The sequence below is a fragment of the Pseudoxanthomonas suwonensis genome (assembly GCF_010093235.1).
Classification (GTDB): Bacteria; Pseudomonadota; Gammaproteobacteria; order Xanthomonadales; family Xanthomonadaceae; genus Pseudoxanthomonas; species Pseudoxanthomonas suwonensis.
In genome coordinates, this window is sequence record NZ_PDWP01000010.1 from 1 (window position 1) to 108,513 (window position 108,513).

The 108,513-nt window shown below is 70.1% G+C and carries 109 protein-coding genes, 7 tRNA genes and 2 pseudogenes (1 of these 118 only partly in view); 56 read left to right on the forward strand and 62 right to left on the reverse strand.

Annotated features, from left to right (window positions below; all coding sequences use genetic code 11):
* Nucleotides 1-176: 176 nt before the first annotated feature.
* Nucleotides 177-536 (reverse strand): annotated as a pseudogene (minC, locus tag CSC68_RS06050) (septum site-determining protein MinC); the annotation flags it as partial.
* Between the two features lie 19 nt (nucleotides 537-555).
* On the reverse strand, nucleotides 556-1,149 hold the full coding sequence (locus tag CSC68_RS06055) for a GNAT family N-acetyltransferase (protein ID WP_162202634.1): 594 nt from the start codon (nucleotides 1,147-1,149) through the stop codon (nucleotides 556-558).
* Nucleotides 1,150-1,284: 135 nt separating this feature from the next.
* Here CSC68_RS06055 and CSC68_RS06060 point away from each other — a divergent pair, with 135 nt between their 5' ends.
* From CSC68_RS06060 to CSC68_RS06080, 5 genes are all read left to right on the forward strand, one after another.
* Entirely contained in the window at nucleotides 1,285-2,484 is a 1,200-nt protein-coding gene (locus CSC68_RS06060) for a sensor histidine kinase (protein WP_162202635.1), read from the forward strand.
* Entirely contained in the window at nucleotides 2,481-3,122 is a 642-nt protein-coding gene (locus CSC68_RS06065) for a response regulator (protein ID WP_162202636.1), read from the forward strand. The genes CSC68_RS06060 and CSC68_RS06065 overlap by 4 nt, the downstream gene beginning before the upstream one ends.
* 307 nt (nucleotides 3,123-3,429) lie before the next feature.
* Nucleotides 3,430-4,602, forward strand: a complete 1,173-nt coding sequence (locus tag CSC68_RS06070; protein WP_162202637.1) for a polyketide cyclase — start codon at nucleotides 3,430-3,432, stop codon at nucleotides 4,600-4,602.
* A gap of 94 nt (nucleotides 4,603-4,696) precedes the next feature.
* Nucleotides 4,697-5,068 (forward strand): DUF423 domain-containing protein, encoded by a 372-nt coding sequence (locus CSC68_RS06075; protein ID WP_162202638.1) that lies wholly within the window; start codon nucleotides 4,697-4,699, stop codon nucleotides 5,066-5,068.
* Nucleotides 5,069-5,071: 3 nt separating this feature from the next.
* Nucleotides 5,072-5,752: a DNA-3-methyladenine glycosylase family protein gene (locus CSC68_RS06080; protein WP_162202639.1), complete on the forward strand. Its 681-nt coding sequence runs from the start codon at nucleotides 5,072-5,074 to the stop codon at nucleotides 5,750-5,752.
* 4 nt (nucleotides 5,753-5,756) lie between these two features.
* On the opposite strand, the gene CSC68_RS06085 is transcribed toward CSC68_RS06080, so the two are convergent.
* The 8 genes from CSC68_RS06085 to CSC68_RS06115 form a co-directional block, all read right to left on the reverse strand.
* Nucleotides 5,757-6,299: a cytochrome b gene (locus CSC68_RS06085; protein ID WP_162202640.1), complete on the reverse strand. Its 543-nt coding sequence runs from the start codon at nucleotides 6,297-6,299 to the stop codon at nucleotides 5,757-5,759.
* An 86-nt stretch (nucleotides 6,300-6,385) separates the two neighbouring features.
* Nucleotides 6,386-7,207, reverse strand: a complete 822-nt coding sequence (locus CSC68_RS06090) for a M15 family metallopeptidase (RefSeq protein WP_162202641.1) — start codon at nucleotides 7,205-7,207, stop codon at nucleotides 6,386-6,388.
* 58 nt (nucleotides 7,208-7,265) lie between these two features.
* Entirely contained in the window at nucleotides 7,266-7,838 is a 573-nt protein-coding gene (locus CSC68_RS06095; RefSeq protein ID WP_162202642.1) for a PH domain-containing protein, read from the reverse strand.
* A gap of 78 nt (nucleotides 7,839-7,916) precedes the next feature.
* A complete protein-coding gene (locus CSC68_RS16025) occupies nucleotides 7,917-8,039 on the reverse strand; it encodes a hypothetical protein (protein ID WP_281353816.1) in 123 nt (40 codons plus the stop codon).
* A gap of 15 nt (nucleotides 8,040-8,054) precedes the next feature.
* Nucleotides 8,055-8,240, reverse strand: a complete 186-nt coding sequence (locus tag CSC68_RS06100) for a DUF4177 domain-containing protein (RefSeq protein WP_162202643.1) — start codon at nucleotides 8,238-8,240, stop codon at nucleotides 8,055-8,057.
* Nucleotides 8,237-8,422, reverse strand: a complete 186-nt coding sequence (locus CSC68_RS06105; protein ID WP_162202644.1) for a type II toxin-antitoxin system antitoxin — start codon at nucleotides 8,420-8,422, stop codon at nucleotides 8,237-8,239. Before CSC68_RS06105 ends, CSC68_RS06100 begins: the two co-directional genes overlap by 4 nt.
* Complete coding sequence (locus CSC68_RS06110) at nucleotides 8,422-8,694, reverse strand: hypothetical protein (protein ID WP_162202645.1); 273 nt, start codon at nucleotides 8,692-8,694, stop codon at nucleotides 8,422-8,424. The genes CSC68_RS06105 and CSC68_RS06110 overlap by 1 nt, the downstream gene beginning before the upstream one ends.
* Before the next feature lie 10 nt (nucleotides 8,695-8,704).
* Nucleotides 8,705-9,577 carry an SPFH domain-containing protein gene (locus CSC68_RS06115; protein WP_162202646.1) on the reverse strand — a complete coding sequence of 291 codons (873 nt, stop codon included), beginning with the start codon at nucleotides 9,575-9,577 and terminating at the stop codon, nucleotides 8,705-8,707.
* Between the two features lie 132 nt (nucleotides 9,578-9,709).
* Between CSC68_RS06115 and purT the strand changes: the two genes are divergently transcribed.
* Nucleotides 9,710-10,894 (forward strand): formate-dependent phosphoribosylglycinamide formyltransferase, encoded by a 1,185-nt coding sequence (gene purT, locus CSC68_RS06120; protein WP_162202647.1) that lies wholly within the window; start codon nucleotides 9,710-9,712, stop codon nucleotides 10,892-10,894.
* 15 nt (nucleotides 10,895-10,909) lie between these two features.
* Here purT and CSC68_RS06125 read toward each other — a convergent pair whose 3' ends face one another.
* Genes CSC68_RS06125 through CSC68_RS06155 form a run of 7 tightly spaced genes read right to left on the reverse strand, consistent with a single transcriptional unit; the run spans nucleotide 10,910 to nucleotide 15,889 of the window.
* Nucleotides 10,910-11,563: a hypothetical protein gene (locus tag CSC68_RS06125; protein ID WP_162202648.1), complete on the reverse strand. Its 654-nt coding sequence runs from the start codon at nucleotides 11,561-11,563 to the stop codon at nucleotides 10,910-10,912.
* Entirely contained in the window at nucleotides 11,560-12,183 is a 624-nt protein-coding gene (locus tag CSC68_RS06130) for a hypothetical protein (RefSeq protein ID WP_162202649.1), read from the reverse strand. Before CSC68_RS06130 ends, CSC68_RS06125 begins: the two co-directional genes overlap by 4 nt.
* Nucleotide 12,184: 1 nt before the next feature.
* Complete coding sequence (locus tag CSC68_RS06135; RefSeq protein ID WP_162202650.1) at nucleotides 12,185-12,937, reverse strand: phosphate/phosphite/phosphonate ABC transporter substrate-binding protein; 753 nt, start codon at nucleotides 12,935-12,937, stop codon at nucleotides 12,185-12,187.
* Nucleotides 12,934-13,437: a PAS domain-containing protein gene (locus CSC68_RS06140; RefSeq protein WP_162202651.1), complete on the reverse strand. Its 504-nt coding sequence runs from the start codon at nucleotides 13,435-13,437 to the stop codon at nucleotides 12,934-12,936. Before CSC68_RS06140 ends, CSC68_RS06135 begins: the two co-directional genes overlap by 4 nt.
* Before the next feature lie 8 nt (nucleotides 13,438-13,445).
* A complete protein-coding gene (locus tag CSC68_RS06145) occupies nucleotides 13,446-13,835 on the reverse strand; it encodes a roadblock/LC7 domain-containing protein (protein WP_162202652.1) in 390 nt (129 codons plus the stop codon).
* Nucleotides 13,836-13,880: 45 nt separating this feature from the next.
* Nucleotides 13,881-15,113 carry an endonuclease/exonuclease/phosphatase family protein gene (locus CSC68_RS06150; RefSeq protein ID WP_162202653.1) on the reverse strand — a complete coding sequence of 411 codons (1,233 nt, stop codon included), beginning with the start codon at nucleotides 15,111-15,113 and terminating at the stop codon, nucleotides 13,881-13,883.
* A gap of 29 nt (nucleotides 15,114-15,142) precedes the next feature.
* Nucleotides 15,143-15,889 carry an arginyltransferase gene (locus CSC68_RS06155; protein WP_162202654.1) on the reverse strand — a complete coding sequence of 249 codons (747 nt, stop codon included), beginning with the start codon at nucleotides 15,887-15,889 and terminating at the stop codon, nucleotides 15,143-15,145.
* A 220-nt stretch (nucleotides 15,890-16,109) separates the two neighbouring features.
* Between CSC68_RS06155 and CSC68_RS06160 the strand changes: the two genes are divergently transcribed.
* Entirely contained in the window at nucleotides 16,110-16,628 is a 519-nt protein-coding gene (locus tag CSC68_RS06160) for an EF-hand domain-containing protein (protein ID WP_162202734.1), read from the forward strand.
* 9 nt (nucleotides 16,629-16,637) lie between these two features.
* On the opposite strand, the gene CSC68_RS06165 is transcribed toward CSC68_RS06160, so the two are convergent.
* From CSC68_RS06165 to CSC68_RS06175, 3 genes are all read right to left on the reverse strand, one after another.
* The gene (locus CSC68_RS06165; protein WP_162202655.1) at nucleotides 16,638-17,177 is read right to left on the reverse strand and encodes a hypothetical protein; all 540 of its coding nucleotides are present in this window, start codon (nucleotides 17,175-17,177) and stop codon (nucleotides 16,638-16,640) included.
* A 4-nt stretch (nucleotides 17,178-17,181) separates the two neighbouring features.
* Nucleotides 17,182-18,093: an acyl-CoA thioesterase II gene (gene tesB / locus CSC68_RS06170; protein WP_162202656.1), complete on the reverse strand. Its 912-nt coding sequence runs from the start codon at nucleotides 18,091-18,093 to the stop codon at nucleotides 17,182-17,184.
* 79 nt (nucleotides 18,094-18,172) lie between these two features.
* Complete coding sequence (locus tag CSC68_RS06175) at nucleotides 18,173-18,763, reverse strand: N-acetylmuramoyl-L-alanine amidase (RefSeq protein WP_162202657.1); 591 nt, start codon at nucleotides 18,761-18,763, stop codon at nucleotides 18,173-18,175.
* 24 nt (nucleotides 18,764-18,787) lie between these two features.
* Between CSC68_RS06175 and CSC68_RS06180 the strand changes: the two genes are divergently transcribed.
* The 3 genes from CSC68_RS06180 (at nucleotide 18,788) to rlmKL (ending at nucleotide 22,127) form a co-directional block, all read left to right on the forward strand.
* Nucleotides 18,788-19,306, forward strand: a complete 519-nt coding sequence (locus tag CSC68_RS06180) for an MOSC domain-containing protein (protein WP_162202658.1) — start codon at nucleotides 18,788-18,790, stop codon at nucleotides 19,304-19,306.
* A complete protein-coding gene (locus tag CSC68_RS06185) occupies nucleotides 19,303-19,833 on the forward strand; it encodes an alpha/beta hydrolase (RefSeq protein WP_162202659.1) in 531 nt (176 codons plus the stop codon). Before CSC68_RS06180 ends, CSC68_RS06185 begins: the two co-directional genes overlap by 4 nt.
* A gap of 65 nt (nucleotides 19,834-19,898) precedes the next feature.
* On the forward strand, nucleotides 19,899-22,127 hold the full coding sequence (gene rlmKL / locus CSC68_RS06190) for a bifunctional 23S rRNA (guanine(2069)-N(7))-methyltransferase RlmK/23S rRNA (guanine(2445)-N(2))-methyltransferase RlmL (protein ID WP_162202660.1): 2,229 nt from the start codon (nucleotides 19,899-19,901) through the stop codon (nucleotides 22,125-22,127).
* A gap of 56 nt (nucleotides 22,128-22,183) precedes the next feature.
* On the opposite strand, the gene CSC68_RS06195 is transcribed toward rlmKL, so the two are convergent.
* The 7 genes from CSC68_RS06195 to aptA all read right to left on the reverse strand — a co-directional run bounded on the left by CSC68_RS06195 (nucleotide 22,184) and on the right by aptA (nucleotide 30,555).
* Nucleotides 22,184-22,987, reverse strand: coding sequence for an alpha/beta fold hydrolase (locus CSC68_RS06195; protein ID WP_162202661.1), 804 nt, complete (start codon nucleotides 22,985-22,987; stop codon nucleotides 22,184-22,186).
* A gap of 148 nt (nucleotides 22,988-23,135) precedes the next feature.
* Complete coding sequence (locus CSC68_RS06200; RefSeq protein ID WP_162202662.1) at nucleotides 23,136-23,975, reverse strand: cyclic di-GMP-binding domain-containing protein, MshE-related; 840 nt, start codon at nucleotides 23,973-23,975, stop codon at nucleotides 23,136-23,138.
* Between the two features lie 34 nt (nucleotides 23,976-24,009).
* A complete protein-coding gene (locus tag CSC68_RS06205; RefSeq protein WP_162202663.1) occupies nucleotides 24,010-24,381 on the reverse strand; it encodes a response regulator in 372 nt (123 codons plus the stop codon).
* 151 nt (nucleotides 24,382-24,532) lie between these two features.
* A complete protein-coding gene (locus CSC68_RS06210; RefSeq protein WP_211365696.1) occupies nucleotides 24,533-25,819 on the reverse strand; it encodes a DUF445 domain-containing protein in 1,287 nt (428 codons plus the stop codon).
* 698 nt (nucleotides 25,820-26,517) lie between these two features.
* Complete coding sequence (locus CSC68_RS06215; protein WP_162202664.1) at nucleotides 26,518-28,008, reverse strand: CoA-acylating methylmalonate-semialdehyde dehydrogenase; 1,491 nt, start codon at nucleotides 28,006-28,008, stop codon at nucleotides 26,518-26,520.
* Nucleotides 28,009-28,042: 34 nt separating this feature from the next.
* Entirely contained in the window at nucleotides 28,043-29,161 is a 1,119-nt protein-coding gene (ald, locus tag CSC68_RS06220; protein WP_162202665.1) for an alanine dehydrogenase, read from the reverse strand.
* Nucleotides 29,162-29,193: 32 nt separating this feature from the next.
* Complete coding sequence (aptA, locus tag CSC68_RS06225; protein WP_425501210.1) at nucleotides 29,194-30,555, reverse strand: omega-aminotransferase AptA; 1,362 nt, start codon at nucleotides 30,553-30,555, stop codon at nucleotides 29,194-29,196.
* A 167-nt stretch (nucleotides 30,556-30,722) separates the two neighbouring features.
* On the opposite strand from aptA, the gene CSC68_RS06230 reads away from it, so the two are divergent.
* From CSC68_RS06230 to CSC68_RS06245, 6 genes and pseudogenes are all read left to right on the forward strand, one after another.
* On the forward strand, nucleotides 30,723-31,271 hold the full coding sequence (locus tag CSC68_RS06230) for a cupin domain-containing protein (RefSeq protein WP_162202666.1): 549 nt from the start codon (nucleotides 30,723-30,725) through the stop codon (nucleotides 31,269-31,271).
* A 9-nt stretch (nucleotides 31,272-31,280) separates the two neighbouring features.
* Nucleotides 31,281-31,607, forward strand: coding sequence for a hypothetical protein (locus CSC68_RS06235; protein WP_162202667.1), 327 nt, complete (start codon nucleotides 31,281-31,283; stop codon nucleotides 31,605-31,607).
* A gap of 44 nt (nucleotides 31,608-31,651) precedes the next feature.
* Complete coding sequence (locus CSC68_RS06240; RefSeq protein ID WP_162202668.1) at nucleotides 31,652-33,154, forward strand: aldehyde dehydrogenase; 1,503 nt, start codon at nucleotides 31,652-31,654, stop codon at nucleotides 33,152-33,154.
* Nucleotides 33,155-33,182: 28 nt separating this feature from the next.
* Nucleotides 33,183-33,699 (forward strand): annotated as a pseudogene (locus CSC68_RS15920) (hypothetical protein).
* Between the two features lie 857 nt (nucleotides 33,700-34,556).
* Nucleotides 34,557-35,384, forward strand: coding sequence for a PAS domain-containing protein (locus CSC68_RS15820; protein ID WP_211365697.1), 828 nt, complete (start codon nucleotides 34,557-34,559; stop codon nucleotides 35,382-35,384).
* A complete protein-coding gene (locus CSC68_RS06245) occupies nucleotides 35,360-37,069 on the forward strand; it encodes a bifunctional diguanylate cyclase/phosphodiesterase (protein WP_211365698.1) in 1,710 nt (569 codons plus the stop codon). The genes CSC68_RS15820 and CSC68_RS06245 overlap by 25 nt, the downstream gene beginning before the upstream one ends.
* A gap of 155 nt (nucleotides 37,070-37,224) precedes the next feature.
* On the opposite strand, the gene CSC68_RS06250 is transcribed toward CSC68_RS06245, so the two are convergent.
* Nucleotides 37,225-39,693, reverse strand: coding sequence for a cation-translocating P-type ATPase (locus CSC68_RS06250; protein WP_162202669.1), 2,469 nt, complete (start codon nucleotides 39,691-39,693; stop codon nucleotides 37,225-37,227).
* Nucleotides 39,694-39,886: 193 nt separating this feature from the next.
* Between CSC68_RS06250 and CSC68_RS06255 the strand changes: the two genes are divergently transcribed.
* Nucleotides 39,887-40,516 (forward strand): hypothetical protein, encoded by a 630-nt coding sequence (locus tag CSC68_RS06255; protein WP_162202670.1) that lies wholly within the window; start codon nucleotides 39,887-39,889, stop codon nucleotides 40,514-40,516.
* Between the two features lie 456 nt (nucleotides 40,517-40,972).
* Here CSC68_RS06255 and CSC68_RS06260 read toward each other — a convergent pair whose 3' ends face one another.
* Nucleotides 40,973-41,401: an organic hydroperoxide resistance protein gene (locus CSC68_RS06260; protein ID WP_162202671.1), complete on the reverse strand. Its 429-nt coding sequence runs from the start codon at nucleotides 41,399-41,401 to the stop codon at nucleotides 40,973-40,975.
* Nucleotides 41,402-41,611: 210 nt separating this feature from the next.
* On the opposite strand from CSC68_RS06260, the gene CSC68_RS06265 reads away from it, so the two are divergent.
* Entirely contained in the window at nucleotides 41,612-41,833 is a 222-nt protein-coding gene (locus CSC68_RS06265; protein ID WP_162202672.1) for a hypothetical protein, read from the forward strand.
* A gap of 204 nt (nucleotides 41,834-42,037) precedes the next feature.
* Entirely contained in the window at nucleotides 42,038-42,451 is a 414-nt protein-coding gene (locus tag CSC68_RS06270; protein ID WP_162202673.1) for an HIT family protein, read from the forward strand.
* A gap of 36 nt (nucleotides 42,452-42,487) precedes the next feature.
* On the opposite strand, the gene CSC68_RS06275 is transcribed toward CSC68_RS06270, so the two are convergent.
* Entirely contained in the window at nucleotides 42,488-43,282 is a 795-nt protein-coding gene (locus CSC68_RS06275) for an OBAP family protein (protein WP_246193463.1), read from the reverse strand.
* Between the two features lie 432 nt (nucleotides 43,283-43,714).
* Here CSC68_RS06275 and CSC68_RS06280 point away from each other — a divergent pair, with 432 nt between their 5' ends.
* The 5 genes from CSC68_RS06280 (at nucleotide 43,715) to CSC68_RS06300 (ending at nucleotide 46,915) form a co-directional block, all read left to right on the forward strand.
* On the forward strand, nucleotides 43,715-44,014 hold the full coding sequence (locus tag CSC68_RS06280; protein WP_246193464.1) for a DUF5076 domain-containing protein: 300 nt from the start codon (nucleotides 43,715-43,717) through the stop codon (nucleotides 44,012-44,014).
* A 169-nt stretch (nucleotides 44,015-44,183) separates the two neighbouring features.
* Nucleotides 44,184-44,453: a hypothetical protein gene (locus CSC68_RS06285; RefSeq protein WP_162202674.1), complete on the forward strand. Its 270-nt coding sequence runs from the start codon at nucleotides 44,184-44,186 to the stop codon at nucleotides 44,451-44,453.
* A gap of 75 nt (nucleotides 44,454-44,528) precedes the next feature.
* Nucleotides 44,529-45,029, forward strand: a complete 501-nt coding sequence (locus CSC68_RS06290) for a lipocalin family protein (protein ID WP_162202675.1) — start codon at nucleotides 44,529-44,531, stop codon at nucleotides 45,027-45,029.
* A 165-nt stretch (nucleotides 45,030-45,194) separates the two neighbouring features.
* On the forward strand, nucleotides 45,195-46,097 hold the full coding sequence (gene dapA, locus CSC68_RS06295) for a 4-hydroxy-tetrahydrodipicolinate synthase (protein WP_162202676.1): 903 nt from the start codon (nucleotides 45,195-45,197) through the stop codon (nucleotides 46,095-46,097).
* Nucleotides 46,098-46,171: 74 nt separating this feature from the next.
* Nucleotides 46,172-46,915, forward strand: coding sequence for a DUF72 domain-containing protein (locus CSC68_RS06300; protein ID WP_162202677.1), 744 nt, complete (start codon nucleotides 46,172-46,174; stop codon nucleotides 46,913-46,915).
* Between the two features lie 11 nt (nucleotides 46,916-46,926).
* On the opposite strand, the gene CSC68_RS06305 is transcribed toward CSC68_RS06300, so the two are convergent.
* Nucleotides 46,927-47,448, reverse strand: a complete 522-nt coding sequence (locus tag CSC68_RS06305; protein WP_162202678.1) for a M23 family metallopeptidase — start codon at nucleotides 47,446-47,448, stop codon at nucleotides 46,927-46,929.
* 215 nt (nucleotides 47,449-47,663) lie between these two features.
* Between CSC68_RS06305 and xth the strand changes: the two genes are divergently transcribed.
* Both xth and CSC68_RS06315 read left to right on the forward strand, forming a co-directional pair.
* A complete protein-coding gene (xth, locus tag CSC68_RS06310) occupies nucleotides 47,664-48,467 on the forward strand; it encodes an exodeoxyribonuclease III (RefSeq protein WP_162202679.1) in 804 nt (267 codons plus the stop codon).
* A 49-nt stretch (nucleotides 48,468-48,516) separates the two neighbouring features.
* On the forward strand, nucleotides 48,517-50,703 hold the full coding sequence (locus CSC68_RS06315; RefSeq protein ID WP_162202680.1) for a translocation/assembly module TamB domain-containing protein: 2,187 nt from the start codon (nucleotides 48,517-48,519) through the stop codon (nucleotides 50,701-50,703).
* Between the two features lies 1 nt (nucleotide 50,704).
* Here the strand turns inward: CSC68_RS06315 and CSC68_RS06320 are convergent, their stop codons facing one another.
* The 3 genes from CSC68_RS06320 to CSC68_RS06330 all read right to left on the reverse strand — a co-directional run bounded on the left by CSC68_RS06320 (nucleotide 50,705) and on the right by CSC68_RS06330 (nucleotide 52,023).
* Nucleotides 50,705-51,370 carry an HAD hydrolase-like protein gene (locus CSC68_RS06320; RefSeq protein WP_162202681.1) on the reverse strand — a complete coding sequence of 222 codons (666 nt, stop codon included), beginning with the start codon at nucleotides 51,368-51,370 and terminating at the stop codon, nucleotides 50,705-50,707.
* A gap of 62 nt (nucleotides 51,371-51,432) precedes the next feature.
* The gene (locus CSC68_RS06325) at nucleotides 51,433-51,699 is read right to left on the reverse strand and encodes a hypothetical protein (RefSeq protein ID WP_162202739.1); all 267 of its coding nucleotides are present in this window, start codon (nucleotides 51,697-51,699) and stop codon (nucleotides 51,433-51,435) included.
* 93 nt (nucleotides 51,700-51,792) lie between these two features.
* On the reverse strand, nucleotides 51,793-52,023 hold the full coding sequence (locus tag CSC68_RS06330; protein ID WP_162202682.1) for a DUF6522 family protein: 231 nt from the start codon (nucleotides 52,021-52,023) through the stop codon (nucleotides 51,793-51,795).
* Nucleotides 52,024-52,184: 161 nt separating this feature from the next.
* On the opposite strand from CSC68_RS06330, the gene CSC68_RS06335 reads away from it, so the two are divergent.
* Nucleotides 52,185-53,303: an MFS transporter gene (locus CSC68_RS06335; RefSeq protein ID WP_162202740.1), complete on the forward strand. Its 1,119-nt coding sequence runs from the start codon at nucleotides 52,185-52,187 to the stop codon at nucleotides 53,301-53,303.
* Here the strand turns inward: CSC68_RS06335 and CSC68_RS06340 are convergent.
* The 3 genes from CSC68_RS06340 to CSC68_RS06350 form a co-directional block, all read right to left on the reverse strand.
* Nucleotides 53,300-53,587, reverse strand: coding sequence for a hypothetical protein (locus CSC68_RS06340; RefSeq protein ID WP_162202683.1), 288 nt, complete (start codon nucleotides 53,585-53,587; stop codon nucleotides 53,300-53,302). The genes CSC68_RS06335 and CSC68_RS06340 overlap by 4 nt on opposite strands.
* 162 nt (nucleotides 53,588-53,749) lie before the next feature.
* Nucleotides 53,750-54,259 carry a hypothetical protein gene (locus CSC68_RS06345; RefSeq protein ID WP_162202684.1) on the reverse strand — a complete coding sequence of 170 codons (510 nt, stop codon included), beginning with the start codon at nucleotides 54,257-54,259 and terminating at the stop codon, nucleotides 53,750-53,752.
* A 189-nt stretch (nucleotides 54,260-54,448) separates the two neighbouring features.
* Entirely contained in the window at nucleotides 54,449-54,736 is a 288-nt protein-coding gene (locus tag CSC68_RS06350) for a DUF3247 family protein (RefSeq protein WP_162202685.1), read from the reverse strand.
* Between the two features lie 130 nt (nucleotides 54,737-54,866).
* Here CSC68_RS06350 and CSC68_RS06355 point away from each other — a divergent pair, with 130 nt between their 5' ends.
* On the forward strand, nucleotides 54,867-55,961 hold the full coding sequence (locus CSC68_RS06355; RefSeq protein ID WP_162202686.1) for an aldo/keto reductase: 1,095 nt from the start codon (nucleotides 54,867-54,869) through the stop codon (nucleotides 55,959-55,961).
* Between the two features lie 63 nt (nucleotides 55,962-56,024).
* Here CSC68_RS06355 and CSC68_RS06360 read toward each other — a convergent pair whose 3' ends face one another.
* Nucleotides 56,025-59,189 (reverse strand): efflux RND transporter permease subunit, encoded by a 3,165-nt coding sequence (locus CSC68_RS06360; RefSeq protein ID WP_162202687.1) that lies wholly within the window; start codon nucleotides 59,187-59,189, stop codon nucleotides 56,025-56,027.
* 81 nt (nucleotides 59,190-59,270) lie between these two features.
* Entirely contained in the window at nucleotides 59,271-60,467 is a 1,197-nt protein-coding gene (locus CSC68_RS06365) for an efflux RND transporter periplasmic adaptor subunit (RefSeq protein WP_162202688.1), read from the reverse strand.
* 225 nt (nucleotides 60,468-60,692) lie between these two features.
* Between CSC68_RS06365 and CSC68_RS06370 the strand changes: the two genes are divergently transcribed.
* Nucleotides 60,693-61,961: an MFS transporter gene (locus tag CSC68_RS06370; RefSeq protein ID WP_211365700.1), complete on the forward strand. Its 1,269-nt coding sequence runs from the start codon at nucleotides 60,693-60,695 to the stop codon at nucleotides 61,959-61,961.
* Nucleotides 61,962-61,994: 33 nt separating this feature from the next.
* On the opposite strand, the gene CSC68_RS06375 is transcribed toward CSC68_RS06370, so the two are convergent.
* The 5 genes from CSC68_RS06375 to CSC68_RS06395 all read right to left on the reverse strand — a co-directional run bounded on the left by CSC68_RS06375 (nucleotide 61,995) and on the right by CSC68_RS06395 (nucleotide 67,178).
* A complete protein-coding gene (locus CSC68_RS06375) occupies nucleotides 61,995-62,474 on the reverse strand; it encodes a bacteriohemerythrin (RefSeq protein WP_162202689.1) in 480 nt (159 codons plus the stop codon).
* Nucleotides 62,475-62,541: 67 nt separating this feature from the next.
* Nucleotides 62,542-63,003, reverse strand: coding sequence for a bacteriohemerythrin (locus CSC68_RS06380; protein ID WP_162202690.1), 462 nt, complete (start codon nucleotides 63,001-63,003; stop codon nucleotides 62,542-62,544).
* Between the two features lie 111 nt (nucleotides 63,004-63,114).
* Nucleotides 63,115-64,404, reverse strand: coding sequence for a GGDEF domain-containing response regulator (locus CSC68_RS06385; protein WP_162202691.1), 1,290 nt, complete (start codon nucleotides 64,402-64,404; stop codon nucleotides 63,115-63,117).
* Nucleotides 64,405-64,493: 89 nt separating this feature from the next.
* Complete coding sequence (locus tag CSC68_RS06390; protein ID WP_246193467.1) at nucleotides 64,494-65,729, reverse strand: NAD(P)/FAD-dependent oxidoreductase; 1,236 nt, start codon at nucleotides 65,727-65,729, stop codon at nucleotides 64,494-64,496.
* Between the two features lie 66 nt (nucleotides 65,730-65,795).
* Entirely contained in the window at nucleotides 65,796-67,178 is a 1,383-nt protein-coding gene (locus tag CSC68_RS06395; protein WP_162202693.1) for a glutamine synthetase family protein, read from the reverse strand.
* A gap of 166 nt (nucleotides 67,179-67,344) precedes the next feature.
* Between CSC68_RS06395 and CSC68_RS06400 the strand changes: the two genes are divergently transcribed.
* The 9 genes from CSC68_RS06400 to CSC68_RS06440 all read left to right on the forward strand — a co-directional run bounded on the left by CSC68_RS06400 (nucleotide 67,345) and on the right by CSC68_RS06440 (nucleotide 77,351).
* Complete coding sequence (locus CSC68_RS06400; protein WP_162202694.1) at nucleotides 67,345-68,133, forward strand: gamma-glutamyl-gamma-aminobutyrate hydrolase family protein; 789 nt, start codon at nucleotides 67,345-67,347, stop codon at nucleotides 68,131-68,133.
* Nucleotides 68,130-69,521, forward strand: coding sequence for a glutamine synthetase family protein (locus tag CSC68_RS06405; protein ID WP_162202695.1), 1,392 nt, complete (start codon nucleotides 68,130-68,132; stop codon nucleotides 69,519-69,521). Before CSC68_RS06400 ends, CSC68_RS06405 begins: the two co-directional genes overlap by 4 nt.
* Before the next feature lie 52 nt (nucleotides 69,522-69,573).
* The gene (locus CSC68_RS06410; RefSeq protein ID WP_162202696.1) at nucleotides 69,574-70,938 is read left to right on the forward strand and encodes an aspartate aminotransferase family protein; all 1,365 of its coding nucleotides are present in this window, start codon (nucleotides 69,574-69,576) and stop codon (nucleotides 70,936-70,938) included.
* A 73-nt stretch (nucleotides 70,939-71,011) separates the two neighbouring features.
* Nucleotides 71,012-72,130 carry a polyamine ABC transporter substrate-binding protein gene (locus CSC68_RS06415; protein WP_162202697.1) on the forward strand — a complete coding sequence of 373 codons (1,119 nt, stop codon included), beginning with the start codon at nucleotides 71,012-71,014 and terminating at the stop codon, nucleotides 72,128-72,130.
* Nucleotides 72,131-72,281: 151 nt separating this feature from the next.
* Nucleotides 72,282-73,412, forward strand: a complete 1,131-nt coding sequence (locus tag CSC68_RS06420; protein WP_162202698.1) for a polyamine ABC transporter substrate-binding protein — start codon at nucleotides 72,282-72,284, stop codon at nucleotides 73,410-73,412.
* Between the two features lie 68 nt (nucleotides 73,413-73,480).
* Complete coding sequence (locus CSC68_RS06425; RefSeq protein WP_162202699.1) at nucleotides 73,481-74,620, forward strand: ABC transporter ATP-binding protein; 1,140 nt, start codon at nucleotides 73,481-73,483, stop codon at nucleotides 74,618-74,620.
* On the forward strand, nucleotides 74,617-75,528 hold the full coding sequence (locus CSC68_RS06430) for an ABC transporter permease subunit (RefSeq protein ID WP_425501213.1): 912 nt from the start codon (nucleotides 74,617-74,619) through the stop codon (nucleotides 75,526-75,528). The genes CSC68_RS06425 and CSC68_RS06430 overlap by 4 nt, the downstream gene beginning before the upstream one ends.
* Nucleotides 75,525-76,370, forward strand: a complete 846-nt coding sequence (locus tag CSC68_RS06435; protein ID WP_162202700.1) for an ABC transporter permease subunit — start codon at nucleotides 75,525-75,527, stop codon at nucleotides 76,368-76,370. The genes CSC68_RS06430 and CSC68_RS06435 overlap by 4 nt, the downstream gene beginning before the upstream one ends.
* 120 nt (nucleotides 76,371-76,490) lie before the next feature.
* Complete coding sequence (locus CSC68_RS06440) at nucleotides 76,491-77,351, forward strand: pirin family protein (RefSeq protein WP_162202701.1); 861 nt, start codon at nucleotides 76,491-76,493, stop codon at nucleotides 77,349-77,351.
* A gap of 43 nt (nucleotides 77,352-77,394) precedes the next feature.
* Here CSC68_RS06440 and CSC68_RS06445 read toward each other — a convergent pair whose 3' ends face one another.
* The 4 genes from CSC68_RS06445 to CSC68_RS06460 form a co-directional block, all read right to left on the reverse strand.
* Entirely contained in the window at nucleotides 77,395-77,817 is a 423-nt protein-coding gene (locus CSC68_RS06445) for a hypothetical protein (RefSeq protein ID WP_162202702.1), read from the reverse strand.
* Between the two features lie 195 nt (nucleotides 77,818-78,012).
* Nucleotides 78,013-78,483, reverse strand: coding sequence for a DUF4426 domain-containing protein (locus CSC68_RS06450; protein WP_162202703.1), 471 nt, complete (start codon nucleotides 78,481-78,483; stop codon nucleotides 78,013-78,015).
* 1 nt (nucleotide 78,484) lies between these two features.
* Nucleotides 78,485-79,315 (reverse strand): pyrroline-5-carboxylate reductase, encoded by an 831-nt coding sequence (proC, locus tag CSC68_RS06455; protein WP_162202704.1) that lies wholly within the window; start codon nucleotides 79,313-79,315, stop codon nucleotides 78,485-78,487.
* Nucleotides 79,316-79,366: 51 nt separating this feature from the next.
* Nucleotides 79,367-80,065 carry a YggS family pyridoxal phosphate-dependent enzyme gene (locus tag CSC68_RS06460; RefSeq protein WP_425501215.1) on the reverse strand — a complete coding sequence of 233 codons (699 nt, stop codon included), beginning with the start codon at nucleotides 80,063-80,065 and terminating at the stop codon, nucleotides 79,367-79,369.
* 114 nt (nucleotides 80,066-80,179) lie between these two features.
* On the opposite strand from CSC68_RS06460, the gene CSC68_RS06465 reads away from it, so the two are divergent.
* From CSC68_RS06465 to CSC68_RS06480, 4 genes are all read left to right on the forward strand, one after another.
* The gene (locus CSC68_RS06465) at nucleotides 80,180-81,217 is read left to right on the forward strand and encodes a type IV pilus twitching motility protein PilT (RefSeq protein WP_162202706.1); all 1,038 of its coding nucleotides are present in this window, start codon (nucleotides 80,180-80,182) and stop codon (nucleotides 81,215-81,217) included.
* A gap of 142 nt (nucleotides 81,218-81,359) precedes the next feature.
* A complete protein-coding gene (locus CSC68_RS06470; protein WP_162202707.1) occupies nucleotides 81,360-82,490 on the forward strand; it encodes a PilT/PilU family type 4a pilus ATPase in 1,131 nt (376 codons plus the stop codon).
* Nucleotides 82,491-82,694: 204 nt separating this feature from the next.
* Entirely contained in the window at nucleotides 82,695-83,174 is a 480-nt protein-coding gene (locus tag CSC68_RS06475) for a DUF4234 domain-containing protein (RefSeq protein ID WP_162202708.1), read from the forward strand.
* 157 nt (nucleotides 83,175-83,331) lie between these two features.
* On the forward strand, nucleotides 83,332-84,006 hold the full coding sequence (locus CSC68_RS06480; protein ID WP_162202743.1) for a YitT family protein: 675 nt from the start codon (nucleotides 83,332-83,334) through the stop codon (nucleotides 84,004-84,006).
* A gap of 3 nt (nucleotides 84,007-84,009) precedes the next feature.
* On the opposite strand, the gene CSC68_RS06485 is transcribed toward CSC68_RS06480, so the two are convergent.
* Together CSC68_RS06485 and CSC68_RS06490 are read right to left on the reverse strand one after the other, a co-directional pair.
* On the reverse strand, nucleotides 84,010-84,879 hold the full coding sequence (locus CSC68_RS06485) for a DUF72 domain-containing protein (protein ID WP_162202709.1): 870 nt from the start codon (nucleotides 84,877-84,879) through the stop codon (nucleotides 84,010-84,012).
* A 43-nt stretch (nucleotides 84,880-84,922) separates the two neighbouring features.
* Entirely contained in the window at nucleotides 84,923-85,468 is a 546-nt protein-coding gene (locus tag CSC68_RS06490; RefSeq protein WP_162202710.1) for a DNA-3-methyladenine glycosylase I, read from the reverse strand.
* Between the two features lie 78 nt (nucleotides 85,469-85,546).
* On the opposite strand from CSC68_RS06490, the gene CSC68_RS06495 reads away from it, so the two are divergent.
* The 3 genes from CSC68_RS06495 (at nucleotide 85,547) to CSC68_RS06505 (ending at nucleotide 87,583) form a co-directional block, all read left to right on the forward strand.
* Complete coding sequence (locus tag CSC68_RS06495; RefSeq protein ID WP_162202711.1) at nucleotides 85,547-86,113, forward strand: YqgE/AlgH family protein; 567 nt, start codon at nucleotides 85,547-85,549, stop codon at nucleotides 86,111-86,113.
* The gene (gene ruvX / locus CSC68_RS06500; RefSeq protein ID WP_162202712.1) at nucleotides 86,106-86,576 is read left to right on the forward strand and encodes a Holliday junction resolvase RuvX; all 471 of its coding nucleotides are present in this window, start codon (nucleotides 86,106-86,108) and stop codon (nucleotides 86,574-86,576) included. Before CSC68_RS06495 ends, ruvX begins: the two co-directional genes overlap by 8 nt.
* 62 nt (nucleotides 86,577-86,638) lie before the next feature.
* The gene (locus CSC68_RS06505) at nucleotides 86,639-87,583 is read left to right on the forward strand and encodes an aspartate carbamoyltransferase catalytic subunit (RefSeq protein WP_162202713.1); all 945 of its coding nucleotides are present in this window, start codon (nucleotides 86,639-86,641) and stop codon (nucleotides 87,581-87,583) included.
* A gap of 274 nt (nucleotides 87,584-87,857) precedes the next feature.
* Here CSC68_RS06505 and CSC68_RS06510 read toward each other — a convergent pair whose 3' ends face one another.
* From CSC68_RS06510 to CSC68_RS06535, 6 genes are all read right to left on the reverse strand, one after another.
* Nucleotides 87,858-89,333, reverse strand: coding sequence for a vWA domain-containing protein (locus CSC68_RS06510; protein WP_425501220.1), 1,476 nt, complete (start codon nucleotides 89,331-89,333; stop codon nucleotides 87,858-87,860).
* A 342-nt stretch (nucleotides 89,334-89,675) separates the two neighbouring features.
* Complete coding sequence (locus tag CSC68_RS06515; protein WP_162202715.1) at nucleotides 89,676-91,202, reverse strand: Ppx/GppA phosphatase family protein; 1,527 nt, start codon at nucleotides 91,200-91,202, stop codon at nucleotides 89,676-89,678.
* 46 nt (nucleotides 91,203-91,248) lie between these two features.
* Nucleotides 91,249-93,348 carry a polyphosphate kinase 1 gene (gene ppk1 / locus CSC68_RS06520; RefSeq protein WP_162202716.1) on the reverse strand — a complete coding sequence of 700 codons (2,100 nt, stop codon included), beginning with the start codon at nucleotides 93,346-93,348 and terminating at the stop codon, nucleotides 91,249-91,251.
* Between the two features lie 23 nt (nucleotides 93,349-93,371).
* Nucleotides 93,372-94,691, reverse strand: a complete 1,320-nt coding sequence (gene phoR / locus CSC68_RS06525) for a phosphate regulon sensor histidine kinase PhoR (RefSeq protein ID WP_246193468.1) — start codon at nucleotides 94,689-94,691, stop codon at nucleotides 93,372-93,374.
* 111 nt (nucleotides 94,692-94,802) lie between these two features.
* On the reverse strand, nucleotides 94,803-95,492 hold the full coding sequence (gene phoB, locus CSC68_RS06530) for a phosphate regulon transcriptional regulator PhoB (RefSeq protein ID WP_162202718.1): 690 nt from the start codon (nucleotides 95,490-95,492) through the stop codon (nucleotides 94,803-94,805).
* A 74-nt stretch (nucleotides 95,493-95,566) separates the two neighbouring features.
* On the reverse strand, nucleotides 95,567-97,201 hold the full coding sequence (locus tag CSC68_RS06535; protein ID WP_162202744.1) for a M48 family metalloprotease: 1,635 nt from the start codon (nucleotides 97,199-97,201) through the stop codon (nucleotides 95,567-95,569).
* A 182-nt stretch (nucleotides 97,202-97,383) separates the two neighbouring features.
* On the opposite strand from CSC68_RS06535, the gene grxC reads away from it, so the two are divergent.
* The 3 genes from grxC to CSC68_RS06550 all read left to right on the forward strand — a co-directional run bounded on the left by grxC (nucleotide 97,384) and on the right by CSC68_RS06550 (nucleotide 99,238).
* Complete coding sequence (grxC, locus tag CSC68_RS06540) at nucleotides 97,384-97,686, forward strand: glutaredoxin 3 (protein ID WP_162202745.1); 303 nt, start codon at nucleotides 97,384-97,386, stop codon at nucleotides 97,684-97,686.
* Nucleotides 97,683-98,072 carry a carboxymuconolactone decarboxylase family protein gene (locus tag CSC68_RS06545; protein ID WP_162202719.1) on the forward strand — a complete coding sequence of 130 codons (390 nt, stop codon included), beginning with the start codon at nucleotides 97,683-97,685 and terminating at the stop codon, nucleotides 98,070-98,072. Before grxC ends, CSC68_RS06545 begins: the two co-directional genes overlap by 4 nt.
* Before the next feature lie 161 nt (nucleotides 98,073-98,233).
* Nucleotides 98,234-99,238, forward strand: coding sequence for an isocitrate dehydrogenase (locus CSC68_RS06550; RefSeq protein ID WP_162202720.1), 1,005 nt, complete (start codon nucleotides 98,234-98,236; stop codon nucleotides 99,236-99,238).
* Between the two features lie 138 nt (nucleotides 99,239-99,376).
* Here CSC68_RS06550 and CSC68_RS06555 read toward each other — a convergent pair whose 3' ends face one another.
* From CSC68_RS06555 to CSC68_RS06580, 6 genes are all read right to left on the reverse strand, one after another.
* Nucleotides 99,377-100,132 (reverse strand): Bax inhibitor-1/YccA family protein, encoded by a 756-nt coding sequence (locus tag CSC68_RS06555; protein WP_162202721.1) that lies wholly within the window; start codon nucleotides 100,130-100,132, stop codon nucleotides 99,377-99,379.
* Between the two features lie 211 nt (nucleotides 100,133-100,343).
* Nucleotides 100,344-100,429 (reverse strand) — tRNA-Leu (locus CSC68_RS06560).
* 80 nt (nucleotides 100,430-100,509) lie between these two features.
* Nucleotides 100,510-100,585: transfer RNA gene (locus tag CSC68_RS06565), tRNA-Lys, on the reverse strand.
* Nucleotides 100,586-100,663: 78 nt separating this feature from the next.
* A tRNA-His gene (locus CSC68_RS06570) sits at nucleotides 100,664-100,740 on the reverse strand.
* A 34-nt stretch (nucleotides 100,741-100,774) separates the two neighbouring features.
* Nucleotides 100,775-100,851, reverse strand: a tRNA-Arg gene (locus CSC68_RS06575).
* A 39-nt stretch (nucleotides 100,852-100,890) separates the two neighbouring features.
* Nucleotides 100,891-100,967, reverse strand: a tRNA-Pro gene (locus CSC68_RS06580).
* Between the two features lie 243 nt (nucleotides 100,968-101,210).
* Between CSC68_RS06580 and tig the strand changes: the two genes are divergently transcribed.
* From tig to CSC68_RS06620, 8 genes are all read left to right on the forward strand, one after another.
* Entirely contained in the window at nucleotides 101,211-102,506 is a 1,296-nt protein-coding gene (tig, locus tag CSC68_RS06585) for a trigger factor (protein WP_162202722.1), read from the forward strand.
* Nucleotides 102,507-102,609: 103 nt separating this feature from the next.
* Nucleotides 102,610-103,233 (forward strand): ATP-dependent Clp endopeptidase proteolytic subunit ClpP, encoded by a 624-nt coding sequence (clpP, locus tag CSC68_RS06590; protein ID WP_425501218.1) that lies wholly within the window; start codon nucleotides 102,610-102,612, stop codon nucleotides 103,231-103,233.
* 147 nt (nucleotides 103,234-103,380) lie between these two features.
* Nucleotides 103,381-104,670 (forward strand): ATP-dependent Clp protease ATP-binding subunit ClpX, encoded by a 1,290-nt coding sequence (gene clpX, locus CSC68_RS06595; RefSeq protein WP_162202724.1) that lies wholly within the window; start codon nucleotides 103,381-103,383, stop codon nucleotides 104,668-104,670.
* A gap of 185 nt (nucleotides 104,671-104,855) precedes the next feature.
* The gene (gene lon / locus CSC68_RS06600) at nucleotides 104,856-107,324 is read left to right on the forward strand and encodes an endopeptidase La (RefSeq protein ID WP_162202725.1); all 2,469 of its coding nucleotides are present in this window, start codon (nucleotides 104,856-104,858) and stop codon (nucleotides 107,322-107,324) included.
* Nucleotides 107,325-107,542: 218 nt separating this feature from the next.
* Nucleotides 107,543-107,815 (forward strand): HU family DNA-binding protein, encoded by a 273-nt coding sequence (locus CSC68_RS06605; protein WP_019397794.1) that lies wholly within the window; start codon nucleotides 107,543-107,545, stop codon nucleotides 107,813-107,815.
* A 32-nt stretch (nucleotides 107,816-107,847) separates the two neighbouring features.
* Nucleotides 107,848-107,922, forward strand: a tRNA-Val gene (locus CSC68_RS06610).
* Nucleotides 107,923-108,001: 79 nt separating this feature from the next.
* A tRNA-Asp gene (locus tag CSC68_RS06615) sits at nucleotides 108,002-108,078 on the forward strand.
* Nucleotides 108,079-108,320: 242 nt separating this feature from the next.
* Nucleotides 108,321-108,513, forward strand: partial view of a peptidyl-prolyl cis-trans isomerase gene (locus CSC68_RS06620; RefSeq protein WP_162202726.1) — the beginning only. 1,772 nt of this gene lie beyond the right edge of the window; the window shows 193 of its 1,965 coding nt (coding positions 1-193); the start codon lies at nucleotides 108,321-108,323; its stop codon lies beyond the right edge, outside the window.

The following is a 108,513-nucleotide window of genomic DNA, read 5'->3' on the forward strand; positions in this document are numbered from 1 at the left end:
CGCGTCTTTACTAGATTTATCATTGCCATGCGTTCTTCAGTCGGTTTATATAAGTCAGTCTCTCTTGCACTCTACTATAGTTCAGCATCTTAATTTGTTTTTTCTTTCCGTTATCGGCCCCCCCCAGAGTCTTACACATAGTAGTTCGTCGGCAGCATCAGATGGTTAAAAGATACAGGGGGCGGGGGCGGTGCCGCCGCGGGCGCGGACGGCTCGTACTGGGCACGGAACTTGGCCAGCACCGGCAGGCCCAGGGCCTCGGCCAGGGCGTCGTTCTCGCGGGTGCCGTAGGCCAGGGCCCCCGGCAGCACGCCGGCCTGGCGCAGGCCCTCGATCAGGGCGCGCGCGGTGTCCACGTCCGGGGTCTGGACCAGGCCGCCGAAGTCGACGATCACCGCGGCACGGCCGAAGAGCTTGGGCGCACGCTCGACGCGCTCGCGCATCTCGCCGACCAGGCGTTCCACGTCCAGGGTGCGGATGCGCAGGTTGGCGATGCCCACCTGGCCGATCTTCAGTTCGCCGGCCTGCTCGTAATTCGTTGCGCTCACCGCCACCTCAGGTCCCCGTCGCACGGTTGGCGCCGGCGGGACGGCGTGGACGCCCCACCCAGGGCAGGTCCGGCAGGTTCTCGCCGTAGGTCTCGCGGACCCAGTCGTAGCTGCACAGCTCCTTGATCATCATGCTGGCGCGCACGTCCACGTCCGGCATCACGTTCTGGCCGGCCTCGTGGAAGCCGAAGCTGCCGTGGAACAGCAGGGCCGGGTCGGCGCCGTGGTCCAGGAACACCTCGCAGCACAGCAGGGGGTAGCGCAGCTCGGCGTAGCTCTGCACGTCGGCGTAGAACGCCCGGCCCACGCCGCCGCCGCGGCGGCGGCTGGCCACCACGATGCGGTCGATATAGAAGAAGTGCGGGTAGCGCTCCTTGAACCAGGCGAAGTTGCAGCTGTCGTGCTGGCTGTCGCTGCCGAAGCCGACCAGGAAACCGGCCAGGTTGCCGTCGCGCTCCGCCACGCGGAAGTATTCGGCGGTGTCGTAGAAGCTGCGCACCCGGGCCGCGTCCAGCGGCAGGATGGCCGATCCGGCGTTGTTGTTCAGGGCCAGGATCGAGTCCAGCTCGTGTTCGCGCACGTCGCGGATGACGATGGACATCAGGAATGGAACCTTGCAGTGGGCGGGCCGGCAGGGCCGGCAGTGCGCCCGGATTATCGCATGGGGCCGCCGGGCCCGGCGAGGCCATGACTTCCGGCGCAGCGGCGGGCATGGCTTGACCCGTAAGATGCGGCCATGTTCGGACCCATCAGCCACACCCGCCTGCTGCGCTATGCCGGCCTGTTCACCTGGGGCATGGTGGGCGTGCCGCTGGTGTATTCGCAGTACGTGCCGGCCTACGGCAGCGAGGAACTGGGCGGGGGCGCCACGCCCACGGCCCTCCTGTTCGCCTGCTACCTCGGCTTCGGCGCCTGCTACTGGTGGCTGACCCGCGGCCTGGGCGGCGCGCGGCCGGCCTGGCACGACCGCGGCCTGCTGCTGGTGCTGACCCTGTTCGCGCTGGCTGTCAGCTATTTCAACGGCTCGGGCCTGGGCAGCATCCTGCTGATGGTGGCCGCGGGGGTGATCCCCTGGCTGCTGCCGGCCGGCTCCGGGGTCCTGCTCCTGCTGCTGAGCCAGCTGGCGGTGCTTCCGATCTATTACGGCGTCTTCCGGATGCCGCTGTTCGAGGCCCTGATGCAGTCGCTGCTGTACGGCGGCTTCTCCATGTTCATCTACGTGACCAGCCTGGTGGCCCGGCAGCAGGCACAGGCCCGGGAAGAGCAGCGGCGGCTGAACGCCGAACTGCGCGCCACCCGGGCCCTGCTGGCCGAGAGCGCCCGGGTCAACGAGCGCACCCGCATTTCCCGCGAGCTGCACGACCTGCTGGGGCACCACCTGACCGCGCTGAGCCTGAACCTGGAGGTGGCCAGCCACATGACCGAGGGCAGGGCCCAGGAGCATGTGCGCCAGGCCAATACCCTGGCCCGCCTGCTGCTGACCGACGTCCGCGAGGCGGTCAGCCAGCTGCGCGACGCCAGCGGCGGCATCGACCTGTCGGCGGCATTGCGTCCCCTGGCCGACCACGTGCCCTCGCTGGACGTGGACCTGGACATCCAGTCGCCGCTGGCGATCGACGACCCGGAGCGCGCCCACGTGGTCCTGCGCTGCACCCAGGAGATCATCACCAATGCGGTGCGGCACGCCGCCGGCGCCAGCCGCCTGTCGATCCGGGTGTGGCGCGAGGACGGGGCGATCCGCCTGGAAGCACGCGACAATGGCGAGGGCGCCGAGGGCGTGGTCCCCGGCAACGGCCTGCGCGGCATGCACGAGCGCGTGCAGCAGTGCGGCGGGACGCTCGACATCCAGACCCGGAAGGGCGCCGGCTTCATCCTGCGCCTGTCCATCCCTGCATCAGCCCCGGCACGGCCGGCCATCGAAGGAGCGTTGCCATGATCCGAGTCTGCCTGGTCGACGACCAGACCCTGGTGCGCCAGGGCATCAAGTCCCTGCTGGCCCTGGACGGGAGCATCGAGGTGGTGGCCGAGGCCGGCGATGGCCGCCAGGCCGTGGAGATGATCCCGCAGGTCGCCCCGGACGTGGTCCTGATGGACATGCGCATGCCGGTGATGTCCGGGCTGGAGGCGCTGCAGACCCTGTCCCAGGCCGGCCAGCTGCCGCCGACCATCATCCTGACCACCTTCGACGACGACCAGCTGGTGCTGGCCGGGCTGAAGGCAGGCGCCCGCGGCTACCTGCTCAAGGACGTGTCGCTGGAGCAGCTGGTGGGGGCGATCCAGGCCGTGGCCAGCGGCGGCTCGCTGGTGCAGCCGGCGGTGACCCAGCGCCTGCTGTCGGGCCTGGAACACATGCGCAACGACTTCGTCAGCCTGGACCGCCCGGATCCGCTGACCGACCGCGAGACCGAGATCCTGCGGCTGATGGCCTCCGGCTTCTCCAACAAGGAGATCGCCAATTCCCTGGGCGTGGCCGAGGGCACGATCAAGAACCACGTGTCCAACATCTTGAGCAAGCTGGGCGTGCGCGACCGCACGCGGGCCGTGCTCAAGGCCTTCGAGCTGCAGCTGGTCTGAAATCCGCGCGCGGTGGATCGGGCGGGCTGTCCCGCCGGCCGCCGCCCGCAGGGGCGGCCCGATGCGGGTGGCGACATTCCCCACGCCTGCGTATGGAGCTGGAAGCCGCGCTTGGGGCAGGTTTTCCCCGGCACGTGGGGGAGACTGGAAGCCTTGTGCCACCAGCGTCCGCGTCTGGGCGGCATGTAAGAATTCCGTTCAATCGCGGGCCCGTTCCTGTATTCGGCTGCGCGTACGCCAAGAACCCTGTTACGATTCGCGGCTCGCATCGCAAATACGCCGTGGAATCGGCCCCGGAGACTCCTGAATGACCCGTCTTATCGAGTTCCTGATCGCCTTGGGGATCGTGGCCGGCCTGGCCTTGCTGGTCGGTGTCGTGCTTCCCGACCATCGCCATATCTCCGAGAGCGTGGAAACCAACCGCAAGATGACCATCGTGTACGACACGGTGAACAATCTGCGCCGCTTCAGGGACTGGAACACGCTGGTCCTGCGTGACCCGAAGATCGAGCTGCGCACCTCCGGCGCCGTGGCCGGCGTGGGCGCCCGCCTCGACTACACCTCGCAGGACGACCGCATCGGTAGCGGCAGCTGGGAGATCGTCGAGAGCATCCCGAACGAGAAGGTCGTGATCAAGGTCGAGGACGTCACCGCCGGCCACGACAAGACCGTGCAGTTCCTGCTGGAGCCGACCGGCAAGAACAACCGCAACGTCAAGATCACCCAGACCTACGACGTCGAGTACGGCTGGAACCTGGTCGGCCGCTACGCCGGCCTGTACGTCAGCCGCCACGTCGGCGACGACATGAAGATGGGCCTGGCGCGCATGTCGAACATGCTGGCCAGCGTGCCGAACTTCGACTACCGCGCCGACAACGTCCCGCTGCGCGACCTGTCGGTCGTCGAGGTCCCGGCCGAGGACCTGCTGGTGGTGAACGCCGGCAACGTCGACCGCAGCAACGAGGCGATCAAGCAGTCGATCAAGAACAACCAGGAGTGGATCAAGCGCACGCTCGATGCCAACAACCTGGAGGCCGCCGGTCCGGTGCGCATCATCACCACCGACTTCGGCCAGGAGAAGTACGCGTTCGACGTGGCCCTGCCGATCCGCCGCAAGGGTTCGGCCCCTGCTGCCGCTCCGGCCGCCGAGACCGAGGGCGAGGAGGCCGACGAGGCCGCCGCCAAGGCTGCCCAGGCCGCCGCGTTCGCCAAGCCGGTCCCGGCCCAGGGCGAGCCGCTGCAGGTCAAGATCCCGGATGGCGCGCCGGTGCAGTACGTGCGCACCAAGCCCGGCCGCTCGGCGTTCGGTTCGTTCACCGGCTTCATGGCCGAGCTGGACGCGGTCCGCAACTCGGTCCGCGCCTGGGCGACGACCAACGGCTACGAGGTCACCGACCGTCCGTACGAGGTCTGGGAAGGTGGGGTCGACAAGGCCTTCACCCCCGAGGGCGAGTACGACGTGTACTGGCACATCAAGTAAGACCGCCGGCCGGCCATCTGGCCGGCCTGGCAACCCGGAAAGCGCCGCGAAAGCGGCGCTTTTCGTTTAGGCTGCGGCGCATGGAGGAAACCGCATGAGTGCGAGCCCGGGTGTTCCTGCCGCCGCCTGGCCGGCCGCCGCCGGAGCGGTGCTGGCGGCCCTGTCGATCGGCCTGTCGGCCTACGCGGCCCATGGCGTGGACGATGCCCACGCCCGTGCCAACCTGCAGACCGCCTGCCTCCATGCATTCGGGCACGGCATCGCCCTGGCCGCGCTGTGGCCGCGCGCGGCGCGCCGGCTGGCCAGGTCGGCATTGCTGGTCCTGCTGCTGGGCACGCTGCTGTTCTCCGGCAGCCTCGTCGCCGGTGCGCTGGCCGGCTGGCCGACCCGGCTGGCGCCCGTGGGCGGCACGCTGATGATCCTGGCCTGGCTGGGCTGGGCGGTGTCGGCGGTGCGGAGGCACTGAGCGATGCCACGCCATGCCCGCGGGTTCGACGTACAGGCGGCGTGGGACCACCTGGTCCGGCGCGACCGCAGGCTCGGGGCATGGATGCGCCGGATCGGGCCGCTGCCGCCGGAGGCCGGTTGGCGCCGCAGCTTCGATCCGGTCGATGCGCTGGCCCGGGCGATCCTCTACCAGCAGCTGTCCGGCAAGGCCGCCTCGACCATCGTCGGCCGGGTGGAAGCGGCGATCGGCAGCAAGCGCCTGCACCACGACACCCTGGGCCGCGTCGACGACGCCACCCTGCGTGCCTGCGGCGTCTCCGGCAACAAGACCCTGGCCCTGCGCGACCTGGCGGCCCGCGAGGCCCGTGGCGAGATCCCGGACCTGCGGCGCATGTCGTACATGGACCCGGACCAGATCGTCGAAGCCCTGGTGCCGGTCCGCGGCATCGGCCGCTGGACGGTGGAGATGATGCTGATGTTCCGCCTCGGCCGCCCCGACGTGCTGCCGGTGGACGACCTCGGCGTGCGCAAGGGCGCGCAGATCGTCGATGGCATTGAACTGGCGCCGACGCCGAAGGCGCTGGCCGAGCGCGGCCAGGTCTGGGGCCCGTACCGCACCTACGCCAGCCTGTACCTGTGGCGGATCGCCGACGGGGCCGGTGGCGACGTCACCGCGCCGCGCACCAACCGCTCGCAGGACTGAGGCCTCAGCCGCGCAGCGACATCCGCAGCAGGGTGTCGTCGTGGCGGACGTGGTGGTGGTAGATCGCCGCGGCCGCATGCAGGCCCACCAGCCAGTAGCCGGCCAAGGCGATGCCTTCGTGCCAGCTCTCCAGCCGGTCGCCCAGCTCCGGCCGCAGGTCGAACAGCACCGGCAGCGACCAGCCGCCGATCGCCGGCGCGTGGCCCTTGGCGTTGAGGATCAGGTAGCCCAGCACCGGCATGGACAGCATCAGCGCGTACAGCGACAGCGCGACCCCCCTGGCCAGCAGCACCTGCCACATGGGCGGCTCCGGCATGATCGGCGGGGTGGGGCTGGTGGCGCGCAGCGCCAGGCGCACCCAGGTCACGAAGAACACCGCCAGCCCGAGGAAGAAGTGCGAGGTCTTCATCAGCTCGCGCGGGGCGCTGCCCCTCGGGAAGAATCCGCGCAGCTCCATGGTCGCGTACACGGCGACCAGCAGCACCAGGGTCAGCCAGTGCAGGGCGATGAGCGAGGGGCGGTAGCGGGATGCAGGAGCCTGGACCATGTCGGAGACAGCGTGGACGGGTGGTGGCTCCAGTATCGGCAGCGCCCGCTCCGGTCGCCTTGATCAGGCTCAAGCTGGCCGTTGGCTCACGTGGCTGGATGGAAGCGCCAGTGCCAGGGCTCGTAGACGATGCCGTGCGGGTTGTCGCGCGGATAGCTCATGCGGAAGCCAAAACCAGCGGCGTGGGCCTGCAGCCAGGCGAACGCCGCGGTGGCCTCGAACGATTCCTCGGCCGGCGGCTCGCCCGGGGTGCCGATGTCCAGGGCGCTGCCGTCGTGGTGCTCGCTGTAGCCCGGCGCGGCGTTGACCGTGAGGATCCGGGCCACGCTCTGCCCGCGTGCCAGCTTCCGTTCGAAGATGCCCAGCTGGTAGTCGTGGCTGCGGTAGCCGGAGATGGATTCCAGCACCACGCCGTCGGCGCTGGCGGCGCGGCGCATCGCCAGCCAGGCACGGGTCGCGCCCGGCAGCAGCCACAGCGGGCGCTGCCAGCGGTCGCGGCCGGCGAAGGCCAGCCACTCCGGTTCGGCCAGCGGTTCCAGCCCGGTGCGCGCCTCGTACGCAGCCGCATCGATGCCCAGCGCGGCCAGGCGCTGCTGCAGCCGTTCCAGCGGCAGCGGTTGCGGATCGGGTAGCGGACCGCGCCCGGGATGCGCGTCGGCCGCGGCCAGTGCGTCCAGCGCCTCGTCGATGCCCGGCTCGCGCGCAAGTCGTGGCACCAGCGCCAGCACGCCGTCCCCGCGCACCGTGGCCAGGTAGCGGCCGTCGCGCTTGCGCCGCAGTACGGTGTGGGCCTGGGCGATGGCGCGCGCATCGGTGTTGCCGCGCGCGCGCAGCAGGCAGGCGGGCCACAGTTCGATGTGCCCGGTGTTGACCAGGCGGGTACGCAGGGGCTGGGGAGGCTGGTGCATGGGCTGCAAGCCTAGGCCGGCGCGCACCCGGCCGCCAGTACGCGGCGCCGGGAGCGGTTCATCCGCGCGATTGGCCGGCCGCTTCGCGCAGCCCCTGCAGCAGTTCCTGCGGCTTTTCCGGGCTCAGCAGGATGTAGCGTCCGTCGCGGCGCGGCAGCGCCAGGACCTTGTCGCGGCGGGTGAGCAGGCAGAAAGCGCGGGCGCGGTTGCGCAGCCGGGAATGGCCGGCGCTGAAGCCGGGCAGGCCCATGCCCCACAGGCGCGCGCCGGGCTTGAGAGCGGTGTGCTCGTCCAGGTCGACGATGCGCGCACGCTCCAGGTCCAGCTCGGCCACGGCGACCCTGTGCCCGAACATCCCGGCGGCGCGGATGGACAGCATGCCGTCGGCCAGCTGGATGCGCCGGTAGTGCAGCAGGATGAAGGAGCCAAGCAGGGGCAGGGTCAGGGCGGACATCGCCGGCAGCCACGCCGGCATCATGGGGACGGCCGGGTTCGCATGCAGCAGGACTTCGTGGCGCAGGGCGAAGACCACGGCGACCAGCACCACCCACAATGCGGGCAGGGTCCACATCGTGCGCGCGGAAGGCGGGGCGACGTCGAAGACGCGCGTGGCAGGGGCGTGGTTGGCCATGTCCTGGTTCCTTGTCAGGTCCTCGGGGCGCTGCATGCAGGCAGGGCCGCGGGCGCGGCCTGCCGGGAGCGGGCTTGCTCAGTGGCGCAGCAGCAGGGCGCCGGCGCCCTGCGCCAGCGCGGACAGCACGGCCAGTGCCAGGACCACGCGGGGACCGTGGCGGCCGCTGCGGCGTTCGACCAGGCGTATGACGTGCAGCATGGCGCTCTCCTCCGCTCAGGCAGGACGCTTGAACAGCAGGGTGGGCGAGGACACCGTGGGCGTGGCATGCACCATGTTGACCAGCTCCCAGCCCAGGCGGCCGTGCTTGTCCAGTTCTTCCTGCAGCTGTTCCAGCCTGAAGCTGCCCAGCATGGTGGTCTTCACCTCGACCACCAGGTATTTCCACTGCGTGGTGCTCATTGCTCGTCCTCCGTCGGGGGAGCCTTGTCGGGGCCGGGCAGGCGCCCGGCCTTGCGCAGCGCGTCGCGCAGCACGTATTCGATCTGGGCGTTGAGGCTGCGCAGTTCGTCGTCGGCCCAGCGCTGCGCCGCCGCCAGCACGTCGGCACTGATGCGCAGCGGGTAGGCCTTGCGCTCGGCCATCAGCCGCCGCGCCCCCGGCGCACGTGCAGCACGGTGGACACCGCCAGCGCGTTGACCGCCACCGCCATGGCCACCGCCACCGCCGTGGTCGCGCCGCGGCTGCCACCGGCGAAGTACAGGCCGACGGCGCCGCACAGGATGGCCAGCGCGATCAACGACCAGCGCAGGGCCAGGCCACGCGCGTGCTCGTCCTCGTAGCGGGCGTACCAGGCGGCCACGCCCAGCGCGGGCAGGCCGGTGATGGCGACGACCAGGGCAGCGACAGCATCCATTGCACCCACCTCAGTACAGCGAGCCGGCGTTGACGATCGGCTGGGTGCCGCGGTCGCCGCACAGCACGACCAGCAGGTTGCTGACCATCTGCGCCTTGCGTTCCTCGTCCAGTTGCACGACGTCGTTCTTCTGCAGCTCGGCCAGGGCCATCTCGACCATGCCCACCGCGCCGGCCACGATCCGGGTGCGGGCGGCGATCACCGCGTTGGCCTGCTGCCGCTGCAGCATGGCCTGGGCGATCTCCGGGGCGTAGGCCAGGTGGCTGATGCGCGCCTCGATCACCTCCACGCCGGCCCGGCCCAGGCGCTCGGCGATCTGCGCCTGCAGGTGCTCGGAGATCTCCTGCGGATGCGAGCGCAGCGCGATCTGGCCCTCGTCGTGCTGGTCGTAGGGATAGCTGGAGGCCATCGCGCGCAGCGCCGCCTCGGACTGGATGTGGACGAAGCTCTCGTAGTCGTCGACGTTGAACACCGCTTCGGAGGCGTCGACCACCTGCCACACGATCACCGCGGCGATCTCGATCGGGCTGCCGTCCAGGTCGTTGACCTTGAGCTTGCCGCTCTCGAAGTTGCGCACGCGCTGGCTGACCTTGCGCTTGGAATAGAAGGGGTTGTTCCAGCGCAGGCCGGCTTCCCGGACCGTGCCCACGTACTTGCCGAACAGGCTCAGCACCGCCGCCTGGTTGGGCTGGATCGAGTACAGGCCGGTGAACAGCAGCAGTGCCACGGCCAGGCCGGCGACCGAGCCGATCAGCAGGGCCGCGCTGGGTTCCCCACGGCCGGCGACGCCGGAGATGAACATCCAGAACGTGGCCAGCGAAAGGACGATGGCCACCAGCAGGACGGGGATGCCGGGCAGGGAACTGATGGGACGCTCTTTCATGGTCGCTCTCCAGGTGACGGGTCTATCTGATATCAGAAAGATATCAGTCGTCAAGTGCCGCCCGGGAAGGGGGGCGGCCGCCGGTGGGCCTGCCCGCTACACTGGCCGCCCTTTCACCACCGCCGCGTCGCCATGGTCCGTATCGGAACCCCGCTGTCCCCCCACGCCACCCGCGTCCTGCTGCTCGGCTCGGGCGAGCTGGGCAAGGAGGTGGCGATCGAGCTGCAGCGGCTGGGCGCGGAGGTGATCGCTGCCGACCGCTACGCCGATGCGCCGGCCATGCAGGTCGCCCACCGCAACCACGTCCTGGACATGCTCGACACCTTCGCCCTGCGCGAGCTGATCGCGCAGGAGAAGCCGGACCTGGTGGTGCCGGAGATCGAGGCGATCCACACCGAGACCCTGGTGCAGCTGGAGGCCGAAGGGCTCAAGGTGATCCCGACCGCGCGCGCCGCGCGCCTGACCATGGACCGCGAGGGCATCCGCCGCCTCGCCGCCGAGACCCTGGGCCTGCCGACCTCGCCCTACCGTTTCGTCGACACCCTGGAGGAGTACCGCGAGGCGATCGCCGCGGTCGGCCTGCCGTGCGTGGTCAAGCCGGTGATGTCCTCCTCGGGCAAGGGCCAGAGCACGGTGCGTGATGCCTCTCAGGTCGAGGCGGCATGGGAATACGCCCAGACCGGCGGCCGCGCCGGCGCCGGGCGCTGCATCGTCGAGGGCTTCATCGACTTCGACTACGAGATCACCCTGCTGGCCGTGCGCCACGCCGGCGGCACCGACTTCTGCGAGCCGATCGGCCACCTGCAGCGCGATGGCGACTACCGCGAGAGCTGGCAGCCGCAGCCGATGTCGCCGCGCGCGCTGGAGCGTGCGCGGGAAATCGCCCGCGCCATCACCGACGACCTCGGCGGCTGGGGCGTGTTCGGCGTGGAACTGTTCGTCAAGGGCGACGAAGTGTGGTTCTCGGAAGTGTCGCCGCGCCCGCACGACACCGGCCTGGTCACCCTGGTCTCGCAGGAGCTGAGCGAGTTCGCGCTGCATGCGCGCGCCATCCTCGGCCTGCCGGTGCCGGTGATCCGCCAGAACGGCCCCAGCGCCTCCTGCGCGCTGCTGGCCAGCGGCCATGGCGTGCCGGTGTTCTCCGGGATCGATGCGGCCCTCGCCGCGCCGGACACGGCGCTGCGCCTGTTCGGCAAGCCGAAGGGGGAGGGGCAGCGTCGGGTTGGCGTCACCCTGGCGCGCGGCGCCGACATCGGGCAGGCGCGCGCGATGGCGCGCGATGCCGCCGCGGCGATCGGGATCGAACTGCTGCCCTGACGGGGCAGCAGCGGTTCAGAGCGGCGCGGCGAAGCGGGCGCCGGCCAGGCGGATGCTCCACACCAGCTCGACCATCGCCAGGTTGTTGAGCAGCGGCTCGCCCGCCAGCACCAGCCAGTAGCCGCTGCCGTCGATCCACAGCGGGACGAAGGACCATTCCGGCAACAGCATGTCCGGGTCGTTGTGGAACGCGACCCGCTGCGCGCCGGGCCAGCCGCGGCGGGCCTGGCGGGCGACGAACGAGGAATAGTCCGCCGCCGCCGCGCTGAGGGTCTCGGCCAGGTCCTGGTCCAGGCCGGAATGGCCCAGGCAGAAGCCGCTGTCGGACGCCAGCACCGCGCGGCGTTCGCCGGACAGCGGGGCGATCACGTGCTGGGCGAAGTCGCCCAGGCGCACGTCCGGCGCCGGCACCTGGCGGCGCAGGAGCTGCACCCACTGCTTTTCCTGCAGCTGCTGCAGCATGCGCCCGCTGCCATCGTGCTCCTGGCGCCAGCGCGCCAGCTCCATCGCCTGCGGGCCGGCCAGCAGCGCCTGCACCGCGCGCTGCGCCGGGCCCGGCTCGGGCGAGGAGAACCCGTGCAGCGCGCCGCGCGGGGGGGGCAGCAGCCACTTCGCGGCCGCGTCGGCGGGGGTGTCGTTGGAGGCGGTGTCGACGAGGTCCAGGCTCATGGGCATCCGTTGCGAGGTGAGGGCGCTTCCGCGCGGTCGCCGATGGCGGCGTACTGTTCCAGCCAGTCGGCGACCCGTTCCCAGCGGTCGCCCACGGCGATCTCGTGCCGGCGCAGGTCGCGGCTGGCGAGCATGAAGGCGTACTTGTCCTGGCACGACACGCAGTGCTCGAGGAACTCGTGCTCGATGCGGGCGGCCTGCAGCGGATCGCCGTCCAGCAGCGCCTCCACCACCTGCGTGGCCAGCCGGCGCGAATGGTCGGGGCTGGCGCGGCGCACGCGCGCCGGTACGTCGCCCGAGGGCTGGGCGAACACGCTCCAGCGGGTCGCCAGGGCGGTGATCGCCGGCAGGGAATGGCCGTGCGCGTGGCGGGCGAAGGCCTCGGCCACGTACGGCGTCAGCCGGGCAGAGGCCAGGTGCAGCGCGGCCTGGCGCAGGGCGGTGTCGGCCCGTGGCAGGGCCACGAACAGGTCGGCCAGCGCGCCCTGCACCGGCTCGGTATCGCCCAGCTGCAGCGCCGCCTGCAGCCGCGCCAGGTGCGCTGCCGGATCCTGCGGGGCACGGGCCACGGCACAGGTGCGCTGGCGGAAGTCGCGGCGTGCGCTCTGCAAGGGGTCCATGTCAGTCCAGCAGGGTGTCCATCAGGTCGATCATGAATTCGGCGTCCTCCAGCTCCATGGGCTCGAAGCCGCGCGGCAGGCCCAGCGCCTGCAGCACCTGGGCATCCCCGGCATCGTCCGGATCGACCGCCAGCAGCGCCTGCGCCAGCGGCTGCAGGTCGCCGCCCACGCGCGGATGCGCCAGCAGCACGTGGCTGATGTCGCGCAGCTTGCTCTCCACCAGGACCTTGAGCCGCTCGCGGGTGATGCGGGCCAGGGCGTGGTAGGCAGAAGCGAGGAAGAAGCCCGCATCGACCTGGCCCGAAAGCGTCATGCGCGCGGCGGCCTGGTAGCTGGCCACTTCCTCCCACTGCGCGTCCTGCTCGGTGAGGTCGGCCGGCTCCAGCAGGCGCAGGCCGATCAGGCGCACGTCGCGGTTGTCGGTCACCGCGATCCGGCAGCCAGGGCGCAGGTCCTCGACCGTGGCCAGCGGGGAGCCGGCGGCGGTGGCGATCACCATCTCGTTGGAATGCGCGGCCGGGCGGGCGAAGGCGCGGTAGCCCTGCTCGCGGATCATGGACGTGGCGTCGAACGGATTGGCGTAGACCAGGTCGGCCAGGCCGTCGGCCAGCATCTGCGCCTGTTCGCGCGCGTCGGCCGGCATCAGCAGGTGCAGGCGCGTGCCGGAGCGGTGCTGCAGCACGGTGCCGAGCATGTACCAGCCGGGGAAGTTATCCGGCGCGAAGTCGGGCGCCACCAGCAGGTTGAGGGTCATGCCGTCACCTCCGCCTGCTCCTGTTCCAGCCACTGCCGGTAGAGCGGCAGCAGTTCCTCGATGCGCCGCCGCGAGGGCTTGCGCCGCACCGAGGTGTAGCCGACCACCTGGCCGCCGCGCACGTTGGGCAGGGCGGTGGCGTAGACCCAGTAGTGCCGGCCGTCCTTGCGCAGGTTCTTGACGTAGCCATGCCACTTGCGGCCGTCCTTGAGCGTGGCCCACAGGTCGGCGAAGGCGGCGCGCGGCATCTCCGGGTGGCGCAGGATGCTGTGCGGCGCCCCGATCAGCTCCTCGCGGCTGTAGCCGCTGAGCTCGACGAAGGCTTCGTTGGCGTGGGTGATCACCCCGTCCAGGTCGGTGCGGGAGACGATCAGCCGCCCGTCCGGATAGGGCACTTCCTCGTCGGTCCAGTACACGGTGCGGCGGGTGCCGTCGTGGCAGGTATGCACGGCGCTGCGGTGCGGGCCGGCGGGCGGGGTCATGTCCGGGAGGCGGCTCATGCGCGACCTCAGACGATGCGGCCGAGGACCTGGGCGGCCCGCTTGATGTCCAGGAACGCGAGGCCGAGCTTGACCTCGGCGCGGGTCAGCACGGTCAGCACCGCCTCGTCGCCGGCGGCGGTCATGATCACGTAGCCGTCCTCGCCTTGGACCAGGACGCGCTCCAGGCGGCCGCGGCCGAGTTCGCGCGCGGTGCGTTCGCCCAGCGAGAGCAGGGCCGCGGACATGGCGCCGATGCGGTCCTCGTCCATGTTCTGCGGCATGGCCGCGTCGATCAGCAGGCCGTCGATGGAAATGAGCGCGGAAGCCTCGATGTCGGCGCTGGAGCTGGTGAGGTCTTCCAGGGTCTGCCGGATCTGCGCGGCGCGGGGGTTGTGCTGGAGAGGGATGGCGTTCATGGCGCGAATTGCATCACGCGCCCCCGCCCCCCCTTTTGATCAGGATCAATCGTCCGCGGCTGTCCGACCGGCGGTCAGGTCGACCCAGACCAGGTGGTGGTCGCTGCCATCGGCGATGGCCGCCGCCGGCTCGCCCGAGGCCGGCCAGAACACGCCGCTGCCGGTGGCCTGGAAGCCGGTGGAGGGGATCACGTAGTCCAGCCGCATGGCGCCCGAGCGCGGGCCGAAGTCGCCGGTGACATGCTCCGGCGCGCCGCGGTGGAGCAGTCCGGCCGCGGCATAGGCGCGCGCCTTCTCCGCGCCGCCTTCCGAGCGCGGCGCGGCCATGCGCAGCACCCGCGGATGCTCCAGCAGTTCGAGGATGGCGTCGTGGTGCCCGTCGCCGTCGACCGGGTCGTTGTTGAGGTCGCCGGCGATGACGAAACGCTCGCCTTCGGCCAGGCCTCCGCAGCGCCCCGCGTCGTCGCACAGCCACGGCAGGTCGCCGCCGGAGATGTAATGCCGCCACAGCGTGATCTCGTCGGCATTGCGCGCGCCGTTGCGGTCCTCCGGACCATCGAACACCGGCGGGGTCGGGTGCGAGACCAGGAAGTGCACGGTCCCATGCGGCGTGCGCACCGGCACGTCCCAGTGCGACTTCGAGGACAGCCGCAGCTGCGCCCAGACCGCGTCGTCATGCCAGGGCTGGCCGGTAGCCGGATCGACGGGGCGGCGTGCGCCCGGCATCGCGCTCCAGCGCAGCAGCTGGAAGCTGCGCACGCCTGCGGTATCGATCGGATGGCGCGACAGCACCAGCATGCCGTACTGGCCCGGGTGCAGGCCGAAACCCCAGGCATCGTTGCCGCGCTGCCGGCCTTCGCCGCCGACGCCGCCATTGCGATCCAGGTCCAGCCCGCTGGGCACGCCGGTGTTGACCGGCGCCAGGTAGCGGTAGGGATAGTGCAGCGGTTCGCCGCCACCGGGCTGGGCCTGCTCCAGGTACTGGCGCTGGAACAGGTCGGCGGCATGGCCGCCCTCGTCGTAGTCGAACTCGTTGACCAGCAGCAGGTCCGGGCGCACCTGCTGCAGCACCGCGGCGACCTTGCGCGCGCCCTCGTCCCCGGCCTGCAGCCGCGCGATCACGCCGCCGGCCTCGTCGTCGTACAGCGAGACGTTGTAGGTGGCCACGCGCAGCGTGGACCCGGTGGACGTGGCGTCGGCGGCGACGGGAGCCGCGGGCGTGGCACAGGCACTCAGCATCGCGGCCAGGACGGGAATGATCGGGAGGAGGATGCGCATGCGCCGATTCTCGCATGCCGCACGCGGCTTCATTCCGGGAAGGCTTGCCAGCTGCGGCCGTCGAAGGCCTCCAGCGGGCGGAAGCGGCGCTTGTAGTCCATCTTCGCGTGGCCTTCGATCCAGTAGCCCAGGTACAGGTGCTGCAGGCCCTCGCGCCGGGCCCATTCCAGCTGGCGCAGGATCGCCAGCGTGCCCAGCCCGCGTGCGGCCTCGGCTGGCTCGTAGAACGTGTACACGGCCGACAGGCCGCCCGGTATGCGGTCGGTCACCGCCACCGCCAGCAGGCGGCCGGGACCGCCGCTGCCCGGGGCGGCCGGTTCGCGCAGCTCCAGGAAGCGCGTGTCCGACCAGGCGCCCACCAGGAACTGGTCGAACTCGGTGGTGCCGTGGTCGTCCATGCCGCCGTCGCGATGGCGCGCCAGCAGGTAGCGGTGGTAGAGGTCGAAGTGTTCGTCGGTGCGTTCGGCCGGCGCCACGCGTGCGACGACTTCGCTGTTGCGGCGCAGGCAGCGGCGCTGGCTGCGGTCGGGCTGGAAGCGTTCCACCGGGATGCGCACCGCCACGCAGGCGTGGCAGGCCTCGCAGTAGGGGCGATAGACGATGTCGCCGGAACGGCGGAAGCCCCAGGCCAGCGCCTGCGGATAGATGCGTCCCAGGCGCGGGTCGCGCGGATCCAGGACCAGGTCGCGGGCTTCGCGGTCGGGCCAGTAGCCGCACGGGTGCGCGCCGGTCTGGTACAGGCGCAGGTCATCGGCGGGAGTGGAGTCGTGGCCCATGGTCGGAAGATGGACGTGTGCGCCCAGCATAGCGCCGTGGCCATGGCGCTGCGGCAACCGGCTGGTTCCTGAACGGATCCGGGCGTGGGGTCAACGCCAGCGCGGCTGCGGCGTTTTCCTCGTCGTGGCCATCACGTCACGCCTTTACTGGAGATACCCCGTGAACAAGACCCCTTACCTGATCGCCGCCGCTCTGCTGGCCGTCACTGCCGGGGCCGCCATGGCCCAGGACAATGCGGCGCCTGCCGCCCAGGGCAAGCCGCGCGTGTCGCTGGACGCCAACAAGGACGGCGTGATCGATCGCCAGGAAGCCGCGGCGCGTCCGCGCCTGGCCGAACGCTTCGACGAGCTCGACCGCAACAAGGACGGCAAGCTGCAGCGCGATGAACTGCCGCGCATGAAGCACCACGGTCGCCATGGTGGCCGCGGCGGCCACGGCGGCCTCGGCTTCGCCGGCCCGAACGCCGATACCGACAAGGACGGCCGCATCAGCAAGGCCGAGGCCCTGGCCGCGGCGACCGCGCACTTCGAACGCATGGACGTCAACAAGGACGGCTTCATCGACAAGGCCGACCGCGAGGCGATGGCCAAGCAACACCGCGAGGCCTGGTTCAAGCGCGTGGATACCGACGGCGACGGCAAGCTGAGCCAGGCCGAGCTTGACGCGGCCAAGGCCAAGCGTGGCGAGCGTGGTGGCCATCGCGGCCACGACGCTGCGGCGCCGGCGGCGAAGAAGTAAGTCGCGCGGCTAGCGCGGTGGCTGATCCGACGCTCCCGCGGGGGCGTCATTGGCCGGCGGGGCGGGGGAGATGCGGATGCGCACCTCTTCCTCCCCGCCGTCCTGCGTCTGCGGAACCGCTTCGGCAGGCGGCGGCACCGGGGTGGCGACCGGGACCGGCCGGCGCAGCCAGATGACCACGGCCACGGCGGCGATCACCGCCAGCAGGCCGATGCGTACGCGCCAGGCCCAGCGGTTGCCTGCCGGCTTGTCGCCGCCCAGTTCCAGCGGCCCGACCGCCGACGGTGGCAGGTCCGCGTACGAGCGGGTGGTGGCCAGCAGTCCGTACTTGCGCAGCAGTTCGCGCGCGCGCGGCTGGTCCTCGGGAATGCGTACCCACACGGCCGGCTGCTTGTTGGGCGCGACCGGTTCGGCGTAGCTGAACTGCCCGCTGCGCCGGCTGCGATACGAGCGCGGCTGGCTGATGTGCACCGGAATGCCGGCATCCTCCAGCAGCCTGGCCACGCCTTCGACGGTTTCCAGCCGCTGGCTGGTGAAGATCTGGCGCATGGCGCTACTCCTGCGCCGGCACGGCGCGTGCGGCACTGCTGTCGGGCACCACGCGGATCAGCCCTTCCTGCGCGGTGCTGGCCACCAGGCGGCCCTGGCGGTCGAAGATCTGGCCGCGCGCCAGGCCACGCGAGGACTGGCTACTGGGGCTGTCCAGCGAATACAGGAGCCAGTCGTCGGCGCGGAACGGGCGGTGGAACCACAGCGCGTGGTCCAGCGAGGCCATCTGCACGTTCGGCGTGTAATAGCTGATGCCGTGCGGGAAGGTCGCCGTGCCCAGGAGGTGGAAATCCGAGGCATAGGCCAGCAGCGCCTGGTGCAGCTCGGCCGGGATGTCGCCGACGCTCTCGCGCAGGCGGAACCAGACCTGCTGGTAGGGCGGGCGCTTGGGCGGGCTGAGCTCGTCGCGCGGATACACGTGGCGGAACTCGAACGGACCGCCGCGCGAGAGCCAGCGCTGGACCTTGGTCGGCAGGGTGGCCATCACGTCCGGCGGCACCGGGTCGGCCGGGGCGATGTCCTCCGGCTGCGGCACCTCGGGCATCTTCAGCTGGTGCTCGGCGCCGTTCTCGCCGTCCTGGAAGGAGGCGGCGCAGAAGAAGACCACCTTGCCGTGCTGGATCGCGGTCACCCGGCGCACGGAGAAGCTGCCGCCGTCGCGGGTGCGGTCCACGTCATAGACGATCGGGTGGTCGATGTTGCCGGCGCGCAGGAAATAGGCGTGCAGCGAGTGCGCCTGGCGGCCGTTGTCGATCGTGGCCTGGGCGGCGGCCAGCGCCTGGCCCAGCACCTGTCCGCCGAACACGTAGCGGGTGCCGATGTCGCGGCTCTGGCCGCGGAAGAGGTTGTCCTCCAGCCGTTCCAGGGCAAGCAGGTCGATCAGTTCGGAGACAACGGGGCCAAGGGCGGCGGACACGGGCAGGCCAGTACGGGAGGGGACTGGCGATTATACCGGCCGCAGGCTTGCGGCCCCGTGGGCGATGCCGGGCGCGTGCTCAGCTGGCTGCAGCGGCTGCCGGATCCGGTAGCCGCTGCAGCGGAACCGCCGCCAGCACCTGTTCCCACGGGAAGCGCGGGCCGGGATCGAGCTTGCGCCGCACAAGCACCGACGGGTCGTCGCTGGCCGGCACCTGCTCGCGGTCCAGGTCCTCGTGCCCGGTGACGTAGCGCAGCGCCGGCAGGCTTGCCGCCAGTCCGCGCAGGAGCGCGGCCAGCGCCTCCACCTGGGCTTGGCCATAGGGCTCGTCCATCGCCTGGTGGCGCGAGTCCAGCCAGTGCGGCCAGCGCCCCCGGTTGACCAGCTCGATGCCGATGGCGCGTTCGTTCCAGCCGCGCACGTGGTGTGCGATGCGGTTCTCGGGCACGTAGCGCAGCACCGTGCCGTCGCGGTCGACGTAGTAATGCCCGCTGTTGCCGGTGCCACTGGGGTAGAGCACGCGCTCGCCGTAGTCGCGCGCGGTGGCCAGGTCGGGCAGTTCGGTGCAGTGGACCACCACCAGGTCCACCCCCGACAGATCGCGCTTGGCGAGCCGCTCCACGTAGGGCAGGGGCTGGTCGATCACGATCGGCGGGGGCAGGGTCGGCATGGGGCGGGATGCTAGCATTCGCGCATGCCTGCCCTCTCCCGACCTCCCGCGGACAGCCCGCTGGGGCAACTGATGTCGACCCTGCCGCGCCCCGGCCGTGTCGAATGGATCGGCCTGCGCCCGGCACGCGGCGTGGCCATGCGCGAGGTGGAAAGCGCCGAGGCCGCGGTCGGCGCCGGCCTGGCCGGAGACCGCTACAAGGGCGGCAGTGGCAAGCGCGACGTGACCCTGATCCAGGCCGAGCACCTGCCGGTGATCGCGGCCCTGGCCGGGCACGCGGCGGTCGCCCCGGCGACCCTGCGCCGCAACCTGGTCGTCTCCGGGATCCCGCTGGTGGCGCTCAAGGGGCGGCGCTTCCGCATCGGCGAGGTGGTGCTGGAAGGTACCGCGCCCTGCGATCCGTGCTCGCGCATGGAGGATGCGCTGGGCCCGGGCGGCTTCAACGCCATGCGTGGCCACGGTGGCCTGTGCGCGCGGATCGTCTCCGGCGGCACCCTGCGCGTGGGCGACGCGGTCGTGGCCCTGGCCGAGGAGGCAGCGTGAACCGCGGCCACTGCATCCTCTCGCACGGCTTCGAAAGCGGCCCGGACGCGACCAAGGTCACTGCCCTGGCCGCCGCGGCCGAGGCCCTGGGCTTCACCACCGAGCGCCCGGACTACACCGACCTGGACGCACGCAGCGACATCAGCCGCGTCGGCGACGTGCCCGCACGCCTGCAACGCCTGGTGGACCTGGCGACCCGCGCGGTCGAGCGCGGCGGGCCGGTGGTGCTGGGCGGTTCCAGCCTGGGCGCCTACATTTCCGCGCTCGCTTCGCTGCAGGTGCCGACCCGCGCGCTGTTCCTGATGGTGCCGCCGCTGGAGATGGGGCCGATGCCGCGGCTGGATGCCGCGCCGGTGCCGCTGTCGGTGGTCCACGCCTGGCACGACGAGATCATCCCGGCGATGGGCGTCGTCGAGTGGGCACGCGCGCGTTCGGCGCGGCTGCTGCTGCTGGACGACAGCCACCGCCTTTCCGCGCACGTGGACGCCACCGCGCGCGCCTTCGCCGAACTGCTCGAATCGCTGTAGCGCCAGCGCCGCCGATTCCCCATGCGATCCGCGCTACAGCGGGGCCGCCAACATACCGAGGTCCAATGAAGTTCTTCGTTTCCTGCGCCAAGGGCCTGGAGTACCTGCTCGCCGACGAGCTGGTCGCGCTCGGTGCCAGCCGCGCCACCGCCGCCGTCGCCGGTGCCAATGCCGAGGGCAGCCTGGCCGATGCGCAGCGCGCCGTGCTGTGGTCGCGCCTGGCCAGTCGCGTGCTGTGGCCGCTGGCCAGCTTCGACTGCCCGGACGAGCAGGCGCTGTACGACGGCGCCGCCGCCGTGGCGTGGACCGAACACCTGGCCGAGGGCCAGACCCTGGCCGTGGACGCGCACGTGTCGGGCGACGCGATCACCCATGCCCGCTTCGCCGCGCAGCGGGTCAAGGACGCGGTGGTCGACGTGTTCCGTGCCCAGGGGCTGGAGCGACCTTCGGTGGACGTGGATGCGCCGGACCTGCGCCTGAACCTGTCGCTGCGCAAGGGCAGGGCCACGCTGTCGGTGGACCTGGGTGGAGGTGCACTGCACCGGCGCGGATGGCGCAGCGCGCAGCACGAGGCGCCGCTGAAGGAGAACCTCGCCGCCGCGGTGCTGCTGCGCGGCGGCTGGCCGCGGCTGTACGCCGAAGGCGGGGCGCTGCTGGATCCGATGTGCGGCAGCGGCACGCTGCTGATCGAAGGCGCGCTGATGGCTGCCGACGTGGCGCCGGGCCTGGGTCGCATGCAGGCCGCGCTGGAAGCGGTCGATGACGTACCCGTGCCGGCCGATGACCCATGGGCCGCGGCGCGGCGGAAAGTCGCTCCGGAGGACGCGATCGACGGGGCGCGCCCGCCCTCGCGCTGGCGCGGCTTCGACCTGGACGGGTGGGACGTGCTGGTGGCCGAGGCGCGCGAGCGCGCGCGGGCAGGCCTGGCCGCGCTGCGCCCGGTGTTCCATGGCAGCGACCTGGATCCGCGCGCGATCGAGGCCGCGCGTGACAACGCCGGCCGCGCCGGTGTCGCCGCGGCCATCGACTTCCAGATCCGCGACATCGATGCACTGCCGGCCCAGGCCGGGGCGCGCGGCCTGGTGGCCAGCAATCCGCCCTACGACCGCCGCCTGGCTGCCGACGGCGCGCTGTACCGGCGGCTGGGCCAGGCCCTGCAGCGGGCGGTGCCGCAGTGGCGCGCCAGCCTGCTGTGCGGCGACGCCGAGCTGGCGCACGCCACCGGCCTGCGCGCGGCGAAGAAGTACCAGGTGTTCAACGGCGCCCTGGAGTGCGCGCTTATCGTGTGCGATCCGGTGCAGGTGCCGCCGCGCGATGCCGCGCCGCGCGAACTGTCCGAAGGCGCGCAGATGGTCGCCAACCGCATCCAGCGCAACCTGCGCAAGCTGAAGAACTGGCGCAGCGGCGAGGGCGTCACCTGCTTCCGCGCCTACGACGCCGACATCCCCGAGTACGCAGCGGCGATTGATGTCTATGCCGAGGACGGCGGCGAGCAGCGCACCTTCCTGCACATGCAGGAATACGCGCCTCCCAAGGAAATCCCCGAAGCCGACGTGCGCCGCCGCCGTGGCGAACTGCTGGCCGCGGCGCGCGCCAGCTTCGAAGTGCCGGCCGAGCGGGTCGCGCTGAAAACCCGCGAACGCGGCAAGGGCGGTTCCAAGTACGGCCGCTTCGACCAGCACGGCGAGCGCTTCGTGGTGCGCGAGAACGGCGCGCGGCTGTGGGTGAACCTGTTCGAGTACCTGGACACCGGCCTGTTCCTGGACCACCGCCCGCTGCGCCGGCGCATGGCGAAGGAAGCCAGGGGGCGGCGCTTCCTCAACCTGTTCTGCTACACCGGCGTGGCCAGCGTGCAGGCGGCGGTGGCCGGCGCGGCGCAGACCACCAGCGTGGACCTGTCCGGCACCTACCTGCAGTGGTGCGCCGACAACCTCGCGCTCAACGGCCTCGGCGGCACTGCGCACCGGCTGGTGCAGGGCGACGCGCTGGCCTGGCTGGAGGCCGACCGCGGCTGGTACGACGTGATCTTCTGCGACCCGCCGACCTTCTCCAATTCCGCGCGCGCCGACGACTTCGACGTGCAGCGCGAGCACGTGCGGCTGTTGCGAGCGGCGATGGCACGGCTGGCGCAGGGCGGGGTGCTGTACTTCTCCAACAACTTCCGCCGTTTCCGCCTGGACGAGGAGGCGGTGGCGCAGTTCGCCGAGTGCGAGGAGATCAGCGCATCGACCATCCCGCCGGACTTCGAGCGCAACGCGCGCATCCATCGCGCCTGGCGCCTGACCCACGCCTGACGGAAGGCGGCCCGGGATCGCTCCCGGGCCGCCGTTCCCGTTCCATCCGTGGGGGCTTAGCGCCTGGCGCTTTCGCGTGCGGCGCGATCGACCAGGTCCGCGACTTCCTGCGGATGCGAGGTCATGACCACGTGCGAGGCGCCGGGGATGACCACGGTGCCGCGCGAGCCGGCGCGTTCGGCCATGTATCCCATGGCCTGCGCCGGGATGTTGCGGTCGCCGTCGCCATAGATGGCCCAGGTCGGAATGGTCTTCCAGCGCGGCTCTGCCGAGGCCTCCTCGAGCGCCGCCTTGGCGATGGGCCGCTGGCCGACGGCCATCAGCCTGGCCTGGGCCTGCGGCAGGTCGGCGGCGAACTGCTGGTGGAACGCTTCCTGGCGGATGTACAGGTCCTCGCCACCATCGGCACGGGCGACCGGTGCGTCCAGCGCGCCGGGCAGGGTGCTGCCGGGGAACTGGCCGGTCAGGCCGAGCACGGTCTCGCCGGCATCCGGGGCGAAGGCGGCCACGTAGACCAGGGCCCGGATCTTCGGGCTGGGCTGCACGCTGGAGATCACCGCGCCGCCGTAGGAATGGCCGACCAGCACCACCGGCCCGGGCGCCTGCGCGACCAGGCCGTCGACGACCCTGGCGTCGCCCGCCACGCCCTGCAGCGGATTGGCGGCGGCGACCACGCGGTAGCCCTTCGCATCGAGGCGGGGAATCACGCCGTTCCAGCTGGCCGCATCGGCGAAGGCGCCGGGCACCAGGATCACGGTGGTGCGGGTATCGGGGCCGGCGGCGGGCGTGGCGGCGGAAGCCGGGGCCACGATGGCGGCGGTGACGGCGGCGGTCAGTGCGAGTGCGATGAACGACTTCATGGCGGGGCTCCTGTCTGGGTGGCTGGCCGCTCGGCCAGTGGAGACAGCTTGCCCACCGGCGCCCGCCGCGCCGGAGCCTGGAATCCGGATAACTTGATCCTGCGTCCGGCACGCGCCGGGCCATGCGGCCCGGCGCACGGAGCGCGGATCAGGCGCCGAGCAGCAGCAGGAACGTGCCGAGCTGGGAGTTCATCTGCAGCGGCAGTGCGCCGCGCGCTGCCAGCGCCGCGGCGCTGAGGCCGTGGTCCGGCGGCAGGGCGCGGTAGCGGGCGTCGTCCGGCAGCGCGCTGCGCACGACATAGCCCATCAGCACGTTGACGATCTCGCCGAGGGCGTCGGCCGCCAGCTCGTCGTCGCAGCGTTCGGCCGGCACGCGCAGGAAGGCGCAGGCCATCGCGCGCATGGTGTCGCGGTCGCAGGCGATGCCCACGCGCAGCGGGCGGTCGCCTTCGATGTGCACGTGCACCGTGTGCGGCCACGCGTCCTCGATCACGGCGGCCACGCCGGCCGGCTGGCACTGGGCGCCCAGCATGCGCGGGAACAGGCGCGTGCAGATGCCCGCGGCTTCCTGCGCCAGCCCGCCGAGCGGGTGGCCTTCAAGCGCCGAGGCCAGGGCCTCGCTTCCGGCCTGCTGCTCGGCGCGGTGTTCGGCGAGGGCCTGATCCAGGGTCGCCGCGTCGAGCACGCCCTGCTCGACCAGGATCTGGCCGAACAGCTTGCGGCCGGCCTTCTGCGCGGCCAGCAGCGACTCGACCTGGGCCGCGTCGAGCACGCCCAGTTCGATCGCGATGTCGCCGAAGCGGCGATCCTCGGCGCGCTGGCGCTCGTTGATGCGGCGCGCCTGCGCCTCGGTCAGCAGGCCCTGGCTGACGGCCAGTTCGCCCAGGAGGGGATTGGAGGCGCGCTGCGCCTCGGTGGCCGCGAGCAGCTGCTGCGGCGTGATCAGGCCGCGTTCCAGCAGGAACTGGCCCAGGAATTTGACTGCCATTGGTGGTGCTCCGTGGTTCGTAGGCTGGCCGGCTTCAGGCCAGGGCTTCACGGAGCACGCGCTCCATGACTTCCGGGTCGATCGGCTTCTGCAGGTACGAGCGGGCGCCGGTACGCAGGCATTCCTCGATGTCGCTTTGGGCGCCCAGCGAGCTGAGGATCACCACCTTCGCCTGCGGATCGGCTGCGAGGATGTTGGACAGCGCCTGGCGGCCGTCGCATTCGGGCATCACCAGGTCCAGCAGCACCAGGTCCGGCTTGAGTTCGCGGTAGCGGGCCAGGGCTTCGTTGCCATTGCCGGCTTCGCCCACGACCTGGAACCCGGCCTCCTCCAGCTGGCTGGCGGCCAGCATGCGCAGGGCGCGCGAGTCGTCACAAAGCAGCACGGTCGGTCGTGCGGTCGTCATCAGTTTTTCTCCCCCGTTGGATGGGCCGTATAGGGCCCTGATCGGCCTATCGGCCGGCGCGCCGGATACTTGAGGGATCGGTTCGTGACGGGCGTGGAATGAGGGACGGGACCGCGGTGGCGCCGGCTTCCACATCCGCCCCGGCGCAGGCTTATCCCTCCAGCAGCACGATCACCGCATGCAGCAGCAGGCCGATCAGCCCGCCGACCAGGGTGCCGTTGTAGCGGATGTACTGCAGGTCGCGACCCACGCCCAGTTCCAGCTCGCGCACCAGGTGGCGTTCGTCCCAGCCCTTGACGGTCTGGGCAATGTAGTCGGTGACGCCTCCGCGCAGGCGCAACGCCAACTTCTCGGCCCCGCCCATCACATGCTGGTTGATCGCCTCGCGCAGTTCCGGATCGCGGCCCAGCGCCGCGCCCAGCCCGGCCAGCGAACTGTCCAGGTGCGAGGCCAGCACGCCGTCCTCCCGCTCCAGGTCACTGCGCAGGGCGGTATGGATGTGGTCCCATAGCCCGGCCACGTATTCCTGCACGCTGGCGTGGCCGATCAGGTCCTGCTTGATCCGCTCCACCCGGGCGCCCACTTCCGGGTCCTCGCGCAGGCGCTGCACGTAGGCCTGCAGCCACTGCTCGTAGTCGCGGCGCAGCGGGTGGTCGGGCTGGAGCAGGACCTCGTTGAGCTCGTCCAGCAGGGCGTGGGCGATGCGCTCGGCCAGGCTGTCGGCGATGCCCTCGACCGGCTTGACCCAGTCGACCGTGCCGACCAGCCGCGGCCATTCGCGGCGGGCGTGCTTGACCAGCAGGTCGGAGGCGCGCTGCTTGATGTCCTCGCTGTCGAGGTAGCGGCCAAGGCGGCGCAACGCCTCGTCGAGCAGGGCCTGGTGGCGGCCGTCGGCGGTAAGCACGCCAAGCACCTCGCCCGCGGTGGCCGAGGCATCCCAGGCCTGCAGGCGCGCGACCACGAACTCGCGTATGCGCTCGCGCACCGCGCGCTCGTCCAGCAGGTCCAGCGCCTGCAGCGCCCAGCCGCGGGCCATGCCAGCCAGTTTGCGCGACTGCTCCGGGCGCGACAGCCACTGGCCCAGGCGCTGGGCCGGGTCGAAGACCTCCAGCCGTGCCAGCAGGGTCTGTGGCTCGAGGAAGTGGTCGCGCACGAACGCGGCCAGGCTGTCGGCGATGCGCGACTTGCTGCGCGGAACGATGGCGGTATGCGGGATCGGCAGCCCCAGCGGATGGCGGAACAGCGCCACCACCGCGAACCAGTCGGCCAGCGCGCCGACCGTGGCCGCCTCGCAGAATGCCGAGACCCATGCCCACACGCCCTGGTTGCCCATGACGTGGCTGGTGACGAAGCCGGCGACCATCGCCAGCAGCATCGCCAGGGCGATGGCCTTCATGCGGCGCAGTTGTGCCTGGCGTGGATCCTCGCTGCTGCTCATGCCGTTCCCGTGGAGATCGCATCACCGGGCCATGCCCGATTCCTGCGACACATGGCGCGGAAGTGTAGCGGGGAGGGTGTGCAGCTGGCATCGCGCCGGGAACTTGAGCCCCTCCCTCTCCGGGGGAGGGGTTGGGGAGAGGGCAGGGATTTCAGCGATGGGCTGTCACTCTCACCCATCCTTCTCTGATCGTGAGGGGAGACGTGTAGCCCGGATAAGGCCGGAGGCCGCATCCGGGGTCTTGGGCGTGCGTCGTGCGCCTGTCCTTGGGTGCGCTCTGCTTACCCGGGCCACGAGGGCTGTTGCCGCCGCTTTTGCTGTCGCTTTGGCTGTTGCCTTTGCGTTTGCCTTTGCTTTTCGCCGCCCGTTATAGCGAGCCGAGCATCGGAGTGCCGGCGGGGGCGTAGAGGCCGCATGTCTGAGCGAAGCGAGTTTGCGGGCCGTCCCCCGCCGGTGCGAGAAGCGCAGGTTACCGACCGGCGAAGCCGGGCGGGCGAGCGGTTCGGGCTGTGCTTTCTTTTTGGTCACTTTTTCTTTGCACAGGCAAAGAAAAAGTGACTCGCCCAAGCCGCGAAGCGGCTGGCGAAAGCTTTTGCTTCTTGGTGTCTACCGCACTTGGCCTGACGAGGCAGAGTCGGCTGGCATGGCGAGCCACCCGACTCTATCCCCCAACCCCCTCCCCGGCGGGGCGGGGAAGCTCAGCGCATCGTCGGCATCACGAACTCGGCCCCGGCCGCGCCTTCGGGCCAGCGCGCCGTGATCGTGCGCATGCGGGTGAAGAAGCGCACGCCGTCCGGGCCGTGCATGTGCAGTGGGCCGAACAGGGAGCGCTTCCAGCCGCCGAAGCAGTGGAAGGCCATGGGCACCGGGATCGGCACGTTGATGCCGACCATGCCGGCCTGGGCCCGCCGCGCGTACTCGCGCGCCGCCCCACCGCTGCGGGTGAACACCGCGGTGCCGTTGCCGTACTCGTGGCTGTCGACCAGCGCCAGCGCGGCCTCGAAGTCGGGCACGCGGACCACGCACAGCACCGGGCCGAAGATCTCCTCGCGCCACAGGCGCATGCCAGGTTGCACGTGGTCGAACAGGCTGCCGCCGAGGAAAAAGCCCGGGCCCGAGGCGCAGGGATGGCGGCGGCCGTCGACCACCAGGGTGGCGCCGTCGGCCACGCCGGCGTCGATCGCGGCGCGCACCCGGGCACGGTGCGCTGCGTCGACCAGCGGGCCCATGTCCGGGTCCTCGATCCCGGGGCCGATGCGCAGGTTGCGCACGCGTTCGGCCAGCGCCTCGACCATGGCATCGGCGACCTGGTCGCCCACGCACACCGCCACCGAGATCGCCATGCACCGCTCGCCCGCCGAACCGTAGGCCGCACCGAGCAGGGCGTCGGCGGCCTGGTCGATGTCCGCGTCCGGCAGGATCACGGCGTGGTTCTTGGCGCCACCCAGGGCCTGCACCCGCTTGCCGCGCTCGCTGCCGTTCGCGTACAGCGCCGCGGCCACCGGGGTGGAGCCGACAAAGGACAGCGCCTGCACCCGGGGCTCGTCCAGCAGCGCTTCGACCGTGCCGCGGTCGCCGTTGACCACGTTGAACACGCCTTCGGGCAGGCCGGCCTCGGCCAGCAGCTGCGCCAGGTGCAGCGCCGCCGAGGGCACCTTCTCCGAGGGCTTGAGCACGAAGCTGTTGCCGCAGGCCAGCGCCACCGGCGCCATCCACAGCGGGACCATCACCGGGAAGTTGAACGGGGTGATGCCGGCGACCACGCCCAGCGGCATGCGTTCGCTCCAGCTGTCCACGTCGCGGCCCACCGCGGCCGAGTACTCGCCCTTGAGCAGGTGCGGGATGCCGGCGGCGAACTCCACCACCTCCATGCCGCGGGTGACCTCGCCGCGCGCGTCCGACAGGGTCTTGCCATGCTCGGAGGTGATCAGCCGCGCCAGCACATCGGCGTCGCGCTCGATCAGGGCCCGCAGCCGGAACATCACCCGTGCCCGCTGCAGCGGCGGGGTCGCAGCCCAGCCCGGGAACGCCGCCTGCGCCGCATCCACCGCCGCGCGCACCTCGGCTCCGGATGCCAGTGGCACGTGGGCGCTCACCTGGCCGGTGGCGGGATCGAACACCTCGCCGTGGCGGCCGGCGGCGCCGGGGCGGGCCTGGCCTGCGATGTAGTGGTGCAGCTGTCGGGTCATGGCAGTCCTGCGGGTCGTGGGCGTTGGCGTGGCGTCAGGACGCCAGCGCCTCCGCGGCCTGGGTATGGGGAAGCGACAGCGCATCGGCCACCGCGCGATGGGTGATGCGGCCAGCGTGCACGTTGAGCCCGTTGCGCAGGTGCACGTCGTCGGCCATCGCGTGCGCCACGCCCTTGTCCGCCAGCTCCAGCACGCGCGGCAGGGTGGCGTTGGTCAGGGCGAAGGTGGAGGTGCGCGCCACCGCCCCGGGCATGTTGGCCACGCAGTAATGGATGATTCCGTCGACCTCGTAGGTCGGCGCGTCATGCGTGGTCGGATGGCTGGTTTCGAAGCATCCGCCCTGGTCGATGGCCACGTCCACCAGCACCGAGCCGGACTGCATCAGTTTCAGCTGGCTGCGGGTGACCAGCCGCGGCGCGGCGGCGCCGGGGACCAGCACGGCGCCGATCACCAGGTCGCTGCGCGGCAGGCGGTCGTCGATGGAGTCGCGGGTGGAGTAGAGCGTGGAGATGCGGTCGCCGTACAGCTCGTCGATCTGGCGCAGGCGCTCGATCGAGCGGTCGACCACGGTGACCCGCGCGCCCAGGCCCATGGCCATGCGCGCGGCGTTGAGGCCAACCGTGCCGCCGCCGAGCACCAGCACTTCGGCCGGGGCCACGCCGGGCACGCCGCCCAGCAGCACGCCCGAGCCACCTTGCGCCTTCTCCAGCGCATGCGCGCCGGCCTGGATCGCCATGCGCCCGGCGACCTCGCTCATCGGCGCCAGCAGCGGCAGGCCACCGGCGGCATCGGTCACGGTCTCGTAGGCGATGGCGGTGGCGCCGGACGCCAGCAGGGCTTCGGCTTGGGCACGGTCGGGCGCCAGGTGCAGGTAGGCGAACAGCACCTGGCCGGCGCGCAGCATCGTGCACTCGTCCGGTTGTGGCTCCTTGACCTTCACCACCAGCTCGGCGCGGGCGTAGACCTCGGCCGCGGTATCCACCAGCTGCGCGCCGGCGGCCTCGTAGGCCTCGTCGGCAAGGCCGGCGCCCAGCCCGGCGCTGCGCTGGACCAGCACCTGGTGGCCGTGGGCGGACAGTTCGCGCGCGCCGGCCGGGGTGAGGCCGACGCGGTATTCATGGACCTTGGTTTCGGTGGGGACGCCGACAAGCATGGGGGTTCTCCGTAGCGGAAGCCTTGCTGGCGTCAGACCGTCGCCAGCACCTCGCCCAGCATCGAGAACATGTCGTCGATGTGCCGTCGTTCGACGATCAGCGGCGGCGACAGGGCGATGGTGTCGCCGGTGGTGCGCACCAGTAGGCCCCTGCGGAACGCCTGTTCCAGCACCTGGTAGCCGCGTGCGCCCGGCGCGCCTTCGCGCGGGGCCAGTTCGACCGCGCCGATCAGGCCGTAGTTGCGGATATCGATGATGTGCGGGCTGGCGGAGCGCAGCGCGTGCAGGCCGTCGGCCCAGTAGTCCTCCAGCTCCAGTGCCCGGGTCAGCAGGCCTTCCTCGGCGTAGACGTCGAGGGTCGCCAGTGCCGCGGCGCAGGCCAGCGGATGGCCGCTGTAGGTGTAGCCATGGAACAGGTCGATCGCGCCTTCCGGGCCCTGCATGAAGGCCTCATGCACGCGATCGGACACGAACACCGCGCCCATCGGCACGCAGCCGGAGGTCAGGCCCTTGGCCACGGTCATCATGTCCGGGATGACCCCGAAGCGCTGCGCCGCGAACGGCGCGCCGACGCGGCCGAAGCCGGTGATCACCTCGTCGAAGATCAGCAGGATGCCGTACCTGTCGCAGATCTCGCGCAGCCGCTTGAGGTAGCCCGGCGGCGGCAGGATCACGCCGGCCGAACCGGAGATCGGCTCCACGATCACCGCGGCGATGGTGGAAGGATCATGCAGCTGCACCAGCCGCTCCAGGTCCTCGGCCAGTTCCACGCCATGCGCCGGCAGGCCGCGCGAGAACGCGTTGCGGCCGATGTCCAGGGTGTGGCGCATATGGTCCACGCCCGGCAGCCCGGGGCCGAACCACTTGCGGTTGTTGGGCAGGCCGCCGACCGAGATGCCGCCGAAGCCGACGCCGTGGTACGCCTTCTCGCGGCCGATCAGTTTGGTGCGCTGGCCTTCGCCGCGGGCGCGGTGCCAGGCGATGGCGATCTTCAGCGCGGTATCGACCGACTCCGAACCGGAGTTGGTGAAGAACACATGGTCCAGCGGCCGCGGCGCCAGTTCCTTCAGCCGCCCGGCCAGTTCGAACGGCAGCGGCGAGCCCATCTGGAAATGCGGGGCGAAATCCATGGTCGCGGCCTGGCGCGCGATCGCCTCGACGATGCGCGGGCGCGCATGGCCGGCGTTGCAGCACCACAGGCCGGCGGTCCCATCCAGGATCTGGCGGCCCTCGACGTCGCGGTAGTACATGCCCTCGGCCGCGGCCAGCAGGCGCGGACTGCGCCTGAACTGGCGGTTGGCGGTGAACGGCATCCAGAAGGCGTCCATCGACGCCGGGGCGGTCGATCCCGGGCCGGCCTGGCCAGGGGCGGGGATGGCGTCGTCACGACTCATGCGCAGGCTCCGTTCGGATAAGCGGGGCAGGCACCCGGGCAGGCGGGGCCGTTCGATAAATTCAACGCTGGGCCCGAGTCTATGCCAAAAAATTGACCGTCGCGGGGTGCCATGTAAAGTATCCGGCAACACGCCGGCGCCCCCGGCAGCGGAGCAGACCTACGCGGATGGACATCGGCGCACGCCTGCAGCGGGTACGCACGGCCCGTGGCCTCAGCCAGCGCGAGCTGGCCCGACGCGTGGGCGTCACCAACAGCACAATCTCGCTGATCGAGCAGAACAAGGTCAGCCCCTCGGTCAGCTCGCTGAAAAAGGTGCTGGATGGCATCCCGATCTCGTTGGCCGACTTCTTCACCCAGGACCTGGACCCGGGCGAACCCGAGCAGCCGTTCTACGCGGCCGACGAACTGCCGGACGTGGGTGCCAACGGCATCCACTACTACCTGGTCGGCCAGCATCGTCCGCAGCGGCAGATGTGCATCCTGCGCGAGGTGATGCCGCCGGGCAGCGATACCGGCGAGGCCATGATCGTCCACGAGGGCGAGGAGGGCGGCGTCGTCGTCGCCGGCCAGGTCGAGGTCACCGTCGGCAGCCAGGTGAGGGTGCTGGGACCCGGCGAGGCCTACTATTTCGAGAGCCGCATCCCGCACCGCTTCCGCAACGTGGGCGAGGGCGAGGCGGTGATCGTCAGTGCCAACACCCCCGCCACCTTCTGAGGGACGCGCATGGATCCCGGGCAGGCCGAACGGATTGCAGATGCACTGCTGGAACCCGAACGCCGGCGCCAGGCGCGGGCGCGGCAGTCGCGCCTGCTGCGCCGATGGACGGCCAGGGAGATGGGCTATCGCAACCGGCGCGCGCTGCGGCTGGCGGCCGTGGTGACCGTGGCCGCTGCAGTGGTGGCCGGCATGGTCGGCGCGATGTCGGTCGAGGCGCTGGCGACGCTGGATGCCTGGCGGCGCCTGGCGGCGGTGGCCGGCGGGCCGGCCTGGCTGTTCGGGCTGTGGTGGTTCCGGATGCCGCCCAGGCCGGTCCATATCGAAGAACTCTGACGGCGCTGCCGTCCTTTCCTTTCAGCGATTCCCGGAGGCGATCCATGACCACCCCGCGTACCCGCGCCGACTGGCAGGCCATGGCCGAAGGGCTGCAGCTGCGTACCCGCGCCTTCATCGACGGCCAGTACGTCGATGCCGTCGACGGCCGCACCTTCGACTGCACCAGCCCGATCGACGGCCGCGTGCTGGGCCAGGTCGCCCGCTGCAGCCAGGCCGACGTCGAGCGCGCGGTGCGCGCGGCGCGGCGTAGCTTCGAGGCCGGCCACTGGTCGCGCGCCAGGCCGGTCAAGCGCAAGAAGGTGCTGCAGAAGCTCACCGCGCTGATCGAGAAGCACGCCGACGAGCTGGCCCTGCTGGAAACGCTGGACATGGGCAAGCCGATCGACGACGCGCGCAGCGTCGACCTGGCCGCCACCGTCCGCTGCTTCGGCTGGACTGCCGAGGCGCTGGACAAGGTCTATGGCGAGATCGCGCCCACCGGCGAGGACGAGCTGGGCCTGGTCACCCGCGAGCCGCTGGGCGTGGTCGCCGCGATCGTGCCGTGGAATTTCCCGTTGCTGATGGCCGCATGGAAGCTGGCCCCGGCGCTGGCTGCCGGCAACTCGGTGGTGCTCAAGCCGTCGGAGAAATCGCCGCTGAGCGTGCTGCGCCTGGCCGAACTGGTGGCCGAGGCCGGCATCCCCGAAGGCGTGTTCAACGTGCTGCCGGGCTACGGCCAGGAAGCGGGCGAGGCGCTGGCCCTGCATATGGACGTCGACGGCCTGGTGTTCACCGGTTCAACCGCGGTGGGCAAGCGCCTGCTGCAGTGCGCGGGCCTGTCCAACATGAAACGCGCCTACATGGAGTGCGGCGGCAAGAGCCCGAACATCGTGTTCGCCGACGCCCCGGACCTGGCCAAGGCCGCCGAGGCGGCGGCGGTCGGGATCTTCTACAACCAGGGCGAGGTCTGCACCGCCGCCTCGCGCCTGCTGGTGGAGCGTGGCATCAAGGACGAGTTCGTCGCCCGGGTGGTCGAGGCCGGCAGGAAGATGCAGCCGCGCCACCCGCTGGAACCCGGCGCGCCGATGGGGGCGCTGGTCGACGAGACCCAGACCAGGCGCGTGCTGGACTACATCGCCAGGGGCCAGGCCGAGGGCGCGAAGCTGGCCCTGGGCGGCAACCGCATCGCCCCGGTGGAAGGTGGCTGCTACGTGGAGCCGACCGTGTTCGACGACGTGCGCCCGGAGCACACCATCTCCCGCGAGGAGATCTTCGGCCCGGTGCTGTCGGTGATCCCGTTCGACGACGAGGCCCAGGCGCTGAAGATCGCCAACGACAGCGAATACGGCCTGGCCGCCGGCGTGTGGACCGCCAACCTGTCCCGCGCCCACCGCGTCGCCCGCGGCCTGCGCGCCGGCAGCGTCTGGGTCAACTACTGGGACGGCGGCGACATGACCGCCCCCTTCGGCGGCTACAAGCAATCCGGCAACGGTCGCGACAAGTCGCTGCACGCGTTCGACAAGTACACCGAGATCAAGGCGACCTGGATCAACCTGGCTGATTGATCTGTCGGACGTTAGGTTGCAGGAGAAAATGACGTCGGCACTTGTTGATCGAGGGCAAATTGGAGAAGGGGCCTTCAATCGTTGGCTATCCCGATCTGGAATGTCTTGCGTTTCCCTTTGCCAGGCGCCAGAGAGGTTCGCTCCGCTTTTCTCGGAAAACGTCAAGCGACCAGACTTCCTGGTCCTTTTCGAGTCGGTGGGCTTGCTTGCCGTGGACGTAAAGAACTACAGCTCCTCGCGAGGTTTCTTCACGTTGGAGCTGGAGGCAGAGCTTAGGAGGTCCCTGGCCTTTGAGCGGCTTTTCAGGCTTCCACTGTGGTATGCGTACTACGAGAAGGTTGATGCAGCAGAGTCGTGGTACTGGATAAGCGCACTGAAAGCGGTCGAGGTGGGTGAGGTCCCGCGAGAGGAAGCGCGACGGAATGAAGTTCCTTGCGATTCGGAAAGAAGAATTCGAGCATATTTTCCAGCCGAGCGAGCTCGCGAAGCTCTACACACACAGGCTTCCAGGTACTGCAAACATTGCGGCTTCCGTGTTGGGGTGATCTGGCGATTTACGCTAGCCGTAGCTCTCCGGTGGTGCGAATGGATTTGGGGTATCCGGAATTTGGCGTCGGGGCGCAATGAAATTCGTTAGCTTCCCGCCAGTTGACGCCCGATCCAGTGTGCGTACCTCACACTTCCGCCCCGGAGAGGGGCGATTAGGCAAGAGCCTCGCCAGGATGACCACAGGGGGGGATTCATGGAAAGGGGCTTGCAAAAGTTTCCGGACAAGGCGGAAGAGGTGCTCTGGTTCTGTCCGCCAGCAGAGGCCTGGGCAGGAGCGCGAGATGCGGTTTGCCCTGGTTTTCCCGGATGTGACATCCGTTGGGGATAACGCCTGGTCGAGGACGCTGCTCGGTCCGGTCCAGAGGCTGGTTCTGCCCCAATAGGGGTCACGCAGTGAGATCTGCGGCCCATTCACGCCGAGCGTGCCGCGCCGGTTGATCCGATGGCATCAGGTCGGCATGACCGGTCGCGAAGGCGCTGCGCGGTGGGCGAGGAGCATGGCGAGCGGATGGGCGAGCCGGTCTCGCGGGAGGGGCATCAGGCTGCCGGCATCTGCGCACGGTGCGCCCCCTGGTCCCGTCGGGCCTTCACGCGGGTCCGCAGCACGAAGCCGGCCAGGCGGCGGTCGGGGATGGCCCCGTTGTTGAGTTTTCTTCGACCTTTGGGGGTGTATTGAGACCTAGGGCTTATGTTTCGTGAGTCCTCGGTCGATACATGCTGGGTATCCCCGGGTTCGCGTTGCCGGATCGTTCGCTTGTCGCCTGTTGGAGCCTGCCGCATGCCCTTCTCCTCCGTCAGCCACGCTGGAACTGCTTCTCAGCTGGAAGATCGATGGAGCGCCTTTGACAAGGCCATGGCCCTGGCGGAGTTCGCGCTGGACGGAAGGCTCATCTCCGCCAATGCCAGGTGCCAGGAACTGCTCCGCCTGGACCCGGCGCAGGTGGGTACGCTGCAGCATGCACAGTTGTGTACGGCGGGGCTGGCGCAGAGTCCGGCCTATGGCGCCATGTGGCAGTCGCTGTGTGACGGCCACGAGTTCTCCGGGGTAGTCGAACGCGTGTGCTGCGACGGCAGCCGCTGCTGGCTGGAAGCCCTGTATGCCCCCGTACGCGACAGGCAGGGTGTGGTCACCCACATCATGATGGCGGCGACCGACGTGACCCAGAGCAAGCGCACGGAGCTGGCCCGCCAGGACCATCTCTGGCGGCTGTCGCTGGTGGCCGACACCACCGATGCGGCCATCGTCATCACCGACTCGAACTCGCGGGTCGTCTACAGCAACGATGGCTTCCACCGCATGTTCGGCTGGACCCTGCAGGAGATCCAGGAACAGAAGGTGCTGGAACTGCTGGCGCAGCAGACTCCCGTGGAGCTGTTCGAGCGTGTCCGTGGCGACCTGCGCCAGGGGCGGCCCGCGGAGATGGAGGAGGTCGCGACCGGCAAGGGCGGCCGTCGCTACTGGAGCAAGATCATCTGCAACCCCGTGATGGATGCCCAGGGACAGTGGGTCTATACGGTTTCGGTACTGCTGGACATCACCAAGACCAAGATCCATGAGGTGTTGCACCAGCGCGCGCTGCAGGCGATGTCCAGCGACCTGCCGCTGATGCAGGTGCTGGAGATGGTGTGCGAGGAGGTCGAACGCCTGGCCCGGAGGTGCGTGCCTCCATCCTCCAGGTAGACGAGGAAGGGTTGCTGCATCCGCTGGCCAGCCTCAGCCTGCCTTTCAGCTATTCCGCCCAGCTTGATGGCGTGCAGATTGGTCCGCGGGCGGGTTCGTGCGGCACCGCCGCCTGGCGCAAGAGTCCCGTGCTGACCACGGATATCGCCACCGATCCCCTCTGGGATGGCTTCAGCCAGCTGATCCTGCCGTTGGGCTTCAATGTCTGCTGGTCCACGCCGATCCTGCAGAAGGACGGCAAGGTCCCGGGCACGTTCGCCTTCTACTATCGCGAGAACGGCCCGTTCGTGGCCTCGAGCTTCCACCAGCAGCTGGTGGAGGCGTGTACCGACCTGTGCGCCCTGGCGATGGAGCGGGAGCTCGCGCGCCAGCGCATCCAGCGGCTGGCGTTCCATGACGCGCTCACCGGCCTTCCCAACCGCAGCCTGCTGGAGACGCAGGTGGCGCAGCTGCTGGACGCCGCACGGGAGAATGGCCAGCGCGTGGCCGTGCTGTACGTGGACCTGGACCGCTTCAAGCACATCAACGACTCGCTGGGCCATGCCGCCGGCGATGAGTTGCTGCGGGAAGTGGCTGCGCGCACCAGGGAACTGGTGCGCAAGGGTGGCGTGGCAGGACGGCTGCCCGGGGACGAGTTCATCGTCGCCTTGCCGCTGGGGGCGGGCGAGGAGGCCAACGCCGTGATCGAGCGCTGGCAGGCGCGCCTGATGCGGCCGCTTCATCTGTCCAGTGCCAGGGTGGACCTGAGCGTGAGCATGGGCGTGGCCATGTATCCGGAGGACGGCACGAGCACGGCCACCCTGCTGCACCGTGCCGAGATGGGCGTGCACCAGGCCAAGGCCGGCGGGCCGGGGCGTGTCGGCTTCTTCAGCGTGGAACTGAGCCGCGCCGCCGAGGAGCGCATGGCGCTGGAGAGGGCGCTGCGTGCGGCCCTGCAGGCCGGCGGCCTGAGGCTGCACTACCAGCCACAGGTCGAGCTGGGAACCGGGCGCCTGCACGGAGTCGAGGCGCTCGCGCGCTGGGAGCATCCGGAGCTGGGCAGCATTCCCCCGTCGCGCTTCATTCCGCTTGCGGAGGAGTGCGGCCTGATGGGCGCCCGGGGCCGCTGGGCGCTGGACCAGGCGTGCCGGCAGCTGGCGCAGTGGCGCCATGACGGACTGGTCGTGCCCAACGTGGCCGTGAACCTCTCGGCCTCCAACTTCCACAACCTCGAGCTGCCCACCATCGTGGCGCAGACGCTGGAGAGCCACGGCCTGCAGGCATCGGACCTGCTGCTGGAGCTTACCGAGAGCATCCTGCTCGACAGCCATGGTTCGGCGCTGCAGACCATCGAGCGGCTGCATGCCCAGGGCGTGGGCCTGTCGATGGACGATTTCGGTACCGGCTACTCCAGCCTCAGCTACCTGCGGCGCCTGCCGATCACCGAGCTCAAGCTGGACCGCAGCTTCGTGGCCGACCTGGAGACCGAGCCGACGGCGCGTGCGCTGAGCGCGGCGATCCTGGGGATCGGCACCAGCCTGGGCCTGACCGTCGTTGCCGAGGGCGTGGAGACGGAGGCACAGAAGGAAATCCTGCAGGCCCAGGGCTACCCGGTGGTCCAGGGCTACTGGTTCGCCAGGCCGATGCCGCCGGAGGACCTGCCAGGCTGGATGGCAGGGCAGGGCATGGGTACGTCGGGCAGCTGAGGTCCTGGACGTGCCCGACCTCCCGGTCGGGCGATGTCGATGGTCGCGACCGGTGGCCCTGTCGTCGCCCCGGATGGCTGGAAGCCTCGGTCCGCGATCCCCGTCCTCGCTTCCGGCCCGCCATGGCCCGGTCCCGCCGCGGCGGGATGGTGCTTTCAGCCGCCCGCGGAAAGTGCCCGGCGCAGTGGCAGCACGGCCGCGGCGGTCAGTGTTGCCAGGCCCGCTGCGAGAAGCAGGGCGCCTGCGCCCAATGGCCGGACCGACAGCAGTGGGGACAGGGCCGGCACCTGGACCAGTGCCACGCTCGCCAGGGTGGCGCCGGCGATCACGCGTGGCATGCGGCCGGCCAGCCCGCTGAGCACGGAGAGGAAGGCCAGGCTGCACAGCATCAGCGTCACCAGTGCGAGCGTGCGGGCGCTTCCGGCCGTATCCGCGGCCTCACCCGGCCAGTGCAGGCCGGCCGCGTAGGCGCCGAGCACCGCCGCGGTGGCGACGGCCGCGCCCAGCAGCAGCGTCCACGACGCACGTGGCGGGAAAAAGCGCACCGGCCCGTGCACCGCAGGCAGGCGTTGCAGCCCGGCGCGGCTTTGCTGCTGGAAGCCGAGCATCGCGGTGGGATGGACCAGCAGTTCCAGCCAGACGATGTGGATCGGCAGGGAGAGCAGGGGCAGCCCGGCCAGCGGGACCAGCGCCGCCGACAGCACCAGCGGCGCGTGGAACAGCAGCAGATAGGCGAAGCCGCGCTGCAGGTTGGCGAACAGTTGGCGGCCCTCGGCGATCGCCTTGGCCAGGGTGCGGAAGTTGTCGTCCAGCAGCACGATCGCGGCTGCCTCGCGCGCGCTCCGGGTGCCGCGCTGGCCCATGGCGATGCCGATGTCCGCGGTCTGCAGCGCCGGCACGTCGTTGACGCCGTCGCCGGTTACCGCGACGGTATGCCCGCGTGCCTGCAGGGCCTGCACCAGCTGCAGCTTCTGTCCGGGCGCGGCGCGGGCGATGACGTCGGCGGCGGCCAGCTCATCGGGATCCAGCGCCTGGTCCTGGCGTCCATCAAGGCTGAGTACGCGCGGCGTTCCGCCGCCCAGGCCGATCTGGCCGGCGATCGCGCCGGCGGTCAAGGGGTGGTCTCCGGTGACCATGACCACGCGGATGCCGGCCTCCAGGCAGGTCTGTACCGCCTCGCGCACGCCTTCGCGCAGCGGGTCGCCGAAGGCGAGCAGGCCGGCCATCGCGTAGCCGTGCGCGGGTTCGATAGCCAGGTCGTGGCCGGCTGCCAGCGGCCGGCTGGCGCAGGCGATCACCTTCAGGCCCTGCGCCGCGAGCGCGTCGAGCTGCTGTTGCCAGTGCCGGTATTCCGCGTCATCGATGCCGCACAGCTTGCGCACGGTTTCCGGCGCACCCTTGACCACGGCCAGCCGCTGTCCATCGCGCTCGACCAGGGCGGTCTCGCGGCGGCGGTCCTCGGTGAAGGGGAAACTGGCCAGATGCACGGCGCCGTTGCCGGTGCCGGCCGCCGCGAGGATCGCGCGGTCCATCGGATCGTGCGCGCTGCCGCCACAGGCCAGTGCCGCCACGCCCGGCACCGCATTGGCCTCGATGCCTTCGGCCGGCACGCATTGCACGAGGCGCAGCTCGCCCTCGGTGAGGGTGCCGGTCTTGTCCGAGCAGATCGCGCTCACCCGGCCGATGTTCTCCACCGCCACCGCGCGTCGTACCAGCGCCTGGCGCTGGGCCAGGCGGTACACGCCGACGCCGAGGAACAGGGTGAACACCACCGGGTACTCTTCGGGCAGGGCGGCCACGGCCAGGGTCAACGCGCTGACCAGCGCATCGACCAGACCATGGCCCTGCACCAGCCGGACCGCCGCCAGCAGCAGGCAAAGCACGAGCGCGGCGACCAGCATCCAGCGCACCAGGTGGGAGACGGCCTGCTGCAGTGGTGTGCGTGCCTGGCCACTGGCACGGGTCAGGCGCACGATCTCGCCGTAACGTGTGTTCGCGCCAGTGTGGACGATCCACAGGCGTGCCTCGCCGCTGAGGACACGGGTGCCGGCATGCACCCATTGCCCGGTATCGGCCTGGGTGGGAGGCACGCCGTCCGAAGCGATGGGTTGCTTGCGCACCGGGAAGGATTCGCCGGTCAGCGAGGATTCGTCGACCTGCAGCTGGTCCTCGAACAGTACAAGGCCGTCCGCCGGCACCCAGTCGCCGGGCACAACCTCGACCACGTCGCCGGGCAGCAGTTCACGCGCGCCTGCTTCCTGCCACTGGCCATCGCGCAGCACGCGGGCGGTCGAGGCCAGGCGCGAGGCCAGGCCTTCGGTCGATGCCTGGGTGCGGCGGTGCAGCCAGGCGTCCATGCCCAGCAGCGGAATGACCGCCAGCAGCAGCACGATCGCTTCGGTGGTGTCGCCGAGGGCGAAGAACAGCACGCCCATCAGCAGCAGGAACCACAGCATCGGGTCGGTGGCCGAGGCGGTGACCACCGCCCACAGGGGGCGGTGTCGGTCTTCGGTTACGTCGTTGTCCCCGAATTGCCGTCGCCGCTCGGCGACCTGGGTGCTGTCGAGGCCAGCTCGCGGATCGCTGCCGAGCAGGCACTCCGGTGGCACGGGCAGTCTGGCCATCGTCTGGATTCCCCTTGACGGGCCCCAATGATAGGCGCTGCGCCGCGTCGCAGGGCTGCTGCCGGGGGGGGGGGTATGTCTGGATGGGACGCCCATTCGCCGGCTCCATGTCTTCCCCGGTTGACCCCCGGCTTGCGGTCCGTACAAGCCCACACTGCTTCTTCGCGGAGGAATGACGTTACGATCCCGCAGGGTGATCCGCGCGGGCAATCCGGGTGTTGCCGGTGCGCCTGCTGCATGGTCCGAAGGCGAGTGGAACGGCGTTTTCCCGATGGGTCGCAGCCACAAGTCCGCGCTCGCCGGACCGGTTTGGCCAGGCAGGAAGGACTTCACGCCCATGGAGCGGTGCCCGGGCACCGTCGGGGGCGACTATCTGCGAGGTTTGACCAAGGTGTTGATCCGCAGTCCAGGCGTCATCCTCAACCATGCGACAGGCATCCTGGAGCTGTTTCCCAGCACGGTTGTCGCAGGCATCTGGACGTTGCATGGCGTCCCGTTCGTGGTCGCCGGATTCCGTCGATCGGAGAATGTTGCCGGCTGCGCCATCCTGCTCGTCGCAATGCTTGTCGGCTGGTTCGGCCTTGTCACCGCCTGGCGTCTCTACCATGCGCTGCTGAACGGCAGGACCGATTTCAATCGCCGCGTCGCGTGGTCGGGGCTGGCTTGCGGGAGCATTGTTTCGGTATTCCTCATCCTCGCCTCCAACGGGACGCTTGTTTTCCGGATTGGATTCTTCGGTTGGCCATTGCTCGCGGCCTTCTTCTATGCCGCCTGGCTGCGTTGCAAGTGCCCGGTTGGCGCGAGGGCATGGCGTGCTGCCTGAACTGGGGTTGGGCGGAGCGGTGCAAGGGCTGGTGGAGTTCGGGCAGTTCGAGTCGCGGGCCGCGGCCCTGGTCCAACGCGACGGCATCCATCCGGATTTCCTGGAAGACCTGCGCTTCACTTCGAGGCGGACAAGGCCAGGTACAACCTCCACCCTGCCTGCATTGCCTGTTCGAGGAGCTCGCGCCGCACATCAGCGGATCGGTCGAGATCAGGTGCCAGCGCGAGGGAATTCCGCCCGACCTGGATCATGACCGTTGCCGGGGGGCGGGCCGTCTTCAGCGAAGGGCCTTGGGACTACGCGTGATCCGCGCATTCTGGTGCGCCCGCACGGGCGCACTGCGTCGTCCAGCGGTGAATGCCGCGCGGCCTGGCGTATGGCGCCAGGCCGGGCAGCGTGTCCAGCAGGGTGGCCCCGGCGCCCGCCGCTGCGGTGCACCGGAGGCGGGACGAACGGTCAGTCGGCAATACGCAGGTCCACCTCGATGTTGCCGCGGGTGGCGTTGGAGTACGGGCACACTTGGTGTGCCTGCTCGACCAGCGATTGCAGGGTGTCGCGGGCGAGCCCCGGCGCGGACACCGTCAGCATGGCCTGCAGGCCGAAGCCACCGCCCAGCGGGCCGATGCCCACGTCGGCGGTGACCGTGGTCGCGGCCGGCAGCGGAACCTTCTGCTTGCTGGCGACGAACTTCAGCGCGCTCAGGAAGCAGGCCGAGTAGCCGGCGGCGAACAGCTGCTCCGGGTTGGTGCCTTCGCCGCCCGGGCCGCCCAGCTCGCGCGGGGTGGACAGGGCGAGGTTGAGCTTGCCGTCGGAGGTGGAGGAGCGGCCTTCGCGGCCGCCGGTGGAGGTGGCGGTGCCGGTGTAGAGGATCTTCTCGAGGGACATGGTGGGCTCCTTTGGGGGTTGGCCGGCGCGGTGCGTCCGGCAAGGCCTACTGTGCCCATCGTCCGCCACGGCGGGCTGCCTTGGCGTCCGGAAAACTTGATCGCCAGTCCGGCCGCGTGGCGCTCCCCCGGGGGCGGGGGCAAAGCCTTTATGCGGCGCATTCACCAGCCACCACCGACCATGGCCGTCGTCCCGGAACAGGAGATCCCGATGAAGACGCCACTGGCCGCGCTGGCCCTCGCCCTGCTTGCCATGGGCGCGCTGTCCGCCTGTCGCGAGGAGCATCCGGCCGATGCGGCGCAGGACAACCCCGCGCCGACCGCGGAAGCCCACGAGCCTGCGCAGCCGGCGCGTTACGCCACCGGAGCCCAGGAAACCCGGGTTGGCGACGATCCGGAAGCCGACGAGGAGCAGCCGCGCGCGCAGCGCTGATGCGCCTGCCAGTCTGCCCTTAGCGTCATGGTAGAGAGGGATCGATCGCCTTCCCGGTGACCCGCAGGCGTTCACCGCGGATGCCAATGCCAACGGCGAGGAGGACACGTGATCCAGCTTCCCGTGAGGGATCCCTGCGACCTGTGCAGGGCGATCCAGGCCGTGCGGTGGAAGATCGTCTAGGAAGCCGGCCACGCACTGACCGTGATCAACCCGTGCCAGTTCGAGGTCGGCCAGTGCTGCGTGATCACACGCCGTCACGTGGCGACCCTGCTGGAGCTCACCGACCCCGAATGCACCGCCGTGATGCTGCATGCCAGGCGCGTGGCGCCGGCACTCGTGGGGCTTGCCGCCCGCTCGGCATCCTCACCTTCCAGAACAGCGGTGTCTACAGCGGGCAGGAAACGCCGCACTTCCCCCTCCATGTCGAGCCCAGAGCATGAAGGCAGCGACTGGGGGATGGGCCCGCCGCAGCTGGCGACGTTCGATGGCGCCGGCCGCCAGTGCGGGACGTCGCACGACCCCCGCGACGACTCCAGCCGTCGCGAGCGGGTCAGGGCTACGGAGGAAAGGCTCAGGGAGGCGGTCGCACTGATCCGTGCGAATCTGCCGGCCTGATGCCGGCTCCGTGGCTGCGCCGCGCACTGACCTGCATCAGCGGAACATCGCCACCGGTGCGGGCGTGGCCGCGGCGGACCTGTCGACCACGCCCGGGATCGGCGTCGCCGCAGGGAACTGGCGGCGCAATGTGTCCACGCCGTCCTGGGGGCGTGCCAGTTCGACCAGGTCGGCGCGGTCGCGCCGGCGCTCCTCCGTGGAAATGTCCATGCGCCGGTCGCGTTCTTCGACCAGCTCCGGGCGGACCTCGCCATCGCGGCTGAAGGACCAGGCCAGGGTCGCCGGTCCAAGCGGCATCCTGTCGCCCGGCTTGACGCCGTCGCGCGTGTGCCAGGTGTGCCAGGTCTTGCCGTAGGTGTTGAGCTTGGAACGCATCAGTTCCTTCTCGGCGGCGGCCGGCAGGTTGGGAGCCACCAGCTGGCCGGAGAGGATCTCGCCATTGTGCGGGTGCCAGTACCTGCGCTCGTCCTCCGGTAGCGACTCGTACACGGTCTCCGAGATGATGTACTCGATGCCGGTCAGGTTCGCCTCGGCGCTGTTGCCGTCGAACAGCGCGCACTGGGCGAAGTCCTCGTTGACCTGCCGGCAGAAGTGGTGCGCCTCCATCTGGTGCAGCGGATGGTCCTTCATCGGATGGAAGCCGACCACGTACATGTCCATCTTCCCGAGCGGCCCGTTGCCCTGGAACAGGGCCGCTCCGGCCTCCAGGGCATTGGTGCGCGCCGACTCCTCCGCTCCCGGGGGAGAGACGGCGGGATCGACGCGGTCGCCGCCGGTGCAGGCGGCAAGGGCGACGGCCAGCAAGGGCAGGGTGGTCGCGGTCCGGCGCATGGCGGGCTCCTTGGATCGTGGGAAGCCGGGATAGCACGGGGCTGATCGCAGTTCAGTGAAGTGTGGGCGCGGCGATGCCACCGGAGAATGCCGGCTGGCCTCTGTCGCCAGCCTGTTCCCCCCGATAGGATTCCCCGCAGGACAAGGGGAAGTGTCCGGCAAGCTGGGTGGAGGCATGGGGCGGCGCCGTGCAGCGCCGTTCCCGCATCCCGGCGCCGCCTGGAGGCGATGCCACGGGCCGGATTCCAGCATGTATCCACACCGTGCAGGAGGCACGATGAGCGTTGATGTATCTGGTGGGCTGGTGAAAGCGGTTTGCATGCGCACGAGTGCGCTTGCCGCGACATGGGCCTGGATGCTGCCCGGGCCTGCTGCAACCCGGACCAGGACCGGATGGACCTTTGCATTGTTTGACGGAAGAAGGGGAGCACCATGAACGACGAGCAGTTGGAAATCCCGCCGGAAGCGTTGTCCGACCCGGAAGCGTTCGAGCTGCTGCGGCTTTGGGCCGCGCACGAACAGCTGCATGTTGCGATCCGCAGCGATCTGGGCGGCGGGGCGGAGGATTTCGGGGAGCTGCTGGCGGACCTGTTCGAGCACGCCTCGCGCATGTTCGCGCAGCGCGACGGCGTGCCGCTGGCCGAGTGCCGCGAACTGATGCTGCAGGACTTCCTGCGCAGGGTGGAGTCGCCCAAGCCCAGCCTGGAAGGCACGCTGCCGACGGAGCACTAGCCGCGGGCTGGTCCGGCGACGAGCCACCGGCCAGCGCCCTGGCATCGGATTGCTTGCAGCCTCCATGCAGGCGGCTGCAAGCATGGTGTCAATGGAACGGGTGCCCGCGTTGACGTACCGCTTCCATGGCCGGCGCTACGGTCGAACCTCCGCGCCGCAGGAGCCGACCATGGCCAGGTCCAATTCCACCAATCCCGCCGCCCGCCAGGACGAAGTCGGCCTGGGCGAGGACGGCGTTCCGCTGGAGCAGCAGGGGCCGGCGCTCAAGGATCCGCGTTCGGTTGCCGCGATCGACAACATCGGCGTGGACGACCAGGCGGACCTGCTCGATGTCGCCCTGGACGAGGAGCCAGGCGACCGCGATGCCTACGGCCGCTCCTTCGCCGATGACGTCCGCAGCGACGCGCCCCATGGCATCCGCGAGAGCGGAGAAGGCTGAACGACAGCGCGCGTGGACGACGGTGGATTCACGCTGGACCGTCTGCAATGCAGGCTTTCCACAGCGAGCATCCCCATGAACGAAGCTTCCAAGCCCGTGACCGTGGCCTCCGTCGACCTGCAGCGTTACCTCGGCACCTGGTACGAGATCGCGCGCCTGCCGATGCGCCACGAGCCCGAGGACTACACCGACATCACCGCGACCTATTCGCTCAATCCGGAAGGCACGGTGCGCGTGCAGAACCGCGCCCGCGACGGGCATGGCGAGCCACAGGAGTCGGTCGGCGAGGCCTTCGTGGTGGAGGGCAGCAACAACGCCAGGCTGGAAGTGAGCTTCCTGCCGGATGGGCTGAGGTGGATTCCGTTCACCAAGGGCGATTACTGGATCCTGCGCCTGGATCCGGAGTACCACACCGCGCTGGTCGGTTCGCCGGACCACAAGTACCTGTGGCTGCTGTCGCGCGAGCCGTCGCTGTCGGCGCAGGTGCAGCAGGAGTTCCTCGAGACCGCGCGTGCCCAGGGCTACGACCTGGACGGGCTGATCATCACTCCGCATACCGGCAACCCGGTGCGCTGACCTGCAGCCGGGCAAGGCCCGGCGCATCCGGGATACCGGTCGGGCCGGACTCCCGGATGCGCTGGGCCTGCGCCAGGCGGCCGGCAACTCGTTGCAGCAGTGACTACACGTGCACGGCGCTCCGGGGTCGATAGAATCGGCGCTCCACGCCAGCACGCCCACGCCATGACCGGTTCGGATGTATTCCTGCGCGGCAGCATCGTCGCGCTCGTCACTCCCATGAACGACGACGGCAGTGTCGACTACGACGCGCTGCGCAAACTCGTCGACTGGCATGTCGAGGAGGGCACCGATTGCATCGGCGTGGGGGGCACCACCGGCGAGTCGCCGACGGTCAGCGTCGAGGAGCACTGCGAGATCATCCGCGTGGCGGTCGAGCAGGCGGCCGGCCGGGTGCCGGTGATGGCTGGCTGCGGCGGCAATTCCACCGCCGAGGCGATTGCCCTGGCACAGTTCGCGCGCAAGGTCGGCGCGGACAGCCAGCTGCAGGTCGTGCCGTACTACAACAAGCCCGGGCAGGAAGGGCAGTACCGCCACTTCCGCGCCATTGCCGAGGCCACCGGCGACCTGCCGGTCGTGCTGTACAACGTGCCCGGCCGCACCGGCGCGGACCTGCAGCACGACACCGTGCTGCGCCTTGCCCAGGTGCCGGGCATCGCCGGCATCAAGGAAGCCACCGGCAACATCGAGCGGGCGCAGTGGCTGGTGCGCGAGGCGCCGGCGGGGTTCGCGGTGTTCTCCGGCGACGACGCCACCGCGGTGGCCCTGATGCTGTGCGGCGGCCATGGCAACGTGAGCGTCACCGCCAACGTCGCGCCGCGGCTGATGCACGAGCTGTGCATGGCAGCGTTGGCGAGGGACGTGGAAGCGGCGATGCGCATCCAGCTGCGCCTGCTGCCGTTGCACCGCCACCTGTTCTGCGAGGCCAATCCGATCCCGGTGAAGTGGGCGCTCAGGCGCCTGGGTCGCATTGGTGGCCAGGTCCGCCTGCCGCTGACCGAACTCGAGCCGGGCAACCAGGCGAAGGTCGAGGCGGCCCTGCGCGAGGCGGGCCTGCTGGCGGACTGAGGCCGTCGGCGGGCTTCGCCACTTGATCACGGCCAGCGCCCGAGACTGCCCGCGTGCGAAACGCGGGGAAAGCCATGGGCCGGACGCCGGCACGCAGGATCAGGATCGGATGTGCCGGCTGGTCCATCCCGGGCCGCTACGCGTCGCTGTTCGGCGAAGGCGAAAGCGCGCTGGCGCGATACGCCACCCGCTTCGATGCGGTCGAGGTCAATTCCTCCTTCTACCGTCCGCACCAGCGCGCCACCTGGGCGCGCTGGGCGGCGACGGTGCCTTCCGGCTTCCGCTTCTCGGTGAAGCTGCCGCAGGAGATCTCGCACGAGCTGGGGCTGCGTGGCGCCGGCCCGGTGCTGGACCGCTTCCTGGCCCAGGTTGATGGGCTGGGCAGCCGGCTCGGTGGTTTCCTGCTGCAGCTGCCGCCAGGGCTGGCGCTGGATGGGCGCAGCGCCGCCGCATTCTTCGCCATGTTCCGCCGCCGCAGCGGTGCGCCACTGGCCTGCGAGCCGCGCCATGCCAGCTGGTTCACGCCGCAGGGCGAGGAGCTGTTCGCGCGCCACGGGGTCGGCCGCGTCGGCGCCGACCCACCGCGGGTGCCGGGCGGCGACCTGCCGCTGCCGTCCCGGCATTGGCGCTACTGGCGCTGGCATGGCTCGCCGCGGATCTATTACAGCGAGTATGACGAAGCCGCCCTGCGTGGATTGGCCGAGGAGTTGCGCGCGGCGAAGGGGCCGGGCCAGCGCTGGGTGATCTTCGACAACACCGCCCACGGATTCGCCGTGGCCAATGCAGCGCGGCTGCGGGAGTTGCTGGCGCCGGACTGACCGGCGCCACGTCAGGGCTCCGGGATCGCGCGCGGATCCCAGCGGATCTGCAGCGGCTCCCCGTCGCGCCAGGCGCCGATATGCACGTGCGGGCTGCGCGAATAGCCGTTGTTCCCGACCCGGGCCAGCTGTTGCCCGGCGCGGACGGTATCCCCCTCGCGCACCACGGGGTCCTGGATATGGACCAGGGTCACACGGGTTCCGTCGGCTGCCGCCAGCTCGATCGCCGAGGCGGGCGGCTTGCCGAGGATGCCCGGTTCGTTGGTGGCCGGATTGAGGCGGATCTCCCGGACCGTGCAGTCGCACGGCGACAGCACGGGCTGGTTCCAGCCGTACCAGTCGGTGTTGCTGTAGCCATCATTGCGGAACGCCCGGAGGAACAGCCGTCCATCCGACTCGACGAATTCCTGGATCAGGCAGTCCTGCCCGAGGTCGTCGCCCAGCGCTCCCAGTGATCCGGATGCATGCTCGCTGCAGCTGTAGATGCTCCCGTACACCGGATGGGCCAGGTGTTGCCCGGGCGGTTCGGGCATCGCGCGTCGAGCGGGCCGGCGCGGCGGATGCGGCCAGCACGCACGACAGGACCAGCAGCGACCTCGATCCGGGGATGGTGTCCGACTTCATGGTGCCTCCTTGGCTGGTGGCGGACGCAGGCGGAGTCTAGCGCCGTCGGCCTGGCGCTTCACCACCCGCCAACCATGCCGGACCTAGCTTCGTGGCCAGGCCCTCCACGCAAGCGACCACGACCATGCCGCGCCGCAAGACACGCCTGCTCAAGCTGGCCACCTTCAACGTCAACGGCGTCGGGCCACGCCTGCCGCACCTGCTGGAGTGGCTCGAGCGCGAGCAGCCTCACGTGGTCGCGCTGCAGGAGCTGAAGGCGCGCGACGATGCCTTTCCGGCGGCGGAGCTGGAAGCGGCCGGCTACGGCGCGATCTGGCATGGCGAGCACCGCTGGAACGGCGTGGCACTGCTGGGGCGCGGGGTCACGCCGGTGGAAAGCCGTCGAGGCCTGCCGGGCGACCGCAGCGACAGCCAGAGCCGCTACATCGAGGCGGCGGTGCACGGCGTGGTGGTCGGGGCCCTTTACCTGCCCAACGGCAATCCACAGCCGGGGCCGAAGTTCGATTACAAGCTCAAGTGGATGGCGCGCCTGGCGCGGCACGCTTCCACCCTGGTCGACCTGCCGCATCCGGTGGCGCTGCTGGGCGACTTCAACGTGATCCCCACCGACGAGGACGTGTACGACCCGAAGTCGTGGAAGCGCGACGCGCTGATCCAGCCCGAGGTGCGCGAGGCCTACGCGAAGCTGCTGGCCCAGGGCTGGAACGACGCGCTGCGCCAGATACACGGCGAAGATCGCATCTACACGTTCTGGGATTACTTCCGCCAGCATTTCGTGCGCGACCGCGGGCTGCGCATCGACCACCTGCTGCTCAACCCGGTGCTGGCGGCCGGGCTGGAGGATGCGGGGGTGGACCGCTGGGTGCGGGCGCTGGCCAAGCCCAGCGACCACGCCCCGACCTGGGTGAGGGTGAAGCTGCCGGGATAGGGCGGCCCCGTGGAGACGGCCATCACCTGCCGCCGGCCATGCTGTGGGCATGCGAATTCCTTCCCCACGTGCGTGGCTGCAGGCCCACCGCACCGGCCTGCGCCGGGCCGGCTGGGCGCTGCTCGGCCTTTACCTGCTCTACCTGCTCGCCGCCAACGTGTTCCTCAACACGGTCATCGGCGAGCGCGTGATCAACCGTAAGCCCGACCGCTACCACGCGCGCTGGGACTGGGCGCTGAGCGCGTACCCGGGCCACATCCATGCGAGCGGAGTGGTGATGGGCGGGCATGCGCGCACCAACCGCTGGGTGGTGGCCGCCAGCCGCGCCGATGGCCGCATCCGCGTGCTGCCGCTGCTGTGGCGTACGGTCTCCTTCGGGACCATCCGGGCGCACGATGTTTCGGTGCACGTGTCGAAGGTGGCCGAGGACAAGCCGCCGTCCAAACGCGAGGGACGTGGCTGGACCCTGGATTTCCCGGCCATCACCACGCCGAGCCTGCTGCGCCTGGACTTCTACCATGCCCGCGTGACCGGCCACGGCCAGGCGCGTTTCGTGTTCGCCAAGACCCTGCAGGGCGGGGCGATGGAGGTGGGCCGATCCACCCTGCGCATGTCCCGTGCCGACCTGTCGGTGGCCGGGCTGGACCTGCTGCGCGACGGGGAGCTCGAGTTCGGGCTGTCGATCCCGGAACACATCCGGGAGCGGGCGCGGGGGCGGGAGAAGTTCGGCATCCTCGATGCCTGGCTGCGCGCCGAGGGCGCGGCGCCGGGCATCGACCTGGCCGCGCGCGATGGCGAGGCCATGCCATTGGGCGGGCACGGCCATGCCGGCCACCTGCGTGTGGACCTGGCGGTCAGCCGCGGCGTGCTGCAACCCGGCAGCAGGCTGGACTGGTCGGCGCCGGTGTATTCGCTGGACGCCGCAGGCCGGCCGCTGCGGCCCCCGCTGGGCCTCGCCCTGCGCACGCGCGAGGAGGCGATCGACCTGGCGCTGCGCGTGCCGCGCACCGGTCACGGCTCGCCCTGGTTGCATGCGGACCTTCGGGTGGACGATCGCCGGCTCGGGCCGGACGACTGGCTGGCGCCACTGCGCGCGCTCCATGGCCGGGTGCAGGCGCAGTGGTCGCAGGTACCCCTGCGCTGGATCGACACCCTGCTGGACGACCTGTCTTGGCTGGAGGTGGACGGGCGTGGCGACGTGGACGCCGACCTGATGCTGGCGGACGGCCAGCCACTGCCGGGCAGCCGCCTGGACCTGGACCGGGTCGCGCTGGTCGCGCGGGTGCTGGACAACCGCTTCGCCGGACAGGCGCTGGCGCGGGCACGCGTGGCCGGGGAACCCGGAGGTCACCGCACCGAGGTCGCGATCCGCATGCAGGAGTTCACCCTGGGGCCGGAGGCGCGCCCGGGGCAGGTGGACCTGCGCGGCAGCGACCTGCGCCTGGACCTGGAGTCCGGAGGGGCGCTGGCGGAGTTCCAGCAGGGACTGGAGGCACGCCTGCGCTTCGACGACGCCGAGGTCCCCGACCTGCGCAGCTACAACCGTTACCTGCCGGGCGAAAGCGCACGTCTGCTGGGTGGCAGTGGCAAGGCCAGCGGCGACCTGCGGCTGGACCGCGAAGGCGGCATGGTCGCCGGCCACATGCGCGTGCGTGGCCGCGGCGTGCGCGTGGCGCTGGGGCCATCGGTGCTGTCGGGCAACGTCGAACTGGACAGCCGCCTGCGGCGCCTGCGTCCGCAGGGCCGGCACTACGTCGTGGAGGCGCTGGGCGTGGGCCTGGATGGCGTGCGCCTGGAGCAGGCGCGTGGCGGCGACGCCGCATGGTGGGCCAGGATGTCGCTCGACGAGGGCCGGCTGCACTGGCGCGAACCGTTCGAGGTCGACGGCCGCGGCACGGTGGAAATGCGCGACGCCAGCGTGCTGCTGGGACTGTTCGCCGATCGCGATGCGTTCCCGCGCTGGATCGGCAACCTGGTCGACTCGGGCCAGGCGCGGGCCACGGGCCGGCTGCGCATCCGCCAGGAAGAGCTGGTGTTCGACCGGATCGAGGCCAGCAACGACCGCATCGACCTGCAGGCGCGGCTGCGCATTGCCGGGGGCAAGCCCGGCGGCGACCTTTACGCACGCTGGGGCGTGCTGGGCATGGGCGTGGAGCTGCAGCCTGGCGGGCGCAAGCTGCACCTGGCCGGCGCCCGCAACTGGTACGAATCGCGCCCGGCGCTGCTCCCGGAGTAGCTCAGTCGCCGGCCAGGCGCCGCAGCTCGGAAACCTCGGCCAGGTACGCCTGCGGCTGGCAGGCCTGCAGCGAGTCGGCGGTCGCGTAGCCCCAGGCCACGGCCGCGAAGGCCATCCCGGCCTGGCGCGCGGCCTCGGCATCCGATGCCTGGTCGCCCACGTAGATCGCGCGTGAAGCCGGCACGCCGGTGCGCGCCAGCACCCGGCGCAGGCGCCGCGCCTTGCCGAACAGGGACGCGCCGCACTCGACGTGGGCCAGCAGGGTCCAGCAGTCTTCGCCCAGGATCCGCCGGCTGTTCTCCGCCGAATTGCTGGTCACCATGGCCAGGCGCATGCCCAGGGCGTGCAGCTGGTGCAGGGCCTCGCGCGCGCCCGGGAAGCAGGTGATGGCTTGGCCTTCGTCGCGCATCAACCGGCGGAAGTCGCGCGCCACCAGCGGCAGCCGCCAGGCGGGCAGGCGGGTATGGCGCATGATCTGGCGCGGGCTCCAGCCGCGCAGCATCTCCACCTCGTGCTCGGCGATCGCCGCGAAGCGGTGCCGCTGGGCCAGCCGGTTGTGGTTGGCGATGAAGAAGCCGAAGGAATCGGCCAGGGTGCCGTCCAGGTCGAATACCGCCAGGTCGTAGCGGCGGGCACGGGGGCTTGAGGGGGCAGGAATGGAGGCCATGGGCGCATGTGCGTCAGGAACGGCGCGATTCTGCACTCCCACGGCCGCGGCCACCCGTGCCGTCAGTCGCCCTCGACTTCCTCCAGCTCCACCCCGAAGCGGCGGGCGTAGGCGCGCTCGTCGCTGACCCTTGCCACCTCCGCGTAAGGGGTGTCCGGCGCGCCATAGACCGCGCAGGCGACTTCCCCGCCGGCAGCCACGCCCAGCTGGCGCAGGCGATAGCGCGGCTGGCCGCCGCCACCGTCCTGCGGGTAATGGACCGGGGGCTGGCCCGGATCCAGGTCGATCTCGGTGTTGTCCACTACGCCGCCGACGAACAGGCCACGGATCATGTCGCACCTCGCTGTTTCGGACCGGGATCCAGCCTCGGCCCGTCCGCGTGCGCGTGCGGTCAACGGCGTTGCAGGTTCTTCCGGCGCGCTTCAGTCGACGTCGATGACGCGGCCACGGCGGTCGATCAGGAACCGCGCGCGCTGGCGGCCGTGGTAGAAGGTCGCGCGCCAGGTGCCGTCGTCCTCGCCGGTGCCGCGCTCGCACAGCACGGCGATCCTGCCCTGGTCCATCAGCTGCCGGAATGCCGGGACATCCAGGCCGACGCGGGCCGCCACGCGGGCGCCATCGATCTCGAGCGCGGGAACATTGCCGTTTGCCATCACGGATCCTCCTCCAGTCCCGGCAGGATTGCAGGGCCGCGTGGCTCCGTCCTTGATCCAGGTCATGCGCGGTGTCGCGCGGGGCGGGGGCGCGTGGCGGCGGTTTCATGAAGCGTGCGGATAATGGCCCGTCCGGACCCAGGAGTCGCCGAGTGCCATCCATGCCACGCCTGCAGCAGCACGCCACCCGCGCCGCGTTCTTCATGCCGGGCTTCGCCATCGCCGCCTGGGCGCCGCTGGTGCCGTTCGCGAAGGCACGTGCCGGGCTGGACGAGGCGATGCTGGGCATGGTCCTGCTGTGCCTGGGGGCCGGTTCGCTGGTGGCCATGCCGCTGGCCGGTGCGCTGGCGGCGCGCCAGGGCTGCCGTCGCGTCATGGTCGCGGCGATGCTGGTGGCCTGCGCGGTCCTGCCGGTGCTTGCGCTGGCACCGGACGCGGTGCTGCTGGGCCTGGCCCTGTTCGTGTTCGGCGCGGCGATCGGCGCGATGGACTGCACCATGAACCTGCAGGCGGTGGTGGTGGAACGCGAGAGCGGGCGGGCGCTGATGTCCGGATTCCACGCGTTCTACAGCATCGGCGGATTCGCCGGCGCCGCGGCGATGACCGCGCTGCTGAGTGCGGGAGTGGCGCCTGTCGCTGCCTGCGTGGCCGCGGTTGCGGTGGTTCTGGCCCTGGTTGCCGTCGCCGTGCGCCACTGGCGCCAGGAACGGGCGGATTCGGACGTGCCTGCCTTCGCCTGGCCGCGCGGCATCGTGCTGCTGATCGGCGCGGTGTGCTGCGTGATGTTCCTGGCCGAGGGCGCGATGCTGGACTGGGGCGCGGTGTTCCTCGACCAGGCCAAGGGCATGGATCCGGAGCGTGCCGGCGTGGGCTACGTGGCCTTCGCACTGGCGATGACGGTGGCGCGCCTGGCCGGCGACCGCGTGGTCCAGGCCGTCGGCGCCATGCGTGCGGTGGTGGCGGGAGCGCTGGTCGCGTTTGCCGGATTCGCGGTGATCGTGCTGGCGCCGGCCCCGCTGCCGTCGCTGGCCGGCTTCGTGCTGGTCGGGATCGGCTGCGCCAACATCGTGCCGGTGATGTTCACGGCGGCAGGGCGCCAGTCGGCCATGCCGGGAAGCCTGGCGATACCGGCGATCAGCACCTTCGGCTATGCCGGCGTGCTGGCCGGGCCGGCCCTGGTCGGCTTCGTCGCCCATGGCACGTCGCTGCAGTTCGCGTTCTGGTGCCTGGCCGCTGCCGTGGCGGGCGTGGCCGCGGCCACGCGCTGGCTGCGCAGCTAGCTGGAGGACGTCGTCGCATCTTCCCCGGCGATGCGCCGCTTCGTGCGCCAGGCCATCAGCTGGCCGACGACGGCCGTGGCGAGGAGGCAACTGTTGGTGACGATGAACACGGTGTTGTCCAGCAGCACCGAGTAGACGATGAACAGCGCCGAGGCCGTTGCCTGGCCGACGAACAGCCAGGTCGACACGCCTTCGCCGCCGCTGCGCGCCTGTTTGAGGATCTGGCGGACCAGGGTCGCCAGCAGCACCGCGGAGGCGGCCCAGCCGATGAGGTCGGGATTCATGGCCTGCTGCTCCGCTGTCCGCCGTCGGGTCGTGGGCAGTCCAGCGCCTGCAGGCGGGGCGCGCTGGAGGCGTCGATCGATGATGCGTGCATGGACGGGAAAGACCTCGCGTGGAAGCCCAGCTTTGCGTGGTCCCGGTCAAGCCGGGGTGAGGTGGTGGCGTCAGCGCACGCCGTCGCTGGCCGTGGTCGGATCATGGGTGGTTGGCAGGATCTGCCCGGCCTCGACCCACTCCCGCAACCTGCGCAGGGCCTGGCCGGCGAGCAGTAGCGGGGCGGGGTCGGCCTGGCGGCCCAGCAGCCCGGTCAGGAAGCCTTCGATCCGGAAAGCCACCTCCAGGGTTACCTCGGTGCCGGGGCGGCCAGGGGCGGGCAGGGCGCACAGTTCGCTGGACAGGAGGAAGCCGCCATCGCCTTCGGCATGATGGCGGACGCAGTTGCCGGTGCGTGCATCCTGGTGCAGCCATACCCGCGGCGAGGGGCCCAGTGGTGTCCTGATGCGCCACAGGGTGGGGTCCTCGCCGCCACCTGCGGGTTCAGCCGCGCCTTCCACGATGCGCTTCTGCACCGCAGGGTCGCACCAGGCATCGAGGATGCGTGCTGCGTCGGCCTGGAAGGTCAGGGGGCGGCGGATGCTGAGGGTCGGTCTGCCCGCATGGGCGTGTCCGTTCATGGCCTGCCCCCCGTGATGACGCGCGCGAAGGGCAGGCTGCCTGGTCGAAAGGCATTGCGATGGCTTGGCATGGATGTGCTGTGCGTGGGGGCGCGGCTGCAGGCTGCCGCGTGTCCGGGATCCATCGCGTGAATAGGCGGGGCGACCGCGATGCAAAGCGTTCAATCGCGGCGTGTATCGCTGACGGGTTCAGGCGGAGCCGACCCGTATCACGCGCTCGACCTCGTCCAGCCAGTACAGGTGTACGCCGCCATCGCCATCGTCGACCCGGAACAGGCCGTTGGTGCCTTCGTTGCCATCGGGATCGAAGAACTGCTGGATGGTCGGCCGTTCCGGCAGCGTGCCCCTGAGGACACTGCCGTCGCGCATGTGCAGCTCGACCGCCAGTTCCCCGTCCAGTTCCAGCTGCAGGGTCTTGAGGCGCTCGATGGCCTCCGGGTCGGTGTGCACGCGCGGTGCGATGGCAATGCTGTTCATGGCCGTCCTCCTCAAGGATCGACACACGCTAACCGGAGCGGGGTGACCGCCCGATCACGAGGTTGCCTGCACGTGGCGTGGACCGCGCAGGCCGCAGTCTGGAACGCCGTCCCTGCCGGAGCACGCATCCATGACCGATCCGACCAGGAACCTGCCGCCGCTGCCGGAGCCTGGCAGCGTCCTGCCCACCCGCGGCCACGTTTCCGGCCGTTCCCTGCCATCCAATCCGCCGTCATCGCGCTATCGCCCGGCGACCCGGCTGGGCCTGGGCGGCGTGGCGATCGGCAACGGTTTCGCCGCCGCCAGCGACGCCCAGTGCGAAGCGACCCTGGCCGCGGCCTGGGATGCCGGCGTGCGCTACTTCGACACCTCGCCCTGGTACGGGCTGGGACTGTCGGAACGGCGCTTCGGGCATGTCCTGCACCGGCATCCGGCGGAGGCGTACACGCTTTCCACCAAGGTGGGACGGCTGCTGATCGCCACCCGCGGCCCGCTGCAGGAAACCATGTGGGTCGAGCCGGCCCCGTTCCACTATCGCTACGACTATTCGGCGGCTGGCGTGCGGCGCTCGGTCGAGGACAGCCTCAACCGCCTGGGCGTGTCGCAGCTGGACGTGGTTTTCATCCACGACCTGTCGCCGGACAACGAGGACGACCTGGGCATGCCCTGGGAACGGCGCTTCGCCGAAGCGGCGAAGGGCGCCATGCCCGAGCTCAACCGGATGCGCTCGGAAGGGCTGATCAAGGGCTGGGGTTTCGGCGTCAACCGGCCGGAGCCGGCGCTGCTGGCGCTGGAGGAGGCCGATCCGGACATCTTCCTGCTGGCATGCCAGTACTCGTTGCTGGACCACGCCCAGGCGCTGCATGACACCTTCCCGCGCATCGCCGCGCGAGGTGCCTCGGTGGTGGTGGGATCGCCGCTGCTGGCCGGCTACCTGGCCGGCCGCGACCGTTACCTCTACGACGGCACCGTGCCGGAATGGGCCCCGCGGAAGCGGGCAAAGGCGCAGGCGGCATGCGACCGCCACGGCGTGGACCTGCGCACGGTCGCCCTGCAGTTCGCGGCGGCGCCGGAGGTGGTGTCGGCGGTCATTCCGGGAGCACGCACCCCGGAACAGGTGCAGGCCAATGTCGCCTCGATGGCAGTGGACATACCGGCGGCGCTGTGGGCGGAACTGAAGGACGAGGGGCTGATCGAACGCGACGCCCCGGTGCCGGCGGGCTGAGCACCCGAAGCCGGCGCCGCGACGCCTCGCGGCGCCGTGGCGTCGCCATCCCGGCCGGCCACGTCAGCCGGCCTGCGGCTCCGGTTCGCCGCCGGCTGCGTCCGCGGTCGCCGCGACACGGTCGTGGCTGTGGTCCCGCGCCAGGTACAGGTAGAACGCCGGCAGGACGAACAGGGTGAACGCGGTACCGATGGTCATGCCCGAGGCGATCACCATGCCCAGCGAGAAGCGTGCCGCCGCACCGGGGCCCTTGGCGATCAGCAGCGGGATCATCGCGAACACCAGCGCGGCGGTGGTCATCAGCACCGGACGCAGGCGGATGCTGGTGGCCTGCTCGATCGCCTCGCGCCTGGACAGCCCCTGCAGCTGCAGCTTGTTGGCGAACTCCACGATCAGGATGCCGTGCTTGGAGATCACGCCGACCAGGGTCACCAGGCCGACCTGGGTGTAGATGTTGATACTCATGCCGGGAAACGCCTCGATCCCTGCGATCTGCAGTGCGCCGGCCACCAAGGCCAGGAAATTGAGCACAAGCAGCGCGCCGGAGATCGCCATCGGCACGGTGACCAGCATGATCAGCGCATCGCGGAAGCTCTCGAACTGGGCGGCCAGCACCAGGAAGATCGCGACCAGGGCGAAGCCGAGGGTGACCAGCATGGTCGCGCCCTCCTGCTTGTACTGGCGCGACTCGCCGGCGTAGTCGACGCTGTAGCCCTGCGGCAGCACTTCCGCCGCCGCCTGCTCCAGCACGCGCAAGGCCTCGCCCTTGGACACGCCGGGGCGCGGGGCGAAGGTGATGCCCACCGCGTTCAGCTGCTGGAAGCGCTTGAGCGTCTGCGGCTGGGCGCTTTCCTGCAGGGTGACCAGGGTCGACAGCGGCACCAGTTGGCCGTCGCGGGTGCGGGTGTAGTAGTTGCGCAGCTGGTCGGCATTGAGCCGGTCGCTGCGCTGCACCTGCGGGATCACCCGGTAGGAGCGGTTCTCCATGGCGAAGCGGTTGGTGTATCCGCCGGACAGCATCGCCGCCATGTCCGCCGCCAGGGTGCGCATGTCGATGCCCAGCGAGGCCGCCTTCTCGCGGTCGATCTGCACCTCGATCCGCGGCTTGTCGATCTTCAGGTCCTTGTCCAGGAAGATGAAGCGTCGGCTTTCCATGGCCTTCTGCACGATCGCATCGGACAGTTCGTTGAGCTGCTGCAGCGAGCCGATGCCCAGGACCAGGAACTCGCCACCGCCATCGCCGCCGGCCGAGGGCAGGGAAGGCGGCACCAGGGCGAAGGTGTTGAGGCCGGTGACCTGGGCCAGCCTGGGCTGCAGCTCCTGCTGCAGTACCTGGTTGGTCGATCGCCCGCGCTCGCTCCAGGGCTTGAGGACGAAGCCGGCCATGGCGCTGTTGCTGGCGCCGCCACCGCCGCCGAAGCCGCCGTTGAACAGGAAGAAGTCGTTGACCTCGGGGATCTCCCCGGCCATCGCATTGATCTCTTCGGTGTAGCGCTCCACGTAGTCCAGGGTGGTGTAGGCGTCGGCGCCGCCGATGGCGAAGATGAAGCCCTCGTCCTCCAGCGGCGCCGGCTCCTTGGGGGCGGTCCAGTAGAAGACGGCGCACGACACCAGCACCAGCAGGCCGAACGCCGCGATCACGCCGCGGGTCTCCAGCGCGCTGTGCAGGCGGCGCTGGTAGCCGTCGCGCAGCTTGTTGAAGCGGGTGTCCAGCCAGGCCTCCATCCGGCCCATGCCCTGGCCGGGGCCGTGCGCCTTGAGCAGGCGCGCGCACATCATCGGCGACAGGGTCAGCGCGATCACGCCCGAAAGCAGCACCGAGCCGGCCAGGGTGAAGGCGAACTCGGTGAACAGCACGCCGGTCAGGCCGCCCTGGAAGCCGATCGGCAGGTATACCGCCACCAGGGTGGTGGTCATGGCCACCACTGGCCACGCCAGCTCGCGCGCGCCCTTGATCGCCGCGTCGTGGGGGTTCATGCCCTCCTCGATGTGGCGGTGGATGTTCTCCAGCACGATGATCGCGTCGTCCACCACGATGCCGATCGCCAGCACCATCGCCAGCAGGGTCAGCAGGTTGATGGTGAAGCCCATCAGCAGCATCAGGAAGAACGCGCCCACCAGCGACAGCGGCACGGTCACCGCCGGCACCAGCACGCTGCGCAGCGAGCCGAGGAACAGGAAGATCACCACGATCACGATGATCACCGCCTCGATGATGGTCTGCACCACCTCGTTGATCGCGTCCTCGATCGCCTCGGTGCTGTCGTAGGGGATGCTCGCCTCGATGCCCTCCGGCAACTGCGGCACGATCTCGTTGTCCCACACCCGGCGGACTTCCTCGATCACGTCCAGCGAGTTGGCGTCGGGCGAGACGAAGATGCCCATGAAGGTGGCGGCGTCGCCGTTGATCCGCACCGAGGTGCCGTAGTTTTCCGAGCCCAGCTCGACGTCGGCGATGTCGCCCAGGCGCACGATCGCGCCGTTCTCCTCGCGCACGATCAGCCGGCGGAATTCCTCGGCGTTGCGCAGGTCGGTGCGCGCGGTGAGGTCCACCGCCACCATCTGGCCCTTGGTCGAGCCCAGCGCCGAAAGCACGTTGTTGGACTGCAATGCCTGGTGCACGTCGCTGGCGGTGACCTGCAGCGCGGTCATGCGGTCAGGCTTGAGCCACACGCGCATGGCGAAGGTGCCCGCGCCCAGGATCTCGGCGCGCTGCACGCCGGGGATGGTGGCGATGCGCGGCTCCACTGCCCGCACCAGGTAGTCGGTGATCTGGTTGTTGTCGAGCCGTTCGCTGGAGAAGGACACGTACATCGCCGCGATCTGCTGGCCCTGCTGCAGGTCGATCACCGGGTCCTCGGACTCGGCCGGCAGCTGGTTGCGGAGCTTGTTCACCTTGGCCGCGATCTGGGTCAGGGCCTCGTTGGCGTCGCGGTCCAGGCGGATGTAGGCCTGGATGGTGGAAATGCCGGCGGCGCTGGTCGAGGTCAGGTAGTCGATGCCCTCGGCCGAGGCCACCTCGCGTTCCAGCGGCGTGGTGATGAAACCCTGCATCAGGTCCGCGTCGGCGCCGTAGTAGGTGGTGCTGACGGTGACCACCGCGTTCTGCAGCTCCGGGTACTGGCGCACGTTGAGCTCGGAGAACGAGCGCAGGCCCAGCAGCAGGATGAACAGGCTGACGACCATCGCCAGCACTGGCTTGTTGATGAAGATGTCGGTGAATTTCATCGTTGCCTCCACCGGCCGCATCGGCGGCCGGACAGGGGGGCGCCGCGGGGCGGCGGCCGGGACCGGCGGGCGTGCCGCCGGTCAGCGGTTCTCGGGAGTCGGCGCGGCGTCGGCCTGCGGGGTCACCGTGTTGTTGATGATCACCGCCGCATCGTTGCGCAGGCGCAGCAGGCCGCTGCTGACCACCACCTCGCCGGGCTTGAGGCCGTCGGTGATGCCGACCAGGTCGCCGCGGGTAGGGCCGGTGGTCACGAAGCGCTGCTTGACCACGTGCTGCGGCGCCTGCTCGCCCTCCTGCACCTCGGCGTTCTTTACCTCGTCCGGCGCCTCGGCCAGCACGTATACCGAGTTGCCGTAGGGGTTGAAGCTGACCGCCGTCTGCGGCACCACCACCACGTCGCGGGACTGGCCCAGGTCGAAGCGGACGCGGGCGAAGGTGCCCGGGCGCAGCACGCCCTCGGGGTTGGCCAGCGTTGCGCGCACCGGGAAGTTGCGGGTGCTGGTCTCGACCGCGGGTTCGACCGCGGTGATCGTGGCCTCGAACTCCTGCCCGGGCAGTGCGTCGACGGTCACCCGCACCTTCGTGCCCGGGGCCACCTGGTTCATGCGCTGCTCGGGCAGGGTGAAGTCGACGTGGATCGGGTCCAGCGCCTGCAGGCCTACGATCGGGTCGCCCGGGTTGAGGTACTGGCCGAGGTTGACCTTGCGGATACCGAGTACGCCATCGAATGGCGCGCGGATGGTCTTCTGCGCGATCAGGGCGCGCTGGGCCTCGGCCTGGGCGCGGGTCTGGGCGGCGTCGCTGGTGCGCTCGTCGACCTCGGCCTGGGAGACCAGCTTCTGCCCGCCAAGCTCGCGCCAGCGGTCGCGCTGGGTGGCGGCCAGCCGGGCGGCCGCCTCGAGCGCGTTCAGCTGGGCCAGCTCGTTGGCGGTGTTCAACTGCACCAGCAGGTCGCCCTTGCGCACCCGCTGCCCGGATTCGAATGCGATGCGCTGGACCACGCCGCCGGCCTCCGTGGTGACCTGGGTGCCGTTGTCCGCCACCAGGGTGCCCACCGCCTCGGCGGTATCGCTCCAGTTCTCGGCGCGGGCCTCGAAGGTGCTGACCTGCACCGCCGGCTGCGGCATGTTGTCGAAGAAATCGTTGAGCGCGCGCTGTGACAGGAACCACAGCACGAACACCCCCCCGAATACGACGGCGAACAGGATCAGCATCAGGGTCACGCGCCGGCCAGTGGAAGGCGGACGCCGGGTGGACTGCGGCTTGCTGTCACTCATCGGGATTCCATTGCGTCAGGTCGTTCGGGAACGGCATCGCGGCCGGCGGGGCCGGGGGGCGTGCGATGGCGGGTACTGCGGCGGCAGGGACTGCAATGTGGCGGGGCCGGGGCGAGGACTGGCCGGAAGGGCCGATTCTGGACATGGTCCGGTTGCCTGTGCAACGACCGCGGCAGCGGACGGCGGCTGGGCCATAATCGGCCGCCTCCCGTGTCCGCCTGCCGAATGCCGGTGAGGGCCCCTGCCTCGCCACGCCGCATCCTGTTCGCAAGCCTCATCGGTACGACGATCGAGTTCTTCGATTTCTACATCTACGCCACCGCTGCGGTGCTGGTGTTCCCGAAGCTGTTCTTCCCGGCGTCGGAGCCGACCGCGGCCACCCTGCAGTCGCTGGCGACCTTCGCCCTGGCCTTCCTGGCCCGGCCACTGGGGTCGGCGGTGTTCGGGCACTACGGGGACCGCATCGGGCGCAAGGCGACCCTGGTGGCGGCGCTGCTGACCATGGGCATCTCCACCGTGCTGATCGGCCTGCTGCCGACCTATGGGCAGGTCGGCGTGCTGGCGCCTGCGCTGCTGGCGCTGTGCCGCTTTGGCCAGGGCCTGGGCCTGGGCGGCGAATGGGGCGGGGCGGTGCGGCTGGCCACCGAGAACGCGCCCCCGGGCAAGCGCGCCTGGTACGGCATGTTCCCGCAGCTGGGCGCGCCGCTGGGCTTCCTGTGCTCGACCGGCGTGTTCCTGGTGCTGGCCCACTTCCTCGACGAGGGCCAGTTCATGGCCTGGGGCTGGCGCGTGCCGTTCCTGGCCAGCGCCGCCCTGGTCCTGGTCGGGTTGTGGGTGCGGCTGCGCATCACCGAGACGCCGGCGTTCCAGAAGACCCTGGAGCGCGAGGAACGCGAGCGCCTGCCGATGGCCACGGTGCTGCTGCGCCATCCGGGCACCCTGGTGGTCGGCACCCTGGCGCTGATGGCGACCTTCGTCCTGTTCTACCTGATGACCGTGTTCGCGCTGAGCTGGGGCACGGCCGGCCTGGGCTACGACCGCGAGCAGTTCCTGCTGCTGCAGATGGTCGGCGTGCTGTGCTTCGCCGCGACCATCCCGCTGTCGGCGGTGTACGCCGACCGCTTCGGCCGCCGCCGGGCGATGATCGTGGCCACGGCCGGGATCATCCTGTTCGGCCTGCTGTTCAAGCCGCTGTTCGAGGCCGGCAGTGCCTGGCAGGTGCTGCTGTTCCTGTGCGTCGGCCTGGGCCTGATGGGGCTGACCTACGGTCCCTGCGGCACGATCCTGGCCGAGATGTTCCCCACGCCCGTGCGCTATACCGGCGCCTCGCTGGCCTTCAACCTGGCGGGCATCCTCGGCGCCTCGCCGGCACCCTACATCGCCACGAAGCTGGCCGGCGAGCATGGCATCGGCGCGGTCGGTGCCTACATGGCAGGCATGGCCATGCTGACCCTGCTGGCGCTTCTGCTGGTGCCTCGCCGGCCGGTGGAATGAGCCGGCCGGCCGCGGTGCGGCCAGCGGCGGAGCTCAGTGGGCGTGGGAATGCCCGGGGAACAGGCGGTGCAGGGTGCGCGACAGCCAGCCGCCCTGCTGGTGCTCGCGGGTGAAGCGGTCCAGGTGCCGCCGCACCTGCTCCGAATAGGCCTTGTCGTCGTTGCGGATGTGGTTGAACAGCCAGCGCGAGAGCATGCTCTTGAGTTCGTCGACCACGTCCTCCCCGGCCTGGTAGCGCATCCGGTACTCGGAGACGCGCTTGGTGAACACCTCGTGCACCCGCTTGTGGGCGGCGCAGAACGGGTAGCCGGCCTCCTCCATCAGCTCCTCCTCGAAGGCGAAGTGGGAGAGGGTGTAGTCCACCAGTTCGTCCAGCACCTCGCTCACGGCCAGCGCGGAGGCACCGGTCTGCGCCTGGTGCAGCTGGTTGATCATCGCCACGATGCGGCGATGTTGTTCGTCGATCACCTCGATGCCGGTATCGAGGTCGTCCTGCCAGATCATCAGCGACATTGGGTCACGTACGCGGTGGAGTTGCGCGCAGGCTAGGGGGCGCCGCGGGCGGCGGCCTTGATCGGGATCAAACGCGCGGGCCGAACAGGCGGGCGAGCGTGGAGGCCATCCAGCCGGCGCCCTCCTGGCGACGGGCGAAGCGCTCCAGGTGCCGGCGTACCTGTTCCGTGTATGCCCGGTCGTCATTGCGGATGTGGTTGAACAGCCACGTCGAGAGCAGGTCGCGCAGCTCGTCGACCACGTCCTCGCCGGCGCGGTGGCGCTCCTGGTAGCGGAGGACCCGGCGGGCGAACATGTCGTGGATCCGCCGGTGCGCGTCGGTGAGCGGGTAGCCGGCCACCGCCATCAGCTCCTCCTCGAAGGCGAAGTGCGACTGGGTGTAGTCGAGCAGGTCGGCGATCACTTCGCCCGCCGCCTCCGGCGCGCCTTCGGCCGGCTGGTTGATCATCGCCACGATGCGCCGGTGCTGCTGGTCGATCACGTCGATGCCGGTATCCAGGTCGTCCTGCCAGGTGATGGTCCGGGACATGCATCCCCCTTCGAGGCCACGGGAACGGACCGGCGGAGGCTAGGGGAGGGCCGACGGCGCCGGCCTTGATCCTGGTCAACCCGCGGTGGGCAGGCGACGGACGGTCGCGGCTCAGGCCGCGTCGACGATGCGGTTGCGGCCGCCGGCCTTGGCCAGGTAGAGGCGGCGGTCGGCTTCGGCCAGCAGGCTGTGCAGGGTATCGCCCACCCGCGCGTTGCAGGCGCCGATGCTCACCGACAGGCGCAGCTCGCCCTGCTCGACCGGTACCCGCAGGTCCTCCACCCGCAGGCGCAGACGCTCCAGGTGGCCATTGAGCGCGGTCCCTTCCAGGCCCGGCAGCAGCATGCAGAACTCCTCGCCGCCGAAGCGGGCGATGTGGTCCTGCGGGCGGGCGTGGGTGGCGATCGCGTGGGCAACCGCACGCAGGGCGCGGTCGCCGGTCTCGTGGCCCCAGGTGTCGTTGACGTGCTTGAAGTGGTCCAGGTCGAGCATGACCATCGCCAGCGGCTGGCGCACGTCGCGCATACGCGGCACCAGGCGTTCGGCCTGGTCGAGGAAGTGGCGGCGGTTGGGCAGGCCGGTGAGGAAGTCGCGGGTGGCCAGGGCCTGCAGGCTGCCGATCAGCTCCAGCTGGTCCACGTTCTGCGAGACCCGGCAGAAGAACTCCTCGCGCGAGTACGGCTTGCGCAGGAAGTCGTTGGCGCCGTTCTTGAGGAAGCGCGCGACCAGGCCGGGGTCGTCGCGGCCGGAAACGCCGATTACCGCCATGCGGTCGCGCGCGCGCAGGGCGCGCAGGCGGCGGGTCAGCTCGATGCCCTGCATGCCGGGCATCTCCTGGTCGACGATGGCCAGGCGGATGGTCGGATCGGCTTCCACCGCGGCCAGTGCGCGGTCGCCGTCCGGCGCCTGCACCACGCGGTAGCCGAACATCTCCAGCAGCAGGCCGGCGTGGGCGCGCGCGCTGGGGGAGTCGTCCACCACCAGGGCCGAGATCCGGCGGTTGCGCTCCAGGCGCTGCACCAGCCAGACGATGTAGTCCAGGCTGCCGGGCGTGTTCTTGAGCACGAAGTCGATGATCTGCCGGCGCAGCAGGCGCTCGCGCAGCTCCTCGTCGTAGACGCCGCTGACCACCACGGTCGGCAGCTCGCGGCCGAGGAAGCAGTCCACCACGTTCTCGTGGGCGCCGTCGGCCAGCACCAGGCCGGTCAGGACCAGGAACCAGTCGTCATGGGCGGCCAGCGCCGCGCGCGCCTCGGCCAGGGTCGAGGCCACGGTGACCGGCAACTCCAGCGGCTGCTCGATCGCCTGCGCAACCGCCTGCACGAACGCGCGCGAGTTCTCCACCAGCAGCACGCGCTGCGGCAGCGGAGGCGAGTGCAGGTTGGGTGCTGTCGCTGGCATGCCCCGTCATGTGGACAGTTCGTCCCTGTCCATAGCGGCACGTCACGCATCGACTTTAGATACGGTCACGCTTTTTCCGGCATGGGGTCTCACCACAGGGCGTCGCGCAGCCGGTACCAGGCCATCGCGGCCACCAGCAGCGGCATGCGCAGCAGCCGGCCGCCGGGGAAGGGGGCATGGGGGATCTTCGCGAATGCGTCCAGCCGCCGCGACTGCCCGGCGATGGCCTCGGCGACCAGCCGCCCGGCCAGGCCGGTGGTGGCCACGCCGTGCCCGGAGAAGCCCTGGGCGAAGTACACGTTGTTCCCCAGCCGGCCCCAGTGCGGGGCGCGGTTGAGCGAGATGTCGATGTAGCCGCCCCAGAGGTAGTCGATCGGCACCCCAGCCAGCTGCGGGAACACGGTGCGGATGCGCCGCTGCATCACCCAGCCCAGGTTCGGCGGCGGATAGCTGGAGTAGCTGGCACGGCCGCCGAACAGCAGGCGGTGGTCGCGGCTGAGGCGGAAGTAGTCCAGCGCCCAGGTCACGTCGGCGACCGCCATGTCGTTGCGGATCAGGGCGCGCGCGCCTTCCTCGCCCAGCGGCGCGGTGGCGGCGATGTAGGTGCCCACCGGCATCATCCGCGACTCGACCTCCGGGGCGATTCCGCGCAGCCAGGCATTGCCGCACAGCACGGCGAAGTCGCCGCTGGCCTGGCCGCGGGCCGTGCGCAGCACCGGCTTCGGGCCCCGGACCAGTTCCACCACCGGCGACTGCTCGTAGATGCGCACCCCGGCGGCCAGCGCGGCGCGGGCCAGGCCCAGGCAGTACTCCAGCGGGTGGAGGTGGCCCGAGGCGCGGTCGTAGACCGCTCCGAGGTAACGATCGCTGGCCAGTTCCTGGCGCAGGCGGGCGCGGTCCCACCATTCCAGCGGGTAGTCGTAACGCTCGGCCATCTCCACCAGGCCGGCGCGCAGCTCGCGCTCCTGGCGCGGCCGGATCGGCACGTGGGCGTGGCCGTCGCGCCAGTCGCACTGGATGCCGTGGCGGGCGATGCGTCCGCGCAGGCGCTCCATGGCCTCGCGCGACATGTCGAACAGCAGCCGCGCCTCGTCCGGGCCCAGCAGCTTCTCCAGGGTGGCCTGCTCGCAGCCGTAGCCGACGATGGCCTGGCCGCCGTTGCGGCCCGAGGCGCCCCAGCCGATCCGCTGGGCCTCGACCACCACGACCCTGTAGCCGGCCTCGGCCAGCTCCAGCGCCGCGGTCAGGCCGGTGTACCCGGCACCGAGGATGCACACGTCCGCCTCGACCGCCCCCTCCAGCACCGGCTGCTGCGGCAGGGGCATGGCGCTGGCGGCGTACCAGCTGGGCGGATAGTCCGCGCTCACCGGCGACTCCGGGCGCGGAGGGCGTCACACGCTGCGCAGGTACCAGGCATAGTCGACGTCGCTGACCAGGGTGTTGAAGTCCAGCATCTCGCGGCGCTTCTGCTGGCCGTACACGTGGCGGAAGGATTCGCCGTACCACCGGGCGGCAAAGCCGCTGGCCAGGAAGTCGTCGATCGCCTGGCGCCAGTGCGGCTGCCGCAGCTCGAACTGTTCGTAGGCATTGCCGGCCACCGGCGGGCCTGGATCCTGGCGGCTTTCAAGTCCGTGCAGGATGCCCGCCAGCACCGCGGCGGCGACCAGGTAGGGATTGGCGTCGGCGCCGGCGATGCGGTGCTCGATGCGGGTATTGGCCGGGTCACTGTGCGGAATGCGCAGGGCCACCGTGCGGTTGTTGAAGCCCCAGCTGTCGTTGAGCGGGACGAAGGCGTTGGCGACGAAGCGGCGGTAACTGTTGGCGTGCGGCGCGAACAGCAGCAGGTTGTCGGGCGCGCTGGCCTGCAGCCCGGCCACGGCGTGGCGCAGGGCATCGGCCGGCGCATCGGGGCTGCAGGCGAACACGTTGCGGCCGTCGCGGTCGAGCAGGCTCACGTGCAGGGGCATGCCGCTGCCAGCCTGGCCGGCCAGCGGCTTGGCCATGAAGCTGGCCAGCGCGCCGTGCTGCTGGGCGATGGCCTTGATCACGCGCTTGAGCAGGACCGCGTCGTCGCAGGCGGCCAGTGCGTCGGCGCGGTGGCCGAGGTTGATCTCGAACTGGCCCGGCGCGTACTCGGCCACGGCGGTATCGGCGGGGATGCCCTGGGCGCGGCAGGCGCGGGCCACGGCGTGGATGAAGTCGGCGTTCTCGTCCAGGTCGTCGATCGAATAGACCTGGGTGCTGTCGTTGCGGCGGCCGGTGCTCCGGTTGACCGTCGGTTGCGGGCGGCCTTCGGCATCGGGCAGGCGGTCGAACAGGTAGAACTCCAGCTCCACCGCCAGCACCGGGGTCAGCCCGGCGGCGGCGAAGCGGTCCAGCACCCGCTGCAGGACCCGCCGCGGGTGCGCCTCGAACCAGCCGTCATCGCCATCCTCCATCTGCAGCAGCAGCTGCAGGGCAGGGCGCGCCGACCACGGAACGGGCCTGAGGCTGCCGGGGATCGGCCGGCAGATCCGGTCCTCGTCGCCGATGTCGTAGCCCAGCCCGGTCTCCTCCACGGTGTTGCCGAGGATGTCGGCGGCCACCAGCGACATCGGCAGGCACACGCCGTTGGCGTACACCTTGCCGAGCGCCGAGGCGGGCACCCGCTTGCCGCGCAGCACGCCGTTGGCGTCGGGCAGCAGCAGGTCCACGTGGGCGTCGGCCGCACCCTCCAGGGCCTGCAGCGTGGCCAGGTCGCCGGCGGGTATCGCGGAGGTGGACGGAGCGGTCATGGCGGGGCCTCGGCGGGACGGGACGAGGGTAACAGCGGCGAGGTCGTCAAGAATACTCAACGCCGGCGACGGGCTGGCGCCGCGGTGGTGCGGCTGCGTCCTGCCGCGTGTTGTAAAAATAAAACGCCCGGGGTAAGTTGCCGGAACGCCATCGGACGCTGCTCGCATGGCCCTCACGCCGCTGGTCGGACTGCCCACCGACCGCAAACTGATCGGACCGCACCCGTTCCTCGCCACCGGCGAGAAGTACGTGCGCGCGGTGGTCGACGGCGCCGGCGCCATTCCGGTCCTGATGCCCTCGCTGCAGCCGGCACTGGATCCCGACACCTGGCTGTCGCGGCTGGACGGCCTGCTGCTCACCGGCGCGGTCAGCAACATCGAGCCGCACCACTACAGCGACGAATCCAGCTGGGAGGGCAACCTCCACGATCCGGCCCGCGACGCCAACACCCTGGCCCTGGCCCCGCGCGCGATCGCCATGGGCCTGCCGGTGCTGGCGATCTGCCGCGGCCTGCAGGAGGTCAACGTGGCCATGGGCGGGCGGCTGCACCAGAAGGTGCACGAGGTGCCCGGCATGATGGACCACCGCGAGAACCTCGAGGATCCGCTGGAAATCCAGTACGCCCCCTCGCACGACATCGACCTGGCGCCCGGCGGGCTGCTGGCCTCGCTGGCCGGGGCCGCACGCGTGCGGGTGAACTCGCTGCACGGGCAGGGCATCGCCCGGCTGGGCGACGGGCTGGTGGTCGAGGCCACCGCGCCGGACGGCCTGGTCGAGGCGTTCCGCGGCACCGGTCCCGGCTTCCTGCTGGGCGTGCAGTGGCATCCCGAATGGCAGGTTGCCTCCAATCCCTTCTACCTGGCGATCTTCCGCGCGTTCGGCGATGCATGCCGGGCCTGGGCCGAACGCCGCGCCGCCACGCCGGCCCCCGAACGCATCCGGACAACCGCATGAGTACACGCAGACGAACCCGCAAACCCGAGGCCAGTACCGAGGAGCAGCAGGAAAGCTCGCTGCGCCGCTGGCTCAAGGAACGGCGCATCACCGAGGTGGAGTGCCTGGTGCCGGACATCACCGGCAACGCGCGGGGCAAGATCATTCCCGCCGACAAGTTCAGCCACGACTACGGCACCCGCCTGCCGGAAGGCATCTTCGCCACCACCGTCACCGGCGACTATCCGGACGACTACTACGAGCTGACCTCGCCCTCGGATTCGGACATGCTGCTGCGGCCGGACCCGGACACGGTGCGGATGGTGCCCTGGGCCACCGACCCGACCGCCCAGATCATCCACGACTGCTACACCAAGGACGGCCATCCGCACGAGCTGGCGCCGCGCAACGTGCTGCGCAAGGTGCTGGCCGAATACGAGAAGGAAGGCCTGCGGCCGGTGGTCGCGCCGGAGCTGGAGTTCTTCCTGGTGCAGAAGAACACCGACCCGGACTTCCCGCTGCTGCCCCCGGCCGGTCGCTCCGGTCGCCCGGAGACGGCGCGGCAGTCGTACTCGATCGACGCGGTCAACGAGTTCGACCCGATCCTGGACCTGATGTACGACTACTGCGACGCGATGGAGCTGGACGTGGACACCTTGATCCACGAGTCCGGCGCGGCGCAGCTGGAGGTCAACTTCACCCACGCCGGCGCCCTGTCGCTGGCCGACCAGGTCTTCCTGTTCAAGCGCACCATGCGCGAGGCGGCGATGCGCCACGGCGTGTACGCCCCCTTCCTGGCCAAGCCCATGGAGACCGAGCCGGGCAGTGCCATGCACATCCACCAGAGCCTGGTGGACCGCAAGGGCCGCAACGTGTTCACCGGCAGGAAGCCCGGCGAGTTCAGCAAGACCTTCGGCCACTACCTGGCGGGCCTGCAGAAGTACGTGCCGATGGCGATGGCGTTCTTCGCCCCGAACGTGAACTCCTACCGCCGGCTGATGTTCGGCGAGGTTTCGCCCAGCAACGTGCGCTGGGGCTTCGACAACCGTACCTGCGGCCTGCGCGTGCCGATGGACACGCCGGAGAACCAGCGCGTCGAGAGCCGCTTTGCCGGCTCCGACGCCAATCCCTACCTGGCTATGGCCGCGACCCTGGCCTGCGGCCTGCTGGGCATCCGCGAGCAGCTCACCCCGACCGCCCCGACCGAGGTCAGCGCCAAGGAACTGGGCTACGACCTGCCGCGCTCGCTGGGCGAGGCGCTGGACGAGCTGGAGACCTGCACCCCGCTGGCGACCCTGCTGGGGCCGCGCTTCGTGCGTGCCTACGTGTCGGTCAAGCGCAAGGAATACGAGACCTTCTTCCGCGTGATCAGCTCCTGGGAGCGCGAGTTCCTGCTGCTGAACGTCTGACCCGCCGCGCGCCGCCGGGCGCGTGGCACGACAACCCGAGGAATCCCGCCGCATGGCCGCGATCGACCTGCCCGAACTTCAGCGCCTGGACGCCGCCCACCACCTGCATCCGTTCAACGACAACGCCGCCCTGGCGAAGCGGGGTACCCGGGTGCTGGTACGCGGCGAGGGCTGCTACGTCTGGGACGCGGAGGGCAACAGGCTGCTGGACGCCTTCGCCGGCCTGTGGTGCGTGAACATCGGCTACGGCCGAAGGGAGCTGGGCCAGGCCGCGGCCAGGCAGATGGAGCAGCTGGCCTACTACAACAGCTTCTTCCAGTGCACGACCGAGCCGACCATCCGCCTGGCCGCGCAGCTGGCCGAGCTCGCTCCGGGCGACCTCAACCACGCCTTCTTCGTCAACTCCGGTTCCGAGGCCAACGACACCATCCTGCGCCTGGTGCGGCACTTCTGGGCGGTGCAGGACAAGCCGCGGAAGAACATCTTCATCGGCCGCCACAACGGCTACCACGGCACCACCGTGGCCGGCGCCAGCCTGGGCGGGATGAAGGGCATGCACGAGCAGGGCGGGCTGCCGATCCCGGACATCCACCACATCGATCCACCGTTCTGGTTCGCCGACGGCGGCGACCTGTCGGAGGAGGAGTACGGCATCGTCGCCGCCCGCCGCCTGGAGCAGAAGATCCTGGAGCTGGGGCCGGAGCGGGTGGCGGCCTTCATCGGCGAGCCGGTCATGGGCGCCATCGGCGTGTACATCCCGCCGATGAGCTACTGGAAGGAGATCGAGCGGATCTGCCGCCAGTACGACGTGCTGCTGGTGGCCGACGAGGTGATCTGCGGCTTCGGCCGCACCGGGCAGTGGTTCGGCAGCCAGCACTTCGGCATCCAGCCGGACGTGATGACCATCGCCAAGGGCATCACCTCCGGCTACATCCCCCTGGGCGCGGCGCTGTTCAACGACCGCGTGGCCGGGGTGCTGAAGGACGCCGGTGGCGAGCTGGCCCACGGCGCGACCTATTCGGGCCACCCGGTGTGCGCGGCGGTGGCCCTGGAGAACCTGCGGATCATGTGCGAGGAGCGGATCGTCGAGCGCGCCCGCGAGGAGGTCGCCCCCTACCTGGCCCAGCGCTGGGCCGAGCTGGGCGGGCACCGGCTGGTGGGCGAGGCCCGCATCGTCGGGATGATGGGCGCCCTGGAGCTGGTCCCGGACAAGCGCCGGCGGGCGTTCTTCCCGGAGCGCGGCAAGGTCGGCGGCCTGTGCCGCGACACCGCCCTGCGCCACGGCCTGATCCTGCGCGCCACCTACGACTCGATGCTGCTGTCGCCGCCGCTGGTCCTGACCCGGGAACAGGTCGACGAACTGTTCGACAAGGCCTGGAAGGCCCTGGACGAGACCGCCCGGGCCATCGGCCACTGAAAAAGGGATGGGCAAAGCCCCGCGCCAGCGCTAACCTGAACCGCCTGAATCCCCTTCCTCCGAGGAACCTACGATGAAGCTCCGCCTGCTCACCCTGGGCATTGCCGCCAGCCTGCTCGCCGCCTGTGGTGGCAAGGACGATGCCGCGCAGGGGCCGGGTGGCGAGGAGAAGGTCCTCAACGTCTACAACTACTCCGACTACATCGCCGAGGACACCATCCCCGGCTTCCAGGAGCAGACCGGCATCCGCGTCACCTACGACGTCTACGACAGCGACGAGGTCCTGGAGACCAAGCTGCTGGCCGGTTCCAGCGGCTACGACGTGGTGGTCCCGACCCTGAACTTCTTCGGCCGCCAGATCCAGGCCGGCGTGTTCCTCAAGCTCGACAAGAGCAAGATCCCGAACCTGGCCAACCTCGACCCGAAGGTGATGGAGCGCATCGCCTCGCAGGATCCGGGCAACGAGTACGGCGTGCCGTACATGATGGGCACCACCGGCATCGGCTACAACGTCGACAAGATCACCGAAGCGTTCGGCTCCACCGAGATCGCCGACAGCTGGGACATCGTGTTCAAGCCGGAGAACATCTCGAAGCTGAAGGACTGCGGCGTGACCCTGCTGGACACCCCGGCGGACATGCTCCCCATCGCGCTGCACTACCTGGGCGAGGATCCGCACAGCTCCGACCCGGAGAAGTTGCAGAAGGCCGCCGACCTGATCAAGTCGATCCGCCCGTACGTGCAGAATTTCCATTCCAGCCAGTACGTCAGCTCGCTGGCCAACGGCAGCACCTGCCTGGCGGTGGGCTGGTCGGGTGACATCATCCAGGCCCGCGACCGCGCCGAGGAAGCCGAGAACGGCGTCAACGTCGCCTACTCGATCCCGAAGGAAGGCGCCCCGCAGTGGTTCGACATGCTGGCCATCCCGGCCGATGCGAAGCACCCGGAGAACGCGTACGCGTTCATCAACTACCTGCTCGAGCCGCAGGTGGCCGCCAACAACACCAATTACATCCACTACGCCAACCCGGTGAGCGCCGCCACGCCGCTGGTGGACGAGGAGATCCGCAACGATCCCACGATCTACCCGCCGGAGGACGTGGCCGCGAAGATGTTCACCTACGCGATCAACTCGCCGGAAACGGACAAGCTGTACACGCGGCTCTGGACGGAGATCAAGACCGGCCGCTGAGCCGGTCGCCAGGCGCCGCCCCGGGGCGGCGCCGGTTTTCGCATCCGTCGGAGAGCCGCGGCCTTGGCGGGACCGCAGCCGGAGCGATCCGGCTGTCGTCCGGCCATGGTGCCGGGGATCACCACAGGCCCTGCGGGGCAAAGGGGATGCGATGGGTACGTGCAAGGCGGGTTTGCTTGGCTGTCTGGTGGTGCTCGGGCTTGCCGCATGCGGCCGGTCCGGGGAATCCGGCGAGGAGGCGACGAAGCCCTCCGGTGCCGGGGTAGTGCATGTGTACAACTGGTCCGACTACATCGCCGACGACACCGTCCCCGGATTCGAGCGGGAGACGGGGATCAAGGTCACCTACGGCATGTTCGACAGCAACGAGCTGCTGGAGGCCAAGCTGCTGGCCGGCGGCTCGGGCTTCGACGTGGTCGTGCCCTCCCTGCAGTTCCTCGGCCGCCAGATCCAGGCCGGCGTTTTCCAGCCGCTGGACAAGTCGCGGCTGACGAACTACGGCGGGCTGGACCCGGCGCTGATGGAGCGCATCGCCATCCAGGACCCGGGCAACCAGTACGCCGTGCCTTACCTGTGGGGCACCACGGGGCTGGGCTACAACGTCGACAAGGTGGTCGAGGCCTTCGGCACCGCCGAGGTAGCCGATAGCTGGGACCTGCTGTTCAAGCCGGAGAACGTGTCGAAGCTGGCGCACTGCGGCGTGATGCTGCTGGATACGCCCACCGAGGTCATCCCGGCCGCGCTCAACTACCTGGGCGAGGACCCGAACAGCACCGACCCGGAGGTGATCCGCAAGGGCGCCGCGCTGGTCGCGTCGATCCGGCCCTACATCCGCACCTTCCACTCCAGCCAGTACATCGACGCCCTGGCCAACGGCAGCGCCTGCCTGGTGCTGGGCTGGTCCGGCGACATCCTGCAGGCCCGCGACCGCGCCGTGGAATCCGGCAACGGTATCAAGGTCGCCTACTCGATCCCGAAGGAAGGCGCGCCGCTGTTCTTCGACATGCTCGCCATCCCGAAGGACGCGAAGAACATCGACCAGGCCTACGCCTTCATCGACTACCTGCTGCGCCCGGACGTGGCGGCGGCCAACACCAACTACGTCAGCTTCCCCAACCCGGTGCCGGCCTCGCTGGAGCAGGTGGACGACGGGATCCGCAATGACCCGACCATCTACCCGCCGCCGGAAGTGGTCGGGAAGCTGTTCATGCTGGCGGTGATCCCGCCAGAGGTGGACCGCCTGTACACCCGGATCTGGACCGAACTGAAGAGCGGCCGTTAGGCTGCGCCCTGATTGCAGGTGCGGGTCGCCGCCGGCGGCCCGCCCCCCACCTGCCCAATGGAGTAGACATGGCGTCAAGCCCCGAACGCGCTAACCCGACCCTCGCCGCCGCCGGCGAGCAGGGCGGCTACCTGCGCATCGAGAACGTGCGCAAGGAATTCGACGGCTTCGTCGCCGTGGACGATGTCAGCCTGGACATCCGCAAGGGCGAGATCTTCGCCCTGCTGGGCGGCTCCGGCAGCGGCAAGTCCACCCTGCTGCGCTGCCTGGCCGGTTTCGAGCGGCCGACCCGCGGCCGGATCGTGCTGGACGGGGAGGTCATGAACGAGCAGCCCCCGTACGAGCGGCCGATCAACATGATGTTCCAGTCCTACGCCCTGTTCCCGCACATGACCGTCGAGCAGAACATCGCCTTCGGCCTCAAGCAGGACGGCCTGTCCCGCGATGCCATCCGCAAGCGGGTAGGGGAGATGCTGGAGCTGGTGCAGCTGGGCAAGCTGGCCAGGCGCAAGCCGCACCAGCTGTCCGGCGGCCAGCAGCAGCGCGTGGCCCTGGCCCGCTCCCTGGCCAAGGGGCCGAAGCTGCTGCTGCTGGACGAGCCGATGGGTGCGCTGGACAAGAAGCTGCGCTCGCGCATGCAGCTGGAGCTGGTCAACATCATCGAGTCCTCCGGGGTGACCTGCGTGATGGTCACCCACGACCAGGAGGAGGCGATGACCATGGCCAGCCGCATCGCGCTGATGGACCAGGGCTGGATCCAGCAGGTCGGCAAGCCGGACGAGATCTACGAGCAGCCGGCCAACCGCTTCGCCGCCGAGTTCATCGGTTCGGTCAACCTGGTCGACGCGGTGATCGACGACGACCAGCCCGAGTACGTCACCCTGCGCACGCCGGCGTTCGAAGCGCCGATCTACATCGGCCACGGCATCACCGGTTTCGAGGGCCAGCCGGTGTCCTTCGCCCTGCGCCCGGAGAAGCTGGGCATCGGCAAGTCCGAGCCGGACCAGCCGTACAACAAGGCCTGCGGCACCATCGAGGACATCGCCTATTTCGGCAGCCACTCGGTGTTCCACGTGCGCCTGCCCAGCGGCTCCAAGCTGCTGGTCAACTTCGCCAACCAGCAGCGCTGGGCCAGCGACGAGCTGACCTGGAACGACGAGGTCTGGGTCTGGTGGCGCGACAGCGACGGCGTGGTGCTGCTGTCATGAACATGCGCGCGCTGGCCCGTTACCTGCCTTCGGGGCGCTGGGCGGTGATCGCCATCCCGTTCCTGTGGCTGTTGTTCTTCTTCGCGATCCCGTTCCTGATCGTGCTGAAGATCTCCTTCTCGCGGCTGGCCATCGCCATGCCGCCGTACACGCCGATCGTCGAGGTGGTCGACAAGGCCCTGCACCTGCGCCTGAACCTGGGCAACTACGCTGCCCTGTTCATGGACGCACAGTACGGCCTGGCTTACCTGAGCTCGATCAGGATCGCGGTGGTCTCCACCGTGCTGTGCCTGCTGATCGGCTATCCGATGGCGTACTTCATCGCGCGGATGAAGCCGGCCACCCGCAACATCGCGCTGATGGCGGTGGTGCTGCCGTCGTGGACCTCGTTCCTGATCCGGGTCTACGCCTGGATCGGCATCCTCGACGCCAACGGCATCCTCAACCGGTTCCTGCTGTGGACCGGGCTCATCGACGCCCCGCTGCGGATCCTCTACACCCCGACGGCGGCCTACATCGGCATCGTTTACTGCTACCTGCCGTTCATGATCCTGCCGCTGTACGCCAACCTGGTGAAGCTGGACCACCGCCTGCTGGAGGCCGCCTACGACCTCGGCGCGCGGCCGTGGAAGGCGTTCCTGCGGATCACCCTGCCGCTGTCGCGCTCGGGCATCGTCGCCGGCTGCATGCTGGTGATGATCCCGACGGTGGGCGAGTTCGTGATCCCGGAGATGCTGGGCGGCCCGGACACCCTGATGATCGGGCGCGTGCTGTGGGGCGAGTTCTTCAACAACCGCGACTGGCCGGCCGCCTCGGCGGTGGCGATCGTGATGCTGCTCCTGCTGCTGGTGCCGATCCTGGTCTTCAACCGCGCCCAGCAGCGCACCCTGGAGGGCCGGCTGGCATGAACGACACCGTGGGCATGCGCATGCTGCGCTGGGCGGTGCTGGTGCTCGGCTTCGCCTTCCTGTACCTGCCGATCGTGCTGCTGGTGGTGTACTCCTTCAACTCCTCGCGCCTGGCCATGGTCTGGGCCGGGTTCTCGGTGAAGTGGTACGGCGAGCTGATGCGCGACCGGCAGATGCTGGACGCGGCCTGGGTCAGCCTGCGCATCGCGTTCTGGACCGCCACCGCGGCCACCGTGATCGGCACCCTTGGCGCGATGGTGATGACCCGCTTCCGCCGCTTCCCCGGCAAGACGCTGTTCGGCGCCCTGGTCACCGCGCCGCTGGTGATGCCGGAGGTGATCATCGGCCTGTCGATCCTGCTGATGCTGGTCTCGGTGGGCGGGGCGCTGGGCCTGCCGTCCAAGGGCATGGTCGCGATCTGGATCGCGCACGTGACCCTGACCGTGTCCTTCGTGACGGTGGTGGTGTCCTCGCGCCTGCAGGAGCTGGACCGCTCGCTGGAGGAGGCGGCCATGGACCTGGGCGCCAACCGGCTGAAGGTGTTCTTCCTGATCACCCTGCCGATCATCGCCCCGGCCCTGGTCTCCGGCTGGCTGCTGGCCTTCACCCTGTCGCTGGACGACGTGGTGATCGCCAGCTTCGTCTCGGGCCCGGAGTCGACCACCCTGCCGATCAAGATCTTCTCCTCGGTGAGGCTGGGCGTGAGCCCGAAGATCAATGCCCTGGCGACCCTGCTGATGATGGCCGTCTCGCTGGCGGCGGTGATCGGCTGGTGGCTGATGTACCGCGAGGACAAGCGGCGCCAGCGCGACATGCAGCTGGCCCTGCAGGACAATTCCTGAAACGCTGACGGGAGATTTCAGGTTGTTGTTCTGCCATTGCAACGGTTCTTCGCCGCCAGCCCGGTTTCCGGCGGCGGCGTCCGGCCCCATGCTCCCGTCCAGTCCAACTGGGAGAACGCCATGAGCATCCATCCGCAGGTCGAACCGGTCCGCGTGCTGCGCAAGGTCCGCGGCCTGCCCACCTCCGACGGCGCCGGCGTGCGCCTGACCCGCGTCATCGGCGGCCCGGAGCTGCCGGACCTGGACCCGTTCCTGCTGCTGGACGAGTTCGGCACCGACCGCGCCGAGGACTACATCGCCGGCTTCCCGGACCATCCGCACCGCGGCTTCGAGACCGTCACCTACATGCTCGACGGGCGCATGCGCCACCGTGACAACCACGGCAACGAAGGGCTGCTGACCTCCGGCGGCGTGCAGTGGATGACCGCCGGCCGCGGCCTGGTGCACTCGGAGATGCCGGAGCAGGAGTCCGGGCGCATGCGCGGCTTCCAGCTGTGGGTGAACCTGCCGGCGCGCGAGAAGATGACCGATCCGCGCTACCAGGAATTCGGCGCCGATCGCATCCCGGTCGCCCGTCCCGCCGCCGGCGTGGCGGAGAAGGTGATCGCCGGGCGCGTCGGCGGGGTGGAGGGCCCGATCCGGCAGCCGGCCACCGAGCCGCTTTACCTGGACATCGCCCTGGCCGCCGGCGCCGCCTGGGAATACACGCTGCCGGATGGCCACAACGCCTTCGCCTACGTCTTCGAAGGGCAGGCCACGGTGGGCGAGGGCGAGGACGCGCGCGCCCTGGACGCCAGCGAGATGGGCGTGCTGGGCGGCGGGGCACGGCTCTCCCTGCGGGCCGGCGATGCACCCGCGCGCCTGATCCTGGTGGCCGGACGCCCGCTGCGCGAACCGGTGGCCCGCTATGGTCCGTTCGTGATGAACCCCCGCCAGGAGCTCATGCAGGCCTTCGTCGACTTCCAGGAAGGCCGGTTCTAGGCGCAGTGGGCGGCGTCCGGCGCGTGCGCCGGCGCCGCCCGGTTCAGTACAGCGGCAGCTTGCGGGCCAGGTCCATCGCCCGCCGCAGCTGGTCCGGATCGTTGGCGTCCAGCCAGATCTGGGCATAGCGGTTCTTGCCCAGCTCGATCACGGTGATCCGCTTCTCGGCCGCGCCGGGCTGGGCGATCTCCGGGCGATACCAGTGCACCTCGTGGTTGCCGACCCTGCCTTCCTCGACGCGGTTGCGGCGGCGCGGATTCAGCTTGGGCTCGGTGCTGAACATCACCCCGAGCAGCTGGGTGCCTTCCGCATCGATCGCGCGGCAGACCTTGAAGTCCGAGCCACCGCTTTCCTCCCACGCCAGCTCCGTGTTCTGCGGCAGGGGCGGGCAGGCCTCGGCGGCCATTGCGCTGGAAGTGACGGCGATGCCCAGCACCAGGCCGAGCGTGTTGATCTTCTTTTTCATCGAAGCGTCGTCCCCAAGGTGGCCGCGTACGCGGCCCGTGGCTTGACCGGCTTGCCGGCCCACGACGGCGGGGCCATGCGGCGCTGCGAGGCGCCGGCAACCGGTGCGTTTCCCCTGTCGCCGCAGAACTCCCCACGGCGACGCTCCCGGGGGAGACCTTAACGCGCACCGGCAGCCGGATGCAAACCGCCCGGGTTAGAAGTTTCTTTGGAAATCAAAGCTGTAGCGTCGTCCATCGGCATCGACCTGGACATCCACCCGGATCACGTCGCGCTCGCCCACGTCGACCAGGCCCACATGGTCGACGTAGTCGCCGCTGCGGATCTGCCGCATCGCCACCTCCTGGCGGCGTCCGGACAGGTCGCGTGCCTGGGCGCGGACCTCGCCCGTGGCGGGACTCTCGTCGCCGCCGTCCCCGTTGCGCAGGGCAACCAGCAGCAGGGCCTTGCCGGCCGAGCGCTCGATGCCATAGCCGCGCGCCACCGCCGGGTCGAGGGACAGGGTGGGCAGCAGGGTGTAGCGGGCGCGCAGCGACCCCTGCAGTTCCGCCACCGCGGGGGCGGGTGGCACGAACTGCGCCGCCTGCGGCGCCTGGCCGCCGGAGCAGGCGCCCAGCAGCGGCAGCAGGACGGCGCAGGCCAGGGGCCGGATATGCCTGGGATCCATCTCAGCCTCCCGCCAGCTCGGTGCCGCGCACCCGCGCGGCGTGGATGGCGCGCGCGACCAGGTCCTCGAAGCCGTCGGCCTGGAAACGCTCGATCGCGGCCTGGGTGGTGCCGCCGGGCGAGGTCACCCGCCGGCGCAGTTCGTCCGCCGGCTCGCCGGTTTCGGACAGCATGCGCGCCGCGCCCAGCAGGGTCTGCACGACCAGGGTGCGTGCCTGTTCCGGTCCGAGGCCCTCGGCGCGCGCCGCCGCCTGCATCGCCTCGGCCAGCAGGAACACATAGGCCGGGCCGCTGCCGGAGACAGCAGTGACCGCATCCATCAGCGGTTCCTCGTCGATCCACACGGTGGCGCCGGCGGCGGCGAGCACCGCCTCGGCCTGCGCGCGCTGGCCCGCTTCCACGCCAGGTCCGGCATACAGGCCGGTCACGCCGGCGCCAAGCAGCGCAGGGGTGTTGGGCATGCAGCGCACCACGGCGGTTCCGTCGCCAAGCCATTCACGCAGCCGGTCCACGGGGATGCCGGCGGCGATCGAGACCACCAGCGGCCGGCTCCGTGCGGCGAACGGGGCCAGGGGCTCGCATACCCCGCGCATGACCTGTGGCTTGACTGCCAGCAGCCACAGCCCGGCTCCCTCGACCGCCGAAGCGGCATCGGGGAATGCCTGCACGCCGAAGTCCGCCGCCAGCGCCTCGCGCAGCGCCTGCACGGGCTCGGCCACGCGGATCCGCGCCGGATCGGCGCCGCGTGCGACCAGGCCGCCTATCAGGCTGCGTGCCATGTTGCCGCCGCCGAGGAAGGCGATGACGGGAAGGGGCCCGGGGTTGCTGGACATCGACGCCTCCTGCGCAGGGAAAACAGCAGTCTAGCGCCAGGCGCGGCCCGCTCAGGGGCGTGGGCGCGGCCCGAACAGCGCGGTGCCGATGCGCACCAGGGTGGCGCCCTCGGGGATGGCCACGGCGAAGTCGTCGCTCATGCCCATCGACAGCGTGTCGACCTGCGGATGGCGCGCGGCGAGTGCGTCGAACAGGCGCTTCATCGCCCGGAACGCCGGGCGCCGCTGTTCCGGGTCCGGATGCGGGACCGGGATCGCCATCAGTCCGCGCAGCGCCAGCCGCGGCTGCGCCGCCACCGCGGCGGCCAGGGCTTCGACCTCGTCCGGGCGGCAGCCGGCCTTGCCTTCCTCGCCCTCGACATTGACCTGCAGCAGCACGTTGAGCGGTGCCGCCGCCGGGTCCCGCCTGGCTGCCAGTGCCGTGACCACGCTGGCGCGGTCGATGCTGTGCACCCAGTCGAACACGCGCGCGGCGACCGCGGCCTTGTTCGACTGCAGATGGCCGATCAGGTGCCATTCCAGGGCGGCGTCGACCGACGGATCCAGGGCCTGGCGCTTTGCCGCCGCTTCCTGCACGTAGTTTTCGCCGAAGGCGCGCTGGCCGGCCGCGGCCAGCGCGGCCACCGCCTCGGCAGGCTGTACCTTCGATACCGCCAGCAGGCGCGGGCACGGCCGGCCTGCCGCCCCGGCGGCGGCCCTGATGCGCGCGAGGACTTCCTGGAGGCGGTCGGCGGGGCTTGGATCGGTCACGGTCGGGGCCGGGATTGGCAGGTGGGAAACGGACGCTATACTGCCGGCAGGGGACATCGCACGCCAGCCCGCGCAGCGCGGGCCGGCCGGGGAATTCTGGGGAAAAACTCACGCATGGATATCGCCGAACTGCTGGCCTTTTCGGTCAAGAACAAGGCTTCGGACCTGCACCTGTCCGCGGGCCTGCCGCCGATGATCCGCGTGGATGGCGACGTCCGCCGGATCAACATTCCCGCGCTGGACCACAAGCAGGTCCACTCGCTGGTGTACGACATCATGTCGGACAAGCAGCGCCGGGACTACGAGGAGTTCCTCGAGGTCGACTTCTCGTTCGAGATTCCCTCGCTGGCGCGCTTCCGCGTCAACGCGTTCAACCAGAACCGTGGCGCCGGCGCGGTGTTCCGCACCATTCCCTCCGAGGTGCTGACCCTGGAGGACCTGGGCTGCCCGCCGATCTTCCGCCAGCTCATCGACCAGCCGCAGGGCCTGATCCTGGTCACCGGCCCGACCGGCTCGGGCAAGTCGACCACGCTCGCGGGCATGATCGACCACATCAACAAGAACGAGTACGGGCACATCCTCACCGTCGAGGACCCGATCGAGTTCGTGCACACCTCGCAGAAGTGCCTGATCAACCAGCGCGAGGTGCACCGCGACACCCATGGCTTCAACGAAGCCCTGCGCTCGGCGCTGCGCGAGGACCCGGACTACATCCTGGTCGGCGAAATGCGCGACCTGGAGACCATCCGCCTGGCGCTGACCGCCGCGGAAACCGGCCACCTGGTGTTCGGCACCCTGCATACCAGCTCGGCGGCCAAGACCATCGATCGAATCATCGACGTGTTCCCCGCCGGCGAAAAGCCTATGGTGCGCTCGATGCTGTCCGAATCGCTGCGCGCGGTGATCTCGCAGGCGCTGCTGAAGAAGGTCGGTGGCGGGCGTACCGCGGCCTGGGAAATCATGGTCGGCACCCCGGCCATCCGAAACCTGATCCGCGAGGACAAGGTCGCGCAGATGTACTCGGCCATCCAGACCGGCCAGCAGTACGGAATGATGACCCTCGACCAGCACCTGCAGGACCTGGTCAAGCGCGGCCTCGTCACCCGTCCCCAGGCGCGCGAGTACGCAAAGGACAAGCGACTCTTCGAGTGATCGGAAAGGCGCGTGATTGGTGATTTGTAATTCGTGATTCGACAAGGCCGGAGGTCGTGACGCGGGATCGGTGAGTTGGGCGCATTCGCGCTTTCGAATCACCAATCACGAATCACGAATCCCGGCTCCGCAGGAGCCATCGATGAGCACCATGGATTTCACCTCGTTCCTCAAGCTGATGGCGCACCAGAAGGCGTCGGACTTGTTCATCACCGCGGGCATGCCGCCGGCGATGAAGGTGCACGGCAAGATCACGCCGATCACGCAGACGCCGCTGACCCCGCAGCAGAGCCGCGACATGGTCCTCAACGTGATGACCCCGGCGCAGCGCGAGGAGTTCGAGAAGACCCACGAGTGCAACTTCGCCATCGGCGTCGCCGGCGTCGGCCGCTTCCGCGTCAGCTGCTTCTACCAGCGCAACCAGGTGGGCATGGTGCTGCGCCGGATCGAGACCAAGATCCCGACGGTCGAGGAGCTGAACCTGCCGCCGATCATCAAGACGCTGGCGATGACCAAGCGCGGCATCATCATCTTCGTCGGCGCCACCGGCACCGGCAAGTCGACCTCGCTGGCGGCGATGATCGGCTACCGCAACCAGAACTCGACCGGCCACATCATCACCATCGAGGACCCGATCGAGTTCGTGCACAAGCACGAGGGCTGCATCGTCACCCAGCGCGAGGTCGGCATCGACACCGACAGCTGGGAGGCCGCGCTGAAGAACACCCTGCGCCAGGCGCCGGACGTGATCATGATCGGCGAGGTGCGTACCCGCGAGGGCATGGACCACGCCATCGCCTTCGCCGAGACCGGCCACCTGGTGCTGTGCACCCTGCATGCGAACAACGCCAACCAGGCGATGGACCGCATCATCAACTTCTTCCCCGAGGACCGCCGCAGCCAGCTGCTGATGGACCTGTCGCTGAACCTCAAGGGCGTGGTCGCGCAGCAGCTGGTGCCGACCCCGGACGGCAAGGGCCGCCGCGTGGCGATGGAGATCCTGCTGGGCACCCCGCTGGTGCAGGACTACATCCGCGACGGCGAGATCCACAAGCTCAAGGAGGTCATGAAGGAATCGACCAACCTGGGCATGAAGACCTTCGACCAGAGCCTGTTCGAGCTGTACCAGGCCGGCGAGATCTCCTACGAGGATGCCCTGCGCTACGCCGACTCGCAGAACGAGGTGCGCCTGCGCATCAAGCTCTCCCAGGGCGGCGACGCGCGCACCCTGTCCCAGGGCCTGGACGGCGTCGAGATCGCCGAGGTGCGCTGACGCACCAGCACGGGCGGCGGAGTGCCGCCCTCCGGCATGGGCCCCGCGCGGGGCAGGAAAGGATTTCCACGAACCGGCAGGAGCCAGGTCATGCACGAGCAGGACACGCGTAATCCGTACCAGCCGCCCCTGGCTGTCCAGCCGCCGGGGGGGGCTCCCGGGGTCGGCGCCTTGCGCGCGCCCCGCGGGATCCCGGTAGACGCCGTGGAGTTGTTCGGTCCTTCGTGGGTGAAACTGGCGGTGATGTCGCTGGTCACCCTCGGTCTCTATGACCTGTACTGGTTCTACCGCAACTGGAAGGCCATCGCCGAGTCGCAGCGGCGGACCGACATCTGGCCGTTCTGGCGCGCCTTCTTCTCGCCTGTCTGGTCCTACGCCTGCTTTCGCGACCTGGGGGCGCTCGCCGGCAACCGCCGCCGCGCCCTGGCCTACCCGCCGGCGCTGCTGGCGGCGGCCTACATCGCGCTGAACCTCTGCGCCCGGCTGGAGAACGAGGCCATGCTGCTGGCCCTGCTGGTCTTCGTGCCGATCCTGCCGGTCAATTCGCTGGTCCGCTCGTACAACGAGGACACCTTCGGCCATCCCGGCGACGCCGACGAGTGGTCGGTCTGGAACTGGCTGGCCGTGGTGTTCCTGGGACCGGTGCTGCTGTTGCTGGTGGCAGCGGCCATCGTCGTCCTCTGACGTTGCGGGACGGGCGGGGAGGCCCGCCGCGGGCGTGCCGGTCCGGCGCAGGTTTCAGATGAAACCTGCGCCGGCCTGGTGTCTAATACGCGCCCCCACGCCGGCACCCTTCCCAGTGACCCTCCCAGATTCCGACCTCCGGCCCGGCCAGGACGTGCTGCCCGACGATGGCGCGGTAGTCACCGCCGGGCCGCTGACCCCGCCGCCGGATTCGGCGGGCACCGGGGCCGACACCAGGGCGTTCCAGCACACGGTGGCCGAGGACGTGCAGGGCATGGTCCTGGCCGCCCTGGTGGCGTCGCTGGGGCTGGCTGTGTTCGCCCAGGGCGGGATCATGATCGGCGGCATGGCCGGGGTGTCGTTCCTGCTGCACTACGCCCTGGGCTGGAACTTCGGCATCGTGTTCGTGCTGGTGAACCTCCCGTTCTACTGGATCGCCGTGCGCCGGATGGGCTGGGAGTTCACGATCAAGACCTTCCTGGCCGTGGGCGCCACCGGCCTGCTCACCGACCTGCTGCCGCGCTGGGTCGGCTGGGCGTACATGTCCCCGGCCTTTGCCGCCATCGTCGGCGGCGTGCTCAGCGGGCTGGGCATCCTGTTCTTCATCCGCCACCGCGCCAGCCTTGGCGGCGTGGGCATCCTGGCCGTGTACCTGCAGCGCAGCCGCGGCATCAGCGCCGGCAAGGTGCAGCTGGTGTTCGACGCTTTGCTGATGGCCATCGCGCTGACGGTCCTGTCGCCGGCCAAGGTGATGTACTCCACGCTCGGCGCGGTGGTCCTGAGCCTGCTGTTGATGTTCAACCACCGGCCCAACCGCTACATGGGCGTCTGAGGCTCAACGCGCCAGGCGTTCGTACAGGGCCTGCGCGTCGACCGGTGCCCGTACCTTGGCGTCGTTGTCGAAGTAGCAATACACGTCGCGCCGTTTCGCCCGTGGTGGCGGGGCGTCGAGGAAGCGGCGCGCGTCGTCCGGCTCGCCGCCGTCGGCCCAGCGGCGGATGCGTGCCGCCCAGCGGTCCAGCGCCTCGTCGCCGTATCCGCTGCGGTACAGCTCGGTATCGCCATGCAGGCGCAGGTATACGAACCCGGCGGTGACGTCCTCCGCGTAGGGAAAGCGCCCGGGCGTGTCCGAGACCACCAGCGCGACCCGGTGCCGCCGCAGCAGGCGGATGAAGCCCGGGTCGTCGAAGCTTTCGTGGCGTATCTCCAGGGCGTGGCGCAGGCGCCGCCTGGGACCCGGGGGCAGGGCGACCCGCCCCTTCATCCGCCGGCGCTCGTACCCGCGGGCCAGGGACAGGGCGGCGTCGGTATCGCGCGGCAGCTGGCCGAGGAAAGCGTCAAGCAGGTCGTGGTCGTAGCGCATGGAAGGCGGCAGCTGCCACAGCAGCGGCCCGAGGTGGGGGCCGAGCAGCAGCACCCCGGAGGCGAAGAAGTTGGCCAGCGCTGCCCCGGTATCCCGCAGCCGCAGCATGTGGGTCACGTAGCGTGGTCCCTTCACCGCGAACACGAACTCGCGCGGTACCTGCCCGGCCCAGGTCGCCCAGCTGCGTGGCGACTGCAGCGAATAGAACGAGCCGTTGAGCTCGATGCTGGCGAAGCTGTGGGCGGCGTATTCCAGCTCGCGGCGCTGCGGAAGTTCCCGCGGGTAGAACACCCCGCGCCACGGCGCATAGCGCCAGCCGGAGATGCCGATGCGGATGGCCATGGCCCGATCATCGCCCGCGGCGCGGGCACGGACGGGTGAAGGCTCAGCCGGCCACCTCCATCCAGGGAAGGGCGTGGGTGGACAGCAGGCGCTGGTGCGCCGGGCAGTCCGGGCGGTGCGCGCCGGGCAGGTAGCCCAGCGACATCAGGAACTCGCCGGTGATCTCGCCTCCGGTGAAGCGGAAGGTGCCCTTGAACAGCTTCACCCAGCCGGCCTTGTCCAGCGGATGGTGCGCATACAGCCAGGCGGCGAACCCGCCGTGGCTGTCGCGCATGCGCAGGATCACGCCGGCATTGTGGATCGCCGCCTCGACCTTGAGCCGGTTGCGGATGATCCCGGGATCGGCCAGCAGGCGGGCACGGTCCGCTTCGCCGTAGGCCGCCACCTTGGCCACGTCGAAGCCGTCGTAGGCGCGGCGGAAGCCCTCGCGCTTGCGCAGCATCGTTTCCCAGCTCAGGCCCGCCTGGTTGATCTCCAGCAGCAGGCGCTCGAACAGCACCGCCTCGTCGCGCTGGGGCACGCCGTACTCGTGGTCGTGGTAGGGGCCGTGAAGGGGGTGGCCAGGGGCGAAGTCGCAGTAGGCGGACATGCAGGGAGCCTCGGACGGAGGACCCGGATTGTCGCAGGGGCGCGCCGGCGGAAGCGCGCCGCCGGCTAGAATGGGTGCATGTCCGCCCCCCAAGACAACCTGGCCAACCAGCTGCTGGTCGCACTGCCGGCGCTGGCCGCCCCGAACTTCGCCCGTACCGTCGCGCTGGTCTGCCAGCACGACGAGGACGGCGCCATGGGCGTGGTGGTCAACCGTCCCTCCGAATACACCCTGGGCCAGGTCCTGGCGCAGATGGGCATCGGCGGCGCCGACGCCGCCCTGTGCGCCCGCCCGGTGTTGCATGGCGGCCCGGTGCACCAGGAGCGGGGCTTCGTGATCCATGACGGCGACCACGGCTGGGATTCCAGCCTCAAGGTGGGCGAGGGCCTGTACCTGACCACCTCGCGGGACGTGCTCGAAGCGATGGCCGCCGGCGATGGGCCGGCCAACGCCATCGTCGCCCTCGGCTGCGCCGGCTGGGGGGCGGGGCAGCTCGAGCACGAGCTGGCCGAGAACACCTGGCTGACCGTGCCGGCCGACGGCGAGCTGCTGTTCGGCCTGCCGCTGGACAGCCGCTGGCAGACCGCGGCCAACCGCATCGGCGTGGACCTGTTCCGCCTGGCGGGCTACAGCGGGCATGCCTGAGGCGAGCGTGCCCGCGCTGCCTTCGCCCGACGCCATCGTGCTCGGCTTCGACGTCGGTTCCCGCCGGATCGGCGTGGCCGTGGGCAGCGCCTTCGGCGGCGCCCGCGCGGTGGCGGTGGTCGACGTGCATGCCGCCGGCCCGGACTGGGCCGCCCTGGACCGCCTGCGCAACCAGTGGGGCCCTGGTGGCCTGATCGTCGGCGACCCGCTGACCCTGGACGGCGAGGACCAGCCCGCGCGTCGCCGCGCCCGCGCCTTCGCCCATGCCCTGCGCGAGCGCTATGGCCTGCCGGTGGGCATGGTCGACGAGCGCTCCAGCTCGGTCGAGGCCGCGCAGCGCTTCGCCCGCGCGCGCGCCAGCGGCGCCCGCCGCCGTCGCGACGCCGAGGCGCTCGATGCCGAAGCCGCCGCCGTGATCATCGAACGCTGGCTGGCCGCGCCGGGGGCCGCCTCCCCGCCGTAGCCGCGCCTTCTCCTTTCCATGCCGCATGCGCCGGCGCCGCCGGCCACACAGGACCACGACCGATGACGCCCCAACTCGATTCCGAAGGACGACTGCGCCACCTGCTGACCCTGGACGGGTTGCCCCGGGCCACCCTGTTGCAGCTGCTCGACCGCGCCGGCCAGATCCGCGACGCGGCGGTCGGCCGGGTCGGCAAGCGCACGGTGCTGGCCGGTACCGCGGTCTGCACGCTGTTCTTCGAGCCTTCGACCCGCACCCGCAGTTCCTTCCAGCTGGCGGCGCAGCGGCTGGGCGCGGACGTGCTCAACTTCGACGCCTCCACCTCGTCGACCCGCAAGGGCGAGACCGCGCGCGACACCCTGCGCAACCTCGAGGCGATGGGCGTGCGCGGCTTCGTCGTGCGCCATCCCGACGACGGTGCGGTGCAGGCGCTGGCCGACGCCGCCGGCGAGGGCACGGCCCTGGTCAACGCCGGCGACGGCCGCAATGCGCACCCGACCCAGGGCCTGCTGGACATGCTGACCCTGCGCCAGGCCAAGGGCAGCGACTTCTCGAAGCTGAAGGTGCTGATCGTCGGCGACGTGAAGCATTCGCGCGTGGCCCGTTCCGACCTGCACGCGCTGCGCACCCTGGGCGCGGGCGAGATCCGGGTCTGCGGTCCGGCGGCGCTGCTGCCGGAGGCCGGGGTCACTGCCGGCTGTAAGGTGGGCGAGGACTTCGACGCGATGCTGGAAGGCGTGGACGCGGTGATGATGCTGCGCCTGCAGCGCGAGCGCATGGAGGAGGGCCTGGTGCCCTCGCTGGAGGACTACCACGCCCGTTACGGCCTGACCGCGCAGCGCCTGCGACGTGCCGCCCCGGACGCGGCGGTGCTGCATCCGGGCCCGATCAACCGCGGCGTGGAGATCACCGACGAGGTCGCCGATGGCCCGCAGTCGTGGGTGCTGCGCCAGGTCGGCAACGGCGTCGCCGTGCGCATGGCAGTGCTGGAACACCTGCTGGGTTGATTGGAGGCTCCACCCTCCCGCCGGCGAAGCCCGCGTCCTGGACGCCGGGGCGTGGAGCGGGGTTCGCGGAAGAGAGGCGGTTACCGACCGACTTCCCGTCCGCGGCAGTCCTTGGATCCTGCGCCACCCCGCTACGGTTCCAGCCACTCCTGCGTGTGGCCATGGGTTTCGAACCGCCGCGCCATTCGGGCTTCGCAGCCCTGCCGACCCTCACCCCGATCCCTCTCCCATGGGGAGAGGGGCTTTGCATCGGGCTGGGGATTTCCGGATCCCCTCAGGCTTCGGGCTGGCCGCGCGCCATGTCGGCCGTGGTGACCGAACGCGCCGAATCCACCAGCTGCACGAACTCATGGCGCAGGCCGAAGCGGTCTTCGCCCAGGGCGCCCCGCGCGGTGCGCTCGACGTCGTCCCAGGTCCAGCGGTCGACGTACTTGCCGCCGCGCAGCAGGTCGGCATAGCCGGCCACCGCCGCGGCGAAGCGCAGGGACTTGCTCGCCTGCGACCGCAGCGACGAGCGCAGCACCGGGGTTTCGACCAGCCTGCTCGCGTCCTGGCCGGGCAGCTTGTAGCGCAGGCGCAGGTGGGCCAGTTCATCGGCCTTCGCGGACGCGGCGGGAGCGGCGTCACCGTAGCGGAGCGGCGGCAGGCGCTCGGCGCCGGAGCCGGCCAGGGTGATCTCGTACAGCGCGGTCACCTCGTGGCCGGCGCCGATGTCGCCGGCATCCACCCGGTCGTTGGCGAAGTCCTCCTCGCGCAGGATCCGGTTCTCGTAGCCAACCAGCCGGTACTCGGCGACCACCGCCGGATTGAACTCGATCTGCACCTTCACGTCGTTGGCGATGGTCAGCAGGGTGGCCTGCATCTGCCGCAACAGCACCCGGCGCGCCTCGTCGAGGGTGTCGATGTACAGGTGCTGGCCGTTGCCGGCATCGGCCAGGCGCTCGGCCATGGCGTCGTTGTAGTTTCCCGAACCGAAGCCCAGGGTGGACAGGGCGATGCCGGTACGGCGCTGGTCGGCGACCAGGGTCAGCAGCGCGTTGCGGTCGGTGATGCCCACGTTGAAGTCACCGTCGGTGGCCAGCAGGATCCGGTTGACCCCGCCTTCGACATAGCCCTGGCGTGCCATCGCATAGGCCAGGCGCAGGCCTTCGCCACCGTTGGTGCTGCCGGCGGCCTGCAGTTGCTCGAGCGCGGCGAGGATCTCGCCGTGGCGGTCGCCCGGCGTCGGCGCCAGCACCAGGCCGGCGTGGCCGGCGTAGGCCACGATCGAGACCCGGTCCATCGCGCGAAGCTGTGGCACCAGCTGGGCGAAGGCGCGCTTGAGCAGCGGCAGCTTGGCCGGATCGTCCATCGAGCCCGAGGTGTCCACGAGCAGCACCAGGTTGGCCGGCGGCAGCTCGCGCTTGTCCACGTCGTAGCCCTTGATGCCGACCATCAGCAGTTGCCGGGCCGGGTTCCATGGCGCCGGCGCCAGCTCGGTGGTCACCTTGAACGGCACCTCGCGCGAGGCCGGGGCGGGGTGGCCGTAGTCGAAGTAGTTGAGCATTTCCTCCACCCGCACCGCGTCGGCCGGCGGGCGGTAGCCATCGCGCAGCATGCGGCGGACGTTGGCATAGCTGCCGGTGTCCACGTCGATCGAGAAGGTGGACACCGGGGCTTCGCGGGTGCGGCGCACCGGGTTGTCCTCGCGGGTGTCGTAATGCTCGGTGTTTTCCGCCGGCCGCGGCAGCGGGCGCTGCGGCATCGGCATGGGCATGGGCGCATGGGCCAGCGACGCTACCGGTGCAGGGGCGAAGGGCGGGGCCGGGTGCCTGGTCGCGGCCTCCCTGGCGCGCGACCGTTCGGCCGCGGCCCGCGCGGCCTGCATGGCCTGGGTGCGTGCCTCCGCCTCGGCGGCCGCAGGCGGGGATTTGGACGGAGTGGTGCAGGCTGCGAGCAGGACGGCCAGGAGGGCTGCGCAGGCGGAGGTCTTGCGGATCGCGGATGGTGCGGGCATGGGCGGATCTCGGGTGGGTCCGGACATGCAAACGGACGGCGCGCCCCAATGGGGTTGTACGGGTTCCCGGCGGGTGCCGGGCCGCCGTGCCGGCGTTCAGGCCAGCGCGTGCTCGAACTCGATGCCCAGGCCCGCCATGCCCTTCTTCTCGTCGGCCAGGTCGGCACGCAGCAGCGCCCGGTCCTCGACCCAGGCCTGGGGCAGGACGAGGCGCAGCGACGCCGGGCCCGCCTCCAGCTGCAGCGGTGGCAGTTCGTCGCTCTCGTGGGAGCGGTGCAGCAGCACCGCCAGGCGCAGCAGTGCCGCCTTGCGCCGCGCAGACAGCAGCAGGCGGTCGGGCAGGGCGTCGAAGGCCGACTTCGGGACGCCGCGGCGGTGGGTACGCACCAGCGCCGCCAGCACCTGCTGCTCCTGGCGGGAGAAGCCGGAGATGTCCGAATGCTCGAGGACGTACGCGCCGTGCAGGTGGTACTGGGTGTGTGCGATCGCCATGCCCAGTTCGTGCACGCTGGCGGCCCAGCCGAGCATGCGCGCGTCGTCCTCGTCCAGGGCCCAGGCCTCGGCCACCAGGCCGAACAGCTGCAGGGCCGTGTCCCGCACGCGCCCGGCCTGTTCCTGGTCGATGCCGTAGCGATGGATCAGCGCCTGCACCGAGATGTCGCGCGGATCGTTCTCGCCGCCGCGGCCGAGCATGTCGTAGAGGATGCCCTCGCGCATGGCGGCCTTGCTGACCAGCAGCTTTTCCAGGCCCAGCGACTGGAAGGCCGCCTCCAGCACCAGGATGCCGCCGGCGATGATCGGCCGGCGGTCCGAGGACAGCCCGGGCAGGTCGATCTCGTCGAGGCTGCGCGCCTGCAGCAGGCGCTCGCGCACCTGCGGCAGCGCCTCGGCGGGGATCGCGCCCTTGGTCAGCTTCCTCGCCACGCAGATCTCGCTGATCGACTTGTGCGGGCCGGACGGCCCCAGCGCCTCGTCCCAGCCGCGCGCGCGGTAAAGGCTGGCGAACTGGCGGAACTCGCCGGTGATGACCGCCAGTGCTTCCTTCCAGCGCTTCTTCGACAGCTTGCCGCCGGGGAAGAAACGGCGGGTCGATGCGTTGCAGCCGGCCTGCCGGCGTTCGCGCTCGATCGGCTCGAAGCCGCGGCCGATGATGACCTCGGTCGAGCCGCCGCCGATGTCGATCACCAGCCGCTGCTGGCCGGGCTTGGGCGGCTGGGCGTGGGCCACGCCCAGGTAGATCAGGCGCGCCTCCTCGCGGCCGGACACCACTTCCACCGGGAAGCCCAGGGTGGCCTCGGCCTCGGCCAGGAACGGCTGCGGATCGCGCAGCCGGCGCACGGTGTTGGTGGCCAGCGCGCGTACGTGCAGCCGCTCCACCCCGCGCAGGCGCTGGCCGAAGCGGGCCAGGCAGTCCAGCGCGCGCGCGCGCGACTGCGGTGCCAGGCCGCCGTCGGCGTCCAGGCCGTCGGCCATGCGCACGGTCTCGCGCAGGCGGTCGATCACCCGCAGCTCGCCCAGCGAATAGCGGGCGAGCACCATGTGGAAACTGTTGGAACCAAGATCGATCGCGGCCAGCGCATCGCCATCCTGGACCTGCGGGCGGGATTGGGAGGAATGGGGCATCGGCGAATCTTAGCGGATGCCGTCCCGCGGCCCGTAACCGGGGAGGCTAGAGCGCGTCCAGCAGCGCCTGCTGCGCCGAGTGCGGCGCCTCGCCCTCGGCGGGCACGCATTTGCGGTACGTGCCGTCCGGGCCCAGCTCCCAAGCATTGAGGTTGTCGGCCAGGCAGTTCTGCAGCACCTCGCGCTCGATCCGCTCGGCCAGCGCCGGGTCCAGGATCGGGAAGCAGATCTCCACCCGCCGCAGCAGGTTGCGCTCCAGCCAGTCGGCGCTGGCGCAGTACATCTCCGGGCGGCCGTCGTTGCCGAACCAGTACACCCGGCTGTGCTCGAGGAAGCGGCCGACGATCGAGCGCACGCGGATGTTGTCGGACACGCCCGGCACGCCCGGGCGCAGGGTGCAGGCGCCGCGCACGATCAGGTCGATCTGCACCCCGGCCTGCGAGGCCTGGTACAGCGCGCGCACCACCTGCGGCTCGTTGAGCGCGTTCATCTTGGCCACGATCCGCCCGGGGCGCCCGGAGGCGGCCAGCTGCGCCTCGCGCGCGATCCGGCTCAGCAGCCCCTGGTGCAGGGTGAACGGCGATTGCAACAGGCGCCGCAGGCGGATCGACGGCGCCAGCCCGGACAGCTGCTGGAACAGCAGGTGCACGTCGTTGCCGATCTCCGGGTCGGCGGTGATCAGGCCCAGGTCGGTGTAGCTGCGCGCGGTGCCGCTGTGGTAGTTGCCGGTGCCCAGGTGCACGTAGCGGCGCAGGCGCCGGCCCTCGCGGCGCACGATCAGCAGCATCTTGGCGTGGGTCTTGTAGCCGACCACGCCGTACACCACCTGCACGCCAGCTTCCTGCAGGCGGTCGGCCACGCCGAGGTTGGCGTCCTCGTCGAAGCGCGCGCGCAGCTCCACCACGACGGTGACGTCCTTGCCGTTGCGCGCGGCCTGTACCAGCGCGTCGACGATCGCCGAGTCCTTGCCGGTACGGTACAGGGTCTGCTTGATCGCCAGCACGTCCGGATCGACCGCGGCCTGCTTGAGCAGCTCCAGCACGGCGCTGAAGGAGTCGAACGGGTGGTGCAGCAGCACGTCGCCGCGCGCCACCGCCTCGAACACGCTGCCTTCCTCGAAGCGGTTGCGCGGGGTGAACGCGGGGTACTTCAGTTCGGGGCGCTGGACCAGCTCGTGGACCTGGATGACGCGGTTGAGGTTGACCGGGCCGTCGATGTAGTAGACCGCGTTCTCCGGCAGCTCGAAGTTCTGCAGCAGGGAGCGCACGATCGGGCGCGGGCAGTCGTGGGCGATCTCCAGCCGCACCGCCGGGCGGTAGCCTCGGCCGGCCAGTTCGGTGCGCAGGGCCGAGGCGAGGTTGTCGACCTCGTCCTCGTCGACCACCAGCTCCGAGTTGCGGGTGACGCGGAACTGGTATGCGCCCTTGACCGTCATGCCGGGGAACAGCTCGTCGACGAAGGCGGCGAGCATCGAGGACAGCAGCACGAAGGCCTGCTCGTCGCTGCCGCGCAGCTGGCGCGGCAGCTCGACGATGCGGTTGAGCGAGCGCGGCGCGCGCACGATCGCCAGGTGTCCCGGTCGCCCGAACGCATCCATGCCCTCGAGCATCACGACGACGTTGAGCGACTTGTTGAGGATGCGCGGGAACGGGTGCGACGGATCCAGCCCCAGCGGCGACAGCACCGGCATGACCTTGTTGCGGAAGTAGGCGCGCAGCCAGCGGCGCTGGCGCGGGCTCCAGGCCTGGCGCGGCAGGATGCGCACGCCGGCCTCGGCCAGCGCCGGGCGCAGCACCTGGTTCCAGCAGTCGTACTGGGCCTGCACCAGCTCCGTCGCACGCGCGGAGATCGATTCCAGCAGCTGCGCCGGGGCCATCCCGTCGGACGCCGGCGGCAGGCCGAGCTGTGCGGCGTGGCGCACGGTGGCGGTGCGGATCTCGAAGAACTCGTCGAGGTTGGTGCAGGAGATGCAGAGGAAGCGCAGCCGTTCCAGCAGCGGCACCTGCGGGTCCAGGGCCTGGGCCAGCACCCGGAAGTTGAAGTCCAGCTGGGAAAGCTCGCGGTTGAGGTACAGGGCAGGGTCGCGCAGCGGATCCGCCGGGTCGTGGCCCGAGGGCAGGGGTATCAGCTGGCTGTCGGTGTCCATGCCTCTGTCGCCGCCCGGAGCGTTCATGGCGTAGTCCCCCCTACGTCCTGATCATGCCTAGGATGCACGCGTTCGCGGCCGAAGTGGCAGGCGAAGACGCTGCCCTGGCCGACGGTGCTGTGGACCGACAGCCGGGCCTGGTGCAGGCCCAGCACGTGCTTGACGATGGACAGGCCCAGCCCGGTGCCGCCGCTTTCGCGCGAGCGGCTGCTGGAGACGCGGTAGAAGCGTTCGGTCAGCCGCGGGATGTGCTCGGGCGGGACGCCCGGGCCGGTGTCGTGCACCGCCAGGACCGCGCCGCCGTCGGCGTCGCGGCTGAACTCGATGGTGATCCGGCCGCCGGGCGGCGTATGGCGCACGGCATTGGTCACCAGGTTGGAAAAGGCGCTGTGCAGTTCGCGCCCGGAACCGAGCAGGTCGCAGCCGGCCAGGTCGCGCCCCTCGATCCGGTGCTGGCCCTTGCTGCAGGCTTCTGCCTCCCGCCGCAGCGTGGCCAGCACCGATGCCATGGCGACGGTCTCCTCGGGCAGGCTGTCGCGCGATTCCAGCCGCGACAGGGCCAGCAGGTCCTCCACCAGCTGGGTCATGCGCTGGGACTGCTTCTGCATCTCGGCCAGCATCGGGCGCCATTCCGGGAAGTCGTCCGGGTCGAGCATGTCCAGGTAGCCGTGGACCACGGTCAGCGGCGTGCGCAACTCGTGCGAGACGTTGGCGACGAAGTCCCGGCGCATCTGCTCCAGGTGCAGCAGCTTGCTGACGTCGCGCGCCACCAGCAGCCAGTACTCGTCCGAATAGGGGATCAGCCGCAGGTTGAGGCGCAGGCGCCCGTCGACCGGGCTGGGCGCATCGAGGATCGGCTCGGCGTTGCGGCCGGAGGCCATCCAGCGCGCCACGGGAAGGTGCTGCAGGCGCTCGGCCACCGGCGCGCCCAGGTCGCGCGGGTGTTGCAGGCCCAGCAGGCCGGTGGCGGCGCGGTTGAACCAGAGCATGCGCTGGGTATTGCGGTCGACCACCACCACCGCGTCCGGCAGCGCCGCCGCCGCCGCGCGGTAGGCGCGCAGCATGCCCAGCAGGCGGCGCCTGCGCGCGCGCATTTCCGCCTGGTTGCGGTGAAGGAGCCGGTCCAGCTCGTCCCAGGCGCCGTCGCCCCGTGCCGGCTCCCGGTGGCGGCGGCCGGTCAGGCCGTCCAGCACCCGGCGCAGGCGCCAGTAGTGCCAGGCCAGCATGCCCAGCGCCACGGCCGCCAGCGCCGGCCACGGCTGGCCGATGGCGAAGCCGAGCAGGACGGCGGCGGCGAGGGCCAGGGACAGCAGCGCCAGCGTGCGCCGCCAGGCCGAACGCATTCGGGCCGCGTCGTCGCCCGCGTCCACGCGCAGGTCCAGGGCCGGATCGGCGAGGCCAGGCGCACCGGCAAGGGACGGGGGATCGGGACGCCTGTCCATCCGCACGACGGCTCAGGCCGATGCGGAGAAGCGGTAGCCGGCGCCGCGCACCGTCTGCACCATGCCATCGACCCCGAACGGCTCCAGCGTGCGCCGCAGGCGGCGGATGTGCACGTCGATGGTGCGCTCCTCCACGTACACGCTGCCGCCCCAGACGTGGTCCAGCAGCTGCGCGCGGCTGTAGACGCGGTCGGGGTGGGTCATGAAGAAGTGCAGCAGGCGGTATTCGGTCGGGCCGATCGGCACCGCGGCGTCGCCGGCGAACACGCGATGGGCCGCGCCGTCGATGCGCAGGTTGCCGGCGGAGACGCTGCCATCCTCGTCGTCCTCGCGCGAACGCCGCATCACCGCGCGGATCCGCGCCAGCAGCTCGCGCGAGGAGAACGGCTTGACCACGTAGTCGTCCACCCCGGCCTCCAGGCCGCCGACCCGGTCGTTCTCCTCGCCGCGGGCGGTGAGCATGATGATCGGGATGTCGCGGGTCAGGGCCTCGCGGCGCCAGCGCCGGGCCAGTTCCAGGCCGCTGGTGCCCGGCAGCATCCAGTCCAGCAGGATCATGTCCGGCACGCGGTCTGCGATCGCCGCCTGGGCCTCGCGCGCGTCGCCGGCATGGACCGGGACGTACTCGCCCTTGCGCAGGGCGAAGGCGACCATGTCCCGGATCGCGGGCTCGTCGTCGACGATGAGGATCTGCTTCTGCACGCCGGGCCTCCTGTATCGCCCGCCATCAGACTACCGTTACGTTACAGGTTCATGACACCGGCGGGTGCCGGCGTTCAGCGCCGCTGCATGTCCGGATCGCGCACGCCCTGGCGGCGCAGTTCGAGCACGGTGGGGGTGATGGCGGCGATCCGCGCGTCGATGCGCGCCCGCGCGATGTAGTCCAGGTCGCCCCGCTTCTTGAGCGTCTCCAGCTGGATCAGCGCCTGCTCGGGGCGGCCATTGAGGAAGGCCACCTCGGCATGGGCCTCGCCGGCGCGCGCGCTGTCGCCGGCCAGTTCGCAGGCACGGGCGTAGGTGTGCTGGAACACCGCGTCGTTGGCGGAACGCGCCAGTAGCGGCCGCAGCACTTCCTGGGCGCGGCGTCCGGCCTTCTCGCCCCCCTGGGCGACCAGCACGCGGGCGTAGGTGAGGGCCACCGGGCGGCTGCCCGGATGGCGGCGCATCAGTGCGTCCAGCCGCTCGTTCGCCTCCGCGTGCCGACCGGCCTGCGCCTCTGCCTCGGCCAGGGCCAGCGCGACCCAGAGGTTCTGCGGGTCCTGCTCCAGCAGTCCGGCCAGTTCGGTCGCGGCGGCCGCAGGCTCGGCAGCCAGGCGGACCACCGCGAGCCCATAGCGCTGGGCCGGCGTGAGCCCGTCGGGACGGGAGCGGCGGAGGGCCTCGTACTCGCGCACCGCCGCGTCGCTGGTGGCGGCGCTGAGGGCGCGCAGGCGTTCCTGGGCCCAGGCGAAATAGCCGGTGCCGCCCAGCAGGGACGTGCCGCTGCCCAGCGAGGCCAGTTCCAGCCCGGCCGGGAGCAGGGGATTGCCGCGACCGGCTGGAAGCGCCAGGGCCTGGTTCAGTGCGGGGGCTTCGGTGGCCACCCGCTCGACCCGGGCCACGCTCTCCCCGTCCACCTCGCCCACCGTGGTGGTGGCGGTGACGGTGCGGCCGCGGATCTGGTCGGCGCGCTGCTTGGCCTCGGCGATGCGGGTGGTGTTGACCGGATGCGTGCGCAGGTATTCCGGCACGCTGTAGCCGCCGGAGTTGCCGCGGGTGGCGAACGACATGCGGGCGAAGAAGTCCGCCATCGCGTCGACGTCGTAGCCGCTTCGGGCCAGGGTGCGGATGCCCAGGCGGTCGGCTTCGTGCTCGTTGGAGCGGGTGTAGTTGATCTGGTTCTGCTGCATCAGGCCCATGGCGCTGACGATGGCCGCCTGCGAGGCCTCGCCGGAGGACGAGCCGCCGGCGGCCTGTGCCGCCACCACGGCCGCGATCATGCCCAGCAGGATCGGCACCTGGTCGCGCTGCGCGCGTTCGACCCCGCGCAGCACGTGCTGCTGGGTGACGTGCGCCATTTCGTGGGCCAGGACCGCGGCCACCTCGTCCTCGCGCTCGGCGGTCAGCACCAGGCCGGCGTTGACGCCGATGTAGCCGCCCAGGGTGGCGAAGGCATTGATCTGGCGGTCGCGCAGCATGAACAGCGTGTAGTGCTGGTCCGGGCGGTCGCTGTGGGCACCGAGGCGGTTGCCCAGCGACTCCAGCCAGTCGTCCACCAGCGGATCGTCCAGCAGGTAGCCGTAATTGCGCAGTTCGCGCAGCATCATCCCGCCGTATTCCTCCTGGCGGGCGGGAGTCAGCAGTTCGCCGGCCGAGGAGCCGATGTCCGGCAGCCGCAGCCCGTCCTGGGCCGGCGCCGGCGGGGCCAGCATCAACGACAGCAGCAGCGTGGCGGCAAGCGGGCGGGGACGGGGCAAGCGCGGACTCCGTGGTGTGCCGCCAGCATGCGCGAGGCGCGGAGCGGCGGGTGAATCGGGGGTTAACCCGGGTGGGAGGGCCGGTAAGGCGCCCTTTCACCCCGGGCCGATACCATAGCCACTTCGACCTTGCAGTTCTGCCGGAGTTTCACGTGTCCAACCAGAACCCTCCCATCCGCATCTATTCCACCGCCATCTGCCCCTACTGCGTGGCGGCCAAGAACTTCCTCAAGAGCCAGGGCCGGGAGTGGACCGAGATCCGCGTCGACCTGGACCCGGCCGAGCGCCAGAAGATGGTCGACCTGGCCCGGCGCACCAGCGTGCCCCAGATCTTCGTCGGCGATTTCCACGTCGGCGGCTACGACGACATGATGGCCATGCACCGCGCCGGGCGGCTGCTGCCGCTGCTGGACGGCCAGGCGCCGGAGGCCGGCGCATGAGCGGCGGCGGCGGCGACCGCGTCCGCGAGTTCACCGAGTTCCGCCAGCGCATGAACCAGCGCATCCTGGCCGAGCCCAACCAGGTCGTGCGCCGGTTCTTCGCCCTGGATACCCAGACCTACCAGGCCGGGGCGCTGGACGTGAAGACCAAGGAGCTGCTGGGCCTGGTGGCCTCGCTGGTCCTGCGTTGCGACGACTGCATCAGCTACCACGTGGCCCAGTGCCGCCAGGCCGGGGTGAAGCGGGACGAGTTCTTCGAGGCGTTCTCGGTAGGCCTGGTGGTGGGTGGCTCGATCGTGATCCCGCACCTGCGCCGGGCGGTGGACTTCCTCGACAGCCTGGAGGCCGGCGCGGCGGGGGATCCCCCTGCCCACGAGCACGGCTGAGCGGGGCGGCGGGCCCGGCCGGACCGTCCGTCCGGGCCATGCTGCCAAGGTCGGAGTGGGTATTCAGCCGGGATGGGGCATAATTTCAGCAATAACTTTCCCTCCCCGCGCTGCCGGACCCGCCACCCGGGACCTGCCGCGCCTGTCCGGAACTATTCCACATGACCCAGAAGATCACGGTCATCCGCGGCGACGGCATCGGCCCGGAGATCATGGATGCAACCCTCTACGTCCTCGACCAGCTCGGCGCGGGCCTGGAGTACGAATTCGCCGATGCCGGCATCGTCGCCCTGGAGAAGCACGGCGACCTGATGCCGAAGGAGACCCTGGACTCCATCGCGCGCAACAAGGTCGCCCTGAAGAGCCCGCTGACCACGCCGGTCGGCGGCGGCTTCACCTCGATCAACGTCAGCCTGCGCCGCCACTTCGACCTGTACGCGAACGTGCGCCCGGCCATCTCGTTCCCGAATACCCGTTCGCGCTACGAGAACATCAACATGATCACGGTGCGCGAGAACACCGAGGGCGCCTACCTGGCCGAGGGCCAGGAAGTGTCGGCCGACGGCGAGACCGCCTTCTCCGGCACCAAGGTCACCCGCAAGGGTTCCGAGCGGATCGTCCGCTACGCCTTCGAGCTGGCCAAGGCCACCGGCCGCAAGAAGGTCACCGCGGTGCACAAGGCCAACATCATCAAGTCCACCTCGGGCCTGTTCCTCAACGTCGCCCGCGAGGTCGCCGCGAAGTACCCGGAGATCGAGTTCCAGGAAATGATCGTGGACAACGCCTGCATGCAGCTGGTGATGCGCCCGGAGCAGTTCGACGTCCTGGTCACCACCAACCTGTTCGGCGACATCATCTCCGACCTGTGCGCCGGCCTGGTCGGCGGCCTGGGCCTGGCCCCGGGCGCCAACATCGGCGAGAACGCGGCGATCTTCGAGGCCGTGCACGGCACCGCGCCGGACATCGCCGGCAAGGGCATCGCCAACCCCTGCGCCCTGCTGCTGGCGGCGGCGCAGATGCTGGACCACATCGGCCAGCCGCAGAACGCCGAGCGCCTGCGCAAGGCCATCGTGGCGACCCTGGAAGCCAAGGACTCGCTGACCGGCGACCTGGGCGGCACCGGCACCACCATGGGCTTCGCAAAGGCCATCGCCAGCCGCGTCTGACCGCGGCGGCGGCAAGGGCACGAAAGAACGGGGCGCTTCGGCGCCCCGTTTCTTTTTGGGTCGGCCGCCTGGTGGGAAGCGGGCAAGGAAAAGGGCGCCGATGGCGCCCTTTTCCGTTTTCATCGTCGCTGGGGATGGTCAGTCGCGCGACTGCAGCTTGGACAGCAGGCGCAGGATCTCCAGGTACAGCCACACCAGGGTGACCATCAGGCCAAAGGCGGCGTACCACTCCATGAACTTCGGCGCGCCCTGCTCGACGCCGGTCTCGATGAAGTCGAAGTCCAGCACCAGGTTCAGGGCCGCGATCACCACCACGAACAGGCTGAAGCCGATGCCGATGATCCCGGACTCGTGGATGAAGGGGATCTGGACGCCGAAGAAGCCCATCACGATCGAGGCCAGGTACACCAGGGCGATGCCGCCGGTAGCCGCGACCACGCCCAGCTTGAAGTTCTCGGTGGCCCGGATCAGGCCGCTGCGGTAGGCGAACAGCAGGGCGAACAGGGTGCCGAAGGTCAGCATCACCGCCTGCATCACGATGCCCGGGAAGCGGGCCTCGAACACCGAGGAGATGGCGCCCAGGAACAGGCCTTCGGCCAGCGCGTACATCGGCGCGGTGACCGGCGACCATTCCTTCTTGAAGATGGTGACAAGGGCCAGGACGAGGCCCGCGATCATGCCGCCCCAGACATAGCCCATGCCGCTGATGCCGTAGGGGGTGATCTCTACCTGCGACCAGGAGAAGGCGCCGGTCAGCACCGCCAGCAGCAGGAGGATGCCGGTCTTGTTGACCGTGCCGTTGAGGCTCATCGCACCCGCGTCGCGGGATACGACGGCGCCGCTGCCGAGGTCGAGGAAAGTGGACTCCCTGAGTGCGGGGTTGCCGCTGCGCATGGTTCGCTCCTTCGAATCAGGATGGACTGCGCTCAGGATACAGGGACTGTCCCGAGCGTGAGGTGACCGGCCGACCAGCGGCCGCCGGCGGCGGACGGGCGCCGTGCCGGAACAGGGTAGGGGAGCTGCGCAGGTGGGCCCGCGATGGCAGGCGCCGGATGGCGTGCCCTTGCGGCGGGCGCCTTCCACGCGAGGTTTGCGCCAGGAAGGATGGTGCGAAAGGCGGGACTCGAACCCGCACGGGGGTTACCCGCTGGAACCTAAATCCAGTGCGTCTACCAGTTCCGCCACTTTCGCGTGCCGGCGCATTCTAGCGCGCCGCATATCGGGATCCGCAAACGAAAAACGCCCGGCAATGCCGGGCGTCTTCTTCAGGGTGGTGGGCCGTCAAGGATTCGAACCTTGGACCTACTGATTAAGAGTCAGCTGCTCTACCAACTGAGCTAACGGCCCCTGAAACCTGAGCCGCTCAGTGTAATGACACTTTGCGACTTGTGCAAGACCCCTTTGCAGGAATTTGCACCGGAAGGGTGGGGTGGCTGATGGGATTCGAACCCACGACCACTGGAATCACAATCCAGTACTCTAACCAACTGAGCTACAGCCACCACATTTGAAACAGCTCCCAGCCAGTGCCCATGATGGCGCGCCTGGCAGAAATCGACCCTGCAACCGCCGGCTTAGAAGGCCGGTGCTCTATCCGGTTGAGCTACAGGCGCACAACACGGTTTCGCATCGCCCTGCTGCCGACAACAGGATGGTCGGGGTAGAGGGATTCGAACCCCCGACATCCTGCTCCCAAAGCAGGCGCGCTACCAGACTGCGCTATACCCCGGCGTTCTGGCTCCGGCTCCGGCAGGCCGGAATCCGGCTCCCGGAGCGTTTCGCGCTCCGTAAGGTCGGCTATTGTCGTGAATGCGCCGAGCGCCTGTCAATGGCATCTTTGCGAATACTGGCGCGCCCGGCGTCGATCGGCCAAACTAGCGCGTTTTCCGCGCAGGCCGGCTGGATGTCGGTGCTGTCCGTCCACCTAACCGATTGACCCGCGGCCAGAGCCGCGGCGCAGGAGCCAGACCACATGCAAGTTTCCGTCGAATCCACGGGCAACCTCGAGCGCCGCCTGAACTTCAGCCTGCCGGCGGAACAGCTGGAAGCCGGTGTCAGCGGCCGCCTGCGCGAGATCGCGCGCACCGCCCGCATCAAGGGCTTCCGCCCGGGCAAGGTCCCGGCCAAGGTGATCGAGCAGCGCTTCGGCGAGCAGGTCAAGGCCGAGGTCCTGGGCGCCCTGGTGCGCGAGGCCTTCGACTCCGCGATCCGCGAGAACGACCTGCGCCTGGCCGGCGCACCGCGCATCGACCGGGCGGGCGAGGGCGAGCTGGACTTCGTCGCCACCTTCGAGGTCGTGCCGGACTTCGGCGAGATCGACGTGACCAAGCTGCAGGTCATCCGCCACACCGCCGAGGTCACCGACGCCGACATCGACCAGATGATCGAGAACCTGCGCCTGCAGCGCCGCACCTGGAAGAAGGTGGAGCGTGCCGCGGCCCAGGGCGACCTGGTGGTCGGCACCCTGTGGACCGAGGTTGGCGACTTCCGCCAGCCGGCCGAGGGCGAGGAGCGCTTCTCCACCGTGATCGGCTCGGCCCAGCTGCTGCCGGCGCTGGAAAGTGCGCTGGCCGGCCTGGAGCAGGGCGGCGAGCACGTGGTCGAGGTCGCCTTCCCGGAGAACTGGCGCCAGGCCGAGCTGGCCGGCAAGGCCGCGCAGGTCCACGTGGCCCTGCAGCAGGTTTCCGAGCCGGTCCTGCCGGAGGTCGATGCCGCGTTCATCAAGAGCTTCGGCGTCAAGAGCGGGCAGATGGACAAGTTCCGCGAGGACATCCGCGCCAACCTGGAGCGCGAGCTCAAGGGCGCGCTGATGAACCGCCTGCGCCGCGAGGTCGGCGAGCAGCTGACCGCCACCTGGGCCCACGTCGAGCTGCCGCCGCGCGTGGTCGAGAACGAGGCCCGCGGCATGCTGGCCCAGCAGGTCGAGCAGATCCGCCGCAGCGGCCGCGACCCGGGCCAGGTCCCGGCCGACGCCTGGCAGCAGTTCCTGGAGCCGGCGCGCAAGCGCGTGCTGGCCGGCCTGCTGGTCGGCGAGGTCGCCCGTCGCAACGAGCTGCGCCTGGACCCCAAGCGCCTGAATGAAACCCTGCGTCTCATCGCCTCGACCTACGAAGAGCCGGAACAGGTCATTGAGATGTACCGCAACGACCCCCAGCTGATGCAGGGACTGCAGGCCCGGGTGATGGAAGAGCAGGTGATCGACTGGATCGCCGAGCGCGCCCAGCACACCGAGCAGGCGCTGTCGTTCCAGGAAGCGATCCGGGCATGATGGCGCCGTGGCGGCGGGCTGGCTGGAGCCACCCGTCGCCGCAGCCGGCCGGAACACCCGGCCACGCACCCCCAACGACGCAAGAGGCGCCTCGAGCATGAGCATGATTCCGACCAAAGCCCTGAACCTGGTCCCGATGGTGGTCGAACAGACCAGCCGCGGTGAGCGCGCCTACGACATCTATTCCCGCCTGCTGAAGGAGCGGGTGATCTTCCTGGTCGGCCCGGTCGAGGACCACGTCGCCAACGTGATCATCGCCCAGATGCTGTTCCTGGAGGCGGAGAACCCGGAGAAGGACATCAGCCTGTACATCAACTCGCCGGGCGGGCTGGTGACGGCGGGCATGGCCATCTACGACACCATGCAGTACATCAAGCCGGACGTGAGCACCATCTGCGTCGGCCAGGCGGCCTCGATGGGCGCCGTGCTGCTGGCCGCCGGCGCAGCCGGCAAGCGCTACGCCCTGCCCAACTCGCGGGTGATGATCCACCAGCCGCTGGGCGGCTTCCAGGGCCAGGCCACCGACATCGACATCCACGCGCGCGAGATCCTGTCCATGCGCGCCCGCCTGAACGAGATCCTGGCCCACCACACCGGCCAGAGCATCGAGACGATCGCCCGGGACACCGAGCGCGACAACTTCAAGAGCGCGGCCGAGGCCAAGGCCTACGGCTTGGTGGACGAGGTCCTGGAACGGCGTCCGGAAGACTCCATCCAGGCCGGCTGACCGGCGCCGGCGGGCCCGTGAAGGCGTCCGCCGGCTACCTGAAACCCCGGTGACACGGGTCCGGCGCGCTTCTGGCGCGGTTCCGGCCCTGTGCTATTCTCGCCCCCAACCCGCCCCGGCGGGACGCAATACTGGAAAAGCACAAGCATGAGCGAAGACCGGCAAGGCCGTACCGGCGATGGCAACAAGATCCTCTACTGCTCCTTCTGCGGAAAGAGCCAGCACGAGGTGCGCAAGCTGATCGCCGGCCCCAGCGTGTTCATCTGCGATGAATGCGTGGAGCTCTGCAACGACATCATCCGCGAGGAACTCGAGGAGAAGGCGCAGTCGGCGCGCAGCTCGCTGCCCAAGCCGCGCGAGATCCTCGAGGTCCTGGACCAGTACGTGATCGGCCAGCAGCGGGCGAAGAAGACGCTCGCCGTGGCCGTGTACAACCACTACAAGCGCATCGAGAGCCGCCAGCGCAACGAGGACGTCGAGCTGGCCAAGTCGAACATCCTGCTGGTCGGCCCGACCGGCTCGGGCAAGACCCTGCTGGCCGAGACCCTGGCGCGGCTGCTCAACGTGCCGTTCACGATCGCCGATGCGACCACGCTCACTGAAGCCGGCTACGTCGGCGAGGACGTGGAGAACATTATCCAGAAGCTGCTGCAGAAGTGCGACTACGACGTCGACAAGGCGCAGCAGGGCATCGTGTACATCGACGAGATCGACAAGATCTCGCGCAAGAGCGAGAACCCGTCGATCACCCGCGACGTGTCCGGCGAAGGCGTGCAGCAGGCACTGCTGAAGCTGATCGAGGGCACCGTGGCCTCGGTGCCGCCGCAGGGCGGGCGCAAGCATCCGCAGCAGGAATTCCTGCAGGTGGACACCAAGAACATCCTGTTCATCGTCGGCGGCGCGTTCGCCGGCCTGGACAAGATCATCCAGCAGCGTAGCAGCGAGGCCGGCGGCATCGGCTTCGGCGCCAAGGTCAAGAGCAGCAAGGTCAAGGCCGACACCGGCAAGCTGCTGGCCGAGGTCGAGCCGGAGGACCTGATCAAGTTCGGCCTGATCCCGGAGTTCGTCGGCCGCCTGCCGGTGGTGGCGACCCTGGAGGAGCTGGACGAGGCCGCCCTGGTCAAGATCCTGACCGAGCCCAAGAACGCCATCACCAAGCAGTTCAAGAAGCTGTTCGAGATGGAAGGCGTGGAGCTGGAGTTCCGCCCCGACGCGCTGTCGGCGATCGCCCGCAAGGCGCTCAAGCGCAAGACCGGCGCCCGCGGCCTGCGCACCATCGTCGAGTCGGTGCTGCTGGACACCATGTATGACCTGCCGTCGCAGGAGAACGTCAGCAAGGTGGTGGTGGACGAGTCGGTCATCGAGCACAAGACCGAGCCGTACCTGATCTACCAGACCCCGCCGGCCGCCCCGCCGAAGGTGGCCTCGGCCGACTGACGGCCGCCCGCTGCCCCCGGCAGATGCTCCATCCGGCCCCCGCCACCCTCCGGTGACGGGGGCTTTCTTTTCCTAACCCATTGATCCTGAAGGCGATTGCGGCCCCGTCTTGCATCGCTTCCGGGGAGCCCCCATAACGGGGGCAGGCGGCCCGCCGGCCGTCGCCAAAGTTTTCCGGAGCCTCCATGTCCCGCACCCGATCCGACGCCCTCGAGCTGCCCGTCCTGCCCCTGCGCGACGTGGTGGTGTTCCCGCACATGGTCATCCCGCTGTTCGTCGGCCGGGACAAGTCCATGCGTGCCCTTGAGCAGGCGATGGAGGCCGACAAGCAGATCCTGCTGGTCGCTCAGAAGTCCGCCGAGACCGACGACCCGCAGGCGGCCGACCTCTACACCGTCGGCACCCTGGCCACCGTGCTGCAGCTGCTCAAGCTTCCCGACGGCACCATCAAGGTGCTGGTGGAGGGCACGGCGCGCGTGCAGGTCGGCGACATCGCCGAGCGCGATGGCGCCCTGCACGGCCGCGCCGAGCTGGTCGAGCCCGGTACCAGCCGCGATCCGCGCGAGGTCGAGGCCGTTGCCCGCACGCTCACCAGCCTGTTCGAGCAGTACGTGAAGACCAACCGCAAGCTGCCGCCGGAGCTGCTGCAGACCCTGTCCGGGATCGACGAGCCCGGGCGCCTGGCCGACACCATCTCCGCCCACATCGGCGTGCGCCTGGCCGACAAGCAGCGGCTGCTGGAAACCTTCGACACCGGCGAGCGGCTGGAGCTGCTGGTCGGCCTGGTCGAGGGCGAGATCGACGTGCAGCAGATGGAGAAGCGCATCCGCGGCCGGGTGAAGTCGCAGATGGAGCGCAGCCAGCGCGAGTACTACCTCAACGAGCAGATGAAGGCGATCCAGAAGGAGCTGGGCGACCTGGACGACTCGCCGGGCGAACTGGAGGAGCTGGCGCGCAAGATCGCCGAGGCCGGCATGCCCAAGGCCGTCGAGGCCAAGGCCAAGAGCGAGCTCAACAAGCTCAAGCAGATGTCGCCGATGTCGGCCGAGGCCGCGGTGGTGCGCAACTACCTCGACTGGCTGCTGGGCGTGCCGTGGAAGAAGCGCAGCAAGGTGCGCAAGGACCTCAAGGCCGCGCAGGACACGCTCGACGCCGACCACTACGGCCTGGAGAAGGTCAAGGAGCGCATCCTCGAGTACCTGGCGGTGCAGTCGCGGGTCAAGCAGATGAAGGGGCCGATCCTGTGCCTGGTCGGCCCGCCGGGCGTGGGCAAGACCTCGCTGGGCCAGTCCATCGCCAAGGCGACCAACCGCAAGTTCGTGCGCATGAGCCTGGGCGGCGTGCGCGACGAGGCCGAGATCCGCGGCCATCGCCGCACCTACGTCGGCTCGATGCCGGGCCGCATCGTGCAGAACCTCAACAAGGTCGGCACCAAGAACCCGCTGTTCGTGCTCGACGAGATCGACAAGATGTCGATGGACTTCCGCGGCGACCCGTCGTCGGCGCTGCTGGAGGTGCTGGACCCGGAGCAGAACCACAGCTTCAACGACCACTACCTGGAGGTCGACCTGGACCTGTCCGAGGTGATGTTCGTGGCGACCTCCAACTCGCTGAACATCCCGGGGCCGCTGCTTGACCGCATGGAGGTCATCCGCATCCCGGGCTACACCGAAGACGAGAAGCTGAGCATCGCCACGCGCTACCTGGTGCCGAAGCAGCAGAAGGCCAACGGCCTCAGGCCGGAGGAGCTGTCGATCGCCGAGGACGCGATCCGCGACATCGTGCGCTACTACACGCGCGAGTCCGGCGTGCGCAACCTCGAGCGCGAGATCGCCAAGATCTGCCGCAAGGTGGTCAAGGAGATCGCGCTGAAGGGGCCGGAGCCGGCGAAGAAGTCCGCACGCAAGGGCGCCGGCAAGCGCAAGGGTGCGCTGGTCCAGGTCACCGCGGCCAACCTCGACAAGTACCTGGGCGTGCGCCGCTTCGATTTCGGCCGCGCCGAGGAGCAGAACGAGATCGGCCTGGTCACCGGCCTGGCCTGGACCGAGGTCGGCGGCGACCTGCTGCAGATCGAAGCCACCCTGGTCCCGGGCAAGGGCCAGCTGATCCTGACCGGCCAGCTGGGCGATGTCATGAAGGAATCCGCTTCGGCGGCCCTGTCGGTGGTGCGCGCGCGCGCCGAGCGGCTGGGCATCGAGGTGGACTTCCTGCAGAAGCACGACGTCCACCTGCACGTGCCCGACGGCGCCACGCCGAAGGACGGTCCCAGCGCGGGCATCGCCATGGTGACCGCGCTTGTCTCGACCCTGACCAAGGTGCCGGTGCGTGCGGACATCGCCATGACCGGCGAGATCACCCTGCGCGGCAAGGTGACCGCCATCGGCGGCCTGAAGGAAAAGCTGCTGGCCGCGCTGCGCGGCGGCATCCGCACCGTGGTGATCCCGGAGGAGAACCGCAAGGACCTGGCCGATATCCCGGCCAACGTCACCGACGGACTGAAGATCGTCCCGGTGAAGTGGATCGACGAGGTGCTGGACCTGGCCCTGGAGCGTCCGCTGGCTCCCTCGGGGGCCAAGGTGGCGGTGCGCGGCGGCGGTCGCAACGGCGGCCGCAGGCAGCGTCCGGCCCAGGATCGCAGCGACGTAAAGCACTGATGCGGCGATGCATGTCCTCCTCCGCGGAGGGCATGCATGGGCAGGAAAAGCCCGCCATTGCTGCATTTCCGGCTTGCGGCCCTCAGGGGCGCCCTGTATAACGGGCGCACCCGCCACTGGCCCGGCCAGTCCGCGGAACCAGACCTGCCGGCACGCTCTCCACGACGCGACCCGGTCAAATCATCTCGCGGCAGCTGCCGCACAGGGAGTAAATACGAATGAACAAAACCGATCTGATCGACGCCGTCGCCAGCGAAGCCGAAATCACCAAGGCCGAGGCCGCCCGTGCGGTCGATGCGGTGATCAACTCGGTCACCAAGGCGCTGAAGAAGGGCGACGCCGTCACCCTGGTCGGCTTCGGCACTTTCCAGGTCCGCAAGCGCGCCGCCCGCACCGGCCGCAACCCGAAGACCGGCGAGACCATCAAGATCAAGGCCTCGAAGAACCCGGCCTTCAAGGCTGGCAAGGCGCTGAAGGACGCTGTAAACTGATTGGCCCGCTGCCGAGGCGGGTTGCCTGACCCGGGTGCTTAGCTCAGCGGTAGAGCGTCGCCCTTACAAGGCGAGGGTCGGGGGTTCGAAACCCTCAGCACCCACCAGCTTCGGCAACGATGTGAAAAAAATTGTTAGACGGTCTTCCACAAACCGAAAAATCGTCTTACAATAGCTGTCTCACGCGGAGTGGTAGTTCAGTCGGTTAGAATGCTGGCCTGTCACGCCGGAGGTCGCGGGTTCGAGTCCCGTCCACTCCGCCATTCATCTGGAGAACCCCCGGGAAACCGGGGGTTTTCTTTTTCCGTGCCCGCCGTAACCCGGCGCTGCGCCATCGCGTGCACGCGCGTGGCACGGCCTCAAATCGCGGACGCAACGGCAGGCGCATGGCGGCTATGCGGCTTCGACACCGCAGCCGGGTCCCATGGCGGTGGCCGGTCCGCAGCGTGCCGGGCCGGGTTACACTGCGCGGCTTACATTCGCCGCTTACCTAACCGGGCTAACAATGCTGCAGAAACTCCGCGATCGGTCATCGGGATGGGTCGCCACGGTCATCATCGGCCTGCTGATGATTCCGTTCCTCTTCGTCGTCGACCAGAGCTACCTTGGCGGCATCGGCGCCAACAACGTCGCCCAGGTCAAGGCGCCGCCGTCGTGGTGGCGGTCCGCGCCCGCGTTCTGGCCGGTCTCGCTGCTGT

Excerpts from the sequence above, each read along its gene's own strand:
- CSC68_RS06070 (WP_162202637.1), top strand. The coding sequence starts at position 3,430 with ATGACCCGTCTTATCGAGTTCCTGATCGCCTTGGGGATCGTGGCCGGC.
- CSC68_RS06160 (WP_162202734.1), top strand. The coding sequence starts at position 16,110 with ATGGCCCAGGACAATGCGGCGCCTGCCGCCCAGGGCAAGCCGCGCGTG.
- CSC68_RS06060 (WP_162202635.1), top strand. The coding sequence starts at position 1,285 with ATGTTCGGACCCATCAGCCACACCCGCCTGCTGCGCTATGCCGGCCTG.
- CSC68_RS06065 (WP_162202636.1), top strand. The coding sequence starts at position 2,481 with ATGATCCGAGTCTGCCTGGTCGACGACCAGACCCTGGTGCGCCAGGGC.
- CSC68_RS06555 (WP_162202721.1), bottom strand. The coding sequence starts at position 100,132 with ATGCGCAGCGGCAACCCCGCACTCAGGGAGTCCACTTTCCTCGACCTC.
- CSC68_RS06605 (WP_019397794.1), top strand. The coding sequence starts at position 107,543 with ATGAACAAAACCGATCTGATCGACGCCGTCGCCAGCGAAGCCGAAATC.
- CSC68_RS06380 (WP_162202690.1), bottom strand. The coding sequence starts at position 63,003 with ATGTCCCGGACCATCACCTGGCAGGACGACCTGGATACCGGCATCGAC.
- CSC68_RS06490 (WP_162202710.1), bottom strand. The coding sequence starts at position 85,468 with ATGTCCGCCTACTGCGACTTCGCCCCTGGCCACCCCCTTCACGGCCCC.
- CSC68_RS06320 (WP_162202681.1), bottom strand. The coding sequence starts at position 51,370 with ATGGCCTCCATTCCTGCCCCCTCAAGCCCCCGTGCCCGCCGCTACGAC.
- CSC68_RS06550 (WP_162202720.1), top strand. The coding sequence starts at position 98,234 with ATGACCCAGAAGATCACGGTCATCCGCGGCGACGGCATCGGCCCGGAG.
- CSC68_RS06360 (WP_162202687.1), bottom strand. The coding sequence starts at position 59,189 with ATGAAATTCACCGACATCTTCATCAACAAGCCAGTGCTGGCGATGGTC.
- CSC68_RS15820 (WP_211365697.1), top strand. The coding sequence starts at position 34,557 with ATGGCCCTGGCGGAGTTCGCGCTGGACGGAAGGCTCATCTCCGCCAAT.
- CSC68_RS06100 (WP_162202643.1), bottom strand. The coding sequence starts at position 8,240 with ATGAGCACCACGCAGTGGAAATACCTGGTGGTCGAGGTGAAGACCACC.
- CSC68_RS06140 (WP_162202651.1), bottom strand. The coding sequence starts at position 13,437 with ATGAGCCGCCTCCCGGACATGACCCCGCCCGCCGGCCCGCACCGCAGC.
- CSC68_RS06335 (WP_162202740.1), top strand. The coding sequence starts at position 52,185 with ATGCCACGCCTGCAGCAGCACGCCACCCGCGCCGCGTTCTTCATGCCG.
- CSC68_RS06195 (WP_162202661.1), bottom strand. The coding sequence starts at position 22,987 with ATGAAGTCGTTCATCGCACTCGCACTGACCGCCGCCGTCACCGCCGCC.
- CSC68_RS06200 (WP_162202662.1), bottom strand. The coding sequence starts at position 23,975 with ATGGCAGTCAAATTCCTGGGCCAGTTCCTGCTGGAACGCGGCCTGATC.
- CSC68_RS06290 (WP_162202675.1), top strand. The coding sequence starts at position 44,529 with ATGAACGAAGCTTCCAAGCCCGTGACCGTGGCCTCCGTCGACCTGCAG.
- CSC68_RS06425 (WP_162202699.1), top strand. The coding sequence starts at position 73,481 with ATGGCGTCAAGCCCCGAACGCGCTAACCCGACCCTCGCCGCCGCCGGC.
- CSC68_RS06495 (WP_162202711.1), top strand. The coding sequence starts at position 85,547 with ATGTCCGCCCCCCAAGACAACCTGGCCAACCAGCTGCTGGTCGCACTG.
- phoR (WP_246193468.1), bottom strand. The coding sequence starts at position 94,691 with ATGCGTTCGGCCTGGCGGCGCACGCTGGCGCTGCTGTCCCTGGCCCTC.
- CSC68_RS06080 (WP_162202639.1), top strand. The coding sequence starts at position 5,072 with ATGCCACGCCATGCCCGCGGGTTCGACGTACAGGCGGCGTGGGACCAC.
- CSC68_RS06260 (WP_162202671.1), bottom strand. The coding sequence starts at position 41,401 with ATGTCCCTCGAGAAGATCCTCTACACCGGCACCGCCACCTCCACCGGC.
- xth (WP_162202679.1), top strand. The coding sequence starts at position 47,664 with ATGCCGCGCCGCAAGACACGCCTGCTCAAGCTGGCCACCTTCAACGTC.
- CSC68_RS06215 (WP_162202664.1), bottom strand. The coding sequence starts at position 28,008 with ATGACCCGACAGCTGCACCACTACATCGCAGGCCAGGCCCGCCCCGGC.
- CSC68_RS06465 (WP_162202706.1), top strand. The coding sequence starts at position 80,180 with ATGGATATCGCCGAACTGCTGGCCTTTTCGGTCAAGAACAAGGCTTCG.
- lon (WP_162202725.1), top strand. The coding sequence starts at position 104,856 with ATGTCCCGCACCCGATCCGACGCCCTCGAGCTGCCCGTCCTGCCCCTG.
- CSC68_RS06175 (WP_162202657.1), bottom strand. The coding sequence starts at position 18,763 with ATGCCGACCCTGCCCCCGCCGATCGTGATCGACCAGCCCCTGCCCTAC.
- CSC68_RS06265 (WP_162202672.1), top strand. The coding sequence starts at position 41,612 with ATGAAGACGCCACTGGCCGCGCTGGCCCTCGCCCTGCTTGCCATGGGC.
- CSC68_RS16025 (WP_281353816.1), bottom strand. The coding sequence starts at position 8,039 with ATGCTGCACGTCATACGCCTGGTCGAACGCCGCAGCGGCCGCCACGGT.
- CSC68_RS06315 (WP_162202680.1), top strand. The coding sequence starts at position 48,517 with ATGCGAATTCCTTCCCCACGTGCGTGGCTGCAGGCCCACCGCACCGGC.
- CSC68_RS06285 (WP_162202674.1), top strand. The coding sequence starts at position 44,184 with ATGGCCAGGTCCAATTCCACCAATCCCGCCGCCCGCCAGGACGAAGTC.
- CSC68_RS06400 (WP_162202694.1), top strand. The coding sequence starts at position 67,345 with ATGGCCCTCACGCCGCTGGTCGGACTGCCCACCGACCGCAAACTGATC.
- CSC68_RS06180 (WP_162202658.1), top strand. The coding sequence starts at position 18,788 with ATGCCTGCCCTCTCCCGACCTCCCGCGGACAGCCCGCTGGGGCAACTG.
- tig (WP_162202722.1), top strand. The coding sequence starts at position 101,211 with ATGCAAGTTTCCGTCGAATCCACGGGCAACCTCGAGCGCCGCCTGAAC.
- dapA (WP_162202676.1), top strand. The coding sequence starts at position 45,195 with ATGACCGGTTCGGATGTATTCCTGCGCGGCAGCATCGTCGCGCTCGTC.
- CSC68_RS06340 (WP_162202683.1), bottom strand. The coding sequence starts at position 53,587 with ATGAATCCCGACCTCATCGGCTGGGCCGCCTCCGCGGTGCTGCTGGCG.
- CSC68_RS06435 (WP_162202700.1), top strand. The coding sequence starts at position 75,525 with ATGAACGACACCGTGGGCATGCGCATGCTGCGCTGGGCGGTGCTGGTG.
- CSC68_RS06240 (WP_162202668.1), top strand. The coding sequence starts at position 31,652 with ATGACCACCCCGCGTACCCGCGCCGACTGGCAGGCCATGGCCGAAGGG.
- purT (WP_162202647.1), top strand. The coding sequence starts at position 9,710 with ATGGTCCGTATCGGAACCCCGCTGTCCCCCCACGCCACCCGCGTCCTG.
- CSC68_RS06350 (WP_162202685.1), bottom strand. The coding sequence starts at position 54,736 with ATGAACAGCATTGCCATCGCACCGCGCGTGCACACCGACCCGGAGGCC.
- CSC68_RS06095 (WP_162202642.1), bottom strand. The coding sequence starts at position 7,838 with ATGGCCAACCACGCCCCTGCCACGCGCGTCTTCGACGTCGCCCCGCCT.
- CSC68_RS06370 (WP_211365700.1), top strand. The coding sequence starts at position 60,693 with ATGCCGGTGAGGGCCCCTGCCTCGCCACGCCGCATCCTGTTCGCAAGC.
- CSC68_RS06210 (WP_211365696.1), bottom strand. The coding sequence starts at position 25,819 with ATGAGCAGCAGCGAGGATCCACGCCAGGCACAACTGCGCCGCATGAAG.
- CSC68_RS06440 (WP_162202701.1), top strand. The coding sequence starts at position 76,491 with ATGAGCATCCATCCGCAGGTCGAACCGGTCCGCGTGCTGCGCAAGGTC.
- CSC68_RS06055 (WP_162202634.1), bottom strand. The coding sequence starts at position 1,149 with ATGTCCATCGTCATCCGCGACGTGCGCGAACACGAGCTGGACTCGATC.
- ruvX (WP_162202712.1), top strand. The coding sequence starts at position 86,106 with ATGCCTGAGGCGAGCGTGCCCGCGCTGCCTTCGCCCGACGCCATCGTG.
- CSC68_RS06250 (WP_162202669.1), bottom strand. The coding sequence starts at position 39,693 with ATGGCCAGACTGCCCGTGCCACCGGAGTGCCTGCTCGGCAGCGATCCG.
- CSC68_RS06545 (WP_162202719.1), top strand. The coding sequence starts at position 97,683 with ATGAGCGGCGGCGGCGGCGACCGCGTCCGCGAGTTCACCGAGTTCCGC.
- CSC68_RS06130 (WP_162202649.1), bottom strand. The coding sequence starts at position 12,183 with ATGGACCCCTTGCAGAGCGCACGCCGCGACTTCCGCCAGCGCACCTGT.
- proC (WP_162202704.1), bottom strand. The coding sequence starts at position 79,315 with ATGTCCAGCAACCCCGGGCCCCTTCCCGTCATCGCCTTCCTCGGCGGC.
- CSC68_RS06090 (WP_162202641.1), bottom strand. The coding sequence starts at position 7,207 with ATGCACCAGCCTCCCCAGCCCCTGCGTACCCGCCTGGTCAACACCGGG.
- CSC68_RS06445 (WP_162202702.1), bottom strand. The coding sequence starts at position 77,817 with ATGAAAAAGAAGATCAACACGCTCGGCCTGGTGCTGGGCATCGCCGTC.
- clpX (WP_162202724.1), top strand. The coding sequence starts at position 103,381 with ATGAGCGAAGACCGGCAAGGCCGTACCGGCGATGGCAACAAGATCCTC.
- CSC68_RS06230 (WP_162202666.1), top strand. The coding sequence starts at position 30,723 with ATGGACATCGGCGCACGCCTGCAGCGGGTACGCACGGCCCGTGGCCTC.
- CSC68_RS06405 (WP_162202695.1), top strand. The coding sequence starts at position 68,130 with ATGAGTACACGCAGACGAACCCGCAAACCCGAGGCCAGTACCGAGGAG.
- CSC68_RS06205 (WP_162202663.1), bottom strand. The coding sequence starts at position 24,381 with ATGACGACCGCACGACCGACCGTGCTGCTTTGTGACGACTCGCGCGCC.
- CSC68_RS06485 (WP_162202709.1), bottom strand. The coding sequence starts at position 84,879 with ATGGCCATCCGCATCGGCATCTCCGGCTGGCGCTATGCGCCGTGGCGC.
- CSC68_RS06420 (WP_162202698.1), top strand. The coding sequence starts at position 72,282 with ATGGGTACGTGCAAGGCGGGTTTGCTTGGCTGTCTGGTGGTGCTCGGG.
- CSC68_RS06155 (WP_162202654.1), bottom strand. The coding sequence starts at position 15,889 with ATGGGCCACGACTCCACTCCCGCCGATGACCTGCGCCTGTACCAGACC.
- CSC68_RS06410 (WP_162202696.1), top strand. The coding sequence starts at position 69,574 with ATGGCCGCGATCGACCTGCCCGAACTTCAGCGCCTGGACGCCGCCCAC.
- CSC68_RS06430 (WP_425501213.1), top strand. The coding sequence starts at position 74,617 with ATGAACATGCGCGCGCTGGCCCGTTACCTGCCTTCGGGGCGCTGGGCG.
- CSC68_RS06535 (WP_162202744.1), bottom strand. The coding sequence starts at position 97,201 with ATGCTGGCCCCGCCGGCGCCGGCCCAGGACGGGCTGCGGCTGCCGGAC.
- CSC68_RS06125 (WP_162202648.1), bottom strand. The coding sequence starts at position 11,563 with ATGAGCCTGGACCTCGTCGACACCGCCTCCAACGACACCCCCGCCGAC.
- aptA (WP_425501210.1), bottom strand. The coding sequence starts at position 30,555 with ATGAGTCGTGACGACGCCATCCCCGCCCCTGGCCAGGCCGGCCCGGGA.
- ppk1 (WP_162202716.1), bottom strand. The coding sequence starts at position 93,348 with ATGGACACCGACAGCCAGCTGATACCCCTGCCCTCGGGCCACGACCCG.
- CSC68_RS06275 (WP_246193463.1), bottom strand. The coding sequence starts at position 43,282 with ATGCGCCGGACCGCGACCACCCTGCCCTTGCTGGCCGTCGCCCTTGCC.
- CSC68_RS06365 (WP_162202688.1), bottom strand. The coding sequence starts at position 60,467 with ATGAGTGACAGCAAGCCGCAGTCCACCCGGCGTCCGCCTTCCACTGGC.
- CSC68_RS06110 (WP_162202645.1), bottom strand. The coding sequence starts at position 8,694 with ATGGATGCTGTCGCTGCCCTGGTCGTCGCCATCACCGGCCTGCCCGCG.
- clpP (WP_425501218.1), top strand. The coding sequence starts at position 102,610 with ATGATTCCGACCAAAGCCCTGAACCTGGTCCCGATGGTGGTCGAACAG.
- CSC68_RS06135 (WP_162202650.1), bottom strand. The coding sequence starts at position 12,937 with ATGACCCTCAACCTGCTGGTGGCGCCCGACTTCGCGCCGGATAACTTC.
- CSC68_RS06395 (WP_162202693.1), bottom strand. The coding sequence starts at position 67,178 with ATGACCGCTCCGTCCACCTCCGCGATACCCGCCGGCGACCTGGCCACG.
- CSC68_RS06330 (WP_162202682.1), bottom strand. The coding sequence starts at position 52,023 with ATGGCAAACGGCAATGTTCCCGCGCTCGAGATCGATGGCGCCCGCGTG.
- CSC68_RS06280 (WP_246193464.1), top strand. The coding sequence starts at position 43,715 with ATGAACGACGAGCAGTTGGAAATCCCGCCGGAAGCGTTGTCCGACCCG.
- CSC68_RS06300 (WP_162202677.1), top strand. The coding sequence starts at position 46,172 with ATGGGCCGGACGCCGGCACGCAGGATCAGGATCGGATGTGCCGGCTGG.
- CSC68_RS06450 (WP_162202703.1), bottom strand. The coding sequence starts at position 78,483 with ATGGATCCCAGGCATATCCGGCCCCTGGCCTGCGCCGTCCTGCTGCCG.
- CSC68_RS06165 (WP_162202655.1), bottom strand. The coding sequence starts at position 17,177 with ATGCGCCAGATCTTCACCAGCCAGCGGCTGGAAACCGTCGAAGGCGTG.
- CSC68_RS06345 (WP_162202684.1), bottom strand. The coding sequence starts at position 54,259 with ATGAACGGACACGCCCATGCGGGCAGACCGACCCTCAGCATCCGCCGC.
- CSC68_RS06075 (WP_162202638.1), top strand. The coding sequence starts at position 4,697 with ATGAGTGCGAGCCCGGGTGTTCCTGCCGCCGCCTGGCCGGCCGCCGCC.
- CSC68_RS06470 (WP_162202707.1), top strand. The coding sequence starts at position 81,360 with ATGAGCACCATGGATTTCACCTCGTTCCTCAAGCTGATGGCGCACCAG.
- rlmKL (WP_162202660.1), top strand. The coding sequence starts at position 19,899 with ATGAAGTTCTTCGTTTCCTGCGCCAAGGGCCTGGAGTACCTGCTCGCC.
- CSC68_RS06385 (WP_162202691.1), bottom strand. The coding sequence starts at position 64,404 with ATGCCAGCGACAGCACCCAACCTGCACTCGCCTCCGCTGCCGCAGCGC.
- CSC68_RS06235 (WP_162202667.1), top strand. The coding sequence starts at position 31,281 with ATGGATCCCGGGCAGGCCGAACGGATTGCAGATGCACTGCTGGAACCC.
- CSC68_RS06390 (WP_246193467.1), bottom strand. The coding sequence starts at position 65,729 with ATGCCCCTGCCGCAGCAGCCGGTGCTGGAGGGGGCGGTCGAGGCGGAC.
- CSC68_RS06150 (WP_162202653.1), bottom strand. The coding sequence starts at position 15,113 with ATGCGCATCCTCCTCCCGATCATTCCCGTCCTGGCCGCGATGCTGAGT.
- CSC68_RS06375 (WP_162202689.1), bottom strand. The coding sequence starts at position 62,474 with ATGTCGCTGATGATCTGGCAGGACGACCTCGATACCGGCATCGAGGTG.
- CSC68_RS06355 (WP_162202686.1), top strand. The coding sequence starts at position 54,867 with ATGACCGATCCGACCAGGAACCTGCCGCCGCTGCCGGAGCCTGGCAGC.
- CSC68_RS06305 (WP_162202678.1), bottom strand. The coding sequence starts at position 47,448 with ATGCCCGAACCGCCCGGGCAACACCTGGCCCATCCGGTGTACGGGAGC.
- CSC68_RS06145 (WP_162202652.1), bottom strand. The coding sequence starts at position 13,835 with ATGAACGCCATCCCTCTCCAGCACAACCCCCGCGCCGCGCAGATCCGG.
- CSC68_RS06510 (WP_425501220.1), bottom strand. The coding sequence starts at position 89,333 with ATGCCGATGCCGCAGCGCCCGCTGCCGCGGCCGGCGGAAAACACCGAG.
- CSC68_RS06515 (WP_162202715.1), bottom strand. The coding sequence starts at position 91,202 with ATGCCCCATTCCTCCCAATCCCGCCCGCAGGTCCAGGATGGCGATGCG.
- ald (WP_162202665.1), bottom strand. The coding sequence starts at position 29,161 with ATGCTTGTCGGCGTCCCCACCGAAACCAAGGTCCATGAATACCGCGTC.
- CSC68_RS06085 (WP_162202640.1), bottom strand. The coding sequence starts at position 6,299 with ATGGTCCAGGCTCCTGCATCCCGCTACCGCCCCTCGCTCATCGCCCTG.
- CSC68_RS06105 (WP_162202644.1), bottom strand. The coding sequence starts at position 8,422 with ATGGCCGAGCGCAAGGCCTACCCGCTGCGCATCAGTGCCGACGTGCTG.
- CSC68_RS06115 (WP_162202646.1), bottom strand. The coding sequence starts at position 9,577 with ATGAAAGAGCGTCCCATCAGTTCCCTGCCCGGCATCCCCGTCCTGCTG.
- CSC68_RS06415 (WP_162202697.1), top strand. The coding sequence starts at position 71,012 with ATGAAGCTCCGCCTGCTCACCCTGGGCATTGCCGCCAGCCTGCTCGCC.
- CSC68_RS06505 (WP_162202713.1), top strand. The coding sequence starts at position 86,639 with ATGACGCCCCAACTCGATTCCGAAGGACGACTGCGCCACCTGCTGACC.